Origin of the sequence: Streptomyces sp. NPDC096013, from assembly GCF_044763565.1 — a bacterium.
Lineage (GTDB): Bacteria > Actinomycetota > Actinomycetes > Streptomycetales > Streptomycetaceae > Streptomyces.
In genome coordinates, this window is the sequence record NZ_JBIWGK010000011.1 from 115,344 (window position 1) to 228,443 (window position 113,100).

Here is a 113,100-nt window from a genome sequence, read left to right on the forward strand (position 1 = left end):
ACGGTCCCCGTGGCGGATCTCACGGACCCGGCCAACAGAGTCACGGTCACGCACCCCAGCGGCTTCCTGGGTCCGGCATTTCTGGTCGAATCGGCCCTCGTGTGGGGCTTCACGGCCGGGGTCATCGACCGCCTGCTGCACTACTCCGGTTGGGAGCGGCCGTGGGACCGCGAGAAGCAGGTCCCGCTCGACTGGCGGTCATGACAAGGTGTCCGTCGTGCTGTGTCTTCCCGGGGGACGCCGTAGCCGGTTGTCGCTGCGCGGCGGGTCGGCCCCCCGACCGACCTGGAGTGATCGCGAAGTGCTGAGGCGAGGCCTGAACCGGTGAACGTGCTGGACATCCTGCTGCTGGTCGCCGCCGTGTGGTTCGCGATCGTGGGCTATCGCCAGGGGTTCGTCGTCGGCATCCTGTCGGTGATCGGCTTCCTCGGTGGCGGTCTCGTCGCCGTCTACACCCTGCCCGTGATCTGGGACGCGCTGACCCAGAAGGCCGAGGTCAGCACCACCGCGGCGGTCGTCGCGGTCATCGTCGTCATCGTCTGCGCCTCCGTCGGCCAGGCCCTGACCACCCACCTCGGCAACAAGCTGCGCCGGTACATCACCTGGTCCCCGGCCCGCGCCCTGGACGCGACCGGCGGCGCCCTCGTCAACGTCCTCGCGATGCTCCTGGTCGCCTGGCTGATCGGCTCGGCGCTGGCCGGCACCACCCTGCCGACGCTGGGCAAGGAGGTCCGCAGCTCCAAGGTGCTGCTGGGGGTCTCACGGGCCCTGCCCGCGCAGGCCGACACCTGGTTCGCGGACTTCTCCTCGGTCCTGGCGCAGAATGGTTTCCCGCAGGTCTTCAGCCCCTTCGCGAACGAGCCGATCAACGACGTCCAGCCGCCAGACCCGGCTCTCGCCTCCAGCGCGGTCGCCACCCGCGCCCAGCAGTCCATCGTCAAGGTCATGGGCACCGCGCAGAGCTGCGGCAAGGTTCTGGAGGGCAGCGGTTTCGTCTTCGGCGACCGCCGCGTCATGACCAACGCGCACGTCGTCGGCGGCGTCGACGAACCCACCGTCCAGATAGGCGGCGAGGGCCGCAAGTACGACGCCAAGGTCGTCCTCTACGACTGGCACCGCGACATCGCCGTACTCGACGTGCCCGACCTGAGGGCGCGCTCCCTCCAGTTCGCGACCAAGGACGCGCGGAGCGGCAACAGCGCGATCGTCGCCGGCTTCCCGGAGAACGGGTCGTACGACGTCCGTGCCGCGCGCGTGCGGGGACGCATCACGGCCAACGGCCCGGACATCTACCACCGCGGCACGGTGCGCCGCGATGTGTACTCCCTCTACGCGACCGTCCGCCAGGGCAACTCCGGCGGCCCGCTGCTCACACCCGAGGGCAAGGTCTACGGAGTGGTCTTCGCGAAGTCCCTCGACGACCCCGACACCGGGTACGCGCTCACCGCGGACGAGATCCGGCCGGACATCGTCCAGGGGCGCACTGCCAACGAGCAGGTGGACAGCGACAGTTGCGCGCTGTGAGAGGTGTGCGCACGGAAAGGCGTGTCCTGGAGGAGGTGGGTGCGTCAGCCTCGGGGATGACGCAGCCGTACCGAGACCCAGCGGGCCCGGCGGCGCAGAATGCGCGGGATCCCCACCCTGAGGTCTGTGCCCTGGAGTTGCGGGGCGCCCCCCTGGTGGGAGCTCAGACCGTGGTCCGAGCGGCGAGTGCGTGCTGCGTCACTGTAGTCGTGCGTCCAGCCCATACCCCGACGTCTGCCCCTGCCCCAAGGTCGATAACCGCCCCTTGGGGCCCCAATTGGCCTATGCGCGAGGCAAGTAGCCGTTCGTAGGACAGGTGTTCAGCTCCGGATACCGGGCGCAGTGGATCGGTCACGCACAGGTAATGCTTAGGTCATCCATCGGTCAACGATCGGGTTCGGGATCTTTGAGCCAGTTGACCAGTTCGGTCGAGAAGACCACCGGGTCCTCCTCGTGCGGGAAGTGCCCGAGCCCGTCGAACAGCCGCCAGCGGTACGGCGCTTCGACGTACTCCCCGGACCCCGCCGAGCTGCGGGTGCGCAGCACCGGGTCCAGCGAGCCGTGCAGATGCAGCGTCGGCACCCGCACCGGCCGCTTCATGCGCCGGTTGAACTGGATGCCGTCCGGGCGTGCCATCGACCGCACCATCCAGCGGTACGGCTCGATCGAGCAGTGCGCCGTCGACGGGATCAGCATGGCCCGCCGGTACGCCTCGACCGCCTCGTCGTCCGGCAGGTTCGGGCCGGACCAGTCGCGGATCAGGGTGCCGACCAACTCGGCGTCCTCGGCGAGGAGTTGCCGCTCGGGAATCCAGGGGCGCTGGAAGCCCCAGATGTAGGAGCCGGCCGCCGACTGCTTGACGTCGGAGAGCATCGCGTTGCGCCAGCGCCGGGGGTGCGGCATCGAGGAGACGGCGAGCCGGCGCACCAGCTTGGGGCGCATCGCCGCCGCCGTCCACGCGAGATAGCCCCCGAGGTCATGGCCGACCAGCGCGGCGTCCGGCTCGCCGAGGGAGCGGATCACGCCGGTGATGTCGAGGGCGAGGTTGGCGGGGTCGTAGCCGCGCGGGGTGCGGTCGCTGCCGCCGACGCCCCGCAGGTCCATGGCGACGGCCCGGAACCCGGCGTCGGCCAGCGCGCCCAGCTGGTGCCGCCAGGTCCACCAGAACTGGGGGAAGCCGTGCAGCAGCAGCACCAGCGGTCCGTCGCCCACCTCCGCGATGTGGAAGCGCGCGCCGTTGGCCGCGACATCCCGGTGGGTCACCTTGCGCCCGCCGGGGATGCCGAGCCGTACGACCGAAGCAGGTTGTGCCCAAGGATTGGCGGGGTCCGTCATGAGGACGAGCGTGCCACAGCCTCGATGGCTTCGGGGACACGGTCCTCGATCGCCGGGCGCGGATGCGGCTTGGCGTTGCCGAGGACGCCCGCGGTCTCCTTGACCGAAGCGGCCACCTTCTGCGGGCCCTTGCTCTTCGCGGCCTTCTTGAAGAAGAGCACGCCCACCAGCCCGAGGACGACCGCGACGAGCACGTTCGCCGCGAAGGAGAGCAGGAAGCAGAGGGCCATGTTCCAGCCGCTCCAGGTGCGAATGCCGTACGCCAGCGCGAAGTTGAGCATCGGCAGGGAGAACAGCAGGACCACCGCGGCGACCGTGAACGCGCCGCCGCCCGCGACACCGCGCTTGACGTCCTGCTTGAGCTGCGCCTTGGCCAGTGCGATCTCGTCGTGCACCAGCGCGGACATCTCGGTCGTCGCCGAGGCGAACAGCTGGCCGATGCTGCGTTCGGCGCCGACCGGGCTGCCGTCGGGTGCGCTCATCGCGTACTCCCTCATCTGCATGTGTTTGTACCGTCTGGTCAGATCATGCCGGACCGTCGTTGTCCTCGCCTGCCCCGCCCGCCACTTCGGCAAGCCCGTGCCGCTGCTCCGCGGCCTTCTCCCCGGCGATCCTGCGGTGCTCGGCGGCCTTGCGGTCGTGGAGTTCGGCCATGCGCAGGTGGTACGCCGGGTCGTCCTGCTCGTAGATGTCGGGGATGCCGTCGAGGTCCTCGTCGCGCTCCTCTTCCTCGTACATCCTGCGGTACCTGGCGTTGCGCAGCTTGAGCAACACGGTCGCGCACAGGGCCGCTGTGAGGGAGCCGACGAGGACGGCCGCCTTGACCTCGTCGGTGAGCATCTGGTCGCCGTCGAACGCGAGTTCCCCGATGAGCAGCGACACGGTGAAGCCGATGCCGGCCAGCGAGGCGACCGCGAAGACGTCGGGCCAGGCCAGGTCGTCGCTGAGCGAGGCCCGGGTGAAACGGGCCGTCAGCCAGGTCCCGCCGAAGATGCCGACCGCCTTGCCGACGACGAGTCCGAGGACCACACCCAGGGTCTCCGGTTTCGTGAACACGTCACCCAACGCGCTCCCCGAGAGGGCGACTCCGGCGCTGAACAGCGCGAACAGCGGCACCGCGAGCCCCGCCGACAGCGGCCGTACGAGATGTTCGACGTGCTCCCCGGGGGAGTGCTTCTCGTCCTCGCGGGTGGTGCAGCGCAGCATCAGGCCCATCGCCACGCCCGCGATGGTCGCGTGGACGCCGCTGTTGTACATCAGCGCCCAGATCACCAGCGCGAGCGGGACGTAGACGTACCAGCCGCGCACGCCCCTGCGCAGCAGCAGCCAGAAGACCGCGAGGCCGACCACCGCGCCGGCGAGCGCGGCGAAGTCGATCCGGGCGGTGAAGAAGATCGCGATGATCAGGATCGCGAACAGGTCGTCGACGACGGCGAGGGTGAGCAGGAAGGCGCGCAGCGCGCTCGGCAGGGAGGTGCCGATGACCGCGAGGACGGCCAGCGCGAAGGCGATGTCGGTGGCGGTCGGCACCGCCCAGCCCGCCAGTGAGCCGCCGCCGGTGAGGTTGGTGAGCGTGTACACGAGTGCCGGTACGGCCATCCCGCACAGGGCCGCCACGACGGGGAGGGCGGCGGCCTTGGGGTCACGGAGGTCGCCGGCGACGAGTTCGCGCTTGAGCTCGATGCCCGCGACGAAGAAGAAGACGGCGAGGAGGCCGTCGGCGGCCCAGTGGGCGACCGACAGATGCAGGCCGAGGGCGGCGGGGCCGAAGTGGTAGTGGCTGACGCTCTCGTAGCTGTCGTGCAGCGCCGGGATGTTGGCCCAGACCAGCGCGGTGACGGCGGCGATCAGGAGGAGGACCCCGCCGACGGTCTCGGTGCGCAGCGCGTCCGCGACGAAGTTCCGCTCGGGCAGGGACAGCCGTCCCAGCACTTTGCGGGCGGCGGTGGGGCGGGGCGCGGTCACGGGGAGACCTCCGGGGTGGCGGGCAGCACAGAGCACTTGCCGACCAGACTTCCCGGCACACCTTGGCGCGTCTTTGACGCTTTTCTTACTTTACCCACATGTGGCGGGACGGGTCCTGCGGATCTCACCGTATGCGCGAAAGGGGCGTCCGGCATGTTCGCCGCCGGGCGCCCCTTCTCGTCGTATCCGCAGGTCAGTCCTCGCTGGGCGCCGCCGGGAGCTTGTCCTGGATCAGGGTCATCACGGTGGAGTCGGTCAGGGTCGTCACATCGCCCAGCTGCCGGTTCTCCGCCACGTCCCGCAGCAGGCGGCGCATGATCTTGCCGGAACGGGTCTTCGGCAGCTCGGCCACCGGGAGGATCCGCTTGGGCTTGGCGATCGGGCCCAGCACACTGGCGACGTGGTTGCGGAGGTCGGCGACGAGGTTCTCGTCCTCGGCGTTCGCCGTGCCGCGCAGGATCACGAAAGCGACGATCGCCTGCCCGGTCGTCTCGTCGGCCGCGCCCACCACGGCCGCCTCGGCGACGGCGGGGTGGGAGACGAGCGCCGACTCGACCTCGGTGGTGGAGATGTTGTGCCCGGACACGAGCATCACGTCGTCCACCCGGCCGAGCAGCCAGATGTCGCCGTCGTCGTCCTTCTTCGCGCCGTCACCGGCGAAGTACTTGCCCGGGAACCGCGACCAGTACGTGTCGAGGAACCGCTGGTCGTCGCCCCAGATCGTGCGCAGCATCGAGGGCCACGGCTCGGTCAGGACCAGGTAACCGCCGCCGCCGTTCGGGACCTCGTTGGCCTCGTCGTCGACGACCGTCGCGGAGATGCCGGGCAGCGGGGTCTGCGCGGAACCGGGCTTGGCGGCGGTGACGCCCGGCAGCGGCGAGATCATCATCGCGCCGGTCTCGGTCTGCCACCAGGTGTCCACGATCGGGGTCCTGTCGGCCCCGATGTGCTTGCGGTACCAGATCCACGCCTCGGGGTTGATCGGCTCGCCCACCGAACCCAGCACCCGCAGGCTGCTGAGGTCGAACTTCGCGGGGATGTCGTCGCCCCACTTCATGAACGTACGGATCGCGGTCGGCGCCGTGTACAGGATCGTCACCCCGTACTTCTGGACGATCTCCCAGAAGCGGCCCTGGTGCGGGGTGTCGGGGGTGCCCTCGTACATGACCTGGGTCGCGCCGTTCGCCAGCGGGCCGTAGACGATGTAGGAGTGGCCGGTGACCCAGCCGACGTCGGCCGTGCACCAGTAGACGTCGGTCTCCGGCTTGAGGTCGAAGACGGCGTGGTGGGTGTACGCGGCCTGGGTGAGGTAGCCGCCGGAGGTGTGCAGGATGCCCTTGGGCTTACCCGTGGTCCCCGAGGTGTACAGGATGAACAGCGGCTGCTCCGCCTCGAACGCCTCGGGCGTGTGCTCCGCCGGCTGACGGTCGACGATCTCGTGCCACCACACGTCCCGCTCGTCGTTCCACGCGACGTCCTGGCCCGTACGGCGGACCACCAGCACATGCTCCACGCCACTGTCCGCGCGGTCGACGGCGTCATCCACGGCCGGCTTCAGCGCCGAGGGCTTGCCGCGCCGCCAGCCGCCGTCCGTGGTGATGACGACCTTGGCGTCCGCGTCCTGGATGCGGGTCGCGAGCGCGTCCGCCGAGAAACCGCCGAACACCACCGAGTGCGCGGCGCCGATCCGCGCGCAGGCCAGCATCGCGACCGCGGTCTCCGGGATCATCGGCATGTAGACGGCGACCCGGTCGCCCTTCCGGACTCCCAGTTCCAGCAGGGCGTTCGCGGCCTTGGAGACCTCGTCCTTCAGCTCGGCGTAGGTGACCGAGCGGCTGTCGCCGGGCTCGCCCTCGAAGTGGATGGCGACCCGGTCGCCGTTGCCCGCCTCGACGTGCCGGTCCACGCAGTTGTACGCCACGTTGAGCGTGCCGTCCTTGAACCACTTGGCGAACGGCGGGTTCGACCAGTCCAGCGTCTCGGTAGGTTCCTGCGCCCAGCTCAGGCGGCGGGCCTGCGTGGCCCAGAAGCCGAGCCGGTCAGCCTTGGCCTGCTCATACGCCTCCGCCGTGACATTGGCGTTCGCCGCCAGGTCCGCGGGGGGTGCGAATGTGCGCTCCTCGCGCAACAGGTTGGCCAGGCTTTCGTTGCTCACGGCATCTGCCTTTCCCAGGTTGTCCGTTGTGTCCCGGGCCAGCTCATCAGACCCGGGGGTCCGATGACAAGGGTCGTCGAAATATTGGTTTAGACCTGTCATCGGACCCGCGGCCGGAGACGCGTGGCGAGGGTCTTTCGTACCCACGGACGCCGGGTGAATCAGGTTCAGGCCGACATGTCCGCCACCCCCACCCCGTCGAACAACCCGCCCCCGTCCGCCTCGGTCAGCAAGTACGCCTGCGCCTCGCCGACATGGAAATACATCCCGTGCAGCTCCAGCGCCCCCTCCCGCAAGGCCCGGTCCACCGACTCGTGCCCCCGCAGATGCTCCAACTGCTGCACCACATTGGTCAGACACAGCTGCTCTACGGCGTCGGCGGGCGCCCTTCCCGCCAGCCGCGCCCAGGGCCGGTCGTCGTCGGCCATCCGCTCCAGGCTCGGCACCCCGTGGCGCAGCCACCGCTTCAGCGGCGTCCGGGCGCCTCCGGGCTCGGAGTTGAGCAGCGCCTGCATGGCCCCGCACCCGGAGTGCCCGCACACCGTGATCGATCTCACCCGCAGCACGTCCACCGCGTACTCGATCGCCGCGGCCACCGAGTCGTCCCCGCTCTCCTCGCCAGGCGGCGGCACGAGGTTGCCCACGTTCCGCACGACGAACAGGTCGCCGGGACCGCTGGAGGTGATCATCGACGTCACCAGCCGCGAGTCCGCACAGGTCAGGAAGAGCTGCGAGGGCCGCTGTCCTTCCTTGGCCAGCCGGGCCAGCTCGCCCCGCACGAGGGGTGCGGTGTCGCGCTGGAACGCGCTGATGCCACGGGCTAGTTGACTGCCGGCGGTGGGGGTGGCGGTGGCGGTAGGGGTGCCGGTGCCGGTGCCGGTGCCGGTGCCGGGGTCGGGGTCGGGGTGGGATCCGGTTCCGGGGTGGGGTGGAGTGCCGGGGGTGCTCGGCTCGGCGGTGCCGGGCGCGGGACGGTCCGTCGGCTTGTCCCTCGGCTGGTCCGTCGGCTGGTCCGTCGGCTCGGCCGGGTGCCCGTCGGCCGGGGTGGTACGCCGGGGATCGCACTGGTGGTTGCGCCAGGGCGTCCAGGGGTGGCAGCGGCAGGCGGTGGACGTCGTCGGTGCGCCGGTCGGGGTGTCGGCCGGAGCCTCGGCCGTCGTGCCGCTCATCGCGCCGGTCGCGCCGGTCGCGGGGTCGGCCGGTGTCGACTCGCTTCCGGTGCGGCCCGGCTCGGTGTCGCGAACTCCCGTGCGCCGTCCGGTCAGCTCAGCGGTGCCTCCGCGCGCGGTGTGCGAGTTCTGCCAGTCCTGAAGTGACTCGTACGCCGCGTGGTCCATGAACGAACCGTCCAACTCCACGACGACGTGGGTGCCTTGGGGTACGAGATGCAGGACGCGGCTGAGCCGCGGCACCGCGAGGAACGTCAACTGCCCTCGGACGTGTACGTGATGGACTCCTTCCTTCTCGTCGTGCGTGATGCGGGTGTGGGCAAGGCGGTTGAGCGCGACGCCCACGGCGACGGTGACCCCGAGGAGCACGCCCTCCAGAACGCCAAGGAGGACCACGCCGAGGGTGGTGACGGCGTAGACCAGGACTTCGCGGTGGCGGGTCACCGTGCGGATGTGGTGCAGGGACACCATCTGGATGCCGACGGCCATCACGAGTGCGGCGAGCGAAGCGAGGGGGATCAGCTCCAGCACCGGGACCATCAGCAGCGCGGCTACCAATACGAGAACGCCGTGCAGCATCGTGGAGTTCCGGCTCACGGCACCGGCTCGCACATTCGCCGAACTCCGTACGGCCACGCCCGCGACGGGCAGTCCGCCGAGCGCGCCGGAGACGATGTTCGCGGCGCCCTGGCCCAGCAGTTCGCGGTTCAGGTCGGAGCGGCCGACGCGGGCGGAGAGCCCCGGCTGCCCGGCGACCAGCTTGTCCACGGCGACCGCGCCGAGCAGCGACTGCACGCTGCACACCAGCGTGGTGGTGAGGACGGCGGCGGCGATGCCGAGCGCCGGGCCCTCGGGCAGTCCGGCCAGCGCGTGACTGCTCCAGGACGGCAGGTCGACCTTGGCCAGGCTCAGCCCGGTGAGGGACGCGGTGAGGGTGGCTCCGGCGACGGCGACGAGCGCGGCCGGGATCTTGCGCATCAGGTCCCCGAGCCGGCCGGGGACACGCGGCCACAGCAGCAGAAGGGCCAGCGTCAGCACGCTCATCGCCACGTCGGCGGGGTGCACGTCCGCCAACTGGGCGGGCAGGGCGCGGAGGTTGGCGAGGACCGAGCTCTGCGGGGTGCCGCCGAGCACGATGTGCAGCTGGGCGACGGCGATGGTGACACCGATGCCGGCCAGCATGCCGTGCACGATCGCGGGGCTGACGGCGAGCGCGGTGCGGGCCACGCGCAGGCAGCCCAGGGCGAGTTGGGCGAGTCCCGCGAGGACGGTGACCGCGCAGGTCGTACGCCAGCCGTAACGGTGGATCAGGTCGGCGGTGACCACGGTGAGTCCGGCGGCCGGGCCGCTGACCTGGAGGGGGCAGCCGCCGAGCCGGCCGGCGACGAGTCCGCCCACCGCGGCGGCGACCAGGCCGGCCTGGAGGGGCGCGCCGGTGGCGAGGGCGATGCCGAGGGACAGGGGCAGGGCGATCAGGAAGACCGCGATGGCGGCCGACACATCGGCGCCCGCGATCCGGAAACGGTGGGGCGGGGGCGGCGGCGGGCTGTGGGGCTGGGGGGCGCGCTTCGTCCGATTCTGATGCGAGTCGGTGACGCGGGTGGGTACGCAGGCTGACATGTCTTCCCGTCTCCTCCGGGGCGGCGCGGTCGCGGAACTGGTGGTCCCCGTCGATGGCGGGGGTCGGTCGCGGCCGTGGGGTCACGGCGTGCAGCGGCGGGATTTCTCAACTCTCGGTAAATGGATCGTAATGCAGAGTAAAGGTCAGGCATAGAGATTGCGGGCAAATGGGTTAATAAGTCACCTCATTGAGTGAAGTGGAAATTTCATCGGCTTGTCGTACTAATCCCACCTTCGGCCCCATGCGACCTTGGCGGCGCTGTCGGGACTTCCGGCACATCGCCAGAGAACGCCCTGAGCGGCGTCGGTCCGAACGAAGGAAGAAGGTGGGCGGACATGGCCGCCACCCAGAGGATCACCGCGGGCGCCGTGATCGCCGCGGCCTGTGCCGCGTCGCTCGCCGGTTGCGCGATTGGTGACAACGGTTCCCCGCACGGAGCGCACGGTCCGCACAAGGCGGCGCCCGCCCCTGCACCCAAGAGCGGAGTCCGCCTCATCGGGGACGGCTCCACGTCGTACACCGGGGCGCAGCCGCATCTGCCCAGGCCCGAGCGGCTCAAGCCCGGTCAGAAGCCCCCGCAGTTCGTGGTCTTCTCCTTCGACGGCGCCGGCGAGGACAGCCAGAAGCTGTTCTCCCACTTCCGCAAGGTCTCCAAGGCCAACCGCGCGAACATGACGTACTTCCTCAGCGGTGTGTACATGCTGCCGGAGGACAAGCGCGACCTCTACAAGCCCCCGGAGCACTCGCCGGGCGCCTCCGACATCGGTTTCAACGACGAGCAGGGCATCGCCGACACCGTGAAGCAGCTGCGCCTGGCGTGGCTGGAGGGCAACGAGATCGGCACCCACTTCAACGGTCACTTCTGCGGCAAGAACGGCGGGGTCGGCGAGTGGTCGGTCGCCGAGTGGAAGAGCGAGATCGCCCAGGCGAAGCAGTTCGTGAAGACCTGGAAGACCAACTCCGGGATGAAGAACGCCTCTCCGCTGCCCTTCGACTACGACAAGGAACTGGTCGGCGCCCGCACGCCCTGCCTGGAGGGCCAGGCCAACTTCATGAAGGCGGCGAGCCAGTTGGGCTTCCGCTACGACACCAGCGGGGTCAACGAGCAGCTCTGGCCCAAGAAGAAGGAGGGGCTGTGGGACCTGTCCATGCAGCTCGTCCCCTTCCCGGGCCACTCCTACGAGCAGCTGACCATGGACTACAACTTCATGGTCAACCAGTCCGGCACGCAGACCCAGGGCGACCCCGACAAGTACGACCGGTGGGGCGACGAGATGCGTGACGGCCTGCTCAAGGGCTTCGACCGCGCCTACGACGGCAACCGCGCGCCCCTGGTCATCGGCAACCACTTCGAGTCCTGGAACGGCGGCACCTACATGCGTGCCCTCGACGAGGTCATCGAGAAGGTGTGCAACAAGTCCGAGGTGCGCTGTGTGTCCTTCCGGGAACTGGCCGACTGGCTGGACGCCCAGGACCCGCAGACCCTGGCCAAGCTGCGCGGCCTGAACGTCGGCGAGGCACCGAAGGCGGGCTGGACGTCCTTCCTGACCGGCCGCCCCGCCCCGGCCCCGAAGGGCGTCCCCGGGGCACCGGCGGTCAAGCAGTAGGCAGTACCGGGAGGGCTCGCCGCGCGCGTGGGGTCACGCGGTGGCTGTGGCGGTGGCGGTGACGCTTTCGCCGAGCACGAAACCGGGGTCGACCTGCGCCGCCAGGTCGGCCCCGGTGCGCTCATTGCCCCAGCTCTGCGCGTTTTTCAGGTGGAAGTGCACCGTCTGGCGCGTGTAGCGCTCCCAGTCCCGCAGTTCGTACGTGGCGTCGGCGGCGATCTCCAGCAGGCGCAGGGCGCGGCGGTTGGCGTCCTCCAGGAGCTCGAACCGGGGCGGCAGGCCCTTCTCCATGGCACGCACCCAGTCCGAGTGCCCCACCGTCACGAGCAGGTCGTCCCCGACCTCGGCGCGCAGGAATTCGAGGTCGTCCTGGTCCCGCACCTTGTTGCCGACGACCTTCAGGGCGACTCCGAAGTCACGGGCGTACTCCTTGTACTGGCGATAGACGGAGACCCCCTTCCGGGTCGGCTCGGCCACCAGGAACGTGATGTCGAAGCGGGTGAACATGCCGGAGGCGAAGGAGTCCGAGCCTGCCGTCATGTCCACCACGACGAACTCGTCCCGCCCGTCCACCAGGTGGTTCAGGCAGAGCTCCACCGCTCCCGTCTTGGAGTGGTAGCAGGAGACCCCCAGGTCGGCGTCGGTGAAGGGGCCCGTGACCATCAAACGGACGGCCCCGCCGTCGAGTTCCACCGGTCGCGCGCAGGCGTCGTAGACCGGATTGTCCTCGCGCACCCGCAGCAGCCGGGAGCCCTCGCCGGGCGGGGTGGTCTTGATCATCGTGTCGGCGGAGGTGATGCGCGGGTTGGTGCCGCGCAGGTGCTCCTTGATCAGGGGGAGGTGTTCGCCGAGTGCGGGCAGTGCGGCGGCCTCCGCCTCGTCCAGGCCGAGGGCGGGGCCCAGGTGCTGGTTGATGTCGGCGTCGACGGCGACGACGGGCCGGCCGGTGGCCGCGAGGTGGCGGATGAACAGGGAGGACAGGGTGGTCTTCCCGCTGCCGCCCTTCCCGACGAAAGCAATTTTCATGTTCACGAAGCGTAGTCGTGCCATTGCGCTATGTGGCAGGTGTGCGTGAAGAAGACCACTCAATCGTGGGGCGGACCTCCGGGATGGCTACTGTCGTACTCATGAGTACGACAGACGCGACCGCCGATCCGCTCGCGGCCCTGGGCACGCTGCCCGGAGTTCCCGAGGCCGTGGAGTCCATGCGCAAGGCCGTGGACCGGGTCTATGGGCACCGGGTCATGCGGCGTCGCAGCAACGAGCTCACCGCCGAGGCGGCCCTGCGCGGCGCTCGCGGTTCGGCCGCGCTGTCCGGGGCCGACTGGGCCCTCGAAGAGGTGCGACGGCGTACCGACTTCAGCGGTGACGAGGAGGCCCGCACCATGGGCGCGGCCCTCCGGCTGTCCGTCGAGGCGGGCCAACTCCTGTCCATCTGGCGGCAGTCGCCGCTCCGGGTGCTCGCCCGGCTGCACTTGGTGGCGGCCGCGAGCAACGACGACACGGTCGGCCGGCCGCGACAGGAGGGGGAGGCGGTTCACGAGCCGCTCGTCGAACTGCCGTTGCCGGGCGCGGCCGAGGTGTCCGGGCGGCTGGACGGACTCGCGGACCTGATCATCGCGGGCGGCTCGGCACCGGCGCTGGTGACGGCCGCAGTCGTGCACGGCGAACTGCTCGCCCTGCGCCCCTTCACCTCCCACAACGGCCTGGTCGCGCGCACCGCCGAGCGGATCGTCCTCATCGGCAGCGGCCTCGACCCGAAGTCGGTCTGCCCGGCGGAGGTCGGCCACGCCGAGCTGGGGCGCGCGGCCTACCTCGCGGCACTGGACGGGTACGTGTCGGGCACCCCGGAGGGCATGGCCGCCTGGATCGCGCACTGCGGCCGGGCGGTCGAGCTGGGTGCGCGCGAGTCGACGGCGGTGTGCGAGGCGCTCCAGCGCGGCGCTGCCTAGGAGCGAGCTTTCATATGAAAAAGGCCCCCTACTGGGGGGCGATCGCAGGGTTGCGGCGGTACGAGGATTCGTACCGCCGCTGGCATGATCCACCGGGTTACCAAGCGTCCTCGAAATATTGCCCATCAGGTCGGGAACTTAGCCCGTCACCTGGTGCGGCTGGCCCGTAATCGACGGGTCGACGTCGCGTGGGTGCTCGGTGTTCATGCGCGGTCCGTGGGGCCAAATGCGGTAATAAGGTGATCCTTTCGGATGTCCTTGGTCTCGCGGGCCGTTGAATCCTTTGTACTCCTGGCCCGGAGGAAGCGAAACCCCTCGCCGCGGTTCTTTACTTTTACCTTCAAAGGGTCACCAACCGCCCTAAACGGTCGTCGCCCTGCGCCTGCTCGCGTACCAGACGAGCCCTGCCGTGGCCGCCGCCGCACCCACCGCCGCGGCCACGACCAGCGCGGGGCGGGGTGGTACGGAGAGGGTGGGCAGCCGCTGCTTGAGCCGCACCGGGCGGTTGAAGTCCAGAATCGGCCACCCGCGCGCGAGTGCCTCGCGGCGCAGCGTGCGGTCCGGGTTCACGGCGAAGGGGTGGCCCACGGACTCCAGCATCGGTACGTCCGTCGCCGAGTCGCTGTAGGCGAAGCAGCGGTCGAGGTCGTACCCCTCGGACCGCGCCAGCTCTTTGACCGCCTCGGCCTTCGTCGGGCCGTACGCGTAGTACTCCACCTCGCCGGTGAAGCAGCCGTCGTCGCCCACGACCATGCGGGTCGCCACCACCCGGTCCGCGCCCAGGAGTTCACCGATCGGCTCGACCACCTCGGCGCCCGACGTGGACACGATCACCACATCGCGGCCGGCCGAGTGGTGCTCCTCGATGAGGGAGGCCGCCTCGTCGTAGATGATCGGGTCGATCAGGTCGTGCAGCGTCTCGGCGACGATCTCCCTGACCTGCTGGACGTTCCAGCCGCGGCAGAGTGCGGACAGGTACTTGCGCATCCGCTCCATCTGGTCGTGGTCGGCGCCGCCGGTGAGGAAGACGAACTGCGCATAGGCGGTCCGCAGCGCGGCCCTGCGGTTGATCAGTCCGCCTTGGTAGAAGGACTTGCCGAAGGTGAGCGTGCTCGACTTCGCAATGACCGTCTTGTCCAGGTCAAAGAAGGCTGCTGTGCGGGGCAAGGAGTGGTTTTCCACAACCCAGAGCATAGGCGCAGCCCATTCGGCGTAAGGTGAGGCGCGTGGGTTTGCCTGAGAGGGCTCTCGGGTACACCATGGAAGTCACGGATCGTTCGCGACCGTGCTAACGCGGTCCGGCTCCTCCCCCCCCCGAGTCGGCCGTGAAGACGACCCCCACTCTCCCCCCCCGGTGGGGGTCGTCGCATGTCCGGACGCGTTTTCGCTCCCTGTGCCTGGTCGTGAGACCAACCCGAGGCGGCTGGTGCCGCCTTTTTTCATGCCCAGAACCCGTCACCGTGCGTAGTCGACGGACTGCGCTGCGGAACTCGCACAGAGGCCAGTACAGGGGTCACCGGTATGGGTGAAGGCGATATTCACAGGCCCTGAGTTGTCCACAGTTTTCGACCAAGATCCACACGATTTCCGCGATGCCCGCACCGTGATTCCAACGCGTCCTCGCTCGCGGCGAGTTCATGGGCCCGTTCCGTTTGTCGGACGCGTTTGGCCGGTTTCTGTCGGCCGTGCATAAGAGGGCCGATCGCCGGTTCTCCGCACGTTTGGGAATCGCGTGGCCGCAGGGGTGACGCGAGAGACATCGATGGGGGATTGAAAACATGGCCGGAACTGTCACGGGCGATCCGCGGCCCGCCGCCGGAGGGCGACAGGGCGGACCGCTGATCGTCACCGAGGACGCCGAGCTCCTCGACGACCTTCTGCGTCTGTGCGCGGCGGCCGGCGCGACACCCGAGGTCCATCACGGGGTGCCGGAGCGCCGGGGCGGCTGGGACACCGCGCCGCTCGTCCTGGTCGGTGACGACGCGGTCCGACGGGTGCGCGGGGCCGCCCGCCGACGCGGGGTGGTGCTGGTCGGCCGGGACCAGGACGACTCGGGGGTCTGGCGGCGGGCCGTCGAGATCGGCGCCGACCACGTCCTGATGCTGCCCGACGGCGAGCAGTGGCTGGTCGACCGCATTGCCGACGTCGCCGAGGGCGTCGGCCGCCCGGCGCTCACCGTGGGCGTCATCGGCGGCCGCGGCGGGGCCGGGGCGTCCACGCTGGCCTGCGCGCTCGCCGTCACCTCCGCGCGTGAGGGGCTGCGCACACTCCTGGTGGACGCGGATCCGCTGGGCGGCGGACTCGACGTACTCCTCGGCGGCGAGACGGCGGAGGGCCTGCGCTGGCCCGCGTTCGCCGCCTCGCGCGGCCGGGTCGGCGGCGGAGCCCTGGAGGAGTCCCTGCCCGAACTGCACTCGCTCCGGGTGCTCAGCTGGGACCGCGGCGACTGCGTCGCCATCCCGCCGCAGGCGGTGCGGGCGGTGCTCGCCGCCGCCAGGAGGCGCGGCGGCACGGTCGTGGTCGACCTGCCCCGCCGCATCGACGACGGCGTCGCCGAGGCCCTCGCGCAGCTCGACGTGGGCCTCCTGGTGGTCCCCGCCGAACTCCGCGCCGTCGCGGCGGCCGGCCGGGTCGCCTCCGCCGTCGGCATGGTCCTGCGCGACCTCCGCGTGGCCGTACGCGGCCCGTACGCCCCCGGCCTGGACGACCGGGAGGTGGCCCGCCTCCTCGCCCTGCCCCTGGCCGGAGAGGTGCCCGTGGAGTCCGGGCTGCTACGGCCGCACGAGGGCAAGTCCCCACCGGGGACGGCGGGGAAGGGGCCGCTGGCGCGGTTCTGCCGGGATTTCCTCGAGCGGGCGCTGGCCGAGGCGGGTGGCGTATGAGGGGGCTGGTGGGGAGCGGTGGCGGGCTGCCCGGGGGCGGTTCGGCGAGGGCGGTGAGGGGCGCGTCTTTTGGAGGCGGTGCCTCGGCGGATCCTCCGGTGACTGGAGCACTCGGGCTTGAGCGGGGGCGGGATTCAGGGCGTTGGGCTTCGGGTGGCGCCGGGGCGAGCGGTGGGCCCGAAATGCCCGCGGGGTTGCTCGACGGTGTGCGGCGGTGGCTGGCCGAGAGCGGGGGTGAGCCGACGCCCGCGCGGGTGGCGCAGGCGCTGCGGGAGCAGGGGCGGGTGCTGGGGGACGCCGAAGTGCTGGGCGCCACCGAGCAGTTGAGATCCGAGCTGGTGGGCAGCGGCCCGCTGGAGTCCCTGCTCGCCGACCCCTCGGTGACCGACGTCCTCGTGTCCGCCCCGGACCGGGTGTGGGTCGACCGGGGCGGCGGCCTGGAGCTGACCGGCGTCTCCTTCCCGGACGCGGCGGCCGTACGACGCCTCGCGCAGCGCCTGGCCGCGGTGGCCGGACGCCGGCTGGACGACGCCCGCCCCTGGGCCGACGCCCGGCTGCCCGACGGGACCCGACTGCACGCGGTACTGCCCCCGGTGGCCGTCGGCTGCACCTGCCTGTCGCTGCGTGTCGTACGACCCCGCGCGTTCACGCTCGGCGAGCTGGTCACGGCGGGCACGGTGCCGCCCGGCGGGGACCGCATCCTGCGGGCGCTGATCGAGGCACGGCTCTCGTTCCTGATCAGCGGCGGAACGGGCAGCGGCAAGACGACCCTGCTGAGCGCGCTGCTGGGGCTGGTCGGACCGGGGGAGCGGGTCGTCCTGGCCGAGGACTCCGCGGAGTTGAGACCGGACCATCCGCACGTCGTACGGCTGGAGAGCAGACCCGCCAACCAGGAGGGTGCCGGGCTCGTCACGCTCCAGGACCTCGTCCGCCAGGCACTCCGGATGCGGCCGGACCGGCTGGTCGTCGGCGAGGTGCGCGGCCCGGAGGTCGTCCAGCTCACTACCTGACACGCACCAACACAACGACCACGAACAAGCCACGGGCCATGACGCGTCGTTACGCGCTGCGCTCCTGTTGCCCCTGCGCCCGGGCCTGCCGGAGCATGTCGACGATCAACTTCCGCTGCTCCACATCGAGCGGCATTTCCCACGCCGTCCGCTCCAGCCGATCGGACATGTCCGCGTACGGCTGTTCCCGTACCTGATCGTCGCCCTCGGCGTGCTGGCGGAGGATCTCGCGGAGGACGACCGCCGCGGTCTCTCGTCCCACTTCGGCCAACCGATCGGGGCTGACGCCGACCACGTGTGCCATGTGGGCGAGCGTGGTGTCCGGCGCGCGGACTTTCTTGGGCGGCCGCTTCGGCTCGTACCCACGTTCGATATGTCGCCACCGGGCGCCGCCGAGTCTGATCGGGGTCTGGAGTGCAGCGGCCTCCGGGCTGAGTCCCCGCGCCATGCGGGCAACGCGGATCAGCCCCGCCTCTGGTGGAGGCGTAATGCCCAGGTCGCTCGAATCCACGGCCATCTCCCGTCAGGGCCCACACGAAACTTCAGGAAACTTTAGCGAATACCCGCAGGTGAGGGCGATTCACTGACAGAAACTTTGGCAATTGATGGGCTACTTCATCGAAGCTTCTTGAAGTTTTTCGAAGTTTCGCCGTAGTGTTCCTCTCATGGAACCCCGACGGACCCACAGTCCGGAGTCGGTTCGCCGGAAGCGAATCGAAGCTGGCTTGAAACAGAAGGAACTTGCGCTCCGCGCCGGCATCTCCCGCCCTCACATGTCCTCCATCGAGCACGGACGTGTAAGCCCCTCACCCCCCGTGCTGCGACGGCTGGCCAACGAACTCGGCTGCGAGGTCGCTGACCTCATGCCCGAGACCGTGGCGGCATGAGCGGCCGAGTCTGCCTGTCTGTCGACGAGGCATTCCAGGCGGGGTTCGAGGAGCCGTGCCAGCACCTGGTGCCGGACCCGAACGACTGCCCGAAATGCCGACTCACCGAGGCAGAGATCCGCCGCGTGGCCGTCCTGCTGCGCAATGACCCGCTTGCTGCGTCGAGCACTCCCGCAGCAGCTGCCTGACCCACATAGGTCGGGGCCGCCCCGGGCTGGACCCCGGCACGACCCCTCAGCCACCCACGCCACCGCTTCACGAGGAGTGGATCAACTGTGACCGCATCATCCCATCAGTCCCCGGGGCCCATGCCCCCCGAGCGCGTACCCGCCGCGACGCCCGAGCAGACCGCCGCCGTTTTCGCCGCGTACGGCCAGGTCCTCCCTGTACCGCTCGGTGCCTCCTACGTCGATCCAGTCCAGGCCGCTGCGGGGGTGATCGCTGCGGCAATGACCAACGGGGCAGCCACAGCAGGGGAGTTGGCGCAGGCCGAGGCCGACGCTGGCCTCCTTTTCGACCCTCAGCGGGCCCAGGACATCGCGGCCGCGGCCGCGGAGCAGGCGCACGCCGAGGACGGGGTGGAGATCGCTGAGCGCGGCCGCCAGCTCGCCGAAATGGCGGGCGCCCAGCGCCAGGTCGAAGCCGTGCGCCGTCTGATCGAGGGCCGCCCGGGCTGGCACCACCTGTCGGTCGCGGAGATCGCGGCGGCCGTCGAGTACGCCAAGACGGCGTACGACGGCAGCCCCCCGATGACGCTCACCTGGACGGGGAGCGTCCAGGTTTCCGAGGCGGGCAGCCTGGACACGCAGGCCGTCGTCGAGTGCACCTCGTCATACGGCGGCCGCGCCGAACTCGTCGTCGACGGCGCGCAGCGAGCGGCCCTCGCGAGCCTGGTCGACGCCGATGCCCGCGACATCCGCGCCAAGTGCCCGACGCCGGGGTGCGGCACCGATCACGACCTGGACGCCGCCGACCTGTTCGGCTGGTCCCGCCTGCAGATCGCCAGCCTCGGCGACGTCCCGCGCTGGTACTGCTGCGACGTGTGCGTGGTCGATGCGCTGGCCCGGGCCGGACACGAGACGGCGGCCGACGACCTCGACGCGCGGCACGGACCGGGCGCGTCCGACGAGTACGCGGCACAGGTGGCCGGGTCGGTCGAGGCGGGGTTCGCGGACGAGCGGGGCGACGTCGACGAGTTCCAGGGCGGTGTGGTGTGACGTCGGCACTCGACAGCTACCTCGGCTGGGAGAAGCCCGGGCACCGGCGCGGCTGCGCGAAGCCCGCGTGGGACGTGTCCTTCCGCACGGAAGAGAAGGCCTACCGGCACGTCGGCTACGGCGAGGCGCCCCTGAGGCACGAGTGCCCCGATGAGGACTGCGCGCACGGCAACTCCTTCGACAAGTCCGTGGTGCGGATCGTGTGCTACTCGTGCGGCGCCGCGCGGGTGATCACCGGTGAGACGACCCACGACACCGGCGAATCGATCACCAGCACCACCCACCTGGGCTACGGGCTGCCGCCCCGCAAGGCCGCGGGCCTGCTGCTGTGGCCGGGAACGCCGTGGCTCGACGTCGGCCGCCTGCGGGAGGCCGAGCCGCACGACTTCGTGGTGACCCGTTCCAAGGTGCGGGAAGTCACGGAGGCCACCGTGGTCGGGCAGATCGGGCAGAGCCGCGGTGACCGTGGGGGCGTGGTGTGGTCGGCCCTCGCGGTGCCCGGCGACGGAGGCCAGTTCGGGTACGGCGGGCAACGCATCCGGTTCGAGCACGCCAACGACGGCAGGGGCCGCGGCGGCAAGCCACTGCGCACGGTGAACGCGGCCGCGCGGTGGATCGGCGAGCGTCTGGCCGAGCAGCCGGAAGCGAGGGCAGCCGCGTGAGCGCCATCGAGGAGCCCCGTACGGCCGCCACGGTCGGGAAGGACACCGGCGACAGCCCCCAGCTGTCTGCTTCTGCCGGCGAGTCCACCCTGCCGCAGCTGCCGTACGCGGAGGCCGTGCACCGCGCGCTGTGCGCGGTCGAGGTCCTGCCAGACACGGTCGAGACCGGCGTGCGGGTGGAGACGCTCGACGGGCAGCGGGAGCTTTTCATCCGGCTGGAGTGGCTGCCCGGTCACGACGACCTCCTGCCCGAGGAGCTTCAGGCGGCCGGCGTCATCGCGCAGTGGTCGCACCTGGCGGGCTGGTCGGTGTCCAGCGGCACGGACATCGCCGAGCCCGACATCGACGCCCTCGCCGACCCGGACACGGTCGCGGAGCGGTGCATGCATGCGCTGCTGTGCGGTCTGCGCTGTGACTGCGAGAAGCCGCCCCCCGGCCGGTGGGAGCACGCGGCCGCGCTGCACCTCGCCCTGGCCGCGTACGACGAGCGCGGGGAGACGAACCGATGACCGGCCCGATCCTGATCATCGTCGCCCTGCTGACCATGCTGACCATGCTGGCCCTGTTCGCGGTGGCTGGTGTGGTCGACGCGATCGGCGACCGGCAGCCGACCGCCCGCGTCGTGCAGCCTCCGCGCCGGCGCGTGCCGCTGCTGCCCCCGACGCGTAACTGGCAGCCGGGAGAGGCCGAGTTCGCGCTGCACCGCGCCCGAGGCATCCGTGCGGCGCGCGCCCTGGCCCGTGATGTCCAGCTGGGCCGTCCGCGACCCGCGCCCAAGCACATCCCCGCCACCTCGCGCCGTCCCGGCGCCTGACCCCTCCGTTCTCCGGGCCTGGCACGGCGTGCCCTGACAACCGCCGTGCCAGGCCCGGGCACCAACCGAAGGACCGCATCATGCGCCGTACCGAGGCGTTGAAGATCATCACCCGAGTTCTCAAGCAGCCCGTCGACGACGTGCCCGCCGCCGACCTGATCTACGGCCGCGCACTCGCCCACATCGAGGCGCCCACCCCGGATGCCCCGAAGCCGTGGGCCATGCAGGTCGACGTCCTCGCCCTGCGGATCGCCGCGCAGCTGCCCCTGAGCGACGACGAGCAGGCGAGCCCGCTCGCCCGGGCCGAGGACGCCAAGCGGCGACGGGACCTGGTCGGCGAGGTCGGCATCCTGATGTCGGCTGGCGCCGACCTGGAGTCCGCGCCCTGGTACCCGGTGCGCCCGGGCGACCTGGTCCACGTCCACTACGAGGCTGCCGGGACGGCCGCCGCGTTCGGCGAGACGTACATCGTCGCCGCGGGCCAGCACGGGTTCCTGTCGATGCAGCTGCTCGCCGACACCCTGCCCGAGGACGCCGAGTTCCGTGAGGGCATGGTGGGCTGCTTCGCTGTCGAGGACGACCCCGACCCCCTGTCGGGGCTGTGGTTCGAGGCGGGCCCGCACCGGCTGACGATCGTGCGCGATGGCCGCCCCGTCCACATCGGCGGTGCGCGGTGACGCCGGCGGACGCGCGCGCCCTGCGCCGCCGCAAGGTGGCCGAACTGCGCGAGGCCGAGCCGGACTTGAGCCTGCGGCAGATGGCCGAGCGGCTGGGGCTCTCGCGCGACACGGTCACCCGGGACCTGGACGAGATCGGCCGCCGGGCGGCCGAGGATGCGCCACCGGCCGAGGCCGTGGCCGAGCCGGTGCCGCACTCCGCGCCCGTGGCCGACGGCTCTCCGGCCGAGGGCGAGGACGGCGGAGAGGCGGTGGACGATTCTGCGCCGCAGGCCAGCACGGGTGTGGCCGAGGTTGCGCCACCGGCCGAGCCGCCGGTTGCGCCCGTGGCCGAGGTGGTGGCCGAGGGTGGCCGGGAGCGTCGGCCGCTGGCCGTGCCGCGGCGGTTGGTGGACACCCAGCTGACGATCGACCTGGCCGGGTGGCCGGAGCTGCGCCGCGATCTGGCGGTGCTGGCCGCCACCGGCAAGAGCCCCGAGGCCCTCATCTCCCAGGCCGTCGTCGTCCTTGCCCATGGCTACCGGCAGGGCGTGCGTACCGGTGCCATTCGCCCTGACCGGCCGTTCGTCGCCGGGAATCTGGACGTTAGACCCCCGCGCGTCCGCCGCCCCCGCCGCCCGGTTCCGCCTGCCGAGGGAAGCCCGGGTGCCTGAGCCGGGTCCGGCCGCCTGGCCGCTCATCCATCCCCCTGGGGCGGCCGGACCCACCCCCCGTATCGAACGTTCATACGAAGGCGAGGTTGCTGTGTACCGCTGGTGGTTCCTGTTCTCCGTGGCGCTGCTGCTCGCGGTCCTCGGGTGCAATCCCGCCTCCGGCCCGGTGCCGGCGCCGAGTCCGGCCGCCGCACCCGGGGCCGTCCGATGACCGGGCCGTCCGCCCCGATGCCCCCTCGGGGCGGGCGGCCCGCCCGCCGCCGCCGTCGGCGCCGCCGTCCGGGTGCGTGCGGTGTGCTCCGGTGCCCGCACGACCTGACCTACGCCCGCCTATACCCGTGCGGCTGGCGCTGCGACCGGCACGGCCCGGCCGTGCCCGGCTACCGCCCCTACTGACCAGTGAGGAAACGATGACATCCACACCCGCGCCTGAGGGCCTCGCCCGCCGCCAGGCCCAGCCCGCCCCGCCGTACGACCGCGCCCAGTGGGAACGCGCCGTCATGTCCAGCCCGCTGCACCGCAACACGCGGATCGTCGCGTTCGTGCTCGCCCACCATGCCGACGAGCTGGGTGTCGTGTGCGCGGGCGGTGTGCAGGCGCCCACCCGTCTGGAGCACCTGGCCCGCATCACACCGAAGCAGGCCCGCCTTGCGCTCCAGCAGCTGGAGAACTGGCACTTCTTCGTGCGGCCGGACATCCGCGACTGGCCGCCGGGGTCCCCGGTGCGCCCGCTGGCGCTGACCCTGCCGCCCCTGGCCGCGCGTGCGGAGCCTCCACATACCGGCGAGGTGCCCAAGTGAGCGCGTCTGAGCGGCAGTTAGCGCTGCTGCCAGACGATCCGCCCTCCTACGGCGGCCCTGCGGCCGCCGCGGTCGAGCCGATCCGCACCCAGGGCCGCACCGAGTACGCCGTGCACTGCGACGGCCCGGGCGGCTGCGGCGCCGTTCACCGCCACATCTTCCCCGGCGTCCGCAACGCCCCGTGCGGCGCCACCTACACCGTCCCCTCCGGCGACGGACCGCCCGACGACTCCAGCTAGGACCCCGTGCACCAGCCCGCGCGCCCCGCCGAGCCCCGCCGCATCAGCGGTGGGGCCGGTGGTGCTGCGCGCGGACTGGACGAGCCGGCCTGGTACCGGCAGAAGGTGAAGATCCCCAAGCGCGTGTGGGGCACCGGCCGCTACAGCCCGGGCGCGGTCGCGTACCACGCCCAGATCACGGCGCTCGCCCAGCGTGCTGACGGCTGCCGCGCCGGCGTGCTCACCCTCGCCGGGTACATGGGCGACTCCAAAAGGACGGCCGAGCGGTACTTGGCCGAGCTGTCCGCGCCGGGGCCGGACGACATCCCCGAGCTGACCACGGTCCGCCGCACGGACGCGGCCGGCGACGGCGAGACCGCCGAGCGCCGCACCCGAGGCCTCGACCGTGGCGAGCACTTCGCGTTCGTGGCCGTCCTCGCAGTCAAGGCCCTGCGTCACCCGCTGCTCGTCCTGTACGCCGCTCTCGCGTACGCCGTGGCGACCAGGACGCCCGTCACCGCGGCCGAGCTGGGCGCGCTCCTGGGCGTCACCGAGCGCTCGGCCCGCCGCATGACCAACGAACTCGAGGGAGCTGGATGGATCACCGTCCACCGGCGCACCGGGGACCACGGCCGCCACGAGTACGAGATCCACGACAGCCCCCTCCGGCTCGTCGTCGACGAGCCCCTGCCACCGGACACACATGGCGGATCGGCAGCGGACACGACTGGCGGATCCCTCGCGTCTAAGGAAGACCCAGAACTGACTGACGTGAGAACCACGCCCGAGCGTGGGGCTTTCCGCCGTAGGCGAGATGAACGTAAGTGGGGCCCGGGCCCTGTGGATAACTCGGTCACTACGGTCGCTGCGGTCGCTGGCACGTTCCGGTCGGCACGCCCTGCGCGCCCCTCTGCGCGCCCCGCGTACGCCGGACCCGCTCTGACCCTCAGCCCACGCGTCTGGGCCGTCCTGGAGCCCGTACGCGACCTCCTGCCCACCGTCCCGGTCTTCGCCGTCCGCCGCATCGCCCGTGAGATCGGCGCCCAACTCGACGCCGGCACCTGGCCCGAGGACATCCGCGACCAGATCACCCGGCTGCGCGCCTGGACACCCGCCGAGGACATCCGCGACCCCGGCCGCTGGCTCCTCGGCGCCGTCCTCCCGCCGCGCTCCCGCTGCCAACTGCCCGGCTGCCACTGGGGATTCCTCGCCCACACCGGCGCCCCCTGCAAAGCCTGCGCCGAGATCACCACCGCCCACCCGCCCCATACGGGCCTCGCACGCCCCCACGCCTGCACCAGCTGCGGCTGGACCTCACCCACACCCCTGCCACTCCAGCGGTGCGCCGCCTGCCGACCCACCGCCTGACCCGACCGGAGACCCGACCTGCCATGTACGAGAGCCCCACCCGCCGGACCGAAACCGGCTACGGCACCTGCGACGACTGCGGGATACGCGTCCTGTACGCCCTCACCACCAAGCACCGCAAGATCATCCCGCTGGACCCGCGCGAGGACCCCACCGGCAACCAGGCAGTCTCGGTGCGCGAGTCGATCTACTGGACGCGCCAGCTCAGCAGCGACCGCCCCGCCGCAGAGGAACGCGAGGTCCTCCGGCGCCCGCACGTCTCGTCCTGCCCCGTCGCCCGTGCCCGTGTCCGCCGCCGCGCGGCCGCCGCCAGGCGCACCGCCGGCCGCGCCCTCACCGGCGTACGCCCCACCCCCTGGCGGCCGCGATGAACCGGCGCGAGCAGCTCGACAACCAGATCGCCGACATGCTCCGCGCCGGAGACACCCACCAGGACATCGTCGACACCCTGCACGTCGGGCCGTCCCGCGTCGTACGCGTCCGCAGAGAGCAGCGCATCCCCCTGCCGCCCAACCGGGTCAGACTCACCCCCGCCCAGCGCCAGGCCCGGGAGGAACAGGCCATCGCCCTGCTCCGCGACGGCGCCACCTACAAGCAGGTCAAGGCGGCCACGGGCCTCCAGTTCGACCGCATCAGCGCCCTGCGCAAACAGCACAACATCCCCGTCCCCGACCGTCGCCCGACCCCCGGAGCCACCCCGTGACCCACCACCCGATCCTCCCCGCCACACCCCAGGACGCCATCGCGGCCGCCCTCGACAACTACTGGATCAACAGCGACCCCACCAACACCTTCCACACCACCGAGGCCGCCGAGCACATCACCGCAGACCTCAAGGGCTACGGCTACACCGTCACCACCCTCACCGCGGCCGCCGCACCCCGCTGCACCTGCCCCACCCCCAGCCGCGCCGCCGTCGCAGTCACCGCCCTGCTCGCCCTCGCCTGCCTCCTCGCAGGCCTCGCCGCCTGGATACGCGGCGACCACGCCTGGGCCCTCGCCGCCACCATCGGCGCCACCGCCTTCACCACCGAGACCAGCGACAACCTCCACACCCGCCGGACCCACAGATGAGCAACGGCACCCTCGTCATCGAGGCGATCACCACCCTCGCCGTCCTCATCCACGCCTACTGGGCCTGGACCATCGCGATCATCGCCACCCTCACCGTGCTCCTCCTCGCCCTCGTCGGCGTCCTCAACGCCCTCTACGACCACTACCGCCCCCGGAAGGACTGAGCCTCGCGCGCGCACGCGCCTGCGACATCGCAGGCGCGCGAGACCACCCGTATTACTAACCAGTAGCCATGGCCGGACGCCCCGGCCGGAAAGAACGATCATGGACCCGCAGCACGATCACACAGAGGATCTTCAGCAGCTGCGCGACCAGCTGCGCGCCGAGATCCGCGAGGCCCGCGAGACCCTCAAGGACCTCCGCTACGAGGGCAAGGCCGCCCGTGACCTCGTCGGCGCCACCCGCCAGCTCGTCGCCGAACTCGCAGAGACCCAGGTCCGTGAGGTCCTGGCGGACGAGGTCACCCGCCAGCTCGCCGACCTCGGCAAGGAGACCGAGCGGCAGATGGGCCTGAACGCCGCCAAGGTTATGGCCGAGTTCGACAAGCTGCGCGATCTCCTCCTCGGCCGCGAACACGTAGCCACCGGCCGGGAGGGCGCCTCCATCCCCGAACTCCTCGAAGACCCCGTCATCCTCGCCCGCGCCCGGCGCGCAGCCAGCCGCAACGCCGCCGAGGCCGACCGTGAGTAGCTGCACGGTGTGCCCCCGCACCGCACCCGACGGCCAGCACCTGTGCCAGCTGCACGCCGGCGAACTCCGCGGCTGGCTCGCCGAGATCCCCGCGCAGGCACTGCTGCTCGCCGAGGAGTTCGTCGCCCGCTCCGCGCGGCCCGCCCAGGGACGTGTGGGCGGCACCGGCCAGGCCGTCGCGCCCGTGCCCGTCGACCTCCGCGTCCTGGCGCTCCTCGGCCCCGGCCGCTACGACCCCCAAGGCGCTGACGACGACGGCCAGCCCCCGATCGCCGCCACCCTCGGCGCCTGGGCCGGACACATCGCCTACCACCACCCCGCCGCCCACCGCGACCCCCACGGCATCGCCCGCCTCCAGCCCTGCGAACAGGCGTCGCCCCGGCACGGCGAATCGATCACCGGCTGGTGCGCATGGCTCACCGCCTACCTGCCGTTCGCCCTCACGCTGCCCCTCGCGGCAGGCCTCCACGACGCCCTGGACACCCTCGTCCGCCGCCTGCGCCACCTCACCCATAGCCAGCCCCAGCAGCATCCGCGCGCCGCGCCGTGTCCGGCCTGTGACCTGTGCACCCTCGTCCGCACGGACGGCCGCTGGTACGTCCACTGCCTCACCTGTGGCCACCAGCTCACCCCCGACCAGTACGACCAGCACGCGGCCCGCGTCCTGAAGACTCGGACCGCCATCCACGAGAGGACCCACCCCATGACCGAGCGCGTACCCGTCCGCGTCCTGCTGCTTTTCGGCGACGAGGCCGAGATCGTCGCCGACGTCCCCGCCGAGGAGCGGGCCGAGCCCGTCCGCTACCCCGCCGCAGACATCGCGGCCGCGACCGGCGTGCCCGTCGACCAGCTGGCCGGCCAGCGCCTCACCGCCGAGGTCGGAGCCGACGACCAGCTGTCCGACTGGCGCGTGGCGTAGCACGGCAACAGCCCCCGGAACACGGCGAGTTCCGGGGGCATAGCCATGCCCCGAGTGTTGCAATCATAGATGTGAGTGCTGTAATATTAGACGTGTCGGAACGGGGGGTGAGAGCCCTGGACCGGCAACCAGTTGAAAACTCCAGAGAGGACAGCCGATGGCTGACCGCGAAGACGAGATCATGGCGCAGCTCGCCCACTCGATCTCCCTCGTGTACACGCTGCTCGTCGACGTCTGCCGGGCACTCCCCGTGCCCGTCACACTTCCCGTCGACTCGCACATCCCCGCCGTCGAGGCGGTTCCCGCGATCCAGCGGGTGGCCGCACTCGGCGAGGACCAGCCGATGGGCGAGGACCAGCAAACGCGCCTCTTCAGCGGGTGCGTCCACATCCTGGCCGCCATCGACCTCTACGCGCTCTGCGCGACGAGGTACGAAGAGACCAGGGCCGAAGGGGTCGGCGTGAACGTGCTGCACGCGGACGCCGCACTCAAGCCCCTGCTGGTCTGGCTCCTGACCAACACCGGCTGACCCGCCCCGCCCCCCGGCATCCAGCCGGGGGGCGCTCTGGCTTCCCTTGCCCGGAGGTGTTGCAAAGTTAGGTGCGAGTGCTGTAATATTAGACGTGTCGGAACGGGGGGTGAGAGCCCCGGACCGGCAGCCAGTTGAAAATTCCAGAGAGGAGAAGCCATGGCAGATCATGGCGACAAGGAGCGGCTCCAGGACCTCATGGAGACCGTGATGGGGATGCTGATCCACCTGCAGCACATGCTGCAGGACCTCCCCATCCCGGTGGTCATCCCTGAGATCCTCACGGGACGCGGGCCCAACCCCGAGGCGATCTTCGCACTCGACAGGGCGCGCGAGCTCGTCGAGGACGAGCCCATGGCCGAACAGCTCAGGACGGCATACGTGATGCTCATCCTGGAGTGGTTCACCGCCTACGAGCTGCTCGTCATCCGGCAGATGGCCGGACCCGCACCGTGGAGGCTGGACGCAGCGGCCTACGCAATCGAGCGGTTCTCGACCCTGGTCGAGGCGATCGAGGACGGGGAACTCGACGAGTCCTAGCCGCACCGCCCGCCCCGAGCACCCAGCCCGGGGCGGGCACTCCTCCCGGAACCACCTGGCACACCCCACCCGCTCTCACAGCACAGCAAAAGGGGCCGACGCTGACCCCAGTCACCCGGGGGTGAGAGAGCGTCGACCCCATCCAGTTGAAGACTCCGCAAAGGAGAATCCGTCACCATGGTAGACCGGCCCGGCATGATCGCTCCCGAGATCGCAGAGACCTACGGCGTGAGCCCCCACACCGTCACCAAGTCCTGGACCCAGCACGAGGCCTGGCCCGCCCCGGCAGGGAAGCGCGGCCGGTACAAGGAGTACGCGGCCGCCGACGTCGCCGCCTTCGTCCGCGACCACGTCGAGCGCCAGGCCGTCACCCTCGAACCAGCACGGCTGTACACCGCCCAGGACCTCGAAAGCGCCGGCGTCGGCATCAGGGCGGGCACCATCCGCGCCGACCTCGCGCGGGGCCGCTGGCCCAAACCCGACGACACCGCCGACGGGGTCAACCGCTGGCTCGGCGCCACCGCCACCACGGCGCTCGCAGGGCGGCGCGGCTACCGGCGTGGCGGCACCGGCTGAGTCTCGACGGGATGTGTTGCGAGCGCTGGCCCTGGCCTCCAAATTCGAACACATGATTGAATCCGGCCATGGGCCCCCACACCTTTCCACTCGACCTGATCCAAGCCCAGCGCGACCTGAACCGCGTGTATGCCTCCCTGGAGCGCCGCCCCGTCCACACCGCCCCACTGCGCCGCCGACTCCAGGCACTCCTGGTGCGCCTCGCCGCTCACCCCTACTGGGAGACAACCGCCGGACGTGACCCATCCGCCAAGGTCGCCTTGAAGGAGCGGGTCCGGGACCTGGACAAGGCAGAGAGTGGACTCACCGACCGCCAGGAACGCATCCTCGACTGCATCCGCTCATGGGTGATCGAGCACGGAGCGCCGCCCACACAGCATGAGATCGCCACCAGCGTCGGCCTGGCCAGCACCGGATCGGTCAGCTACCAGATCGCCCAGCTGGAGAAAGCCGGTGTCATCCGGCTCGACGCCAGCCGGCGGATCGCCCTCCGCTGGTGACCGCCAGCCTGACCACGCTCTTCCTGCTGGACAAAGATCGCTCCGTAGCGTGAATATGTAGCCAGTAGCACACCTGTGCCCATCTGGAATTCACGGACGCGGGAAACCGCCCCAGCGCAGGAACAGCCGGGCTCGCGCCCCGGCAACCGCAGCCCCGGACCACACAGGCCCGGGGCTGCGGCACATCCCCGGGAGGTGCACGCGTGTCCCACGGCCTCTACACCGGCACCCAGGCCGCCGCCCTCGCCACCCAGTGGCGCCGCAACCTCAGCGCCAACGCCGCCGCTGTCACGCTCCCCGCTATCTGCAACTGGCGCAGGCGAGGCCACCTCCCGGTCGCAGGCCTCGACGAGCGCGACCGGCCCCTCTACACGCTCACCGACCTCGCCCAGGCCGAGAAGGTCACGCGCCCCCGCGCGTTGCGCCTGGTCGGCATTGGCGCCCAGTAGCCCCCGCTGCCCGGCGAGGCACTCCGAGCCCCGGCAGGCGCCCCAACGCCCGCCACACGGCCCGGAGTCGGGCAGCGGGACACACGTCACGGAACAGCCACACACGCGCCACACAGCACGTACGCCACGGCATGATGCCCCCGAGACCGAGCGTCCTTGGGGGGACACATGAGCGACTACCTCGCCATCCAGTCAGCCGCACGCACCGAGAAGCTCCGCACCTGGTGCGCATGGTTCGCAGGCAACGTGATCATGTACGTCATCGTTCGAGCGACCCGGCACGTCAACATCGTCAGCACCGTCACCCAGGCCCTGGCCGTCGTCGTGTTCCTGCTCCTCACCGTCACCGCTCTGCGGATGAACAGCGCCCTCAACCGCAAGATCACCGCCGCACGCCGACAGGTCCTCGGCGACGACCTGTAGCCCGGGAGGCGCCCGTGGCCGGCAACCCGCGCAATGGGCGTCCCTACCGCAGGCTCACCATTTGGCAGCGCGCCCTGCACCTGCCCTGCTGGATCTGCGGCCACGAGATCGACTACACCCTCACCGGCTACGCAGCACAGCGCGGCCGGTGGGCGTTCACCCTCGACCACGCCATCCCGCTCACACGAGGCGGCGACCTCCTCGACCGCGAGAACGCCCGCAGCGCGCACCGCGCGTGCAACAGCTCCCGGGGCAACCGCATCACCCAGGCGCAGCCCCGAGCATCGAGGAGATGGTGACCATGAGCGACGACGAGCAGGACTACGGAGCGTGGCGCGCCGAACAGCAACGCCGCGCCCAGGCCCACGCGTTCGTCTGGGCCGAGCGAGCCACCGCCGAGTACGGGACCGCCGTCCGGCATGAGGACGACGCCCGCGAGCGCCAGCAGTACGACAGTGGCTGGCAGCGCGACCGCATGGCCGAGTCCCGCGCCCTGGGCCAGTTCCACGGCGTACGGTCCACCGAGTTCCTCAAGCTCGCGGAGATGTGGGCCCGCGTCGCCCAGGCCCTCGCCACCGGCCAGCTCCCATGACCGAGCCGCACCTGACGCCTCAAGCCGATACCGAACCCGACGCAGCAGCAACCCCCTGCTGGCTACAGCCCCGGTGCCCCTGGCCCCTTGCCTGCGACGAGCCAGTCGTATGCGCCGCACGTGCAGGAATGGAAGCTGCCCCCGGCCCAGCTGAAGGGTGACGCCGTGCTGTACGTCATCACCGGGCCGCCCGCCTCGGGCAAGAGCAGCTGGATCCAGGCGCACGCCAAAGCCGCCGACGTCGTCATCGACCTGGACCGCATCACCATGGCACTCACAGGCCCGGGCGCACCGCAGTGGTCACAGGACCGCGTGCACGTACGCATCGCCCAGCGCGCCCGGTTCGCCGCCATCGACGAGGCGCTCACACACCTGGACGAGGTCGACGTCTACCTGATCCACACCATGCCTAGCCCCAAGGCCCGGGCCAAGTACCGGCGCCTGGGCGCCGAGATCGTCACCGTCGACCCGGGCGAAGACATCGTGCGCGAGCGCGTCGCAGCCATGCGCTCACCTGCCATGGACGGTGTCGTCACCCGCTGGTACCGGGACTACCGCAAGGGCGGGTCACGCCCCGTCACCACCCAGGCCTCACGCGAGTGGTGACGCGCCGCACTCGGCCCGTCGACCAGCCTCGAACGCGCTTTGTCGATCTTCGATTGCGGCTCGCGAGCGGTCCGGCCGGACGCGGAGGCGGAGAGTGGATCAAAAGTTGGGAAGGTAGCCGGGCGACCCAAAAGCCCTTGTCGCCCGTTTCTCTCCCCGCGGCGGTGCACTATTCCGCGCGAACTGAGTTCGAGTGAATTAGTGACGCTCTGTCACTTAATCTCCGTGACGCTCCGTAACTGACTATCCGTCACATTCCGTGACCCTCTGTCTGGTTACGGGGGGTGATGTCCGATGGATGACGCTCCGAAGCGCCGCACCCTGCGCGCCGGCGCAGTCACCAAGGCGACTCTGGCCCAGCTCGTCGACCTCGGCGTCAAGCCGGAAGACAACGCCCAGGCCGCAGCCGCTGTCCGGCTCGCGAAGGAACTCGACTGCGCCCCGGACCCCAAGGCCGCGGCCGCCGCCGCGCGCGAGCTGCGCATGGCCATGACCGTCGTCGTCGCTGCCGCTCCCTCCAAGGAGACTGGCGACCGCTACGACCGCCTCGCCGCGAAGCGGCAGGAGCGCATCGCCAAGGCCAGGGGTGCCGGGTGATCGGCTGCCAGACACCGCGGATCCTGTCTGTGCCCTGGCGGCGACGTGTCGACACCGGGCGATGGGACGGCGTCGAGGACCAGGAGGCGCTGGACTTCACGTCGCCCGCAGGCCTGGAGTGCGTCGAACTCGCCGAGGACGCCGGTGTCGACCTGGACCCGTGGCAGCGGCTCGCCCTGCACCACTCCCTCGTCGAGGACGACGAGGGCCGCTGGGCTGCGCTGGACGTCGTTCTGAACGTGGCCAGGCAGAACGGCAAGGGCGGTTTCCTGGAGGTCCGCCAGCTGGCCGAGGTGATTCTGTTCGGCGGGCGGCTGGTCATCCACACGGCCCACCAGTTCAACACCGCGGCGGAGAGTTTCCTGCGCCTCGACCAGATGATCGAGGGCTCGTACGCCCTGTCACGCCGCGTCAAGAACGTCCGCCGCTCGCACGGTGAAGAGGGGTTCACGTTCTTCAGCGGGGCGCGCATCCGGTTCCTGGCGCGTGGCGGCGACTCGGGGCGCGGGTTCTCCGGCGACCTGGTCCTCATGGACGAGGCCATGAAACTCCGCGCCGCGCCGATCGGCGCCCTCATGCCGGTTCTCTCCGCCCGCCCCAACCCTCAGCTGGTGTTCACCGGGAGCGCCGGCCTGGGCGACGAGAGCGAGCAGCTGGCGCTGCTGCGCGCCCGCGCCCTGGCCGAGGGCGAGCCCGATCAGTCGCTCTGCTACCTGGAGCACTCGATCGCGCCCCACGCGAAGGAATGCCCCACGGATGCCGAGGGCCGGATCGTGTGCGAGTCGCACGACAACCGTGGCGACGAGGCCTCGTTCGCGCGGGCCAACCCGGCGCTGGGGATCCGGATCAGGACCGCGTACGTGCTGCAGGAGATGCGCAGCATGCGGCCCGACCTGTTCGACCGCGAGCGCCTGGGTGTGGGCGACTACCCCGAGGTCACGGACGAGACCTGGCAGGTCATCCCCAAGGACAAGTGGGAAGCCGGGGAGAACGTCCGGTCGAGGCCGGGGGACCCGGTGGCGTTCGCCATCGACACCAACCCCGAGCGCACCTGGACCGCGATCAGTGTGGTCGGCGCGTCCGGGGACGGCGTGCACGCCGAGGTCGTCGCCCACCAGCCGGGGACGGACTGGGTCGTCGACTGGGTCACCGAGCGCGACAAGAAGTGGAACCCCTGCGCGTGGGTGATCGACGAGGGCGGCCCGGCCGGATCCCTGGTGCCGGCAGTGCGCAAGGCCCTGATGTTCGAGGACGACCCCGAGCGCCTGGACCGGTCCGAGTACCTGCACTGCCCGAAGGTTCGTGAAGTGACGCAGGCCTGCGGCATGTTCCACGACCGCGTGATGGACACCGGGACCCTGTACCACCTCGGCCAGGCGCCGCTGACGGCCGCGCTGGCAGGCGCGAAGAAGCGCGAGGTGGGCGACGCATGGGCGTGGGCGCGGAAGTCGGACGGCGTGGACATCAGTCCCCTCGTGTCCGCGACGAACGCGGTGTGGGGGTGGGAGATGTTCCACGACGCCGAGGAGGAGGGAGCGCCGAACGTATGGTGAAGATCGCGAAGTTGCCGAAGCCGCAGGTCCTGCTGTTGCTGGAGGTCGCGTTCGTCCTGTTGTTCCTGGCCGGTGTCGGCATGCTCTACGTGCCTGCCTCGCTGGTCCTGGGGGGCGTCCTGGGGGTTGTCGCCGTCGAGCGCGAGATGGCCCGGCAGGCGCCCGCGCAGCCACAGCGGAAGGGGCCTGAGGGATGAGCCTGTTCGGTCTGTTCGAACAGCGGAGCCTGGAAAACCCGGCGCTGCCGCTCACCTCCGAGGCGGTGGGCGCCTACCTCGGCGCCGTCGAGAACGAGTCGGGGATGGCGGTCACCGAGCGGTCCTCGCTGCACATGCCTGCGGTGTGGCGCTCGGTCGGCCTGATCTCCTCGGTGTCATCGAGCCTGCCCCTGCGCCCGTACGTGCGGGGCACGCGCGACACCGCGCCCTCGACGCTGCTGGACGACCCGCACCCGGACCTGACCCCCCTGGAGCTGTGGCGGCTGCTCTACATGCACCGCTCGCTGTGGGGCAACGGCTATGCGCAGAAGGTCCGCAACCGGGCGAACGTGATCACCGAACTGTGGCCGGTCATGCCGGATCGAGTCCGGGTGGGGAAGGTGCCCCCGGACGACCTGCTGCCCAGCGGCAAGGTGTTCGAGGTCACCGACGACTGGGGCGTCCAGCACGCGCTGACCTCGCGGGAGATCCTGCACATCCCCGGCCTGGGCTACGACGGCGTCACCGGCTGCTCGCCCGTGCGCCTGGCGGCCGAGGGCATCGGACTTGCCCAGGCCGCCGAGAAGAGCGCGGCGCGGCTGTACGGCAAGGGCAACATCCTCTCCGGCGTACTGCAGACCGAACAGCGGCTGAAGCCCGACCAGGCCGCCGCGCTCAAGGCCCAGTGGCGGGCGAAGATGGGCGGCTTCCGCAACAGCCAGGAGATTGCCGTTCTCGACTCCGGGGCGACGTTCAACACGGTCACGATGCCCTACAAGGACGCCCAGTTCCTGGAGTCCCGCGAGTTCCAGATCACCGAGGTCGCCCGCATGTTCGGCGTGCCGCTCTTCCTCCTGATGGAGACCGCGAAGTCCACGTCGTGGGGGACCGGCCTTGAGCAGCAGGCAGGCGCCTGGGTCGTCTTCGACCTCGGGCCGACATGGCTGCAGCCCACCGAGCAGCGCATCACCAAGGAGCTGCTGCCGGCGAACCAGTACGCCAAGTACTCGGTGCAGGGTCTGCTGCGCGGGGACAGCTCGGCAAGGGCGACGTTCTACCGGGCCATGCGCGACGTCGGCGCGTTCAGCGCGGACGACGTCCGCGGGTTCGAGGAGATGCCCCCGCTGCCCGCCGGTACGGGCGGCGACGTCCACCTCCAGCCCACCTACATGGCGCCGCTCGGCACCAACCCGCTCGCCCCCGACCCGGCACCCGCAGCCCGACAGCGGGAGTCCGTCACCCTCCTGGAGGGGCACGAGCAGCTGCCCGCGGCCGTGCGGGCAGCGGCGCACCTGGCCGAGGCTCACCGCCTCCTTGCCCTGCCCGTAGCGCCGCTGGAGATCGACCCAGCACCTGAGCCCCAGGAAGGGAGCGAGGACGATGAGGACCCTGACGAGGACGACGACTGAGGAGCGCCGCCGCCTGCCGCTGTCCACGGCAGGCCTCTCCATCCGCGCCGCCGGAGACAACGGCGCCGAGCGGTTCACCGGGTACGCGGCGAAGTTCAACTCCCGTACCAGCATCGGCAATCCATTGCGCTGGGGCTTCTACGAGGAGATCGCCGAGGGCTGCTTCACCAAGACCCTTGACGAGGGCGACAGCCGCTTCCTGATCGACCACGACACCTACTACGTCGTCTCCCGGGTCTCGGCCGGCACCCTCGACCTGGCGCAGGACGACGTTGGTCTGCCGGTCGACTCGGCTCTTGACCCGTCCCTGAGCTACGTCGGTGACCTCAAGGCCAACGTGAGGAACGGCAACATCACCGGCATGAGTTTCGGCTTCCAGGTCGTCAAGGACGACTGGCAGCTGATCGACGTCGAGACCAAGGACGGCGACACCGTCCAGGCCGAACTGCGCACCCTGCGCGAGGTCAAGCTGTTCGAGGTCTCCGCCGTCACCTTCCCCGCGTACGACGACACGGAGGCCGGCCTGAGGGCCGTGGCCACCGCGCTCGTACACCGCGGCGACAAGACCGCGATCGAGCAGCGGGCCCAGTACCGGCCCGAACTGCTCGACCTGCTGCAGGCGATCGACCGCGAGCCGGGTGAGTCCACTCGCGGCGCCGACACCGACACCGAGCCGGCCGCTGCCACTCGGCTGTCACGCGATTCGGTCGACCGCAGGATGCAGGCCCTGGCAGCGCGCTACCGCCTGGCCCGCTGACCCACTCACCCCGCCGACCCCGGACCCCAAGGGCCCCGGGGCGTTCGGCATGCCCACAAGGAGCACCACATGGCCACCGAGACCCTGGTCAGGCGCCAGCGCCTGGTCGACGAGCAGAACACCATCTGGACCCGCATGCAGGAGATCATGGGCGGGGCCGAGGCCGAGGGACGCGCGCAGCTGACCGAGGAGGAGCGGACCAACTGGGACGCGGCCGAGGCAGACCTCACCCGCGTCTCCGAGGACCTGGAGCGGCTGGAGCGCATGGCCCAGCTCGGCAGCGTCGACCGCGGCCAGATCCTCCAGACCTCCGACCGCGGCGACGACGCCGAGGCCGAGCAGGCCCGCTACGCCGAGGCGTTCGGCCTCTACCTGCGCTACGGCCTGGAGGGCCTGCAGGGTGAGCAGCGGCAGCTGCTGCAGAACGGGTTCAACCAGTTCGACCGCCGCGCCATGGCCACGGCCCCGGACACCGCCGGCGGTTACCTGGTGCCGGAGACGTTCCGCAACACGATGACGGAGACGATGAAGGCGTTCGGCGGACTGCTGAACATCTGCTCCGTCATCACCACGGCGGACGGCGGCGATCTGTCGTGGCCGACCAACGACGACACCGGCAACGAGGGCGCCCTGCTCTCGGAGAACACCCAGGTCCCCGACCAGGACATGAGCGTCGGGCGCCGTGAGCTGGGCGCCTACATCTTCACCTCGAAGATGGTGAAACTGTCCTGGAAGCTGATGCGCGACGAGGCATTCGGCCTGGAGGCCTGGCTGCCACGCAAGCTCGGCGAGCGCATCGGCCGTGCCGTGGCCGGCTACCTCATCACCGGTACCGGGGTGAAGCAGCCGGAGGGACTGACCACCCAGATCCGGGTGGGCAAGCAGGGCGCGTCCGGTCAGACGACGTCGGTCATCTTCGACGACCTGGTCGACCTGGAGCACAGCATCGACCCCGCCTACCGGGGCGCGAACTGCAAGTACCTGATGCACGACACGTCGCTGAAGGTCATCCGCAAGCTGAAGGACGGCGACCAGCGTCCGCTGTGGGTTCCGGTCCCGGCACCGGGGTTCTCGCCGACCATCAACGGCTGGTCCTACACGATCGACAACAAGATGCCCGAGCCCGCCGCCGGCGCGAAAAGCATCGCGTTCGGTGACTTCGAGGCCGGGTACGTCGTGCGCCAGGTCCAGAACGTCACCACGATCCGCCTCAACGAGCGGTACGCCGACTACCTCCAGTCCGGGTTCTTCGGCTACGCCGAGGTCGACGGCATGGTCGACGACCCGGCCGCGATCGCCGCGTACCAGAACGCCGCTTCCTGACCCACCCCGCGCCCGGGGCCGCATCCGGCCCCGGGCGCACCCCTGAACTCCCGCCCTCTGGAAGGGACTTGCCATGCACCCCAACCCGTACAACAACCTGTCGACCCGGCAGATCCTCCCGCCGGCCGCGCGGACCGCCACCACGACCAGCAGCAGCGTCGACCGTGTGGCGTCCGGCGCCGCGTTCCAGGACGCCGTGATCGTCATCTCTACCGGGGCCATCACCGACGGGACACACACCGTCGACGTCCAGGAGTCCGCGGACAACTCGACCTGGACGTCCGCCGCCGCCACCGACCTGCAGGGCCCAGAGCCGGTGATCGGCGCGGCCGACGACAACAAGATCTTCGAGATCGGCTACCTCGGCAGCCTGCGCTACGTGCGCGTCGTGGTGACCGCCGCCGGCACGACGACCGGCGGCATCTACGGCATCGACGTCGTGCTGGCCAACCCGCGGCGCGCTGCGGTGGTCCACAGCTGATGGCCACCATCCGCGTCCTGCAGGGCATCAGCGGTACCGATTTCTCCTGGCACCCGGGCCAGCTCGTCGACCTCGACGACGAGGAGGCCGCCAAGTGGGCAGACGGCCACCGCGCCGAACTCGTCGACGAGCTGCCCCCGCCGCCCCCGGTCACCCGGGCGGACAGCGGTCAGGCCGAGGAGGGCGACCCGGAAGGCGAAGGCGACGTGTTCGACCCGGCCGCCCACAACGTCAAGGACGTCCTGGCCTACCTGGAGGACGCAAGCGAACAGGAGGCAGAGCGCGTGCTGGAGATCGAGGGCAACGCCCCCACCCCCCGCAAGGGCATCACCGGCGAACGCGACGCGATCCTCGCCCGGGCCCGCGCCCGTGACGGGGACCAGGCTGACGCCGAGAAGGCGGCCGAGGCCTCGCGCGGCGGCGGCCGCGGTGACGTCATCGAGACCCGGTGAAGGAGCGGTGATCCGGTGCCGTACGACCTCGGCGCGACCGCGCGCCTGACCGCCCCATGCCGGGATGCCGGCGGCACCCTCACCGACGCCGGCACCGCGCAGTTGACCGTCACCCTCCCGGACGGCAGCACGGACACCCCGGTCGTGACCAACCCGCCCCAGCAGACCGGCCGTTACGTCGCCGACTACGTCACCACGCAGGCCGGACGGCACCTGGTGCGGTGGGTGTTCACCGGGCCCGCCTACGCCTTCACCGACGTCCTCAACGTGCGGCTGCCCCAACTGCCGGCGATCTCGTCCCTCGCCGACGCGAAGAACCAGATCAACATGACCAGCGAACCGGACGACGACGAGATCCGGTTCTGGCTCAACGCGTCCGCGTTCGCCGTCGAATACTTCGTCGGACCCGTCGGCATCCGTGAGGTGGCCGAGGTCCAGGACGTCACCGTGGCCGAGCGCCTGTCACTGCGGCAGGTCCCCGTCCTCTCCCTCACCGCCCTCACGCCGATCCTCGACGGCGGCACCTCCTACGACCCCGACACCCTCCACGTCGACGGCGCCACCGGCATCGTGCGCCGCCTGGACGGAGGCCTGTTCACCGGTCCGCTGCACGCCCTCTACGAGGCCGGGCGCCGCGTCGTGACGGAGAACATCAGCGCGGCCGACCTCCTGATCTTCCAGCACCTGTGGCGCACCCAGCGCCCCGGGCGCAGCGGCGGCCTACCCGGCTCCAGCGACGACTACAGCGTGACCGAGCCCATCCCCGGCCTCGGCTACGCGATCCCCAACCGGGCCGTGCAGATGCTCGACCCGGACCGACTCCCCCCAGGGATGGCATAGATGGGCTCACGAGTCCCCGAAGTGATCGAAGCCCTGGTGGCGCTGGGCAAGGCCGAGCCCGCCTACGAGCCGGCCGACGACCGCACGGCCGGTGTCGTCGTGTCGGACGGTCCGCAGGTCACCGACAACAAGGCACCGGACTGGCTCGTCGTCGGATTCGACGGCGACCCCAACGGCGACTTCGAGGCCGCGACGTCCGTGGGCGGCTGGGCCGACCTCGGCACCGGCCGCGAGGAAGAGTTCCAGATCACCGTCGCAGCGATCGCCAGCCGCGGTGACACCGACGTCGTCACCGCCCGCAGGCGCGCCTACGAGATCGCCGCACCCGTCGAGGCCTGGCTGCGGGCGGACCCGAGCATCGGCCTGCGCTCCGTCGAGGCGGCCATCGCCGGCACGCGGCTCGTGCAGGACCAGACGGACCAGGGCGCCCAGGTCGTACTGCTGCTGTCGGTGGCCGGCCGCGCCTTCACCCTCCCGTAGGAAGGAACGGACACACATGGCTGCACTTTCCACACAGGTCCCGCCGCTGGCGGGCCTGGCCATCACCTTCGCCTCCGCGGCCGCTGGCGGCGACACCTGCCTCACCGGGGCCGGGGTCGTGCTGCTGGTGAAGAACGGCGACTCCGCGAGCCACACGGTGACGCTGGTGACCCCCGGCACCGTCAACGGGCTGGCGATCGCCGACCGGCCGGTCCCGGTCGCGGCCGGAGCCATGGAGGCGATCCCCGTCACCGCGGACTACCGCGACCCGTCGACGGGCCGCGCCAGCATCACCTACGACGCGGTCACCTCCATGCAGGTGGCCGTGCTCCGGGTGAACGTCTCATGAGCACCGTCACCATGACGCACCCCGAACTCGACCAGACGATCGAGGTCCGCGAAGAGGCGGTGCCGCACTACCAGTCGGCGGGCTGGCAGCCCGTCGACAACCCTCCGGCCAAACCCACCAGAGCCCCGGCACGCCGCCGCCGGCAGACAGGAGAGAACTGATGGCAGCTACGCCGATCAACGCGTCCGTGCGCTACTACCGGCGCGGCACCACCAAGGTCCTCTGGGCGCCGGCGATCGCGAACAAGAACGCGATCTCCCGTGCGGAGATCAACGCCTCGACCGCGTTGGAGGGCGAGACCGGCGCCATGGGCGGCTGGCAGACCACGTCCGCCACCGTCGGCACCCCCGCGCTCGGTTCCCGCTTCACGCCGGTGGTGGGCGGTGAGATCACCGCGGCCGACTCGTCGCTGACGTTCTGGGCGTCCAAGGACGGCGACGACGTCCGTACCCTCCTGCAGCGCGAGGACAACGGGTTCGTCGTGTGGATGGATGAGGGCGACGTCGAGGGCCAGACGTGCGACATCTTCCCGGTCACGGTCACCTCCCAGGCCAAGGTCCGTGAACTCGACTCCGCCGCGCAGATCATGGCGCAGTTCGCGATCACCTCGGAGCCCGCCGAGAACGTCACGATCCCCGCGGCCTGACCATGCCGAGGTCCGTACAGATCCTCGGCACGGGCCAGCTGCTGGAGCTGTCCAGGAAGCTACGCGCGGCCGGCGGCCCGAGGCTTCGGGCGAACATGGCCCGCCGGGTCCGCAGGGCCGCTGAGCCCCTGCAGAAGGACCTGCAGCAGGCGATCCGCACGGTCGAGCTGCCGGGGTCCGGACGCAAGGGGCGCGGCGGCCCCTCGCCCACCCGCAGGCCGCTGCGGGCGGCGCTGGCGGGCGCCGTGCGGATCAGCGTCCGGTCCGGCTCCAGCCCGGGCGCACGGGTGTGGCTGGACACCTCCCGGCTGCCGGACGACATCACCGCTGGCGTCGCGGCCCGCATCGACGAGGGGCGGCTGAGGCACCCCACGTTCGGCAACAGGAAGCGCTGGGCCAACCAGTGGGCCAGGCCGACAGGCTGGTGGTCCAAGACCGTCCAGGACGGCACGCAGCGGATGCGGGACGAGGTCGCCCGGGTCCGCGACGACGTGCGCCGGGACCTTCAGTGAGGAGAGACAACGCATGATCATCACCTACACGCCGGGAGAGCCCCTCCCCGAGGAGCGGTACTACACCGACGATCTGTCGGCGAAGGAGGCCGCCGCCATCGAGGAGGCCACCGGCGGCACCGCATGGCGGCGCATCGAGGATCTCCTTCGTGCGCAGGATCCGACCGCGCTGCGCGCCGTCCTGTGGGCGTTTCGCCGGCGTGCTCAACCCGCTCTGGACTTCGACGAGTTCGACGTGCCGGGGTGGAAGCGCCGACTCTCGGCGGCGATCGAGCGCGCCGAGATCGACGACGTCCTCAACACCCTCGTCACGGAGGCGCTCGCCAACAGCGAGGACGCGTCGATCGACTCGATGCTGCCGCACCTGCGCAGGCTCGCCCACGACCAGGCCGACGTCGACGCCGCGCTCGACGCTCTGGGAAAAGGCCACCTGGTAGCGGGCCGGGAGGACTTCGCGGCCTGATCGAGCAGTACGAGCCGCTGTTCATGCACTACCTGCACATGCAGCCCAGCGAGTTCGACCGGCTGGGCGTCGAGAGGTTCCTGCGCCTGGTCGCCTGGATCGAACGGCACGCCGCCACGAGATAGCTCCATAAGGGGGTGAGTCGTGGTCGACCGCCTCACCTTCACTCTCGCCGGCCGCGATGAACTGAGCCGCGTCCTCAACAACACCGCCGACGCGTCCGACCGGCTGCGGCTGCGGATGGCCGGCATCACCGGTGACGCGGACGGCCGGCTGCGCGATCTGCAGGGCAACCTGATCAATACCGCCGACGCGCAACGGCGCCTGGACGACCGCACCGGGATGCTCCGCTCCCGGTTCGACGAGCTGTCGACGGCGAGCGGCAAGCTGGGCGAGCGGCTCAAGGCGAACCTGATCAGCCTGGTCCCGGCGGCGATCCCCGCCTCGGCCGCGCTGGCACAGTCCGCCGGCGTCCTCGCGGGTCAGTTCGGAGCGGTGGCCGTGTCGGCGGCCGCGTACGGGCTGGCGCTCAAGCCGCAGGTCGCCGCGCTCGGCGAGGCCGTCGACGCGCAGGGCAAGTACGAGGACGCCGTCCGTACCAGCGGCGCCACCTCCGACGAGGCGCTCAAGGCGCAGGCCGCCTATCAGCAGTCCCTCGACAAGCTGCCGCCCGCCACCCGCGAGGCGGCCGTCGCGGTAGGCCTGCTCAAGGACAACTACCAGAAGTGGTCCGACTCCCTCGCGGGCGACGTCATGGCCCCGTTCAACAAGGGCGTGGCGATCGCCAACGATCTGCTGCCCAAGACCACGGGCCTGGTCCAGGGGGCATCGACCCAGTTCGACCGGCTGATCACCGAACTCGGCGGCGCCGTCTCCACACCCGGGTTCGACAGGCTCACCGGGAAGTTCACCGACTTCGCCGACAAGACCCTCGATCACGCCGTCGACGAGCTGAACATCTTCCTGGCCAAGCTGGACGCCGGCGAGATCGGCGGCGACTTCGAGAAGTTCCTCGACTACGCCAAGGCCAATGGGCCCGCGGTATGGGAGACCCTGCGCAACGTCGCGGACGCGCTGATCAACGTCCTGCAGGCGGGGTCCGATGTCGGGGTCGGCATGCTCGACGTGATCAACCTGCTGTCCGGGATCGTGGCCGCCGTACCGCCCGAGGCGATCGCCGACATGCTGCAGCTGGCCATCGCCATCAAGGCCGTACGCCTGGCCGCGGCCGGCGCCGGCGCGGCCAGGGCCGCGCTCCTGGCGCTGGGCCTGCAGATCGCCGTCATGAACACCACGGCCACCGCGACCCCCGGTCTCCTCGCCGGCGTGCGGGCCGCGATCGTCGGCCTGTCCACCAGCGCCAAACTGGCGATCGCCGGGACGGGCCTGGGGCTGCTGCTCATCGGGCTGAGCGAGTTGTCCAGCCGCAGCCAGAAGGCACCCCCGGACGTCGACAAACTGACGACGTCGCTGAAGATCTTCGCCACCACCGGCAAGGTCTCCGGCGAGGCCGCTCGGTCCTTCGGCAAGGACCTGGCCGGGTTCGGCGACAGCCTGCAGAAGATCACCGACCCCAAGGGGCTCGACAAAGTCCAGCAGTCGATCATCAGCTTTTTCGGTACCGACTCGACGCCGATCAAGAACGCGAAGGAGGACGTCGACGCCTTCGACAAGTCGCTGGCCAGCCTCGTTTCCAGCGGCAACGCGTCGATGGCGGCGGCCGCGCTGCAGGACACCATCAGCAAGTTGGACGCGCAGGGCAAGGACACCAGCAAGCTGCGCGCCCAGCTCGACGACTACAACGACGCGCTGGCGGGGCAGGCCCTCGAACAGCGGCTCGCGGCCGAGTCCATGGGTCTTTTCGGCGAGCAGGCCCAAGCCGTACAGGCCAAACTCGCCGACCAGAAGGAGAGCGCCGACGGGCTGCGCCAGTCGATCCAGGCGCTCAACGACGTCAACCGCCAGGGGTTGTCGGGGATGATCGGGTTCGAGGCCGCGATCGACGCCTCGACGAAGGCCGCGCAGGAGAACGCCGGCGTCCTGGACATGCGCAACGGTCAGCTGACGCTGACCACCGACAAGCAGCGGGCCGCCGCCACGGCGCTCAACGACCTCGCGGCCAAGACCGACGAGGCCACCGCGTCCGCGCGCGAGTCGGGGGCGTCGTGGCAGGAGGTCAACTCGATCTACGAGCGCGGCCGCCAGGCGCTGATCAAGAGCGCCGAGCAGATGGGCCTGACCAGGGCCGAGGCCAAGAAGCTGGCGGATCAGATCCTGTCCACGCCCGACAAGACGGCCAAGCTCAAGGGCAACATCGAGGACCTGCAGGCGAAACTCGCCGACGCCAAGAAGCGGCTCGCCTCCGTTCCCGACTCCCGCAAGGCCAAGGTCCGCGCGGACATCGCCCAACTGCAGGCGCAGATCGCCGAGGCCAAGCGGCAGCTGGCGATCCTCAACGGCACGACCGTGACCGTCTACATCAACGGCAAGGCGACCGGCGTCAACGCCAGCCAGTACTACTCCCAGGGCCCGCACAAGGCGGCCGGCGGACTCATCGGCCGCGCGCACGGCGGAGTGATCCCCGGCCTCTCCAGCGGCAGCGGCCTGCTGAGCGGGCCGGGCACACCCACGTCCGACTCCATCCTGATGTGGGGCTCGACCGGCGAATACATGGTCAAGGCCGCATCGGTCGACAAGTACGGCCTGAAGTTCATGGACGCCCTCAACGCCGGCGTCCTGCCGGTGGGCAAGGCGGCACCCCGGGCCGGGCTGCCCGCCGCGGCGACGGCGGCCGCCGCGGCGGGCAGCGACCTCCCGCAGGTCACCTACAACGTGTATCCGCGCGCCTCGGTGATCGATGTGGAGGACCTGCGGCTGATCCAGCGGCAGGAGGAGGCGCGCCAGCGCGTGGGGAGGCCGAGATAGATGCCCCTGGTCACAGCACCGGTCACCACCACCCCGGTCGATCCCACCCCGCCGCCCGTCGAGCTGCCCGAGATCGGCTACGCGGTCATCACCTACATCGACCCGACCGGCACACGGTGGCCGATGACCGACCTGTCCGCCGACTGGTACACCCTCGCCGAGGGCGTGTCTGGGCTCGGCGCGGCCCCGTACGTCCTCACCTCGGACGACCACCCGCGCGGCGGTGCGCGCCTGCGGCACGTCCAGCCGCAGGCCCGCACCATCGTGTGGCCGCTCCTCGTCAAGGGCGCCGACCACACTGCTTTCACGACGAACTGGCGAGCCCTCGCGAGTGCGTTCACGCGCACCCTGCGCCAGCAGCCGGACGGCTCCTGGCCGCCGGGTGTCCTGGAAGTGGCGCGCCCGGACGGCAGCGTCCGCACGATCAACGTCTACTACTCCAGCGGGTGGGAGGGGCGCGGCCAGACGGCGACCGGCATCACCTGGGACTCCGCGGTCCTCACACTGTGGTGCGAGGACCCGTACTGGGCGGACGCCGAACCGGTCGTCGTACACCGGGAGACCGGGACGGTGGACGACTACCTCGACCCGTTCCCGTCGGTGTCCTCCAGCCAGGTCCTCGGAGCGACCACCGTCGACAACCCCGGCGACGTCGACGTCTGGCCGACCTGGACCATCACCGGGCCGGCCACGCACATCGAGTTCACCCGCGAGGACAACGGCCAGGCGTTCACCCTCGACATGACGGCCACCGCCCACGGCGTACTCCTGGACGGTGAGACGGTGACGATCTCCACCGACCCGCCGCGCGTCCGCTCCGGCACCGGCGAGAACCTCGTCGCCGGCCTCAACTGGCCCGCGGCCGTGCTGTGGTCCCTGCCACCCGGGTCGACGCCCGTCACCTTCCAGCTCGACGGCGCCGCGGCGGGCAGCGCCGTCGACCTCACCTTCCACCCGAGGTACGAGACGGCATGACGATCAAGCTCCTGGTCACCGACCGCAACCTCAACTTCCTCGGAGACCCGCTCGACGGGTGGACCAAGATCACGTGCGACCTCAACTTCAACCAGCCTGCCGCCGGGTCGCTCACGATCCCGGCGCGCCCCGAATACGTACAGCTGCTGCAGCCCGGGCGCCGGCTCGTCGTCATCCGTGACGACGAGATCTGGTGCGCGGGCCCGCTGGAGGAACCGCAGAACTTCACCTGGGACCTGACCACGAACGCCGGATACGGCATGCTCACCGCCAATTTCACCGACGACCTCGCGCGCGTGGCGGGCTACGTCACCTATCCGCAGCCCGACCACGCGTTCACCGCCCAGCTCACGGCCGTCGACTTCACCCGGGACCTCAACACGACCAACGCCGAGGTCATCATCCGGACCCTCGTCAACGAGAACTGCGGGCCCTCCGCGCTCACGGCCCGGCGCATTGAGCGCCTGGTCCTCGACGACCTCGCCGGCGTCGGCGGCACACGAACCATCAGTACCCGGTTCGAACCGCTCCTCGACGCCTGCCGCACCGCGGCCGCCACCGACGGGCTCGGCTTCCGCACCCGCCAGGTCGGCAACGAAATCCGGTTCGGGGTGTACGCGCCGGCCGACCGTAGAAAGACCGCCCGGTTCTCCGCCGGGCTGGGCAACCTGCGGTCGGTGGCGTTCACGCTCGCGGCCCCGCTGGCGACGAGCGAACTCGTCCTGGGCGGCAACGACCCTGACGAGGCGGCGACCCCGCCCAACACCCGCGTCTACGTCGAGGTCGACGCGATCGACGCCACCGCCGACTGGTACCGCATCGAGAAGCTGATCGACATGACGGGCACCGAGGACGACTCCAAGGGCCAGCTCACCCAGGCCGCCGTGTTCGCCCAGGGCGACGACGGCCCGCAGGCCAGCCTCGCCACCGTCACCGTCGACACCGCCGACCTCAGGGCCGGCCGTGACTACGGCCTGGGCGACAAGGTCACCGTCGTCCTGCCCACCGGCCTGGAAGTCGCGGACCTCGTCCAGACGATCCGCCTGGAGGCGACCCCCGACGGCGGAGAGGTCGTCACCTCCGTCATCGGCAATTCCGACAAGACCACCAGCTCGGCGATGGTGCGCCTGGTGCGCAACCTCGAACGCCGCCTGGGACGACTGGAAGCGAGGTAGCCGTGGCCCAAGATTCCTGGCCGAGCCCGGGCCACAACGACAGGGCCGTCACCGACAGCGAGTACGAGAAGATGGCCGGCCGCTTCTCGGACGACGGTGTCGACGGGACTCCCGCCGACACGCAGGTAGTGACTGCAGGATCGGGGCTGACGGTAACGGTCCGCTCCGGCGTCTACGCCACGGTGCGCGGGCACGCCTGGTACTCCGGTACCAGCGCCGTCACCCTGACCATCGCCGCGAACGCTTCGGGGTCGACACGGATCGACTGGGTGGTGCTGCGCCTGGACCGCTCCGACTGGACGGTCAAGGCCGCCATCCGCCAGGGCACCGCCGGCAGCGGCGCCCCGGCACTCGTGCAGAACACGGGCGACACCGGCCTGTACGAGATCCCCCTCGCTCAGGTACGGCTGGCGAGCGGAGCGTCCTCGGTCACCGTCACGCGCGCCGAGCTGTACGTCGGCACCCGCGTGCGGCCCTGCACCTCGACGACCCGCAACCCCACGCCGCGCCCTGGCGAGATGGGCTTCGAGACCAACACGGGCCGGACCGTGTTGTGGACGGGTAGCAGCTGGACCACGCTCTTCGACAACTCCGGCGTGATCAGCGTCAACTCCAGCCTCTCGACCTGGAGCAACGAGACGGAGAGCGTCCTCGAAGCGCGCAACGGCAGCGTCCACCTGCGGATGGGTTCCTTCACGCGGACGGGGGGCGCGTTCACCGGGGCGTCCACCTCCCGGCTGCCCGTACTGATCCCGGGCGACTACCGGCACCCGAGCAGGGACCAGTACGCGATCTGTTACATCAGCGGCCTGGAGATCGGCCGCATCACGATCTACTCGGCCGCGTCCACGACGCCCGGGCAAGCGTTCCTCACCCAGCACCCCGACATCCACACGGGCGACTCCGTCCTTGCCGGCGGCATCAGTTGGGCGGTGAGCTGATGAGGTACCAGTTCGGGGCAGGCATCGCGGACTTCGTCGTGACACCGTCCGACAGCCTCTGGGCCGTAGGGCAGAACGTGATCGTTACCTTCTGGTCCGCGGCGAACGACGGCACCCAGTACACCGATCTCGTGGACGCGTCGGGCAACCCGGCCACGTCCGTCACCTCCGACACCTACGGCGCGGTGCCCGCTTTCTACGGCCCCGACGAGGTCGCCGGTATGTGGGCCCAGGCCGGAGACGGCAGCACCCGCGCATGGATGACCGCCCGCGGCGCTTTCGCGCAGTCCTCCAGCACCGCGCTGGAGACCACCGGCCTGTACGTGCGGCCCGGGTGGGGGCAGTTCTGGCGTGCGGCCCGCAGCGCGGCCGCCAGCGCCCCCGCCACGGTGGCCGTCATTGGCGGCAGCAGCGCGGTGGGGTTCTACGCCTCCGACCTGGTCACTGGGAACTGGCCCGCACGTCTCGCCACGTCCCTGCAGTCCATGTACGGCGACGGCGGCTCCGGCTACCGCTCCAGCATGTTCTCCGCGAACGGGATCGCCGGCCAGGACAGTGCGGCGATCACGGCCTGGACCGCGACCGGGAGCCTGATCACCCAGTCCGGGACCTGGACGAACGGCGGCTTCCAGATCGGCCCCGGCTGGAACTACACCTACGCCTCCACAGCCAACGCGTACCTGCAGTTCAGCGTGCGCGGGACATCGGCCACCATCTACGTCCTTGGCGCGGACGGCGGCCGCGCCTCCTGGGCGTACAGCGTCGACGGCGGCAGCGAGACCACGGTGACCGACACGGCCACCACCGGCCTGGCAGTGATCACCCGCACGATCACCGGCCTGTCCGCCGGCACCCACACCGTCAAGGTCCGGCACGCCGGCACCACCGGCCAGTACCTGTCCGTTCTCGGCGTCTCCGCGAAGAACGCCGCCGGGGTCGTCCTGCACAACCTCGGCCGGAAGAACGGGACTGCGGACGTCTACACACAGCCCCTGCGCGTCGGCTGGAACGGCGGTTCGTCCCTCCCGGCGGACGTCGTGGTGTACGCGGTGAGTCCCGACGACATCCTCAACGGCACCAGCGCGGACGCCTGGGCCAGCACGGTGCGCCAGCACATCGCGGATATCCGGGACAGCGGCTCTCTCACCGGGGCGACCGATCTGGTGATCGTCCTTCCGCACATCGGCAAGGCCGACACCAACCTGAGCATGCAGGACTACGCCGACCGGGCCCACGGCCTGGCCATCGCCCACGAGGCCGCGCTGATCAACTTGTGGGCGATGGGCCGCACGTCCTGGAACTACTGGAACAGCCTCGGCTACTGGGCCGACCCGACCTCGCCCGGCACCGCGGGCACCGACCTGCTGCACATGTCGGACGCCGGCCACGCCTACACCGCGTCCGTCATCAGCGCCCTGCTGAAGAGCTGAGGAGGACACATGGCAACCACGCAGGTCGCGCAGGTCATCGCCGTAGCGCGGTCGCAGATCGGCTACCGCGAGGGCTACGCCGAGGGCGGCTGGAACAACATCGAGAAGTACGCCCTGGAGGTCCCGGGCCTGGGCGGCTACCAGGGCCAGGCCTGGTGCATGATCTTCACGTCGTGGGTCGCGATGCGCGCCGGCGTCGCGAGCATCTTCCCGCGTACCTCCGACTGTTCGGCAGGGGTCACCTACTTCTCCAACGCCGGCCGCTGGTCCGCGTATCCGGCGATCGGCGGCCAGGCGTTCTACGGCACATCCGGCCAGGACCACAGCGAGATCGTGGTCGCCTACGACGCCACCTACATCTGGGCGGTGGGGGGCAACACCTCCGACACCGGCTCGGCCGAGGGCGACGGCGTCTATGTGCGCCGCAGGCGCCGTACCGACGCTGTGATCTACGGGTACGGCTTGCCGAACTACGCGGAGGGCATCACCACCGCGGACCCTGCCCTCAAGGGGGTGTCCGGCTACAACTACGCGGCCGCCGATGCGGGCCCCGGCCCGGGCACTCTGCTGCGGGCCGCGCTGCTGGCACCGAACGTGGTGACCGATGCCCTGACTGTCGCCGGCCGTCTCAACGCAGGCCGGGTGAACATCCAGCAGAACGACCTGACCACCATCGGCCTGGACGTCATCGGTTTCTCCTCGTCGGCTGTGTCGATCGCCCGGTTCCGCGACGCCGACGGCAACTCGGTGTTCGAGATCGACGGCGCGGGGCGGATCATCTCGGCAGTCAACGCCAACGCGTGGCGGCCGGCGGATCAGGGGCTTGTCGCCTGGACGATGGACCCCGCCTCGTGCACCCCCGCCGGATCGTCGCTGAGCGCGGGCTACATCTACTTCATGGAGGTGATCCTCCGGAACGCCGCCACGATCACCAGTCTGTGCGCGGTCATCGGCACCGCCGGGTCCGGCCTCACCTCCGGCCAGTGCCTCGCCGGGCTGTACACCGCGGCGGGCGCACGGGTCGGGGTCACGGCAGATATGTCGACGACCTGGAATTCCGCTGGCGACAAGACCATGAACCTGACGTCCCCGTACGCGGCGGCCGCCGGCAAGTACTACATCGCGTTCCTGCACAACGGGACGACCAGCCCCGTGTTCGCCGCAGGCTCGTCGCTCGGGGCGACCTTCACCCCCGGCAACGCCCACCTGGCCAGCGGTAGTTACCGCTTCTGCCGCTCCGCCTCCGGACAGACCTCGCTGCCGACCAACTACACGATGACGAGCGCGACCGCGGACGCCAACAACATCTGGGCCGCCGCCGCCTGAGCCCCGCCGTACGTCACCCGCAGCCTCGCGCCGATGGCCGGGGCTTCTCTCATGTCTGGAGGTCCCATGGCTACCAGCCGTGGCATGGACGTGTCCGCCTACCAGGGCACGCAGGACTGGGCCGCACTCCGTAAGAGCGGCCTGGTCTTCGCCTTCGCCAAAGCGTCCGAAGGCCAGCACTCCCGCGACCCGAAGTTCGACACCCACATTGCGGGGATCATCAAGGCGGGCCTGGTGCCTGGCGCGTATCACTTCGCGTGGCCCAACCAGGACGTCAAGGCCGAGGCCGCGAACTACATCTCGGCGGTACGCCCGTACGCCAAAGCGGGGTACACGCACTGGCTCGACCTTGAGCGCTACTCCGACGGCCGCAACTACAGCGGGCGCTCCGCCACCCAGATCAAGGCGTGGGCGGCCGCGTGGATCGCCGCCGTCGAGAAGGCGTTCCCCGGGCAGCGCGTCGGCGTCTACACCAGCGCATCCGACCTAACGGCCGGACACGTGCCCGAGGGAGCCCCGCTCTGGTTCCCGCGCTACCCGTGGGGTGCCGCGGACTGGTCGCGCGCCGAGGACCAGGCGCAGCCCGTCATCGCCGGCAGACGCCCGCTGATCTGGCAGTTCACCAGCCAGCCGGTTGACCGATCCATCGCCTACCTGTCGGAGGCCGCGCTGCGCGCCTGGGCCGGAGGCGACACCACGAAGGAGGAAGACGACATGGACCTGCAGTCCACCGTCCTGCTGGGGGACTGGATTCCCCAGACGTGGCCCAAGGACAAGGGCCTCGCCGATAAGAAGATCACCGTCAATACGGCGATCGGCTCCGGCTACGCGCACGCCCGCCGTGCCGCCGACAACACGACCGCGATCCTCGCCCAGCTCGGCGCGCAACAGGCCACCATCGCCAAGCTCGTCGACGCCATCGGATCGGGCGGCGGCCTGACTGCCGCGGAGATCCAGGCCGCGGCCGAGGCCGGAGCCAAGGCCGCACTCGCCACCCTCGGCGACAAGCTGCAGGAGGACTGAAGCATGAGGATCACCAAGTACGCGAAGGCCATCACCGCCGCGGCGGTCGCCGCCGGCGGAACGGTCGCGACCGCGGCCGCCGACGGTGTGATCACCGGTGGCGAGGCCTGGCTCATCGTCGGTGCGTTCCTCGGTGGCCTCGGCCTCACCTGGGCCGTGCCCAACCGGACGACGTCGACCGCCTCTCCGGAGGCCTGACCCCTGCCCCAGCGGGTCTTGGAGGTGGCATGGACGCCGCCCTCGTCACAGCTATCGGCGTGATCGGCAGCGCCGCCGTGACGGGAGCGGCAGCCATGTACGGGTCCAGAGTCGCGGGGCGTGCCCAGCAGGAGGGCAGCGCGGTGAACGGCTTCAACAGCCTCACGGACCAGCTACAGGAGGAGCGCACCGAGCTGCGCACCGAGGTGGCCACGCTCAGGGCCGAACTCGCGGCAGAACGAGCAGAGTCGGCGCGTCTGCGGCTCCTCGTGCAGCAGCTCGGGGGGACACCGTGACACGCACCGAACGGGTACTGGCCCGCCGCTGGAAACCGATCGCTCTCCTGGCGTTCCTCCTCGCCCTCGCCGGAGCCGTCCTCCTGGTGTACGTCCGCGTCCAGGCCGAAGCGCACCGGGCCGACGAACTCGCAGCCGAGGCCAACCTCCGCGGCACTGCCGTCAGCACACTCGCCGGCGACGTGCGGGCCCTGCGCCAGCAAGTCACGGCCGCTGGGGCAACGCCTGTCGCGCCGGACCCCACCAAGGCCGTCAAGGACCTGCCGGACCGGGCAGCGGTCCCGGTACCGATACCAGGGCCGCCAGGTCCCAAGGGCGCCACGGGCGCCAAGGGCGATCCAGGGAAGGCCGCGCCGACGCTCACCCCGTCGCCCGGAGCATCCGGCGCGGCGGGCGCCACGGGACCGCAGGGACCGCCGGGCCCGCAGGGCGAGCCCGGCGCAGACTCCACGGTCCCCGGCCCGAGCGGGCCGCCAGGCAAGGACGGTAGCGACGGCGCCGACGGCAAGGACGGCCAGACCTGCCCGGACGGGTACAGCCTGCAGGCCCCGAGCTACGACCCCGACGCGCTGGTTTGCCGTAAGAACGGCGCCCCCGACCCGAGCCCGAGCCCGAGCAGTGGTGGCGACCTGCTCTCGATGGGGCTCGATCCCAACCGCCGCCAGTACCCATGACACGAAGATGCCCCCCGCACGGCCCTGAGCGGCCGTGCAGGGGGCCTTTTGCCGTGTCCCGGTGTCAGCCGCGTTGCGCTGCTACGGCGTCCGTATAGGTATCGCGGGTCAGGTCCTCGGGCCCGATGCCCAGGTCGGCGAGCACGGCACGGATGTCGTCTAGGGCCGCGGTCACCTCGTCCTCGTCGACGATGGTCTCAACCTCCAGGAACGTGCCGTCGATCTCCGGCACGCGCACGAGGGTAGCCAGCAGCTGGCGGCCGCGCGCCTGGAAGTCGTAGTTCCGGCACCGCTTCTCGAACGCGATCTGCACGACGTGCCCGAGGCCCCGCAGGATCGCATGGATCGCGTCCGCGTCCTCGACTGCCGTTTCCATCTCAGGCTTGGAGCCGGAGTCCTCGTCGACGGTCGCGCCCTTGAAGGTGAGCACGGTGCGGGTGCTGTCCACGCCGTGCACGGTGCGGACCCGTAGTTCCTCGTCAGCCTTGTCGAGGGATCCGTCTGGCCGGTCGTAGTAGGTGTCCTGGTACACCTCGACCCGGGCCGTCGCCCGGCTGTCCAGCTGCCGCATCACAGCCTCGGGTGCATGGACCCGGGCTTTCAGCTCGGCCTCGATCACGGACGTCTCCCCTTCCGTCAGACAGAGCGCTTCGCCCCGTCGATGATCGCCTCGAACATTCGCCGGAACCCACGGTAGAGGGGGCCGTGCGGGGTGGACATGATCTTGTACGTTGCGGACTCGTGCCCTTCCCAGCCCGCGTCGAACGCACCGACGAACATGGTGCTGTCTGTGCGGATAACCCGCCAGGTCGGCAGCATGCCGTAGCGCCAGACGCCGATGTCACAGGTATCGGCCAGTTCCCGCAACCGTGCTTCGGCAAGCAGGACCCCGGACGCGAGGGACTCGGTGGACTCGCCAATCTCGGCAGCACGCCGGGTCAGAGCCTCGCTGTCGGGGTCGAGTAGGGCGACCCTGACGCGGAGTCCCCTGCCTCCCTGTTCGCGTGGCAGGCAGGCGCGCAAGAGGCTGTCGTTCAGCCCGATCAGGCCGAGGCCACGCACGGCTAGGACGTCCAGCTCTCCCGCCGTACGGGCCTGCTGCTGGATCTCGGCGGCCGCCGAACTCTGCGCCGCGTACACACGGACGACCTCAGGGAAGGCAGCCAGGTCGAAGGCGGCTCCACCGCTGCGCTTCTCGCGACTTGCTGCGAGGCCCAAGAGGTGGCGAGCGTCGTCAGGCATGTGGAGGCCGTCGGCAATCCGCTCGTACACGTCCAGTTGGGTGACCTCGCGGCGCCCGTTGATGATCTCGTTGACGCGAGCCTGCGTCATGCCTGTAGCGGTGGCGATCCGGGACTGGCTGGCGCCGGTGTACTGCTGAGCGTGCCGGAAGACAGCGCCCATATCCCGGGCGCGCAGGGCCTGCCGGACCTCGGCGCGTTCCCATGCCCAGTCGGGCAGAGCGATCGGCTGGAGTGCGTTCGGCATGGCAACCCCCGGGTGTCCACGACGAGATGAGAATCCATCTCACGATGAGATTACCGCTGGGGGATCGCAACGGCACCCACATTCGCACCAGCCTGACCAGGTACGAAAACCCGGCGACCGCGCGAACGGCCCCGGGGATGGCCGACTGCGAGGAGTCGACGTGCCGCACGCTACAGCCTTGCCCCCCTGCACAGCAGAGACGGACCTCCCGCCGGATATCCGATCGATGCGTACGAGTGTCGCGGTCTTACTCGCCGCAGACATCCCCCGGGCCGACCCTGCCGACCCTGAGTCCCGCTCTGCGCCCGAACTGCGCTTCAGCGGTCCCGAACTGGTGGCGCTCGCGGACACCTACCGAGGCCACGTGCGAGTACTCATTCAGGCTGTGGAGGCCAGAGCGAAGCGGCTGCCGGAGCGCCATGCGGACCGTGTGACGGCGATGATGTGCACCGGTCGAGCCCGCATGCTGCTGCGCGGAGGCACGGCTGACAACAACGCTGTACAGGGAGCCGTCGCCGACCGGCTAGCCCGCTCGGTGCAGACACTGTGCGGGCACTACGACCGGCTGGTGTCCCGATGACCACACCCGCCACGTCCACGCCCGTGTACGACCCGGCAAACCCGGCCCGTACCGGCGCCGCTGTCGTAACCCAGCAGCTCGACACGCTCGGCCTAGGCGAGTACTGGACGCAGACCGGTGAACAGGGCGGCCGGCCATTTTTCGACCGACGTATCCCGCGCGGTCACGGCTGGTGCAGGGCCACCGGCCTGGCACCAGCGCTCTGGCCAGCAGGCGCTGATCTGTGCGTCCAGGCCGAGTGGTACCCGGACCAGGACATCGCCGCCGAGGACCAGGCCGAGCACTGGCGCACCCGGCTGGCCGTGGTGACCGCAGGGCTGGAGGGACTCGGCTACGCGGTTCGTGTGCCCGGTCCACGTAGGACTCCGGGCGTCCATACGTGTCAGCCACTGATCGTGTCCCGCCACCCGGACGGCATCGCTCCGGCGCCCGTCCCGGCTGATGGGTGGGACCACTTGGACGTGCACCCGTCCTACAAGTGGCCCTCACGGTCACCGGGCCAGCACCTGGAAACCATCCTGGAAGACTCGCGTCTGACCGGATATGTGACGCGCTCCCTGGGCACGCACCTGTGGCCGCCCTACGCCACCGCCGCCACGACGGTGCTGTGGCCATGCGCCGAGGACACCCCGGTCGACGAGTGGGACAGCGCCATGGCCCGCCTGCGCCGTCTGCTACGCGTCACCGGCTACGAGGTCCTGGGCCACGGGCGGCCCTGGAATCCCAGCGTCGACCGCACGCCCTACCTGGTCGCCTACCGCCGTGACGGCGGTGTGCGGTGACGGCGGTGACCGGTACGGGCATTCGCCCTGTCGAGTGGTGGGACGCGATGCCCGTACCGGCTATCACCGCCCGAGCAGGCGAAGAACCCCCGCCCCAGCCGCTGATGCGGCAGCGCACCCGCCTGGGCTTCACGGACGAGGTGCCGGGTGACCGGCAGTACGGCGTCCCGTGGATGCGCATGCCCATCCTGGGCCGCGGGGAGCCTGCCTACGAGATGATCCATGGCCTGCGGCAGCGGGCCGCCATGACGCGAATGCTGTGCCAGATCTGCTACGGGCCCACTCCCGCCACCATCGGTCGGCCTGGCCTGTTCCTGCTCGGCGCTGCTGGCGGGAAGCCCATCTGCGACGGCGAGGAGACCGCGTCGCCACCCGTGCACGCGGCCTGCGCGCGCAGCTCGGTGGAGTACTGCCGGCCGCTCAGCCGCGGCTGGTCCGCCGGGTGGGTCGAGCGCACTCCGGTGTGGGGTGTCGCGGGCATGCTGTACGACTCCCGCACGATGACGGTCGTTCCGCCGCCCGAGGGCCGCAGCCTGCATCGGGTGCCCTTCTCGGACGACCGGATCGCCTGGGTGCTGGCGTCCCGCCTCATGGTCACGCTGGAGGGCGTCACCCCCGTGACCGACTTGGAGGACCTGGAAGACGCCGAGCTGGGCGCGTCGGCGACGTCCTTATAGCTCCGGTCCCGGTGCGCCGACGTACCGGGACCGGACCCTCTTGCCGGAGCTGCGGCGGCTCAGTTCACCAGGTCGGCAAGAGGCACACCCAGAGCGTGAGGCAGCCGTAGGAGTGGGACCAACGTTGGGTTGGCAGTCCCTGTCTCAATGGCTTGGAGCGTACGACGGTCACGGCCTGCGGCGAGAAACACCCTCTCCTGAGTGAGGTTCCGCCTTAGGCGTTCAGCCCGGATCCGCTGCCCGATCTCCTGCTGTCGGGCGCGGATCCAGTCGTCGTCTTCGGGCAGGTCGCGAGGCACTCGGCAACGGTCTTTTCTGATCTTGATCATGCGGCCGGACTTAGGTGTCCAGTGCTGCCGCTCCGTCATGTCGTCGGACTCAACTGTCAGGCTGCACAGGGCTTTTCGAGCCATTTCGATAGACGCGTGCATATTGCAATGGCACAATCGGTGACCATTCAACAGCTACCGGTAAGCGCTTGTTGGGGGACGGTACTTATGGATCAGCTTCAGCGCCTCGGGGATCGCCTGGACGTCATCGAGGCCGCCCTCTCTGCGGCCCTCGAAGAGCCAGAGCCCGAGCACCGAGGCCGGATGCTCGACGCGCTCAGCGCAGCGACGGAAGTCGCTAGATCTCAGCACCAGGAGGCCGAGACGATCGAGGAAAATCGTTCCTCTCTCCGCCTGGTGCGTGGCTCAATGTCGCAACCCCGCCGCACCGATGTCACGCCTCCAGCGAACGCCGTTCGAGGCGGATGCTCGACGTGTCCAGTCCCGGGCCACGCCGCGAGGTCGGCAGGATGACGATCCGGAACAGATCCCGTACGACCGTGGCTCGAACGTCGATCGGCTGAGCCTCCCACTCCTCGCGGCCTATGCCGGCCAGACTCGTCAGTCGCCTCAGCTTCGCCGGCACCGCCAGTCGCGAACGCAGCTCGTTGATCTTCCGGTCGAACGAGGCCACCGAGAGAAGCGCCAGTTTCGGATCCATGTCCGGGTGATCGGCAAGGTTCTCCAGCTCGGCGCGAACCTCGGTACGCCGCCGCTCCAGCGCTGTGATCTCCGTCAACAGGGCCGTGCCGCCGACTGCCTCCGTTGCCTTGTGCAGCTCGCTGGTGAAGACCTCGCTCGACAGTAGCTTCACTACTCGGCCGCTCACATAGCCGTCCATCAGGGCCATGTTCCGGCCCACTCCCCGGCAGGACGGGCAGTAGTAGATCCTGCTGTCCTTCCGGTTGCGGCCGCCTGTCGGTTTGGATCGGACGGTTATGTGAGGCCCGGGACAGTCCACGCCCTTGCACGCGGCGCTCTGCGGCCCTCTGTGGCACTGGTAGCACTCCGCGCCCCCCGTCAGCATGTGCGCACGCTCGCGGCCCTGGTAGGGGTATTCCAGGGCCCTCACCGCGTACAGCGCCTTGACGGCCTCCCATACCTCGATGGACACCGCCCCGTCCCACGCGGCCTTGTACAGCTGGCCCTCGTGCTCGATCAGGCCCGCCACGCGCGGCGACAGGATCACATGCCGCCAGGACTTCGGTGTCCACTCGTTGCCCTCGGTCGTGCGGGATCCGGACCGGTTCAGCCACCGGACGACGGCCGCGTGGCCCGCTCCGGCCAGCTGGCGTTCGATGCCTCGCTTGATGAACGAGATCTCCGTAGGGACAGGCAGCGTGGTGTCGATGACCGGCACCAGGCGCTCATCACCGGTCTCGCGATCGATCACCACCCGCGTACCGGTCTGTACGCCCCACCCGTACGGCCGCTTCCCGCCCCTTGTCGCCGACAGGCCCCGCGCGATGCGTGCCTTGATCCCGCGCTTCACGCGCCGCGACGTGTTCCCCGACTCGCGGCAGGCCTGCGCGGCCTCAATCCGCAGGATGAACCGATCCTCCTCGCTGTCGAGATCCCGCGTACCAGACGGGGACGAGATCCGCAGGCGCCTGCTCTCGGCAAGAAAGATCAGCTTCTCCAGATCGAACGGCTGACGGATCATCCGGTCGCCGTGATACACCACGATTCCGTCGATCTCGCCTGCTTCAACCGCCGCCAACAGGCGATCCCAGGCCGGCCGTTTCCGGTTGCGCTGCCACGCGGACCGACTGTTGTCGATGAACACATGCGACTCGGACACTGCCCAGCCGATCCGCGCGGCCAACTCCCTGCAGTCCGCCTCTTGACGCTCGACCTTCTCCACCGACCCGTCCGGCGCGTACGAGAGTCGGCAGTACACAGCAGCCTTCTTCGGCTTCTCCGTCATGGCGAGAGTGTAGGTGCGTACTAGACATTGATCCACCTCCTCGCCGCGCTCAACACCGGCCACGAGGGCGGCTGCGGTGTGTTGACCGAACTAACTTAGGTGTTTTCGCAGGTCAGCTAGGGTTTCTGCTAGCTTCCCGCCATGCCTGCCGAACAACGTCCCGGAAGGGACTTGAAGAACTTTGTGCTGCCCGAGATCGGTCAGTTACTGGAGACCGAAGACCCATGGGAGCCTGTGCAACTCCTCGACGCGTTCGGGAGACCGATCGAGCCAGCCGCGGTGTACTTCAAGGACCTAATGGCCGCGGACAGTTCGGTGCTAACGCCACGCTCTTATGGCATGGACCTGCTCCGCTGGTGGCGCTACCTGTGGGCCTTCGGGATCGAGTGGGACCGTGCCACACGCGAGGACGCCCGGGACTTCATGCTCTGGATGAAGCTGGGGGACAAGCCGGTACGGGTCCACTGGCGCCACCGCGGCAAAGACCCTGGTGAGATCTCCCGGCTCTCCCGCCCTCGCAGGCCGGCGCCGGGAACACCGAACCCGGTGACCGGAAAGCCCACCGTCGGCAGGAAGTACGCGCCGAAAACCCGGGCGCACTGCGAGACGGTGTTGCGGTCGTTCTACGACTTCCACCTGGACCGCAACAGCGGATCGTTGCTGGTCAACCCTTTCCCTCTCGTCCGTGGCCGACGTTCGGCACGCGCCAACGCGCACCACAATCCTGAGGACGAGCACGAGGAGCAGCGCACCGGCCTCTACCGGCCCAAGATCCCGAAGCAGGTCCCGCGACGCATCCCCGAGGACAAGTTCACCGAGGTCTTCGCTAGACTCCGTTCGCACCGGGACCGTGCTCTGCTCGCCTTCTGGGTCGCTACCGGAGCCCGCGCCGAGGAACTCCTCACCGCTACTCAGGGCGGCGCGATCGTCGGCCAGCAGACCATCGGCGTGACCCGCAAAGGCACACGCGAGTACCAGGAACTGCCCGCGACTCCCGACGCGTTCGTCTGGCTTCGTCTCTACCAGGAAGAAGCCTGGAAGAAGGGCGTCCCCCGGGGCCGTCGGCAGCCGCTGTGGTGGACGCTGCGCCGCCCCTGGCGGCCTCTTGAGTACGACGCGGCCCGCATGATGTTCAACCGTGCCAACGACCTCCTGGGCGCCAACTGGACCCTTCACGATCTGCGGCACACCGCCTCGTTCATGATGCTCGACGACCCCGACATGCCGCCCGTCTACGTCCAGCACATCCTCGGCCACAAGCACCTGACGACCTTGGATATCTACAACCGCCCCGGCCGGGACGACGTCATCGCGGCCGGCCTCGCCCACCACGCCCGGGTGGAACAGCGGCGCAAGACCCAGCCGGTCCGTCGGGACCCCCAGTACAACCCCGAGTCGCTGAACGTTCTGTTCGGGGGCGGGGCCTGATGACGACCGACCTGCTGTTCTCCTCGCCGGTCGCCGCGGGCCCGACGAGTGCGAGACCGCTTCGCGGACGGGACGCCGCGAACGTCATCCGGTCCTTCCCGCCCCGGCCGCGGATTACCGACTGGCCGGCCACCAGCGCCTCCCTCAGGGAGGTTATGGCGCGCATTGAGCATCCCCCGCTGAGCGCTGCCCGGGAACTCACCCAGTACGCGCGCAGGACCGGCTGCCAGCACATGCTGGACTGGCTTGAGACCTTCCCAGGAGACACCTGGCAGGAGCGGTGGAACGCGAGCCCGGCCACCACCTATGCCGACTGGGCTTCGGCTCCGCAGGAATGGCTCAACGCCACCGGGCAAGTCAGCGCCAAGAAGACCAGCCTGGGTTACCTCGCTGCCGGAGTGCTCACGCTGACCTGCGCAGACGTCATCCGGCCCAGCCCTCACTGGCTCGCGGGCAACTCCTCTCGATACTTGCCGGCCGAGATCATCCGCACGCGTGACCCCGAAGGGTTCGAGGAGCTGAGGGCGTCCATGCCCGAGAGCGAGTGGACCTCGAAGGTGGGCGATCGAGCCGTCCACACGCTGGCACGGGTCGTCGCCGCCTACGGCGGGCGCCTCGAGGACATCGCCGTCGGGGACTTGCTGTCCTTCTACCCCGTGACGGGACGTTCGGCCCACAGCGGCATCCGCCTGGCATACGTCTGGCTCAGGGACCGGGGCCACTTCCCCGCTCACGCTCCCGGGACCTTCCACCACTTGGGCGCCCGAACGGGGCAGGTCAGCCCTGAGGACCTCGTTGACCGATACGACCTGCAGTGCAAGCCGGTTCGCGACCTGATCGTCGACTACCTCAAGGAACGACAGCCGAGTCTCGACTACAACTCCCTGAAGAACATGTCGTCCGCTCTCGCGAGACTGTTCTGGGCGGACCTCGAACGGCACCACCCGGGCATCGACAGCCTCCGGTTGGCGCCCGAGGTCGCAGAGGGCTGGAAAGCCCGCATCGCGGTAAAGACCGTTCACCGGCGCCAGCTCGACGGATCGCTCGCCAAGGAGCTGGCACCCCGCATGAGCGCGGCGTCCACGAAGATGCTGGTGCGGGCGTTCTACCTGGACATCGCCTCGTGGGCGCTGGAGGAGCCGGAACGCTGGGGGCCGTGGGCGGCTCCCAACCCGATCAGCGAGGCCGACTGCACGGTCAAGAAGGTCGAGCGCGAGCAGAAGGCCAGAACCGACCAGCGCACGAGAGAGCGGCTGCCGGTCCTGCCAGCTCTGATCCGCGCGGCGAACCGGCGCCTGAAGGAGGCCAGGGTCCGCCTCGAAGCAGTCGAGAGTGCCCCGCTCGGCTCCCAAGTCACCGTCCTGGGCGAGACGTTCACGCTGCCCAAGACAACGACGAGAGTCGACGGCAAGCCGGGGAAGGTCTTCAACGCTGACGGCAAGGTGCGCAGCCTCCGCACCGAGGAGAAGCACGCGTTCTTCGCCTGGGCCACCATCGAGATCCTTAGGCACACCGGCATCCGCATCGAGGAACTCCTCGAGCTCGGGCACCACAGCATTATCAGCTACAAGTTGCCCACGACAGGCGACGTCGTTCCGCTGCTGCAGATCGCCCCGTCCAAAACGGACCAGGAGCGACTCCTGCTGATCAACCCAGAACTGGCAGACGTCCTCAGCGCGGTGATCCAACGTGTCCGAGGGGCTGACGGCACGGTGCCGTCCGTTGGGACCTACGACTCCAACGAGCGGATCTGGAACCCTCCCATGCCGGTTCTCTACCAGTGGCAGGTATCCGGCGAGAACCGGCACATCTCGATCAGCAGCATCCGACGGGCGCTGAACGACACGCTCGCCGCGTCAGGCCTCGTCGACAGCAGCGGGCGGCCGCTGCAGTTCCAGCCCCACGACTTCCGCCGCATCTTCATCACCGACGCCATCATGAACGGCCTCCCGCCTCACATCGCGCAAGTCATCGCAGGTCACCGCAACATCAACACCACGATGGGATACGCAGCCATCTACCCGGCGGAGGCAATCGAGGCGCATCGAGCCTTTATTGCCCGACGTCGCAGCATGAGGCCACCCGAAGAGTATCGGTCCGTGACTCCAGAAGAATGGGAAGAATTCCTTGGCCACTTCGAGCATAGGAAGCTCGCCCTTGGCCAGTGCGGCCGCGCTTACGGGACGGATTGCGCACACGAGCACGCATGTGTTCGATGCCCCGTCCTTATCGTCGGGTCGGAAGACCGCGGTCGGCTGGTGGAGATCCGGCAGAACCTCAAGGACAGAATCGCCGAAGCGCAATCCGAAGGATGGCTCGGTGAAGTGGAAGGACTTTCAGTAAGTCTCGCTGCCGCCGAGGAGAAGATCGGCCAACTGGACGCCCGATTGTCTCGACAAAAATCGTCTGTGTTCCTTGGCGTCCCGACCCTCGGCCAACTGACCGTCCGAACCTCCGACGACGGCTGACCAGCAGGGCAAGGGATTGGCGGCCCGTCAACGGTTGAGGGGCTCAGAGATTGCACTACGCCGTGAGGATTCTGATCAGGCGTTCGAATCGCCCGTCCCTTTCCCTTAGGTCATCGAAATTGAGATTGCTTGCGCGTGATAGAAGCTCATTCGGAGGAAGTTTCTTTGCGTCAACCTCTGAGGGCAGCCCCAGCCAGTCAGTACTCCATGGTCCAACAAGTACCGCCTCTGTCCGTCCCTGAATATACGTTAGGTCGTCAGGGAGGTTCGCTGGGTCGCCGGCGAAGTCAGCAAAGATGATCACGTGGCGCGCTTGCTCTTCTATTGCAGCCATTGCCACGTTAGCTAGCCCGATAACGCCCAGTGATGGAATGAACTCCAAATTTCGCACGGGAAGACCGTCCCGGGAAAGGCGTTCGGCGATACCGCGAACCATCATTGCATCACGGCGACTTTTGATTACGACAGTCAACGGCTTAGAGGTGGCGGGGAGAGTCGTGGTGGCATATGGGACGAATACCTCTCCTCTTTCTGCCGCCATCCGCAGCTTGTATCGAAGGACACTAGAAAACCCGACTTCCGCTGCCGCGGAGACATCCTCCCGATCGAACAAAAGTACGTTCAAATCCTTGCCGACGCGAAGGGCATCGACGGCATCGGCGGCATAACCGGACATCGATATGAAGACGCCAATGGTTCCAATGAGTTTTCCATCCACCTTCCCCTTGAACTGATAGATGGCGGATGCTGGAACCCTTTCTTTCCACCATTTCGCCTCAAGTAGATAGAACCGCCCCTCATAGAAGAAGGACCCATCGATCTCCTCGCCAGCGGGGCGGAAAGAGGAGGCCCGAGGCTGCATGTCCTCTCGACTGAGGAGTCCGTTTAGCCACCTCTCGAACTCGCGGCCGCGAGTCTGCGGTGTCATCCCCTGGGGGAGGTCGGCGAGGCCATCCAGTGCCTGACGTGACGTCACAACGTCAGATGCTACGAGGCCTCCGGCCGGGTCTGCAGCGGTAGTTCGGAGAAGGCACCGTCCACGCGAACGCGGCGGCCGATGTACCGGCCCGCCTGGAGGCCCTGGGTACGGCCGCGGGCCTCGACCGGGCCGCACTGCACAGCCAGTTGGCGGCAGCGCTGTCGGTGGTCCTGCATCTCGTACGGGACCGGGCCGGGCAGCGACGGATCGCCGAGGTGCACGTCCTGGAGCGGGATGCGTCGGGGCTGGTGCGGACGGTGCCGGCGTTGCGGTGGGGGGCGGAGGCGTTCGCGTACGAGCGGGGGTGGGAGCGGTTGCGGGAGTCGCTTCGGGGTGGCGATGGGGGCGGTTAGGCGTGATCGGCGGGCTGGGTGCGGTGCGGGAGTTGGCCGGTGGGAGTGGGGCGGTGTGGTGATGGGCGTGGGTGCGGGACGGGGCGCGGTGACGGCGAGTGGGAGTGGTGATGGGTGAGGTGTCGGACGGGATGGTCGTGGTGTGTGTCGGGGTTCTGGTGTGGCTGACGGTCGGGCGGCAACCCGGGGCGCGGCGGGCCGAGTTGCTGTTCGCGGGCGGTGGGGGCGTGGGTGTCGGGCCGCCTTCCTGGGAGCGGGCCTTCGGCGAACTGCGGCGGATTCGGGGGCGGTTGCGGGTCGAGTGGTGGGCGCTCGGGGTCGGGCTGGTGGTCGCGGTGTTGGGGGCCTCGGTGGTTCCGGTCGTCGCGGGCGCGGTCGGGGTGCCGTTGCTGCGGCGGGTGCGGGTCGCCGGGGAGGCGCGTCGGGCAGGGGAGTCGCGCGGGGACGCGGTGATCGCGCTGTGCTCGACGCTTGCGGGTGAGGTGCGGGCCGGGCGGCAGCCGGGGGAGGCGTTGCTGCGGGCGGCGCAGGACTCCGGCGGGCTCGGTGAGGCGCAGGCCGGGGTGCTGGCGGCGGCGCGGTTCGGCGGGGATGTGCCGGGTGCGCTCACCTCGGCGGCGCGACAGCCGGGAGCGGAGGGGCTGTTGGGGTTGGCCGCGTGCTGGCGGGTCGCAGTGGATCAGGGGGCTGGGCTCGCGGCGGGACTCGACCGGCTCGAAGGGGCGCTGCGCGCCGACCGGGATCAACGGGCCGATCTGCGCGCCCAGTTGGCGGGAGCGAGGGCGACCGCCGTGATGCTCGCCGGATTGCCGGTGCTCGGGCTGTTGCTGGGCGCGGCGATGGGGGCGGACCCGTTGCGGGTGCTGCTGCACAGCGGGGCGGGGTTGGGGTGCCTGGTGGTCGGGGGGCTGCTGGAGGGGTTGGGGTTGTGGTGGGCGATGCGGATCGTGCGGGGGGTGGAGGTGGCGTGAGCGGTGGTGGGCGTCCTGGACGTCTTGGGCGTCCTGGGGGCGCTGGTCGGAGTCGGAGTCGGAGGCGGGAGGTCGTATGAGCGCGGAAGTTGTCCACAGGCTGGGGGTGGTCCTGGGGGCGGTGCTGGTCGTGGGGTGGTCGGTGTGGTGGCTGGACGGGGCACGGCGTGAGCGGAGGGCGCGGCGGAGGCTGGCTGGGTTGCTGCTTCGGGAAGCGTGGGAAGCGCGGGAATCCCGGCAGGTTCGGGGATTTCGCGAAGGCCGTGGAGCGCGGGAAGTCCGACAAGTCCGGGGATTTCGCGAAGTCCGGGGAGCGCTCGGAGTCCGGGGAGCGCTCAGAGGCCGTGGGGCACTGGGAGGCCGTGGGGCACTGGGAATTGGAGGAGTTCGGGAAGCTGACGAAGTTCCGGATGGGGTGCCTGGCAGGCCGCGGTTCGAGGTGCGGGACGTCGCTCGGCGGTGGTTGCCCGTGGTCGGCGTGGTGGGGGCCGGGTGGGTGGTGGTCGGCGGGGTTGCCGGGGTCGTGGTCGGTGGGGTCGTCGCCGGCGGGCTGTGGCAGTGGCGGCGACGGCAGGTGGCCGGTGACACCGGTGCCGAGCGCGATGCCGCCACCGCCGCCCGCCAACTCCCCCTCGCCGCCGATCTGCTGGCCGCCTGCATCGCCGCCGGGGCCTCGCCGGTGGTCGCCTCCCAGGCGGTGGGGGAGGCGCTCTCGGGGCCCGTGGGAGAACGGCTGGCGCGTGCCGCGGCTGAGGTGCGGCTCGGTGGCGAACCGGCCGATGCCTGGCGGAGGTTGGCCGCGCTTCCGGGCGCGGGACCGCTGGCCCGGCTGCTCGAACGGGCCGACGAGTCGGGGCTCCCCGCCGCCGGACCGGTCGCGCGGCTCGCGGCGGAGGCCCGCGCCGACTGGACGCGTGCCGCGACGGCACGGGCACGGAGGGCGGCCGTGCTGATCACCGCGCCGGTGGGGCTGTGTTTTCTGCCCGCGTTCATCGCGGTCGGCGTACTGCCCGTGGTGATCGGGCTCGCGGGCGGTGCGGCGGGAGGGGGCGGCGGCTGACGGGCGGAGCGCGGCGGTGACGGACGTACGACGACTTGGCGAGCAAGTGAAGTGACAGGAACCTCACGGGGGTTGAGATGTACAAGGCAGTGCAGGCGATGCAGGCAGTGGCGGTACGGGGTGTGCGAGCGGTGTGGGTGCGGGCACGGGCGGGTGCGGCGGCGCGTGGGGACGCGGGGATGGCCACCGCCGAGTACGCGATGGGGCTGGTCGCGGCGGTGGCGTTCGCGGTGGTGCTCTACAAGGTGGTGACCAGCGGGGCGGTCAGCGCGGAGTTGCAGAGCATCGTGAAGCGGGCTCTCGATGCGCAGGTGTGACCGCCGGGGCGGGGACCGGGGGTTCGTGACGGCGGAGGCGGCCGTGGTGCTGCCGGTGCTGGTGATGTTCGCGATGGCGCTGGTGTGGGGGCTGTTGGTGGTGGCCGCGCAGATCCAGTGCGTGGACGCGGCCCGGTCGGGCGCCCGGGCCGCGGCGCGGCAGGACCCGGCCGACGCGGTCGTCCAGGTGGTCCGGGACACGGCACCGCGTGGCGCGAAGGTCACCGTCGGCCGGGAGGGCGACCAGGTCCATGTGGTCGTCGTCGCGAAACCGCCGATGTTGAGCGGGCTGCCCTTCGACGTGCGGGAGGAGGCCGTGGCGTTGGCGGAGGAGACGGTGGGCGAGGGGAGGGCGGGGCCGTGAGGCGGCGGATCGGGGCGGTGCGGTACGTGCTTCGGGCGCTGGGGCCACCTAGGAGATCCCGGGACTCGGATCGCGGGGCCGCCACCGTGTGGAGCCTTGGCGCGATGGCCGTGATGTGTGTCGTGTTCGGGGTCGTGCTGGGCCTGGGGCAGGCCGTCGTGGCCCGGCACCGTGCGGCCGGCGGCGCGGATCTCGCGGCGTTGGCGGCGGCCGACCACTGGGCCGAGGGCGGTGCGGGGGCCTGCGCCCGGGCGGAGCGGGTGGCGCGGGCGCAGGGGGTCCGCCTGGTGCGGTGCGTGATCGTGGGCGAGACGTCGGACGTGACGGCGTCGGCGGGCGGGGGACCGTTCGCGACGGAGGTGAGGTCACGGGCGGGACCCGCGGGGCCGGTAGCGCCCTCGGTGCACTCACCGCACCCTGCGGTACCGGTGCCCTCACCGCTCCCTGTGGCACCGCCCGCACCGCCGGCACCCGCACTCGCCCCACCGGCGCCCTGAGCCGCCGCCTACCGGTGCCGTGCGGAGCCGCAGCCCGCCGGTGCCGCTCCGCCCGTCAAACTCCGCCCACCCTCTCCCCAGGCGCCCCTGACACGTCCCCCGGCACCTCCCCAGCCCCCTCCGGCGCCGCCCGCAGCAACTCCGTGAGCAACCGCACAGCCCCACGCTTGTGCAACGGCTCGTTCCCGTTGCCGCACTTGGGGGACTGGATGCACGACGGGCAGCCGGCGTCGCACTCGCAGGAGGCGATGGCCTCGCGGGTGGCGGCGAGCCAGGCGGAGGCCGTGTGGAAGGCGCGTTCCGCGAAGCCCGCGCCGCCCGGGTGGCCGTCGTAGACGAAGACCGTGGGGAGCAGGGTGTCGGGGTGCAGGGGGACGGAGACGCCGCCGATGTCCCAGCGGTCGCAGGTGGCGAAGAGGGGGAGCATGCCGATCGAGGCGTGTTCGGCGGCGTGGAGGGCGCCGCCGAGGATCTCGGGGTTGATGCGGGCGGCGTCGAGCTGGTCCTCCGTGACCGTCCACCAGACGGCGCGGGTGCGGAGGGTGCGCGGGGGGAGGTCGAGTTTGGACTCGCCCAGGACCTCGCCGGTGATGACACGTCGGCGGAGGAAGGAGACGACCTGGTTGGTGACTTCGACGGAGCCGTAGCACAACCGGCCCTGGCCCCACGGGACTTCGACGTCCGTCTCCAGGACCGAGATCGCCGTGGTGTCGCGGGCGACCGTCGAGTAGGGCGGGTTGGCCTCCTCGACCAGGGCCACCGAGTCCTCCAGGTCCAGGGTGCGCACCAGGTAGGTTCGGCCCTGGTGGAGGTGGACCGCGCCCTCGTGGACGGACGCGTGGGAGGCGGCCTCGTCGACCGTGCCCAGGAGGCGGCCGGTGCCGTTCTCGACGACCTGGACCGGGCGTCCGCCCCCGCCGCGGATGTCGGTGAGGTCGGCGGCCCGTTCGCGGCGCGTCCAGTGCCACGCCTTCGCCCTGCGGCGGAGCAGCTTCGCGGCCTCCAGTTGCGGCAGCAGGTCCTCCGTCGCCGGGCCGAAGAGGTCCAAGTCCTCGTCGGTGAGCGGGAGTTCGGCCGCCGCCGCGCACAGGTGGGGGGCCAGGACGTACGGGTTGTCCGGGTCCAGGACCGTGGACTCGACCGGCTGGTCGAAGAGGGCCTCCGGGTGGTGGACGAGGAAGGTGTCCAGGGGGTCGTCGCGGGCGATCAGGATCGCGAGCGCGCCCCGGCCGGAGCGTCCGGCGCGGCCCGCCTGCTGCCACAGGGAGGCGCGGGTGCCGGGGTAGCCGGCGATCAGGACGGCGTCCAACCCGGAGACGTCGATGCCGAGTTCGAGGGCGGTGGTGGCGGCGAGGCCGAGCAACTCGCCGGAGTGGAGGGCGCGTTCGAGGGCACGGCGTTCCTCGGGGAGGTAGCCGCCGCGGTAGGCGGCGACCCGCCGGGACAGCGAGCGGTCGACCTCGGCGAGGCGTTCCTGGGCGATCAGCGCGATCAGTTCGGCGCCCCTCCGCGACCGTACGAAGGCCACCGAGCGGACGCCCTGGACGGCGAGGTCGGTGAGCAGGTCGGCGGTCTCGGCGGTGGCCGTGCGGCGGACCGGGGCGCCCTTCTCGCCGTGGAGTTCGGTCAGCGGGGGCTCCCAGAGGGCGAACACCAGTTCACCGCGTGGTGAGGCGTCGTCGGCGACCTCGACGACCGGGAGGCCGGTGAGGCGGCGGGCGGCGACCGAGGGCTTGGCGGCGGTGGCGGAGGCGAGGAGGAAGACGGGGGAGGAGCCGTAGCGGGCGCAGAGGCGGCGCAGGCGGCGCAGGACCTGGGCGACGTGGGAGCCGAAGACGCCGCGGTAGGTGTGGCACTCGTCGATTACGACGTACTTCAGGGACTTCAGGAAGGAGGACCAGCGCGGGTGCGAGGGCAATATGCCGCGGTGGAGCATGTCGGGGTTGGTCAGGACGTAGTTGGCGTACTGCCGGACCCACTCGCGCTCCTCGAACGGAGTGTCGCCGTCGTACACGGCCGGGCGAACGGCATTGCCCAGCGGTTGTGAAAGTTCCTTCACGGAACGGAGCTGGTCGGCGGCCAGGGCTTTCGTGGGCGCCAGGTAGAGCGCGGTGGCGCCGCGGCCGTTCGGCGCCTCGGAGCCGTCCAGGAGCGTCGAGAGGACCGGTACCAGATAAGCCAGCGACTTGCCCGAGGCGGTGCCTGTGGCAACGATCACTGACTCGCCGTCCAGGGCGTGCTCGGCGGCCTGTGCCTGGTGGGCCCAGGGGTGTTCGACACCGGCTTCCTGGACGGTGGCGATCACCTCCGCGCGAATCCGGTCAGGCCAGACGGCATGGCGGCCCGCACGTGGGGGCAAGTGCTCCGTATGAGTGATGCGCGAAGCCCGGCTCGGTCCCGACGCCAGCCGGTCCAGAACCGTGCTCGGCGAGAGGCTGGACACGGGGTCCGCCGAGGGTCGATCGGTTCGCTGATTCTTGGCCATCGGCACCGAGTGTGTCACTGGCGTGACGGACAATGGAGCCAAGGCGTCGTGCACGCCCTGCGGTAAGTGATTGAATGCCATCGCGGCTGGCGAACCGTCCTGGGGGCTCTGCCGAGGTGTCCCATGGGATGACCGCTCGATAGCAAGGTGCTGGAGGATCCGTGGACCTGTCCCTGTCGACCCGTACCGTCGGCGATCGTACGGTCGTCGAGGTCGGTGGCGAAATCGACGTATATACCGCGCCCAAGTTGCGCGAACAGCTGGTCGAGCTGGTGAACGACGGGAGTTTCCACCTCGTCGTGGACATGGAGGGAGTCGACTTCCTCGACTCCACCGGGCTCGGTGTGCTGGTCGGCGGCCTGAAGCGGGTGCGTGCCCACGAGGGCTCGCTGCGCCTGGTCTGCAACCAGGAGCGCATTCTGAAGATCTTCCGTATCACCGGCCTCACCAAGGTGTTCCCGATTCACACCTCGGTCGAGGAAGCGGTGGCGGCCACCGACTGACCGACCGTTCAGGGAGCGGCGTGTGACCGCTCCCCGATCGGCCGTATAGACGACCGGTGGACCGGGCTTTCGGCGGCCCGGCCCTCCGACAGCACGCCCGTAGTCCCGAGGGGGATGCATGGCCACCGTTGAACTCCGCTTCAGCGCGCTGCCCGAGCACGTCAGGACCGCCCGTCTGGTGGCGGCAGCGGTGGCGCGCAGGTCCGGAGTGGACGAGGCCGTACTCGACGAGGTCAGACTCGCCGTCGGCGAGGCCTGCACCCGTGCCGTCGGGCTGCACCAGAGCAGCGGGATCACCGCCCCGGTGAAGGTGCTGCTGATCGAGGAGGAGAAGCAGTTCTCCATCGAGGTCGGCGACGAGGCACCGCGCTCGGCCCCCGGCGACAAGGCGCCCGGGGCGCTGGGCTCCGATCCGGACGTGGAGACCGAGGAGGACGAGATGGGCCTAGCTGTCATCAGCGGGCTCGTCGACGACGTCGAGGTCACCGCCGGAGAGCATGGCGGCTCGATCCGTATGACCTGGCCGACGACACCGCCGACCACGACGCTTTCCTGAGACCCGCCGCACGTTCACAGCCGAAGGGCCCTGCTGAGCAGGGCCCTTCGGCATTTCCGGAAGAGGGTGGCCGGGGTTTCTTCCCGGGCGTATCCCCGGCGCGCCTGAATTCGTGAATGAATTCACGATCAATCCAGGTGGGCGCCCCGATAATTTGATCAAGCGCCAATGCTTTAAAGGCATTACTATGCGAAGGCCAATTCCGTTTGCCGCGCTCTGTTTTGATCAGGTTCCGGTACCTACAATCCGTCCACATCTTGAGCTCAGCACAGGCGTCAAGGAGGACGAATGGCGGGGCTTTCTACCCCTCAGCAGTTTGACCACCCCACAACCTTCGCAGCCGCAGTTCTGACCGACGACAACCGCATCCTCGTGATGGTGATCGGCCTCGTGGCGCTGGCCGCGCTCGTGGTCGCGGGCATCCTGGTCCGCGAGGTGCTCGCGGCCGGTGAGGGCACCGACAGCATGAAGAAGATCGCGGCAGCGGTCCAGGAGGGCGCCAACGCCTATCTGGGACGGCAGTTGCGCACGGTCGGCGTATTCGCCGTGATCGTTTTCTTCCTGCTTCTGCTGCTCCCCGCGGACGACTGGAATCAACGCGCCGGACGGTCGATCTTCTTCCTGATCGGTGCGGTGTTCTCGGCGGCCACCGGCTATATCGGCATGTGGCTCGCCGTACGCAGTAATGTCCGTGTCGCCGCGGCGGCCCGGGAAGCGACCCCGGCGGAGGGTGAGCCGGAAAAGGATCTCACCGCCGTCTCGCACAAAGCAATGAAGATCGCTTTCCGCACGGGCGGCGTCGTCGGCATGTTCACGGTGGGGCTCGGTCTGCTGGGCGCCTCGTGCGTGGTGCTGGTGTACGCGGCCGACGCGCCCAAGGTGCTGGAGGGATTCGGCCTCGGTGCCGCCCTCATCGCCATGTTCATGCGCGTCGGCGGCGGCATCTTCACCAAGGCCGCCGACGTCGGCGCCGACCTGGTCGGCAAGGTCGAGAAGGGCATCCCGGAGGACGACCCGCGCAACGCCGCGACCATCGCCGACAACGTGGGCGACAACGTCGGCGACTGCGCGGGCATGGCGGCCGACCTCTTCGAGTCGTACGCCGTGACACTGGTCGCCGCGCTGATCCTCGGCAAGGCGGCCTTCGGCGACTCCGGGCTGGCCTTCCCGCTGCTCGTGCCGGCGATCGGTGTGATCACCGCCATGATCGGCATCTTCGCGGTGGCGCCACGCCGGACCGACCGCAGCGGCATGTCCGCGATCAACCGGGGATTCTTCATCTCCGCGGTGATCTCGCTCGTGCTGGTGGCGGTCGCGGTCTTCGTCTACCTGCCGTCGTCGTACGGCGGCCTCGACGGCGTCACCGACGCGGCGATCAAGGCCAAGGACGGCGATCCGCGGATCCTCGCGCTCGTCGCCGTGGCCATCGGCATCGTCCTCGCCGCGCTGATCCAGCAGCTGACCGGCTACTTCACGGAGACCAACCGCCGTCCCGTCATGGACATCGGCAAGACCTCGCTCACCGGCCCGGCCACCGTCATCCTCGCCGGGATCTCGCTCGGCCTCGAATCGGCCGTCTACACCGCCCTGTTGATCGGACTCGCGGTCTACGGGGCGTTCCTGCTCGGCGGTGCCTCGATCATGCTGGCGCTGTTCGCGGTGGCGCTGGCCGGTACGGGGCTGCTCACCACGGTCGGTGTGATCGTCGCCATGGACACTTTCGGGCCGGTCTCCGACAACGCGCAGGGCATCGCCGAGATGTCCGGTGACGTCGAGGGCGCGGGCGCGCAGGTGCTCACCAACCTGGACGCGGTGGGCAACACCACCAAGGCCATCACGAAGGGCATCGCCATCGCGACCGCCGTCCTGGCGGCGTCGGCGCTCTTCGGGTCGTACCGGGACGCGATCGTCACCGCCGCCAACGACGTCGGCGAGAAGGTCTCGGGCCCGGGCGCGCCGCTCAACCTGATGATGGACATCTCCCAGCCCAACAACCTGGTCGGGCTCATCGTCGGCGCCGCGGTCGTCTTCCTCTTCTCGGGGCTCGCGATCAACGCCGTCTCGCGGTCCGCGGGGTCCGTGGTCTACGAGGTGCGGCGGCAGTTCCGCGAGCACCCCGGGATCATGGACTACACCGAGACACCGGAGTACGGCCGCGTCGTCGACATCTGCACCAAGGACGCGCTGCGTGAGCTGGCCACCCCCGGCCTGCTCGCCGTGCTCACGCCGATCGCGGTCGGGTTCACGCTCGGCGTCGGCGCGCTCGGCTCGTTCCTCGCGGGCGCGATCGGCACCGGCACGCTGATGGCGGTCTTCCTCGCGAACTCGGGCGGTGCCTGGGACAACGCGAAGAAACTCGTCGAGGACGGCAACCACGGCGGCAAGGGCAGCGAGGCCCATGCCGCCACGGTGATCGGCGACACGGTCGGCGACCCGTTCAAGGACACCGCGGGCCCGGCCATCAACCCACTGCTGAAGGTGATGAACCTCGTCGCGCTGCTCATCGCGCCCGCGGTCATCAAGTTCAGCTACGGCGGCGACAAGAACATCGGGGTGCGCATCACGATCTCGGTGCTCGCGTTCCTCGTGATCGCCGTCTCCGTGTACATCTCCAAGCGGCGCGGGATCGCCGTGGGGGACGGGGACGACAACGACCGGTCGGCCAAGTCGGCGGACCCGGCCGTCGTGTCGTAGGAGGTCCAGCGGGACTCGGCTCAACGGGCGGGCGGGCGGCGCGAGTTGTGGGCGTCGCCCGCCCGCTTGGGCTGTGTTCAGGACCTCGCCGTGAGCCTTCTCTCGCTTGGTGCAAATGGCCCCAAAAGGTCTCCTATCGGACCTTGGGCCCGGAGGGGTGGCCCGTCCGCCGTGTATGTTCCGGGGCCGAGAGCCATGGAAGGGACCGATCCGGTGAACAAGAAGCTTGCGCTCGCACTGTCCGGCGGTGCGGTACTGGTACTGGGGCTGTCGGGATGCGGCGGCAGCGGCGACAACAGCGACGCCAAGCTGGACGCCTGGGCCAAGCAGGTCTGCGTCGCGGTACAGCCGCAGGCGAAGAAGATCGAGGCCGCCAACACGGCGATCCAGAAGGAGACCTCGGACAACAGCACCCCGGAAGAGGTCCAGAAGACCGACTCGCAGGCCTTCCAGGACATGTCCGACGCGTACAAGGCGATCGGGGCCGCCGTGAACACCGCCGGCGCGCCGGACGTCGACAACGGCGCGAAGAAGCAGCAGGACGCGGTCAAGGAGCTCAACGACATCTCCACGTCGTACGCCACCCTGAAGACGCAGGTGGACGCGCTGAACACCAAGGACCAGGCGAAGTTCGCGGACGGCCTCAAGGGCATCGCGACCTCCCTGGACAAGCTCAGCACGAGCGGGAACGACGCGCTGAAGACCCTCGAAGAGGGCGACGTCGGCAAGGCGATGACCAAGCAGGAGGCGTGCAAGACGGCGACGCCGGCGGCTTCCTCGTCGGCGGCCTGACCCGTCCGGAAATGGCGTCCCTATAGGACGTCGCCTCGGGGCCGCCTCCCGTAGGCAGCGATCTTTCAGCACCTGAAAGATGCCCCGGTACGCGTGCGTGCCGGGGCCTTCGGCCGCGCGGGCGCGGTGTCGGCGGGAGCGGCCACAATGGGGGTGTGAGTAACTCCAGCCTCCCCGCCCTGCCCGAATCCGACCGCCCGGAGGTCGCCGCCCGGCTCCGGGACGCCCTGCTCGGCGCCGCCTTCACCGCCGACGGACTGCTCGACCTGCTCGGCGCCCCCGCGTACACGGCGCTCGCCCGCAGCGAGACCGTGCCGGCGCTCCGGGCGACCAGAGGCGACACCCCGCTGGAGACGCTGGTCCGGCTGTTCCTCCTCCAGCAGCCCGTGCCGCACGCACGCGTGGCCGACGTCCTGCCCGTCACCGCGTGCCTGGAGAGCGGCTGGCTGGTCTCCGTGGGCACCGACGAGGTCGCCGCGACCGTGGACGTGCGGCCGTACGGCGGGCCCGACGGCGAGGACTGGTTCATCGTGTCCGACCTGGGGTGCGCGGTCGGCGGGGCCGGCGGGATCGGCAGCCGGGAGGAAGGCGTCGTCCTCGGGGTGGGCGGCGCGTCCACCACGCTCGCGGGGATCACCGTACGGACACCGGTCTCCGCCGCGCTCGACCTCGGCACCGGTTCCGGCATCCAGGCGCTGCACGCGTCCCGGCACGCCACGCGCGTGACGGCCACCGACCTCAACCCCCGTGCCCTGCACATCACCGCGCTCACCCTCGCGCTGTCCGGCGCGCAGGCCGCCGACCTCCGCGAGGGCTCGCTCTTCGAGCCGGTCCGGGACGACGAGACGTACGAACTCATCGTGTCCAATCCGCCGTTCGTGATCTCGCCGGGCGCGCGGCTGACGTACCGCGACGGCGGGATGGGCGGGGACGATCTGTGCCGGTCGCTCGTTCAGCAGGCGGGGGAGCGGCTGCGGGAGGGCGGATTCGCACAGTTCCTCGCCAACTGGCAGCACGTGGAGGGGGAGGACTGGCAGGACCGGCTGCGCTCGTGGGTGCCGCGCGGGTGCGACGCCTGGATCGTCCAGCGCGAGGTCCAGGACGTCACGCAGTACGCCGAGTTGTGGCTCAGGGACGCGGGCGACCACCGGGGCGACACGACCGCGTACGAGGCGCTCTACGACGCGTGGCTCGACGAGTTCGAGGCGCGCAAGGTCAAGGCCGTGGGCTTCGGCTGGATCACCCTGCGCAGGACGGACTCCGACGCACCCTCGATCACCGTCGAGGAGTGGCCGCACCCGGTCGAGCAGCCGCTCGGGGACACCGTGCGGGAGCACTTCGACCGGGTCGACTATCTGCGCGCCCATGACGACGCGGCCCTGCTCGCCGCCCACTTCAGGCTCGCCCCCGAAATCATCCAGGAACAGGTCGGGCTGCCCGGCGCGGAGGACCCCGAGCACGTCGTGCTGCGCCAGCACCGGGGGATGCGCCGGGCGACCAAGGTCGACACCGTCGGCGCGGGCTTCGCGGGCGTCTGCGACGGCACGCTGAGCGCGGGGCGCATCCTGGACGCGATCGCCCAACTCGTGGGCGAGGACCCGGTCCTGCTCCGCGATCGGACGCCGGCGCAGATTCGGTTGCTGGTGGAGCAGGGGTTCTTGGAGCCGGTGGGCTGAGCGGGTCGGGTCGGGGCGGGCGGCTGTCGCGCGTTGGCGGTGGGGCGGGTTCGGGTCGGCGGGCGCCGTGTGTGGGAGCGCCGGGCGGCGTCGTCGTGCGTGGGCTGGCTCGGCGGGCGCCCTCTGCTGCGCGGCTCGGCCGGGCCCGGCCCGGTACGGCGTCACGCGTGGGGCCTGTTCGTGCCCGTGAGTCGCGTGTGTCCGTATCCGGTGTGATTATTCGGGTCCGCTGTGGAAAAGACCTCTTGTCAGTGGCGGGTGCGAGGCTACCTTCGGAGACAGGTTCCACGCGTCCTCGGGGGAGGCGCGCCGTCTCGGTGGAGGCGTGATGGCCGGGGGTACGCCGGAACAAGGTGAGGGCAGGGTCGGCAACGGCCGCTACCGGGTGCTGCGCACGCTTGGCATGGGTGGCATGGGTGGCGCGGGCGGCGCGGGTCGCGTATGGCTCGCGTACGACGAGGAGTTGGCCTGCGAGGTCGTCGTGAAGGAGATCTCGCTGCCGGACGCGCGGGGTGTGCCGGACGTGCCGGGAGGCCTTGGCGAGCAGCTGGCTCGGCGCGTCGCGCGGGCGCGGCGTGAGGCGCGGCACGCGGCCACCAGGCTGCGCGGCCATCCGCATGTGGTGACCGTGCACGACGTGGTGGTCCACGAGGGCATGCCATGGATCGTGATGGAGTACGTCCCGGACGGCATCGACCTCCAGGCGGTCCTACGGCGTTCGGGCCCGCTGCCGCCCGCCCGGGTGGCCCGCATCGGGCTCGCCGTCCTCGAGGCGCTCACCGCCGGACACCGCAACGGCGTCCTGCACCGGGATGTGAAACCGGCCAACATCCTTCTGGCGCCGGACACTTCGGGTGACCCGTACGCACGCGTGCTGCTCACCGGCTACGGCATCGCCCTCCGATCCGAGTCCGCCGAACTCCGGCCCACCGCCGTGCCGGGAATCCCCGACTCGCCCGGCAACCTCGCCCCGGAGCGGGCTCGCGGCGAGCCGCCCACCCCGGCGGCGGATCTGTTCTCCCTCGGCGCGACGCTGTACGCCGCCGTCGAGGGGCGGGGGCCGTTCGATCGCCGGGTCGATTTCGCTCCGTTCACTGCGCTGCTCGGTGAGGAGCCGACGCCGGCCGTCCGCGCGGGCGAACTGGCGCCGGTGCTCCAGGGGTTGCTGGTCAAGGACCCGGTGTTGAGGTCGGCGCCGGAGCGGGTGGCGTTGGGGTTGGAGCGGGTGGCGCGGGGGGTTCGGGGTGCGCAGGGGGATGGGACGGCGGCGGGGACGGTGGGGTGGTTCGGGGCGGGGGTGGGTGGGTTCCGAGAGGGGGCGGATGGGCTCGGGCCGGGGGCGGATGGGGGTGCGTCTGGTTGGGCGGATGGCGGGGAAGTGGCGGGTCGGGGTGCGGATAGGGGTGTGTTCGGGAGGGGAGCCGACGGGGACGCTTTTGGCGGCGGAGCGGATGTGGGTGCGTTTGGGCGGGGGGCGGCCACGGATGCGTTAGGCGTGGGGGCGGACACGGACACGTCAGACGCGGGGGCGAACAGGGACACGTCAGGCGTGGGGGTGGACACGGACCCGGACGCGTCAGGTGTGGGGGCGGGCAGGGACGCGTTCGTCAGTGGTGGCGCCGGGGGCGCGTTCGTTCAGGGGGCGGATGGCTTCGGGCGGTTGCCGGACGGGTTCGGGCCGCCGCCGGAGGGGTTTGCGCCGGCGGCGGAGGGGCCTGGTCCGGCACCGGATGGATTCGGCCTAGGACCGGATGGGTTCGGTTCGGCGCCGGAGGGAGTCGGCGTGGCATCGGATGACTCCGCTTCGGAGCAAGGGGGTTCCGGTTCGACATCGGAGGGGGCCGGCTCGGGCCAGGGGGGTTCCGGTTCGGCGGCGGACGGGTTCGGCTCGGCGCCGGGTGGCCGGGGCTCGGCTGATCAGCCGCTGGGGTCTGTCGCTGACGGTGTGTCCAGGCCGGGTGGGAGTGGCTCAGCGGGCTACGGGGGAAGTGGCCGGTATGGCGATACCCCCGGCGGCTCACCCGGGTACGTCGAGAGTGATCAGCCCGCTCATGCGGAGAGTGGGACTCAGGGGGCAGCCCCGGGCGGGGCACAAGGCCGATTCCCGGGTGGGGCACAAGGCCAACTCCCGGGAGGGTCCCGGCGTCAACTCCCGGGCGGGCCGTCCCGATACGCCTTGGGCGGTCCCTACGTAGGCGGCCCCTACGCTCCCCGGACCCCGGAGGGAACCGGGGCCACCCACCCGGACACGGCGCCGTACGGTGACCGGCCCGCGGCAGCCCTCGGGGGCTTCACACCCGTAGGCCGCCCCACTGCGGGCAGCCCGCGGACGCCAGGTACACCGGAGGCCTCGGGAACACCGGAGACTCCGAGCGCTCCGGAGGCTCCGGGCATCCCGCAGGCCCCCGGCATCTCGCACACGGCAGGCATCCCGCAGACCCCGGGAGCCCCGCAGGCCCCGAACACCTCCGGCATGTCGCACACTCCGGGAACCTCGAAGATTCCGTACGACATCCCGCACTCGTCGGCCACCCTGCCGACCCCCAACACTCCAGAGGCCCCCGGCATCTCGTCTGCGCCAGGCAATCCGCAGGCCCTGCACACTCCGGGCACTATGCCGACCCTCGGCACCCCCCACACCCCCGGCACCTCGCCCTCGCCAGGCAACCCGCAAGCCCTGCACACCCCGGGCACCCCCCCGACCTCCGGCACCCCGCACACCCCGGGCGCCCCGCCGACCCCCGGCGCTCCCCACACTCCCGGCACCCCACAACCCCTTAGCACCCCGCCATCCCGGGACACCCCGCCGCCCCCAGAGACCCCACAACCCCCAATCACGCCACCAACACCCAACTCCCCACCCCCCGCCACCTCCCCGTACTCCCCGCAAAGCCACCCCGGCCCGCCCGAGCGCACCCCGCACGGCGAATGGAACCCCTACGCGAACACCCCCACGACGCCCTACGAGCAGCCGTATCCGGGACCTCACCAGGACGCGCACCAGGATGCGCACCAGGACCCTCGGCCGAGCCCTTACCAGGGCACCGCGCCGACACCCCCGTACGCGGGCCGGCACGGTCGGCCGGGGTCTGGCGTCGGCGGGCCGGCGCATGGAGGCGGGCGGCGGCGGATGCCGTTCGTCGCGATCCTCGCCCTCGTCGTAGCCGTCGTCCTCGTGGTCGCCGGTGGCGTCTGGGCCGCGACCTCGTTGAGCAGCGGCGGCAAGCACACGGCGGCGACGAAGAAGGCATCCCCGGACGGGTCGCCGTCATCCGGGACCGGTGCCAGTGCCAGTGCCAGTGCCGGTGCCGACTACCCGTACGGGCCCGATGTCGGGCTCAAGAAGGCGCTCCGGACCGGAGATTGCGTGCGTGCCGTGTGGACGGGAACGGCGTTCTCGTCGCGGCCCGAGCTGCGGGTCGTGGACTGTGCGCACGGCGTGCCGGACGGGCAGGTGATGGCCGTCGACGCGACGAGGGACTTCGCCGACGCGCGGGATCACGGGGGTGAGCGGTGCTCGGGTGACGTCAAGGGGGTGGTCGGGGCGCTGGCCGACGCGGGTGTCTACGCGCTCACGCCGACCGAGGCCGGTTTCCGGGCCGCCGGGCGCGGTACGGCGTGTCTCGTGCTCGGCCGGCACGTGCCGATCGGTGGCGCGATAGGGCGCTTCCGGAGCACCGGGTCAAACGTGTGGACCACCGAGATGAGCGTCGGCGACTGCTGGCTGTACGTCGATCACACGACGTACTTCACCGCGACCCTGACCGACTGTGCCGATCAGCACACCGACCAGGTGATCGGTTCTGTGACCGCCCCGAAGGCGATGGCGTTCGAGGACGCGCTGCGGCGGGCGAACACGCTGTGCGCCAACAGGTTCGAGTCGACTTGGGCACCCGGATCCGACCGTTCCGTCTTCGGGTATCTGTCCGACGAGAACAATTGGAAGGCCGGTTTCGACTCCGTCGTGTGCACCGTCGGGGAGGCCGACCGCTCCCGGACGACCGGCGCGATATCGTCCTCCGGCGCGACCGCCTGAGCGCTGTCCGCCGCGAGTTCACCCGGGGTTGGCCCGCCCGTCGCCCGCGGGTGCCAGCCTCCGGGACCGTGGCATCCGGCCGGGAGGGGACACGCATGGAGAGCGGGCCTGCGATCTTCGCGGGGTTGGTGTTCGCCCTGTTCGGAGGCGCGCTGCTGCTGTGGACCGTGGTCAGGGTCCGGCACCGCGAACCCGTCGCCCAAGGTGTGAACCCGGTCGCATCGGCGACCCTCGCGAGCCTCGCCGCGGTCGTCGCCCTCCTGCTCGGCACCTGGTGCTTCCTGCACGTCTGAGCAGCGCACCGTAGCCGCGGCACGGACCGTCGGCGGACGGTCGGCGGACAACTGGGCGATCACTCTCCGGACGGCTCGGAAGAGGCCGGTGGGGACTCCGGGCGGCAGGAATGGCGGTAGTCGGGTTACCGTTCGAGTGGCCGTTGCGGGCTTTTACCGTTTGACACGGGGGCGGGATGTACCGTCACACTCCGCAGCGTCACCATGACCCGACCCCGGGGGAAGCGACTCCGGGGGAGGCCCCAGCGTCGACCGGAGAGAAGAGCGAAGTTGTCCCCGACCAGCGAGACCGCACACGGCGGCCGCCGACTCGTCATCGTCGAGTCCCCTGCCAAGGCGAAGACGATCAAGGGCTACCTCGGCCCCGGATATGTCGTCGAGGCGAGCGTCGGGCACATCCGCGACCTTCCCAACGGCGCCGCGGAGGTGCCTGAGAAGTACACCGGCGAGGTCCGCCGCCTCGGTGTGGATGTCGACCACGACTTCGAACCGATCTATGTGGTCAACGCCGACAAGCGGGCCCAGGTCAAGAAGCTCAAGGACCTCCTCAAGGACTCCGACGAACTCTTCCTGGCCACCGATGAGGACCGCGAGGGCGAGGCCATCGCGTGGCACCTCCTGGAGGTCCTGAAGCCCAAGGTCCCGGTCAAGCGCATGGTGTTCCACGAGATCACCAAGGACGCGATCCGCGCCGCCGTGGCCAACCCGCGCGACCTGAACCAGCTGATGGTCGACGCCCAGGAGACCCGCCGCATCCTCGACCGCCTCTACGGCTACGAGGTCTCGCCGGTCCTCTGGAAGAAGGTCATGCCGCGCCTGTCGGCCGGCCGTGTCCAGTCCGTCGCCACCCGGCTCGTCGTCGAGCGGGAGCGCGAGCGCATCGCCTTCCGTTCCGCCGAGTACTGGGACCTGACCGGCACCTTCGGGACCGGTCGGGCCGGTGACGCGAGCGACCCGTCGACCCTGGTCGCCCGTCTTCAGGCGGTCGACGGCAAGCGCGTCGCCCAGGGACGCGATTTCGACTCCCTCGGCCAGATCAAGGGCGCGAACACCCTCCACCTGGACGAGGCCAACGCCCGCGCGCTGGCCGCCGCCCTGGAGGACACGCGGTTCGCCGTCCGGTCCGTCGAGTCGAAGCCGTATCGACGCTCTCCGTATGCGCCGTTCCGTACGACGACGCTCCAGCAGGAGGCCAGCCGCAAGCTCGGCTTCGGCGCGAAGGCCACGATGCAGGTCGCGCAGAAGCTGTACGAGAACGGCTACATCACCTACATGCGTACGGACTCCACGACCCTGAGCGAGACGGCCGTCACCGCCGCCCGCGCCCAGGTGACGCAGCTGTACGGCGCCGACTACCTGCCGGCCCAGCCGCGCGTGTACGCCGGGAAGGTCAAGAACGCCCAGGAGGCGCACGAGGCGATCCGTCCTTCGGGTGATCGTTTCCGCACGCCCGCCGAAACCGGCCTGACCGGCGAACAGTTTAAGCTCTACGAGCTGATCTGGAAGCGGACCGTCGCCTCCCAGATGAAGGACGCGGTCGGAAACTCCGTCACCGTGAAGATCGCGGGCACCTCGTCCGACGGCCGGGACGTCGAATTCAGCGCCTCCGGGAAGACGATCACCTTCCACGGCTTCCTGAAGGCCTACGTGGAGGGCGCCGACGACCCGAACGCCGAGCTGGACGACCGCGAGCGCCGGCTGCCGCAGGTCGCCGAGGGTGACGCGCTCACCGCCGAGGAACTCACGGTCGACGGGCACGCCACCAAGCCCCCGGCCCGCTACACCGAGGCCAGCCTGGTCAAGGAGCTCGAAGAGCGCGAGATCGGCCGCCCGTCGACGTACGCGTCGATCATCGGCACGATCCTCGACCGCGGCTACGTCTTCAAGAAGGGCACGGCCCTGGTGCCGTCCTTCCTGTCCTTCGCCGTGGTCAACCTCCTGGAGAAGCACTTCGGGCGGCTCGTCGACTACGACTTCACCGCCAAGATGGAGGACGACCTCGACCGCATCGCCAGCGGCGAGGCACAGGCCGTGCCGTGGCTGCGGCGCTTCTACTTCGGCGAGGGCGAGGCCCGCGGCGCCGCCGAGGCCGGCAACGGCGACGGCGACCACCTCGGCGGCCTCAAGGAACTCGTCACCGACCTGGGCGCGATCGACGCCCGCGAGGTGTCGTCCTTCCCGGTCGGCAACGACATCATGCTGCGCGTCGGCCGCTACGGCCCCTACGTGGAGCGCGGCGAGAAGGACTCCGAGAACCACCAGCGCGCCGACGTCCCCGAGGACCTCGCGCCGGACGAGCTCAGCGTCGAGCACGCCGAGGAACTGCTCGCCAAGCCGAGCGGCGACTTCGAGCTGGGCGTCGACCCCGAGTCGGGCCACCAGATCATCGCCCGCGACGGCCGCTACGGCCCGTACGTCACCGAGGTGCTCCCCGAGGGCACCCCGAAGACCGGGAAGAACGCCGTCAAGCCGCGTACGGCCTCGCTGTTCAAGTCGATGTCCCTGGACACGGTGACACTCGCCGATGCCCTCAAGCTGATGTCGCTGCCCCGCGTCGTCGGCAAGGACGCCGAGGGCGTCGAGATCACCGCGCAGAACGGCCGCTACGGGCCGTACCTGAAGAAGGGCACGGACTCCCGCTCGCTGACGGCCGAGGACCAGCTCTTCACGATCACCCTCGAAGAGGCGCTGGAGATCTACTCCCAGCCCAAGCAGCGCGGCCGGGCCGCCGCCAAGCCGCCGCTGAAGGAACTGGGCACCGACCCGGTCAGCGAGAAGCCCGTCGTCGTCAAGGACGGCCGTTTCGGGCCGTACGTCACCGACGGCGAGACCAACGCGACCCTGCGCTCCGGCGACAGCGTCGAGGACATCAGCCCGGAGCGCGGCTACGAGCTGCTCGCCGAGAAGCGGGCCAAGGCGCCCGCCAAGAAGACGGCGAAGAAGGCCCCGGCGAAGAAGGCGGCGGCCAAGAAGGCGCCCGCCAAGAAGACGACGACGGCCAAGAAGACCGTGGCGAAGAAGACGACGACGGCCGCCAAGAAGACGACGGCCGCCGCCACCGCCAAGAAGACGGCCTCCTCCAAGGTCACGTCCGAGGACTGACGGACGAGAGCTGACGGATGAGTCCTGACGGACGAGAGCTCACGGTCCGTCGGGCTCCCGCCTGAGAACCGATCAGCACACGCTTCCTGCACCACAAGGTCGCGAAACACACGCCCCGGCATCACTTTGGTGTCGGGGTGTGTGCGGCTCCGGGCGGGCGCGGCTTGATGTCGGTGGCTGCGGATAGGCTGAAAGCATGACGCCAGCCGAGCAGCCAACGGGCCACCAGCCGGCCCCCGACGACGCCCTTGTCGCGGACTCCCGCGAGCGTGCCGTCCGCGCCCTGCTGCGCCAACCGCAGCTCAAGCGGCTGTGGAGTGCGCAGTTCGTGACGGGTGTCGGTGACACCCTCGCCCTGCTGGTCCTGGTCGTGCTCGCCTTCCAGGCGGCGATCGCCCAGGGCTCGTTCGGCGGTGGTTATCGGGGTGTGGCGTTCGCGGTGGCGACCGTCTTCGGGGCGCGCGTCCTGGCGACGCTGCTCTTCGGGGCGGTGCTGCTCGGCCCGCTCACCTCGCTCACTTCCCAGGAAGGGCCGCTCGACCGGCGTTGGACCATGGTCGGCGCGGACGGCCTGCGGGCCGCACTGTTGATCGTCGCCCCCCTGTGGATCGACTGGACTCCGGACAACGCACTGGCGGTGCTCCTGGTGACCGCCTTCGTCACCGGAGTCGCCGAGCGCTTCTGGACGGTGTGCCGCGAGAGCGCGGCGCCCGCCCTGCTGCCGGCCCCGCCGCCCGAGGGCGCCACGGTCCGGCCGCTGCCCGACCACATGGACGCCCTGCGCAGGCTCTCGCTCCGCACGAGCTTCGTGGCCATCCCGCTCGCCGCCGCCGCACTCGTCGTGGCGGCCCTGCTCAACAACCTGCTGGGCACCGGCGTCGCGTGGTTCGACCAGCACCAGGCCGCACTCGGTTCGTACCTCGCGGCCGGGCTGTTCGCCGCGTCCCTCTCCGTCCTGACCGCCCTGGAACTGCCCGGAATCCGCACCCCGCGCGCGCGGTCGCCGCTCGAAGGGCTGCGCCGCCCCCGGACGGGCACCGGCATCGACAAGGGCCGTACGGGCGCGATCGCGCTGCTCGTGATCGCCTGCGCGGCCGTCGCCGGGGCGATCTCCGCCGCCGTCGCCGTGTCCGTGCTCCAGGCCAAGGATCTGCACGGCGGCCCGGTGACCTTCGGGCTGCTGGTGCTCGGCCTGACCGGCGGAGTCGTGATCGGCATCCGTACGGCGCCCTCGCTGCTGCCGACCCTGTCCCGCCGCCGGCTGCTGACCCTCGCCATCGCCTTCACCGGCGTCGCGCTGCTCGCCGCCGGCCTGGTCCCGGACGTCACCACCGTGCTGCTGATCGTCGCGCTCGCCGGCATCGGCGCGGGCGTGGCCGCCAACACCGGGCACACCCTGCTCGACCAGGAGGCCGAGGACTACCGCAAGGCCCGCACGACCGAGCACCTGCACGCGGTCGTCCGGGTCGCGGTGGCGCTCGGCGCGCTGATCGCCCCCCTGGTGGCGGCGCTGATCGGCCCGCACCGCCTGGAGAACGGCAAGTTCGTGTTCGCGCACGGCGGTGCCGCGTTCACCCTGATGCTGGTCGGTGCCCTGCTGCTGCCGGTCGCCGCGCTGGTCCTGGCCAAGGTCGACGACCGCGCGGGAGTGCCGCTCCGCCACGACCTGCGGGACGCGCTGCTCGGCGGCGACGACCCCGAGACGGTCCCCGCGACCAGCGGCTTCTTCATCGCCCTGGAGGGCGGCGACGGCGCCGGCAAGTCCACCCAGGCCGAGGCACTCGCCGAGTGGATCCGGGGCAAGGGACACGAGGTCGTGCTGACCCGCGAGCCCGGTGCGACCCCGGTCGGCAAGCGGCTGCGGTCGATCCTGCTCGACGTGTCGTCGGCGGGACTGTCCCACCGCGCGGAGGCCCTGCTCTACGCCGCCGACCGCGCGGAGCACGTCGACACCGTCGTACGGCCCGCCCTGGAGCGCGGAGCGGTCGTCGTCTCCGACCGCTACATCGACTCCTCCGTCGCCTACCAGGGCGCGGGCCGGGACCTGTCCCCGACCGAGATCGCCCGCATCAACCGCTGGGCGACCGCCGGACTCGTCCCGCACATGACCGTCCTGCTGGACGTGGACCCGGAGACCGCCCGCGAGCGGTTCACGGAGGCGCCGGACCGACTGGAGTCGGAGCCCGCCGAGTTCCACGCGCGCGTACGGTCCGGTTTCCTCACGCTGGCCGCCGCCGACCCCAGCCGCTACCTCGTGGTGGACGCGGGCCAGGAGCCCGAGGCCGTCACCACGGTGATCAGGCACCGCCTCGACACTGTCCTGCCGCTCTCCGAGGCCGAGATCAAGGCCCAGGAGGAGGCGCGCAAGGCCGCCGAGGAGGAGGCCCGCCGCAAGGCCGAGGAAGAGGCCGCGCGCAAGGCCGAGGAGGAGCGCCTGGAGCGCGAGCGCCAGGAGCGGCTCGCCCAGCTGCGCGCCGAGGAGGAGGAGCGCAAGCGGCGCGAGCTGGAGGAGGCCCAGCGTCGCGAGGCCGAGCGCCAGGCCGAGGAGGCCCGGCAGCGCGCCGAGGACGCACGCAGGCGTGCCGAGGAGGAGAAGGCACGCCTCCTGGCCGAGGAGGAGGCCCGCGCCGCCGAGGAGTCCCGCCGCAGGGCGGAGGCCGACCGGCTGCGTAAGCAGGCCGAGGACGAGGCCCGGCTGCGCGCCGAGGCGGAGGCACGTCGGCTGGAGAAGCAGCGCAAGGCCGAGGCGGCCCTGCTCGCGGCCGAGGAGGCACGCCGGTTGGCGGCCGAGGCGGCGGCCGCTGCGGAGCGGGCTGCCCGTCAGCCGACGGCTCCTCCGGTCCCGGGGGTCAGGCCCGAGGCGTCGACCGTGCAGACGCCGGTGGTGAAGCCGTCCGGTGCTGGTGCGGGTGGCCGGTCGGCGGAGGACACGGCCGTGCTGCGGTCGGTGTCTCCGGACGCCGAGAAGCGCGACTCCGACGTACGTGACTCCGACGTACGTGACTCCGAGACGACGGCCGAGCTGCCGCAGCCGCCGGCTCCCGCGGGGGCGGCGGACGAGACGGCCGTACTGCCGCCGGTGTCCGCCACGGAGGAGACGGCGGTACTGCCGCCCGTCCCGTCCGGTGCGGCCGACGAGACGGCCGTGCTGCCGCCGGTCGGCGCGGCGGACGAGACCGCGGTGCTGCCGCCGGTGCGCGACCACGGTCCTTCGGACCGGGTGCCTGCCGGGTACTTCCGGGACGAACGGCCCGGCGACCGCGCCGATGGCGGCGAGGACCGCACCCGCGAGCTGCCCCAGGTCGACGAGCATGGCACCCCCCGGCGCCGGCCGCGTCCCGACTGGGCCGAGGAGACCCCGCTGGACGACCTGCCCTCCCTGGCCGACGAACTGCTCGGCCCGCGCGAGGACGGCGACCACGACGACGACACCGGGCGGCGGGGTCGTGGGCGGGGGCGTCGGGGCTGAGGTCTGTGGGGTGCGGGGCTTAGGGTCGCGGGCGCGCGGGGCTCATGGTGACGGCGGGCGCGCAGGTCTGACGGTGATGGGGTGTCGGGCTGATGGTGACGGGCGCCCGGGGTTGACGGTGACGGGGTGTGGGCTGACGGCCATGGGCGCGCAGGGTGGATGGTGACGTGGGCCGAGGGGGTGGCGGCGTCGGTCGGGGTGGTGACCCGCGCCTCGTGTGTGCGCCCCGGCATCAGTGCCCCGCACGCAGCGGTCGGCCCTTCCGGATCGGGCCCCGCACGCGGCGCCCGGCCCTTCCGGATCGGCGTCCCGCACCCGGCTTCCTCCCGATCGGAGCCCACGCCCAGCTCTGGCCCCCTCTCGGTCGGACCCCCACACGCAGCTCCCGTCCCCTTCCGATTGGCGCCCCGCACCCGGCTCCCGCCCACTCCCAGTCGGGGTCCCGCACCGGCTCCCACCCACCCCGAGTCGGGGTCCCGCACTCGGCTCCCGACCCCACCCAATCAGCGCCCCCACCCAACTCCGCCCCCTCCCGATCGGCGCCCCGCACAACACCCTGGCCCCGTTGTCAGTGGTGGCCCGCACAATGGATTCCGTGACTCGAAGCGTGACGAAAGGGCCGGTGACCCATGACGGTGTGGGATGACCTGGTGGGGCAGGAGAAGGTGAGTGAGCAGCTCGATGCCGCCGCTCGGGACGCCGACGCCTTCGTCACCGCCGCGAGCACCGGCACGGCCCCGCCGGAGGCGTCGAAGATGACGCACGCCTGGCTGTTCACGGGCCCGCCCGGCGCCGGGCGGAATCAGGCGGCGCGGGCCTTCGCCGCCGCGTTGCAGTGCGTGAGCCCCGACCGCGCGCTCGGCGGCAGCCCCGGCTGCGGCTTCTGCGACGGCTGTCATACGGCGCTGATCGGCACCCACGCCGACGTCACCACGGTCGCCGCGGTCGGCACGCAGATCCTCGCCGACGACATGCGGGACACGGTCCGCAAGTCCTTCACGTCACCGGCGACGGGCCGTTGGCAGATCATCCTGGTCGAGGACGCCGAGCGGCTTAACGAGAAGTCGGCCAACGCGGTCCTCAAGGCCGTGGAGGAACCCGCTCCCCGCACGGTGTGGCTCCTCTGCGCCCCCTCGATCGAGGACGTCCTCCCCACGATCCGCTCCCGTTGCCGCCACCTGAACCTGACGACGCCCTCGGTCGACGCCGTCGCCGACCTGCTCATCCGGCGGGAAGGCGTCGAGCCCGCCGTGGCGATGGCCGCCGCGCGTGCCACGCAGGGCCATGTCGACCGGGCCCGCCGCCTGGCCACCGACCCGGCCGCCCGCCAGCGCCGGGCCGCCGTCCTGAAGCTGCCGTTGCGCGTCGAGGACGTCGGCGGGTGTCTCAAGGCCGCCCAGGAGCTGGTGGACGCGGCCGCCGAGGACGCCAAGCAGCTGGCCGAGGAGGTGGACGACAAGGAGACCGAGGAGATGAAGGCGGCCATGGGCGGCGGCCAGGGCAGCCGGATGCCGCGCGGCACGGCCGGGGTGATGAAGGACCTGGAGGACAAGCAGAAGCGCCGGAGAACGCGGACGCAGCGCGACAGCCTCGACCTCGCGCTGACCGACCTCACCGCGTTCTACCGGGATGTGCTCGCCCTCCAGCTCGGTTCCCGGGTGGCGATCGCCAACGCGGACGCCGAGGACGCGTTGGAGCGGCTCGCGCGGGCCGGTTCGCCGGAGTCCACGTTGCGCCGTATCGAGGCGATCGGCGCGTGCAGGGACGCGCTCGACCGCAATGTGGCTCCGCTGCTCGCGGTGGAGGCGATGACGTTGGCGCTCAGAGCGGGTTGAGGGGGCTGGGCGGGCCGGGTGGGGTGATCCGCTGGCGTGGCCGGATGGGCGGCGGGTTGATTCGTCGGAGGGTGACGGACGCGAGGTTGACGGCGTAACTCGTCCGGGGCCGATCATGCACGTACGGCATTCAAGAGATCGCGCAGCGTTACGCTCGGGCGATGCACATCAGGCGCCCCCTTCGCCGGCCCAGCCGGAGCAGTCAGCCGAGTCAGCCCAGCGAGGTCGAGGTCCGTCGAAGTAGCCGGAGTCGGCACGGGAGTCGGCGCAGCCGCACCCACAGGACCGGTGGCGCGCTGCTCGCCGTAGCCGCGCTGCTCGTGTCCGCGTGTTCCTCGGGGGGTTCGACGACGGCCGCGAGTCCGGCAGCGGACGTGGCGCTGGCCGCGCTGCCGCGGGCGACGCCGTCCACGCTGACGTCGTACTACGGGCAGAAGCTCAGCTGGCACACCTGCGGTGTCCCCGGTTTCGAGTGCGCCACGATGAAGGCGCCGCTGGACTACGCCAAGCCCGGCGCCGGCGACATCCGGCTCGCGGTCGCCCGCAAGAAGGCCACTGGGAAGGGCAAGCCGCTCGGTTCGTTGATGGTGAATCCGGGCGGGCCGGGCGGTTCGGCGGTCGGCTATCTCCAGCAGTACGCCGGGATCGGCTACCCGGCGGAGATCCGCGCCCGCTACGACATGGTCGCGATGGACCCCCGCGGTGTCGCCCGCAGCGAGCCGGTGGAGTGCCTCGGCGGGCGGGCCATGGACACGTTCACGCAGACCGACACCACCCCCGACGACCAGCGCGAGACCACCGCACTCGTCGACGAGTACAAGAAGTTCGCGGAAGGCTGCGGCGCTCACTCAGCCGGCCTCCTGCGCCATGTCTCGACGGTCGAGGCGGCGCGTGACATGGACATTCTGCGGGCGGTGCTAGGGGACCGGAAACTGACGTACGTCGGGGCGTCGTACGGCACGTTCCTCGGCGCGACGTACGCGGGACTCTTCCCCGGCCGGGTCGGCCGCGTCGTCCTGGACGGCGCGATGGACCCGTCGCTACCCGCGCGCCGCATGAACCTCGACCAGACGGCGGGCTTCGAGACGGCGTTCCAGTCCTTCGCGAAGGACTGCGTACGGCAGACCGACTGCCCGCTCGGCGGCAGGCGTACGACGCCGAAGCAGGTCGGCGACAACCTGAAGGCCTTCTTCAAGAAGCTCGACGCACACCCGATCCCCACCGGTGACGCGGACGGCCGCAAGCTCGGCGAGGCGCTCGCCACCACCGGCGTCATCGCGGCGATGTACGACGAGGCGGCCTGGCCGCAGCTGCGCGAGGCGCTCACGTCGGCGATGAAGGAGCACGACGGCGCGGGCCTGCTGGTCCTCTCCGACAGCTACTACGAGCGTGACGCCGACGGCCGCTACTCGAACCTGATGTTCGCCAACGCCGCCGTGAACTGCCTCGACCTGCCGCCCGCGTTCACCTCCCCCGACCAGGTCGAACAGACCCTCCCCGACTTCGAGAAGGCGTCCCCCGTCTTCGGCCGCGGCCTCGCCTGGGCGTCCCTGAGCTGCGCGTACTGGCCGGTCAAGGCCACGGGCGAGCCGCACCGCATCGAGGCGAAGGGCGCCGCCCCCATCGTGGTCGTCGGCACGACCCGCGACCCGGCGACACCGTATCCATGGGCCCAGTCGCTGGCCCACCAGCTGTCTTCGGCCCGGCTGCTCACGTACGTCGGCGACGGTCACACGGCTTACGGCCGGGGCAGCTCGTGCATCGACTCGACGATCGACGCGTATCTGCTGCGCGGGACCCCGCCCGGGGAGGGAAAGCGCTGCTCGTAGGCTGGGTGCCGCCGGGTTCGGGGGTGCGTCCGGGGGGTGTACGGAGCACCCCCAGAAACTGTGTAGACTTTCCGACGTTGCTGATCGCACCATGGTGTGGACAGCGCGCCGCCTTAGCTCAGATGGCCAGAGCAACGCACTCGTAATGCGTAGGTCTCGGGTTCGAATCCCGAAGGCGGCTCGGATTAACCCCAGGACTCACTCGCCGTGACCTGGGGTTTTTTCATGCCTGGGGCGTGGCGGGGCGCACGATGGGGATGCCGTGGGAGTGCTTGCGTGAGCGATGCGTGAGCGGAGCGGCTCGGGGATCTACTTCTTGGGCTTCCGGCGCTTGGCCTTCTTGCCCGCCTTGGCCTGGGCTTTCGGTTTGAGCTTCGGCTTGCCGCCCTTTGCCTTGCCGGCGTTCTTGGCCTTCTCCTTCTTCGCGGCCTTGCGTGCCGCTTCCTCGGCCTCGGCCTTGCGCTGGAGAGGGACGAGCTTCGCTGTGGCCTCGGCGGCGCTCTTGCCCACGTGGGGGAGCACGCTCTGGTAGATGTCCCGCGTGATCCGGGTGTCGCTGTGCCCGAGGGTGTCCGACACGATCTTGATGTCGATGTCGGCGGCGAGCATGAGGGTGGCAGCGCCGTGGCGCAGGTCGTGCAGCCGGATCGGCGGGAGGCCGGAGGCGGCGACGAGCCGCTCGAAGAGGTCGGTCACCTTGCCGGGGTGGAGCCAGGAGCCGTCTTCCTGTGTGAAGACGTGGCCGGTGTCGACCCAAGCCGATCCCCATTCTTCGCGGGCAGCGTCCTGGCGTTCACGGTGGCGCTTCAGGACATCGACGGTGTCGTCGTCGAGCGCGACCACGCGATAGCCGCTGTCCGTCTTGGGATCGGACGCCTCGACCTCCCAGCCGTCCTGCACGAGTTGGGAGGAGACGGTGAGCGAGTGGGTGTCGAGGTTCGTCTCCGACCACGGCTGCCCGCACGCCTCGCCACGGCGCAGGCCGCGGAAGGCGATCAGGTGCCACATCGCGTACAGCCGGTCATCGGCGACGAAGTCCAGGAAGGCGCCGGTCTGTTGGGGCGTCCAGACCATCACGGGCGACGGCTTCTCTCCCGTCTGCTCCCACTTGGCGACCCGCTCGTCCGTCCAGACCAGGGCCTTCGGCTTGCGTACGGGGTCGATCTCGACGTAGGCGGCCGGGTTGAACGTGATGATCTGCTGGCCGATCGCGTCATTTAGGGCCGCACGAAGGGTCGCCTTGATGTGCTGGCGTGTGGCGGGGCCGGTGATGCGCCGGAAGGGCGGCATCTCGTCGATCGCGGCCTTCATCGCCTTACGGCGGGCACGGTGCTCCGCGCCCTTCCATGGGATGGTCGCCAACTCGTCGAGTGCGGCTCGGCGTTGGGCGTTGTCCTCCAGGATCTGGGCGTTGGCGTCGCGGATGTCGGTGAACATCTCGCTGAGGTGGCTGACGCGCAGCCGGTCCAAGCGCCGGTTGCCGATGCGCGGCTTCAGGTGGACGCGGATGTCGGTCTCGTAGCGGTTGAGGCCGGACTTGCGTATGCGCTTGCCGGCCAGCCACCGGTCGAGCCATTCGGTGACGGTCAGGCTGCCGATGAGGTCCCGGCCGGCGTTGAGGCGCCGCCGCGTCTCCTCGACCTCGGGCAGGGGCGAGCGCTCGCGGCTGACCTCGGCCAGCATCTCAGCGATGAGTTCGGTGCCCTCGGGGTCGTCCGATTCGGCGAGTCCGAGGAGGGCGCGTACGTGGTCGAGGTCGGCCTGGGCGGCCTTGAGACTGCCGTATCCGCCACGGGCGAAGGAGCGACGGCTGCCGTCCTCGCGAGGTGAGAGCTCCTGGCGTACGGAGTAGGTGCAGTGGTTCCTGCTGTTGCGCTTGGGGCAGGAGGTGCCGAGTTCCTTGCCGGTCTTCGGGTCGCGGCAGGAGCAGCGGCGGTAGGTGGAGCCCTTCAAAGATCATTCTCCTCGGTGGTGTCGGGGTCGGTGCCGGTCGATTCGATGGCGCTGATGACGTCGGGCCACAGGTGTGGGGGTGTGACGCCCTCTTCCTCGATAAAGGCGCGGACCCGGTGCAGGCGTCTCTTGGCCTTCTCGGCGGCTACGGCGGCCTGCGCCTGGGCTCGAAGGGCCTCGGCCTTTCGATCCGCGTTGGGGGCGGTCTTGGCCTGGTAGCGGGCGTGTTCCTCGTCTTGCTGTGCGCGGCGCATCTGCTCCTGCGCGGCGTGGTGGGCGCGGAAGTAGCGGAGCATGTCGTCGTCCGTGCCGAGCGCGGTCTCCTCCCCGGTGAACCAGCGCAGCGCGTTCAGCGACGTGGTCGGGTGCTGGAGAGGAAGGCGTTGTACGTCCTCGACGTAGCCGACGGGATAGAGCAGGCAGATGGGCGGGGTGTTGAGCGCCTCGGCCAGCACCATGACGTCTACCAAGGGCAGGTTGGAGCGACGCCCGGACTCCATGTTGGCGATGACGTTGCGAGGGATCGGATGGCCGATCTCCTCGCACTTGTCGGCCAAGTCCTGCGCGCTCCAACCCAGTTCCTTCCGTCGTCTGCGGACCTCGCCGGCCACGGTGGACATGACCTGGTCCACCCACTCCGGGACGTCGTCCCCGTCGTCGGCTTTCTTCTCTCCAGGATGGCTACGGCGTTGTGTCATGGAGACACGTTAGCTCGCTTAGCGTTGATTCCAAGACCTGGAGACGGACGCGGAGGTCACGTTCGCCGTGGGCTCAGTCATGGATGGAGTGCGCATGCGCGAGAACGAAGACGCCGGATGGGTGAAGGGGATGGGTCGCGAGGAGCTTCTGAGGCTCCCGGCGGCCGTTGACCTGGAGACGGGCAACCGGGCGTTGGGGCTCGGCCGGAGCAAGGGCTACGAACTGGCCAAGCGCGGCCAGTACCCGTGCAAGGTGCTCAGGCTCGGGAACGCCTACCGGGTGGTGACCGCGGACCTGTTGGCCTTGCTGGGGCTGGCCGCGTGAGGCACCTGACGCGCCATAGGTCATTCTGCGCTGAGCTGACACAGAAACGCTGGACTGTGGCATGGCGTGGACGTACTGTCCGTGGTCGCTCGCGGTACCGAAACCCCCGCGAGCAAAGGGAGAGCCTCCGGCGGTGCAACGCCGGAGGCCCCGAGACTCCCCAGCAATCCCGTGAGATCCGACCCGGCGGCAGGGGCGTGCAAGCCCGACACCGCCAGACGAGGAGCCGCCCAGTGCAACCCGAGAACCCCGACTCCTATTCCGCCTCCGCCCGAGCGGCCTGGCCCGCCACAGCCATCCCCGGCCGGCCCGGCTCCCGCCTGCGCCCCGACCAGGCCGGCGGTGCCACAGTGGACGCGTACGACGGTCCGGCCGACGGCAGCAGCGAGGCGGACCCGGCGAGGGGCCTGGAGTGCATTCCCGACGCGGAGCCGACACCGGGCTCGAAGCTGCTGGACGAACTACGCTCCCAGATAGCCCAGTTCGTGATCCCGCCCTCATCCGAGGCGCTCGACGCGATCACCCTGTGGGTGGCGGCGACGCAGCTCCAGCCCGCGTGGCAGCACGCCCCACGGCTGGCGGTGGTCGGGCCTGCGAAGAGGTGCGGGAAGTCACGGCTCTTGGACGTGCTGACCGAGACGGTCCACGAGCCGATGCTCACCATCAACACCACACCAGCGGCCATCTTCCGCTCGATCAACGAGGATGAGCCGCCGACGCTGCTGGTGGACGAGGCCGACACCATCTTCGGCCCCAAGGTCGCGGAGAAGAACGAGGAAACACGCGGCCTGCTCAACGCCGGTCATCAGCGCGGCCGTTACGTCACCCGGGTCGTCGGCAACGATCACACCCCGCACAAGTTCGCCACCTTCGCCATGGCGGCCATCGCGGGTATCGGAGACCTGCCGGACACGGTCATGGACCGGTCGGTCGTCATCCGCATGCGCCGCAGGGCCGAGGGCGAGAAGGTCAAACCCTTCCGCTCGCGGCGCGACATCCCGGCCCTGCACGAGCTGCGCGACCGTATCCGGGCCTGGGCCCTCCCGCTGCTGGAGGACGCTGCGGTCTTGGAGCCGGAGATGCCGGTCGAGGATCGAGCCGCCGACACCTGGGAGCCTCTTGTGATCGTCGCGGACCTGGCCGGTGGTCGCTGGCCACGGCTCGCACGGATCGCGTGCGCACGGATGGTCGCCGCCGAGGTGGCGGCCGAGGAGGACCACCCAAGCGGGGCGCGCATCCTCGCTGACATCCGACGGGTCTTCTTCGCGCAGCGGGAGGCGGACAGCCTCTCCACCGAAGACCTCCTGCACCACCTGAACGCGGATGCCGAAGCCCCGTGGGGAGAGCGTGGACGCTACGGCCTGACCTCCCGGGAGCTCAGCGGGATGCTGCGCGACTATGACATCCGGCCTGGCAACGTGCGCATGGCCGACCGGACTCAGCGCAAGGGCTACACGCGCAACAAGTTCCTCGACGCATGGCGGCGGTACTGTCCCACCGTCCACCCGGTCGAATCCCCTCGCGGCGAGGTCTGAGCCCCGCCCCTTGGCTGCCGTCCTTGCCGTCCCTGCCGTGATCTCGCAGGTCAGAGCGCGCATCGGCAAGACGGCAACAGAGGGCAAGACGGCAAACCAGATGTCTCCTCCGCGCGGGTAGTTCACCTGTCGGGAGACACCACCCACATCCGTCTTGCCGCGTCCCAGGCGTCCTTGCCGTATCGCCGCTGGTCAGAGCCTCGCTTGCCGGGACGGCTGCCGCGACGCAGCCGTCCCGGCATGGGCAAGCCACCTCCGGGCCAGAGCCGAATCGAAGCCGCCGCTTCCCTGCCCCGGACCGGGACAAGACGCTGGCGCTGCTCGCTGAGACGGCATGTGCAGAGCGCTGGCGTCCCGCGCTGACCTGCACCTGCAACGGCTGAGACGGCAAATACGCCCCACACCACCACCCCCAGGAGTTTCCCGCTTGACCGCCCCGGACCTCACCACGCAAGCACCACAGCCACGAGACGACGCCCGCGACGAAGGGCAGCCGAAGAGGCGGGCTGACGCCGAGCAGCTCGCGCTCGGCGCGGCCGGCATCGTCATCGTCGCCCTGACAGCCGGAGCGTTCTGGCTCTCCTACGCACATCTCGCCGACGTCGCCGGCCAGCACGGGCTCGGAGTAGCCCCGATCCGCCGCTGGGCCTGGCCCGCCACGCTGGACGCGTTCATCGTCGCGGGCGAACTACTCATGCTGCGCGCGGCGCTGCGCCGTACAACCGACCCCTGGGCGATCGCCGTGACCGCCGCCGGATCAGTCGGCTCCATCGCGTTGAACGTCGCCGGGGTCAGCGGAGTCAACGGCACGGGCGACGCGCGCAGCGTCCCGCTCCTCGACTACGTGGTCGCAGCCGTTCCTCCGGCCGCCGCGATGGTCGCCTTCGGCGTCCTGATGCGGCAGATCCACCAACTCGTCGCACCGTCCGACGACTCCTCGGGCATCGGTTCCGTACAGCTGCGGGGCCGGTCGGTCGGCGGCCTCAGCCACAGCCACGGGCCGGATGCCGCTCCCGATGGTGCGCAAGCTCCCGGTGACGAGTGGACAGAACCTGCGCCCCAGGTACCGGGGACCAAATCGAGCGGCGGTCGGCCACCGAAGGCGACCATCGCGGAGCTGGCGGACATCGGCCGGACCACCGGCCACCAGCACGGCAAACTCACGCGCGGCCTGCTCCGAGCAGCCGTCAAGGACCGAGACCTGGCGATCGGCAGTGAGCGGCAGACCGAGGTGATGGAGCTGCTTCGGCCGGAACTCGAAGCAGCCGGTATCGAGGTCTCCAAACGCTGACACCGGGCTTGCCCGGGTGACCGGAACTCTTGCGGCCACCCGGGCACCGGCCGACCGGCCCGCAGATTTCCACACCTGTGGACGACGCGAGGGCCTCGCCGCGCAGACGCCTCCGCCTCACTCGCAGAGCCCCACCTGGAGCATCCGCCTTGTCACACAACCAGCACCTGCCTGACGGCACCCACGCCGAGCCGCCTGCACCGCCGCGGTCCCCTCCGCTGCTCGCACGGCTGAGGCGGGCGTTCGGAAGGACGGCCTCTGGCGGAGAAGGGACGGCTCTTGGCGGAGCCAGTAGTACCCCGAGTCCGACTCAAAGCCGGTCTTCGGGGATCTCCGCCCCAGGGGTGGCGGAGACGCTCCAGCGCCAGGGGGCGCCGGACCGGGAGGTCGGAGCCGAGGGCGGCTCCGACCAGGACGAGCTCCATACCGTCCAGCAGCAAATCCTCCGCCCCGTACCCACCACCGAGCCGTCGGCCGGTGAGCGAGCGGTGCAGAGCGTCCAGCCGGCGATCCGTCGTTTCACCGGCACCAAGCGGACCGTCCGCGTCGGCCCGCTGCGCTTCACCGGCGACGAGCACGCCGCCCTCCAGGAGGCTGCGGCCGAGCATGGCTACAAGGGGGAATCCGGCTTCGCTGCCGACATCGTCCTCGCGTTCGTCGCCGGCCGATTCACCGCCAACCTTCCGCTGTCCGAGGACCGCCGTCGCACGCACATGTTCCGCGCCCAAGTGCTGCGCGAGCTCAACCGCATCGGGGTCAACGTCAACCAGATCGCCCGCGCCCTCAACAGCGACCTGACCCCACTCGACGTACGCGACCGTCTCGACGAGCTGCACCACCTGTTGGAACTGATCGCCGAGGCGCTGCGCGAACCCGCAGCCCCCAGGAAGGACGAGACCGCGTGATAGCCGCCATCAAACCGGCCGGGGCCAACACCCGCGGTCTGCTCGCCTACCTCTACGGTCCCGGCCGTCATGACGAGCATCTCGACCCGCACATCGTCGCGGGCTTCGCCATGCTTGGAATGCCAGATCCCGGCCGGGACCCCGATGCCACCCTCACCCAGCTCGCCCGCCACCTCGACGAGCCCGTCCGGCTTCGCAACAGCGAGTTCGGAAGGACGGTCACCGACCACGTCTGGCACTGCCCCGTCCGCGCGGCCCCCGAGGACCGGCACCTCTCCGATGCCGAGTGGGCCGACATCGCCCAGCGGGTCGTCGAGGCAGCGGGTATCGCTCCACTTGGAGACGATCTGGGGTGCCGGTGGATCGCCGTACGTCACGCGGACGACCACATCCACATCCTCGCCACCACCGTCCGCGAAGACGGCCGCCGCCCCAAACTCCACGACAGCGGTATCCGCGTCGGCAACGCCTGCCGCCAGATCGAGTCCGACTATGGCCTGCGCCAACTCAAGAAGGGGGACCGCACCGCCGGGCGCCGCCCCACCCAGGCCGAGATGCACAAGGCCGAACGCCTCGGCTGGGAGCAGACCAGCCGCGACTGGCTCCAGGAGCACATCCGCACCGCCATCCCCCACGCCGGCAGCGCCGAGGAACTCCTCGCCTACCTCGAAGCCGACGGCATCGCGGTCAAGCCCCGCCGCGGACCATCCGGAGACCTCCTCGGCTACGCCGTCGGCCGCCCCGGCGACATCAACAGGGACGGCGAACAGATCTTCCACCCCGGCGGAAAGATCGCCCCCGACCTCACCCTTCCCAAGCTCAAGGCCCGCCTGGAAACCGCCGCGCCAGAGGAACACCCCACCGCCCGCCGCGACCGTCCCAGTACCCCTTGGCACCGAGCCACCGACGTCCTCGACACGCTCCACTCCGAGTTGACCAACGGGACCGGCGACGGCGACGACTCCGGCAAGGACGCGCGAATCCAAGCCCACATAGCCGCACTCGGCGAACTGATCGAGGCCACCGCTCAGCACGCCCCTGAGGATCTACGCGCCGAATTGCGTTCAGCATCAAGGGCGTTCGTTCGCGCTCAACGCTCCCTGATTCGTGCCGAGGACCGCGCTGGCGATGCGGTACGCATAGCGGCCCGCGACATCATCCACTCCGGCACCGGCCCGGACGGCAGCGCACTCTCCGCCCTCCTCGCCGCCATGATCTGGGCAACGATCCTCGCTCAGCGTTGGCACGAGGCGAGGAACCACGCTCACCAGGCCGACGCAGCAGGCCAGACCCTCCGCCACCTCCAAGCCGCCGCCGACAACGCTCTTGTCCCAGTGCTCGCCGACCTGGAGCGCCGCCAGCCGAGCGAACAGGTCCGCTGCACGTTTACCCACGACGTCCGCGCTGCCGTCCCCGACCACGCCGAACGCATCCTCGCCGACGAGAACTGGCCTGCTCTCGCAGCAGTCCTCGCCGATGCGGAGGCCGGTGGCCACAAGCCGCACCAGCTCCTCAAGGCGGCCGCCGAGCAACGCGAACTCGACACCGCCCGCCGCCCGGCGCGGGTCTTGATCACGCGTATCCAGCACACCGCCCGCAACCCCGTACGTATCAGCCGAGCCGAAGCCGCACGCATCCGCTCGACGCGGTCGATACCAGCGGCCAGCACTACAGCCTCGGCCCTGCAGCATCCGCCAGCGCCGGTTTCCGCGCCGGAGCGTGGGAGCCGCCCGCGACGGTAGCGGTCGCAGGAGGCAGCCCTTCGTGGCTCCGGACCGCTGTCACCTCAGACAGACGTTGCCGGTGACCGCAGTTCAGGCGCGGTGGCCCGGAGTGCGGCATGGCCGTCGGCAACGGCACGGAGACGGGAAGCCAGGGTGTCCGAGCCGAGCGACGCCAGTGCCCACAGGGCACTCAGTCGGCGTGCGGTCGACCATATGCCGGTAGTCGCGGGCCGGAAGGCAGCCACGGAGATGTTCCTGGCAGCGAACGGGGCGGGGTCGAGATACGTCATGCCACCGGTCCCGCACAGGTACGCGCGAGCACCCGTCGCGGCGGCCAGGTCGGCGAGCCGGAGGGAGCGGCCTGGCCTGGCGGGCAGGAGGCTGCTCCTGAGGATCCGGCCCCGCCAGCCGAGCAGGTCGAGCAGCACGCGGGTGGAGGTCTCAGCTATCACCGAGGTCCGGCCGGTGGCGAAGGCGTCCAACACCGGGTCCAGCGCTGGGGCGAGAGAGGGCCAGTGCGGGCTGGCTCCGAAGTTCTGCCGCAGCATTCCGGCGGTCCTGCGGCGCGCGAGTTCCGCGTTGTCGACCAGCGCGTCTCGGATGAGGGTGGATCGCCCGCGCGGGAGATGGGTGGGGATGGAGAGCCACTGCTGGCGGCCTGGTGCGTGGATGGCGGCGAGGCGCGCTCGGTGCTGGTAGTCGCGGCGGGTGAACTGCACATCGTCCAGGACGATCCAGTAGTCCGCCGCGAACAGCTTGGCCAGTGTCGTCAGCCGCGGGAACAGGTTGGGCTGGTGGATCGCGCACAGCCCGCCGGGAGCGGGCTGTTCACGAGGCGATGAGGCGGCTGGTGAAGCCGGAGCGAATGAGAGATTCGTACGCTGCATGTACGTCCTCGGGGACTTCCTGCTCGATGGCGAATCCGAGCTTCGGATACTCGATGACCCGCTGGAGGTCGCCGGCGAGCATGTCCAGAACGAGCTTCTCGTCCCCGATGCTCTTCAGGTAGTCGTCGAACTCCAGCGGCTCCGACGCGCAGAGGAACTCGATGTCGGGCCACAGCTTGCGGGCGGTCGCGAACGATCGCCGTTCCATGTACGGCTTGGAGACCAACAGCACCGTGGCCGGATGGAAGCCGGAGGCGGCGAGGACCTCGCGGGAGAGAGTGATGTTCTCTCCAGTGTTGGCTGCGTGGGGCTCCAGCAGGATGGCGTCGGCAGGGACACCGAGCCCGATGGCGTGCTCACGGAAGTGGATCGCCTCCCCGCGAGGGAAGACCTTGGCGGTGGTGGGGCTGTTGCCGCCGGTGAACACCAGCGTCTGGAACAGTCCGGCGCGGTACAGCTCGGCGGAGCGGGTTGCGACGCCTAGATCGTGGCTTCCCAGTCCGATCGCCACGTCGACGGGCCGCAGCTCGTGCTGCATCTGGTGGTAGTCCCAGATCAGCTTGGCCTGGTGCCACTGGTCCTCGGTGATGCCCTGATGGTCGTTGCGCACGCGTTCTCCCTGGTCACCGTTGCCGGGGCCCGGTCGGCCCCTCACTCATGGCCTTGACGCCCTCGATGCTGCGCAGTTGGTGCACGAGTCCGTACTGCGCGGCCACATTGGCGGCCTGGTCGAGGACGAGGATTCCATCATCCTGGGTCGCCGTATCGGAGAGCAGGATGTGGCCGTGAGCGGTGTCCAGTCGTACGCGTTGCATGGGTGAGTCGGTTGTCCCGCTGCTTCGGGCGATGTCGATGAAGTGCAGGGCTTGGGAAAGGTCGCCGGCACCACGGCGGGCCAGGGCGAGCTTTTGGTGGGCCACGGACCAGTCGTCCGGTTCGGTGAGGTCTTCGAACTCGCGGGTCGCCGCCTGCATGACGCGGGTCGCGTAGTCGTGCTCGCCGTCTTTGCTCAGCGCCGTCCCCACCCACAGCCGTGCACGAGCCCGGTCGCGGCGGGAGAGCCGGTCGTCGACGGCGAGGGTCTCGTAGTTACGGGCGGCCACTTCCAGCTTGCCGGACATCTCGGTGACGACGGCGAGCGACAGATCGAGCTGGGCGACGCGGCGGGGGATGTCGAGCTGGCTGAAGACCGTACGGGCACCGGCGTAGGAGTGCTGGGCCGAGAGCGGGCCCAGGACGATGCCTTGGTCGCGTTTGAGGTCGCCGAGCAGAGCGGTGGAGCGGGCAAAGAGGTACAGGCCCTTCTCGTCCAGCTCATGGGCCTTGAACCGGCTCAGCCACCGGGTGAGAAGGCTGTCGGCGAAGGCGAAGTTCTGCCGGGCCAGGGCGACCACGACACGGTCGAGGTCATCGGCCCAGGACTCGTACTCCCACGCCCTGGGGCCGGACGAGGCGACACGTCTGCCGACAGCCGCGACGGTGCCGGCCATCTCCGACAGGAGCGTCTCGAAGCGCAGGTGGACCGCGGCGTCCGCTCGTCCGAGGGCGGTGTCGAGGATGGCCTGGGTATCGGGTCTCGGCTCGGTAGCGGCGAGCTTGCTCTCCCACTTCGACACGGTCGCGACCGCCAGTCCCAGGCGCTCGGCGAAGGCCCGCACGCTCAGCCGCAGGGCGAGCCGCAATGCCTTGGCCTCAAGCCCGGTCCAGTGGTGCACGGTCGCCACGCGTCGCTCCCTTCCACCAGCCATCGAAGCAGACCTGAGGAGACAGCGGGACGGAAGTGGAACGGAAGTAGAACAGGCGGTGATTTCCGGCGAGTTGGTCCGACGCCATGCTCGGAACGTCACCACGTCTCGAGCCTTTGGAGGGTCCCAAGCATGGAACCTCTTACGGAACATCGCCTGGTCAGCGGCCCGGTCGTCTACGGCTTTCTGCGGCTGGCACACGTAACCCGAGCACGGCAGGAAGCGCTGGCCGCCTCGCTGGCCGAGTACTGCCGTAGCCACGAGCTGCAGTTGTCCGGCCTTTTCACCGACCGCGACGCTGCCGGACCGGCGTCAGCGGCGTTCACCGGTCTCCTCGACGTGCTGGCGCTGCCGGACGTCTACGGCGTCGTCGCCCCCGCCATGTCGCACCTGGGCCCGAAAGCCGTAGCGGCCGAACGCGGGCGACAGATCGCTTCGGCCGGTGCTCGGCTGCTGCTGGTCCGGCGCCCGCGTCCCGCCTACTCGACCGCCTCTCGATGCGGTCTCGTCCACCGTCCGCGCTCCGGCACCACTCGCGTCGTGGATGCCGAGTCATGAGGACCATCGCGATGACCAAGACGATCCAGAGGTTCTTCGAGTCCCGGCCCGAATCGGTCGGCGAGGCACGGACTTTCACCACCGAGGCCCTGACCGGCTGGGGTCTGCTGGACCGAGGCGAAGACGTCCGACTCTGCGTCTCCGAACTCGCCACCAACGCCATGCTCCACGGGACCGCCCCCGGCCACGGCTTTCTCGTCAGACTCGACGCCGACGACGAGGTCGTACGCCTGGAAGTACACGACAGCCGCCGCCTCCACCCCCACCCCCGTCGGCCTCGCGACACGGACACCGCCGGCCGCGGTCTGCTCCTGGTGACCGCACTTGCCGACGGCTGGGGCGTGGAGGAGCGCACCCCGTTCGGGAAGATCGTCTGGTCGTGCTTCAAAGCCCCGGGCGGGACGACATCATGAGCGTCACGCTCACCCCATCCGGCCCTGAACTGCACCTCTTGGTGTCGCTCGCTGCTTGGACCTGGCCGGGTGCCGGACCGGACGGCCGCGAGATCGCGCACATTCTGATCACGCACACCACGGCCCTGACTGACACCGGCACCGCCGTCACGGCCGAGGACCGAATGCGGGGACTGTCCGCGTGCCTCGGCGGCCTGACCGGAGCCCGTGAGGTCATCCCAGAACTGAAGCCCTGCCTTCAACTCGTCGGCGACCATGTGCTGCTGCACATCCCCGGGGCCTCTCGCCGACTGCGGCTACCCACCCGCCGTACCTGGACCGAACTGGTCACCCGCACCAGCGAGGCGATCCTCATGCTCGGTCTCGATCCGCTGCCACAGTCCGCCGGCGCCGCTCGCCTCGACGCCTACCTGGACGCGGCCCTCGCAGCCGACCGACTGCTGTTCGGGCGCGTCCAGTTCCCGCCGCCAGCCCCGCGCGCTGACGTCTGCTCGACCTGCGACGGCAGCGGCACCGACCCGACCTCGGGCCGCGCATGCCCGGACTGCTCCCTGCACTGCCGACTCGAACCGTGAAAGGCACGCCATGCACCAGCTCATCGCCGCCCCTTTCCTCGACGGCCACCTCCTGCTGCGCCCCGGAGCGCGATCCGGCGCCCGCATCCCGGCCACCCACTACGAGCAACTCCACGCCGCCGACGGCGCGCAGCCCTTGCCCGAGTGGACGGTCGACCTGGCGGCCGAAGTCTGGGGCCTCGACGTGGCCGGCGCCCCGACGAGGGACACGCTCCTGATCCGCGAGCCGTCCGCGTACGGATACTGCCGGGCCTCCTGGGAGATCAACCTCGGATGCAACTTCGGCTGCAAGCACTGCTACCTCGGCGAACGCCCCTTCTCCGGCCTCACTTGGGAGAACAAGGTCAAGCTCCTGGACATCATGCGCGAGGCAGGCGTCATCTGGCTCCAGATCACCGGCGGCGAACCGACCATGGACCCGCACTTCCAGAACGCCTACCGGTACGCCTGGCTGGCCGGAATGATGCTCACCATCTCCACCAACGGCTCCCTGCTCTTCCACCCCGAGCTGCTCCAACTCTTCCGGGAATGCCCGCCGTATCGCCTCGTCGTCAGCATGTACGGCGCAAGCGAGGAGTCCTTCGACGCACTCACCCAGCGGCGCGGCGCCTGGAAGGCTTTCCGGCGCGGGATGGACGCCGGCCGCGCCGCCGGGCTGCCGCTGCGCATCAACATCGTGGTCACCGAGGACAACGCGCGCGAAGCCGACGAGATGGCCGCGCTCGCACGGGAGTGGGGCGTGGAGCATCACGCGTACACCAATATGACCCCGACGATCTACGGCGGCGGTGAACCCCTCCTCGCCCAGTCCGCAGACCACCTGCGGCAGCGCAAACCGTTCGCCGGATGCAACGCCGGCCACACCTTCTTCCACGCCGACCCGCACGCCAGGGTCTCGATCTGCAAGGTCGGCCGCGACGACCAGATCGACCTCATGGCCGAAGGCATCGAAGGACTGCGACGGCTCGGCACGATCGCCGACCGCCTGATGCTTCGCACCGGAGGGTGCGAGGGCTGCGCCCTGTCCGGCACTTGCCGGGTCTGCCGCCCCCTGGCCAAGCACTACCAGGAGGCGAAGGCGCCGCTGCACAGCTACTGCCAGCACGGAGACAAGGAGAAGGAGAAGGTGACCCCATGACGCCCGGACCCGTACCGGTGCAGATCCTGACCGGCCCGCCCAGCAGCGCCCGCCGCGCGGCGCCCCCGGTGGCCTCGGCCGCCGTGACGCTCGTCGCGGACCTGGACGACGTCGTCGAGAGCGCTGAATGCTCCTGCGACGCCGGCGATGACAACCCCCACTAATCCCGGCCCGACCGATGTGCTCCGGCCCGTCCCACCGACGGGCCGGAGCCCCCTCACGTACAGCGCTAAGGTGCCCGCATGCTCTTCCGCTGGGACTGGCTCCGCCCCGTGCTCACCGCACCGGTCGTGCCCACCCTCGGCCCCGTCCACCCGCACGCCCTGACCGTGGACCTCTTCGAAGCCACTCTCGTCGCGGCCGCAACTGAGCGCCACTTCCTGCCGTACGACAAGGATCGCCGCTGGAGCACCGAGAAGCAGGAGGCCGTCCTCGCCGAGGACGTGGTGCACCACCCCGACCACACACTCATCCCCACTCTGCTTACCCGCGGCCAGGGAGCGGTGAAGGTCTTCGCCTACGGTCACCGGGGCGACATCCTGGACCAGGCCGCCGAACTCGCCGTCAAACTCGCTGCCGTCCATAGAGCAGGCACCGCCCGCGTCGTCCGGCCCCTGGGCCCGGAGACACCACGCCCCCGCGGTGTCCGCATCCAGCTCCAGGACTTTTCGGTGCGGCACTGTCCGGCATCTGACGGCCCGGTCCGCAGTTTGGACGACTGGCCCGCTCTGGTGCGCGGCACCTTCAGCGCCTTCGCCCAGATCATGGAAGCCGACGGCTTCGCTTTTCTCGACCGCCAGGTTCAGGCCGGATGCTGTGGGCCGATCCTCGCCGCCGTCATGGAGGAGTGCGTCATCGGCGCCATCGGCCCCATGGAGATCCGTTCCGACCCCACAGGAATCGCCCAACTCATGCCGCAGTACTTCGCCGTGCACCCCGAAGCACGCGGGCACGGACTCGGCCGGCACCTGTGGCGCGCCGCCATGCGCTGGGGAAAGGTGCACGGTGCGGCGTACCAGCTACTCCAGACCGAAGTCGGCGGCGCCTCGGACCGTCTGTGCCGCACTGAAGGGCTCACGACGCTGGGGTTCGTCCATACCCAGACGGTGTGACCTTCACATTGCCGTCCCAGGGGGCCGCAAGTCGCTGATCGGTATGGGCTCCGTACCGCGCGCGGCCGGCACGGACGGTTGCACGACCTGCCGCTTGTTGCCCTTGAGGCCGAGTTCCTCCTTCTGCCTCTCGAAGTCGATGTCCGGAGTTCCGATACGGCCCACAGCCCGACTGTGCCCCGTCAACATCGCCTCCGCGAAGGGGCTGTCGAGCGTGGCGACGCGGCGCAGGTCACGGACCTCGTGCAACGGAAGGGACGTGACGTCCTCGAAGTCCACCAGAAGGTCCGGCACGTCGAGGTACTTCGGAAGCACCCGGTAGCGGTTGTGATCGGTCCGGAAGAGATCGGAGACGCGCTGCTTGTTGCCGCCGTTGGCCTGCCAGTCGGCGACGGGCGGGGACGTGTGCAGCACATGGGCGCGTGCCAGTCGGACGAACTCGGCCTTGGCATGGCGCTTCTTGGCCATTTCAGCTGTGGGTGGGTCCTCATAGAGGTCGCATGCGGGCGTGAGGACGAGCCACCAGTCCCCGTCGGGCGACGACAGGATGTCGGCCGCGGTGACGTGATGGGTCACCGGTGGCTTGAGATAGACCCTCGCGGCGGAGGAGTGGCCCACGACGTTTCCGCCGTTGGCGGAGATCACGGAGTCGAGCTCGCGAACCGCGTTTTCCTTCAGCCATGCGGCCAGCTGGTTGATCAGCACAAGAGGGATCTCGTGCTGGTCCGACTCGGCCATCTCCTCCCAGTTCGGAGCGATGGTGTCTCGGAGGAAGGAACGCATGTAGCGGTCGGTGATCGCTCCGAGCTGGCGCGTGAGTGAAGGGACGCCGGACTGGAGAGCTGCTCGCACGGCCTCGACCAAGTCGGGCAGGCGGTTCTTGGTCACGACGTTCACGAGCGGTGGGCGCTTGAGGCTCTCCACCCGCTGCGGGAAGCCGGTGCAGAAGATCACCGGGATCCAGCACTTCTGGGAGACACGTTCGTACATGTCCCGTCCGCGTTCGTCCGCCTCGTCGTCGCCAAGCGCACCTCCGCCGTCCTTGACGTCCAGGATGGCGAGGTCGAACTGTTCACTCCCGAGTCGTCGTTCGGCTTCGGCGAAGTCGTCCTCGGTCTCGATGGTGACAGTGCCCAGATCTGTGAGCCTCCGCGTGAGCAGGCTCTGGAGACTCTCGGCGATGTCCGGTTCGTCATCGACGATGAGTACCCGGAACCCCGATTCTGACAAGGTCACCCAACTCTCCTTCGCAGCACTGCCTGGAAACACGCCCCCGGGAGGGGGCCCGACGGGAGCAGGGCGAGGCCACCGTCGTAGAAGTCCTTGACGACGCTTCCGGCGATGGTCAGCCCGAGGCCGATCCCGTCGGGTTTGGCGCTGAAATACGTGTCGAAGATGACGTCTCGTATATTTGCGCGAACCCCGGGGCCGCTGTCGCTGAAGGTGATCTCGACCTCTCCCTTCGGCGTCCGTCCGGTCTCGATGAGGATGGCCCGGTCATGGGATTCGGGAGTGGTGGAAAGCCAATAGATCGCGTTCCCAACGAGGTTGAGGACCAGCGTGTTCACGTCCCCGGGGGCGACGGTGACGGTGACGTCCTCACCACCGATCTCCAGGTTGATGCCCAGCTTGGCGAGGTCAGCCTCGTGCACCTCGACGGCTGCCCTGATCTCGTCGTGAAGGGAGATCGAGCGAGGTCGTCCGCGTCGGCGCCCACTGAGCGGCTGGATCCGAGTGAAGAGATGGTCCAGGGCTGCCTGCTGGGTGCTGAAACCCGTGTGGGCCTTGACCAGCTCCTCGGCCAGCTCAGCGTGTTCCCCACGCAGGTTCTCGATCAGCTCCTGCAGGTCCTCGAGAACGAAGGCGATTCGGGTGAGAGCGGCCCTTCCGTCATGGAGCACCACGTCCACGAGGGTGCCGAGGGTGGCCAGGCGCTGAAACTGCGAGAGGACCTCTTGGACCTTCCGGACGCCCTCGGTGATCGTTTCGGATGCGTCCTCGACAGCACGGCCAAGCACCACGTCGTCGGGGTGCCGCTGCTCGACGACCTGGCGCAGCGGGTCCAGGCTGAAGCCGGAGAAGAGTCCGTGTCCGGGTGTTCCGGGGGAGAGAAGCTTCTCGTCCGGCTGCTCGGGGCGGCGCAGCTTGTAACGCCAGCTCTCGAGGAGACTGACGGCCTGGAGTATCCGGGCCTTGAGCTCCTCGTACTCCGGGGAGTCGATGAGACCCTCACGGTGGGAACGGTCCTTGAGCCCTGGGTTACCGTCAGCCGAGATGTACACGAACCCGGCGACCTGGTTGTTGGAGAGGCGCAGGGTCGGGTTGTTCACACGACGGAGGTCGAAGCCGAGCCAGTCGAACCCGGACTCGCCGAAGGGCTGTACCCGGAAACCGTCCCGGTAGAGGGCCACGCCGCTGCTCCTGCGGATCAGCTGTCTGATCTCGGGAATGCTGCGTGCGCCCACGTCGATGTTGAGCAGCTGCCGGAGGGAGGTGCCTTCGAGGTCCCATGTGCGGATGTCGAGCGTCAGCGCACCGCAACTCGGTCTGGAGGAGACCCCGACGAGGCTCTCGTCGATGGTGGTCTTGGCGTCGCTGTGACTCGTGCGCAGCTGCAGGTGGGCCTGCCCGTCGGCGTCCACCGTGCCCATGAGGCGGTAGTGGGGATGCGCAAGGGCCTCGCTGGCGCCGACAAAGCCCGTGTGATGCTCCAGCTCGCCGGCAGGCATCTCGATGTACACCGAGAAGTCCGGCCGGTCCGGCACGTCCAGCTCGGAAGGCGGTGCCGGCGGCAGGAGCCTGCCCAGGGACTGCTTGAGCAGGGTGACGGACTCCTCGTCCCACTGTTGCCGGAGCCCTTCCAGCCGCACCAGGGTGCCGTGATGTCCGAGGTCGTCAGGCCGTCCTTCGTCGCGAAAGCCCTGCGTGACCGTGTCGAACAGCTGCTGCGCCGGGCTGTCCGTACCGAAGGCGCGTGGAGTTCCAGAGATCCAGTCGACCGGCACTTGGTCGAGGTAGGCGTCGTCGTCCTTCGTGAACCTTCCCCAGTCGACTCGTACGGTGACCTCCTGCTCGTCCCGTCGGCGAGTCGTCAGGGACGTCACCTGAGCGAGGCGGGCCGCGGAGAAGCGGCCGATGCCCTTGGCGCCGAGGACCCGTCGGCCAAGTCCTTCGCTCTGCGGGGACCGGTGGCGATGGGGCGTGGCGATCTCCAGCCAGGTGCCACGCACGGTCTCCGGCGACATGCCATGGCCGTCGTCCCACACCTCGATGGAACCGCTACCCGCCACGAGGGGCGTGTTGAACCGGATGACGACGAGGCTTGCGTCGGCGTCGTACGCGTTCTTCACCAGCTCGGTGAGCGCGACGCGCTCGTTACTGATCAGCTCCTCGCCCAGGGTGCTCATGAGACGAGCCCGAGGCCGGAGATAAGCCTTGGCGTTCTCGGAGTCCACCCGCGCCCCCGCTCCTGGTGACCTTCAGCTTGTTGCACCACGGATCGCGGTGAACTGGCGGAATTCTACAACTGGTTCACGTGTGGACCATGTGATGAAGGACGCTGGTGGCCGATAATGTTCGACGGTCTCCCGACGGTTCGAACGTGTCTTCTGCGCCCTGGTGTCGTTAGCCAAGCGGAGTGGTGCGTCACTCCTGACGAGTGAGCGGAATTCGGCGCTGGACTCCACTATGATCGATCATCTTGAGGCGTGGAACACTGGTTCGAGCCCGCTGCTGGCGGGGGTCGGTAAGCCGAGCTGGGAACTGGTCGGCGGCCCAGCCGTTCCCGATGCCCAAGGCGTCGGAATCCTTGCTTCCACCAGGAGGTCTGTGATCTCCTGGTGCTCATTCATGTCATGCGTACGGAGGGTTGTGCTGTGAAGGGGAGCGGCTACGGCGTACCTCTTGAACGCAGTGACTACCTTGAGCTTGCCCCACACAGCGACAGCTGCGAACCAGAGGGTTTCCAGGAGTGGCTGGAAGGCTTCGGTAAGGGCAAGCGGCTGGCCGTCGATCTCTTCTCCGGTGCCGGGGGTCTCAGTTTTGGGGTCGAGCGGGCGGGGTGGACCACTGCGGCGGCGGTGGACTTCGACGAACGCGCGCTGGAGACCCACCGGGCGAACTTTCCCGGGCTCAGCCTGCACATGGACCTCGGCGATCCCGATGAGCGGGACAGGCTCGTGGAGATCCTCAAGCCTGCCGACATCGATCTCGTGGCAGGAGGGCCGCCGTGCCAGCCCTTCAGCCGAGCGGGACGAAACAAGATCCGTGACCTGGTCAAGAACCACGGACGTGATCCGGAGGACCGTCGGAAGGAGCTCTGGAGCGCCTACCTTGACATCGTCAAGCGGATCCGGCCGCGTGTGGTCCTCATGGAGAACGTGCCCGACATGGGGCTGCACGACGACTTCTTCGTGATCCGGACGATCGAGGAGGAGCTGGAGGAGCTCGGGTACGCGACGCAGGTACGGCTTGTCGACGCGTGGAACTACGGCGTTCCGCAGCACCGGAAGCGGCTCATTCTTCTGGCGAGGAGGGATGTCGCCGACTTCAGCTGGCGCGAACGCGACCAGAAGCACACCACCCTGCGCGATGCGATCGGCGATCTCCCAGTGCTGGATGTAGTGCCCACGGAGCGGGTCGGCGAGCGTGAGATGTCCTACCGCAAGTCGCGTAACCTGCCGCCCTTCGCCGAGATGATGCGCGAGGACGCGCCTCGCGGACGCGTCTGGGATCACATGACGCGCAGGGTCCGGAAGGACGACCATCGGATCTTCGAGCTTATGGAGTCCGACACCAAGTACTCGGATCTGCACAAGCTGCTGAAGACCGATGAAGAGAAGACGTATCAGCGCTACAGCGCGGACAAGTACACGGACAAGTACAAGAAACTGGACTGGGGAGAGCTGAGCCGCACGATCACGGCTCACATCGCCAAGGACGGCTACTGGTACATCCACCCGGAGCAGCTGCGCACCCTCACCGTGCGGGAGGCCGCACGCGTCCAGACCTTCCCTGACAAGTTCCGGTTCGCAGGCACTCGGAGTGACGCGTTCCGGCAGATTGGCAACGCCGTTCCTCCTCTGCTGGGGGAAGCTGCTGCTGAGGTGCTCAGGCCAGCCGACGGTACCCCCGGTGGGGCTGAGGGACTTCAGCCTCACTGGCGGGAGGTCCGGAGTGCCCTCACGGAGTGGGCGGAGCGACGCCGCGACGGAGCGGACTGGTACCAGCTTCCGCGTGAGCGTGACGGAGAGCGGTTCTCTCTCCATGCAGCGGTCGTCGCCATACTTTCCGGGGCGAAGATCAAACCGGCCGCGATGGCTGAGCTCATGGACACCGTCCGGCGTTCCAAGACGCTGACGGCGACGTTGTTCCTGAAGCTGCTTGAGGCGGCGCCCACGGTGTCGGCCCGGTCCCGTCTCGACCGCCTGACCCCGCTGGTGGACAAGCCCTACGCCTGGCGTTGGGACAAGCGGCTCGACGTTCCCGAGAAGCTGGGTATGAAGCCGGCCGAGAGGTCCCTCTACCTTCTGCTGATCGGCGAGGATCTGATGCTCGTCGGACAGGCAACTCTGAGGGTCGCGGCGCGGATGAACGGCCAGGAGGCGGATCACCCGAACCGGCTCAGCGAGGGGCGCGTCAACCTTGTGAAGCTCGTCGGCGCAGGGAAGGACGCCCCTCTGCGGATGGGAGCGATCCGGCTCATAGGAGCCGACCTGTGCCGGGATGAGGGGCCGGTCTGCTCTGACTGTCCGCTGATCGCGTACTGCCCCCGCCGGAAGGCGCGTCCGGACGATCTGCTGACCCTGGCTGCCGTGCAGGAGTAGCCGACGGGCGACGCGGTGTCGTGGTGCCCCTGTTTGCGGACTTCGCCACTTTCTGCGCGGCTTCCATCGCGTCTCGACGGACCTCGCACTCCCAGATCCGGACCACGGTCCACCCGGCAGCTGTGGCCTGCTCGGTGTTCCGTCGATCCCGGGCCTTGTTGGCATTGATCTTGTCCCGCCAGAGGGAGGCGTTGGGGCCTCGGAACCTCTTGGGACCGTGATCAGGGCAGTCGTGCCAGAAGCAGCCGTCCACGAACACGGCGACGTGATGGCGGGGCAGTACGAAGTCGGCGGTGCAGCGAGGGGCCACCTGCTGCTGGAGACGGAACCTGAGTCCCAGGCGGTGTACCGCTTTCCTGAGAAGGATCTCCGGCCTGGTGTTCCGCGCACGGCGGCCGCGCAGGTGTTCTCCTTCGGCAGTGGGGACCCACTGCTGTCCCGGTCTGCTGTCACCTTCGGTCATGATCAGAACCCGAGCCTGTCGACGTGGTGGGTAAGGGAGGGTGCCACACTCTCCCCATGCTCCGGGAACCAGTCGAACTCAGCGTCGATGACCATGGCCGAGTCGAGTTGCCGCTCGGGCTGCTGGCGGAGGCCGGCCTCTCACCGGGCGCCAGGCTCGTCGCCTTCAGTGACGCGGACGGTCGCATCGTGCTGAGGCGGGCAGAGGACGCGATGAGGGATCTGATCGAGAAGGGGCACCTCTGACGCGCCGGACGGGTTCGCGGCTGATGTGCGAACCCGCTGGGGCTTCCTCTCGATCGCCTACGGGGCCGGGGTGAACCCCAGGCGTAGTGCCTCGGTCCGTGTGTGAAGTGCCTGCACGGCCTGCGCTTCGGGAACTTCCTCGCCGAGCTCGAGGCGTTTGCCCACGAAGTGAGCCAGCTGCCGCTGCCACGGCTCGAGGACGCGTGTCTCCTTGGCCCAGTCCTCGATCGCGTACCACTCGTCGGCAGGGAACTGAGCAGCCTCCTCGCCCGCTCCCGTCTCGTCGCCGGTACCGCCCGCGAGCGCGGTCTCGTCCAGCGGTTGGTCGAGCAGCTCCGACGAGAGAGCGCGCGGGACGGTCCAGGGCACCCCCGACACGGCGTCCCAGCAGGCGACCTTCTTGGCCCACTCACCGACGTGATTTCCCGCCAGAGGTGCGGTCACCGCCCGCATGACCCTGGGACAGAGGTCATGGACCGCTGACTCCAGAACCGGAGACAGCGACTGCTCCCGCCAGATCCGGTCGAGGTCGATCCGACGGTCGGTCGCCAGGGAGAGACGTGCCACGGTGTATGTGGTGATCATGCTCTTGTGGCTGCCGGCACCGTGGATCGCAGCGATGCGGTCCACGGCCTTGAACAGGATGGCCATGCCGATCACTCGTTGGCAGTACTGGAGGTCCACGCGCGGTGGTGCCTCCTCGACGCGCAACATGAACTCTACGAAGTTCTTCTGAGCACCCCGGCTGACCAAGTGGGGCAGCCGATGCCACGAGTGGACGTACTTGGCCAGGTCTGCTTTCGTGAACTTTCTCTTTGCCGGGTTCAGCTTCTTGAACTGCCGCTGCCGGGCGGGAGTCCGAGCCTTCGCTAAGGCGTCCGTGTACTGGCCGCGGGCCCGCTCGTAGAACCAGTGAGTCTCCTGGCTACTGCCGTCCGTCGCGGGCGCCCACAGGGAGCGGGTGATCCGCTGGATCTCCACGTGGTACTCGTGGTTCGAGCTGAAGTCGACCTGGGTCACCCTGTTCTGGGTGTTGGAGTACTCCGAGATCTTCGGAACGATCTCCGCGAGCCGGTCGGGAGCGACCTCCGTCAGCTTCATCTGGACCCGCACCTCGGACAGGTCGGCCTTGTCGCGCGTGAGTGTGTGGTGGAGCGAGGCTGTGGTCTGTCCTCCGTTCACGATCTGGAGACCGTGCACCCCGGAGATGTGGGTGGGCACTCCGTCCGGCCCTCTCACGAAGTCGACCTGCGACGCCGTAGCTGTGATCCCGTTGTTGTAGGCCAGGAACCGGCCGGGCGCGTGGAGCAGAGTCTCCCGGATGCCCCGGTTGACCGCGCCCCGAGTCTGGAGGAAGGAACGCACGTTCAGTTCCAGGAGCCGGGTGTCGTACTCCGCGTACAGCTCAGCGAGCATCTGCCCGGGTATGACGGCCAGGACCACCGAGTGGTCCTCCTCCGAGCTGGGAGCCGAGACACAGGGGAGGGGCGGGGAGAAGGGAACCACGATGGGCTCGCCAAGAGCACCCGACGTGGCGTGGCGGTGCAGTCGCGCGAGGTCCCACACCTCGTGGGTCACCGGCAGGCCGTCGAGGTCCGAGGCCGGCACCTCGGTGAAGGTGGCGACCCGGTTGCTCAGCAGGAAGAGCCTGATCCGCTGGACCTCGGTGAGTGCCTTCTCGACCGCCGCGCACATGTCGTACACGTCGAAGGACTCGTCGATGTGCTGCTGCAGTCCATCCCGGCACCGCACGGCGAACGTCAGGAGGCGCCTGAAGCACGT

The 113,100-nt window shown here is 70.1% G+C and carries 113 protein-coding genes, 1 tRNA gene and 4 pseudogenes (2 of these 118 running past the window's edge); 94 read left to right on the top strand and 24 right to left on the bottom strand.

Features of this window, described 5'->3' with window-relative positions:
- On the top strand, window positions 1-204 hold the 3' portion of the coding sequence (locus ACIRB1_RS31935; RefSeq protein WP_352183983.1) for a CoA pyrophosphatase. 492 nt of this gene lie to the left of the window's left edge; only the last 204 of its 696 coding nucleotides appear in the window; its start codon lies beyond the left edge, outside the window; the stop codon is at window positions 202-204.
- A gap of 120 nt (window positions 205-324) precedes the next feature.
- Complete coding sequence (locus tag ACIRB1_RS31940) at window positions 325-1,524, top strand: MarP family serine protease (protein ID WP_352183984.1); 1,200 nt, start codon at window positions 325-327, stop codon at window positions 1,522-1,524.
- A 44-nt stretch (window positions 1,525-1,568) separates the two neighbouring features.
- Here the strand turns inward: ACIRB1_RS31940 and ACIRB1_RS31945 are convergent, their stop codons facing one another.
- The 6 genes from ACIRB1_RS31945 to ACIRB1_RS31970 all read right to left on the bottom strand — a co-directional run bounded on the left by ACIRB1_RS31945 (window position 1,569) and on the right by ACIRB1_RS31970 (window position 9,768).
- On the bottom strand, window positions 1,569-1,748 hold the full coding sequence (locus ACIRB1_RS31945) for a hypothetical protein (RefSeq protein ID WP_352183985.1): 180 nt from the start codon (window positions 1,746-1,748) through the stop codon (window positions 1,569-1,571).
- A gap of 160 nt (window positions 1,749-1,908) precedes the next feature.
- Window positions 1,909-2,859 (bottom strand): alpha/beta fold hydrolase, encoded by a 951-nt coding sequence (locus tag ACIRB1_RS31950; RefSeq protein WP_403467805.1) that lies wholly within the window; start codon window positions 2,857-2,859, stop codon window positions 1,909-1,911.
- Window positions 2,856-3,341, bottom strand: a complete 486-nt coding sequence (locus ACIRB1_RS31955; RefSeq protein WP_352183987.1) for a phage holin family protein — start codon at window positions 3,339-3,341, stop codon at window positions 2,856-2,858. The genes ACIRB1_RS31950 and ACIRB1_RS31955 overlap by 4 nt, the downstream gene beginning before the upstream one ends.
- Window positions 3,342-3,384: 43 nt before the next feature.
- Window positions 3,385-4,824 (bottom strand): Na+/H+ antiporter NhaA, encoded by a 1,440-nt coding sequence (gene nhaA / locus ACIRB1_RS31960; protein WP_403467806.1) that lies wholly within the window; start codon window positions 4,822-4,824, stop codon window positions 3,385-3,387.
- Window positions 4,825-5,017: 193 nt separating this feature from the next.
- Window positions 5,018-6,979, bottom strand: a complete 1,962-nt coding sequence (gene acs, locus ACIRB1_RS31965) for an acetate--CoA ligase (protein ID WP_403467807.1) — start codon at window positions 6,977-6,979, stop codon at window positions 5,018-5,020.
- Window positions 6,980-7,146: 167 nt separating this feature from the next.
- Window positions 7,147-9,768, bottom strand: coding sequence for a SulP family inorganic anion transporter (locus tag ACIRB1_RS31970; protein WP_403467808.1), 2,622 nt, complete (start codon window positions 9,766-9,768; stop codon window positions 7,147-7,149).
- Between the two features lie 336 nt (window positions 9,769-10,104).
- On the opposite strand from ACIRB1_RS31970, the gene ACIRB1_RS31975 reads away from it, so the two are divergent.
- Window positions 10,105-11,376 carry a hypothetical protein gene (locus ACIRB1_RS31975; protein ID WP_403467809.1) on the top strand — a complete coding sequence of 424 codons (1,272 nt, stop codon included), beginning with the start codon at window positions 10,105-10,107 and terminating at the stop codon, window positions 11,374-11,376.
- Between the two features lie 33 nt (window positions 11,377-11,409).
- On the opposite strand, the gene ACIRB1_RS31980 is transcribed toward ACIRB1_RS31975, so the two are convergent.
- Entirely contained in the window at window positions 11,410-12,402 is a 993-nt protein-coding gene (locus ACIRB1_RS31980) for an ATP-binding protein (protein WP_403467810.1), read from the bottom strand.
- 101 nt (window positions 12,403-12,503) lie between these two features.
- Here ACIRB1_RS31980 and ACIRB1_RS31985 point away from each other — a divergent pair, with 101 nt between their 5' ends.
- On the top strand, window positions 12,504-13,328 hold the full coding sequence (locus ACIRB1_RS31985) for an oxidoreductase (protein WP_403467811.1): 825 nt from the start codon (window positions 12,504-12,506) through the stop codon (window positions 13,326-13,328).
- Window positions 13,329-13,688: 360 nt separating this feature from the next.
- On the opposite strand, the gene ACIRB1_RS31990 is transcribed toward ACIRB1_RS31985, so the two are convergent.
- The gene (locus ACIRB1_RS31990) at window positions 13,689-14,522 is read right to left on the bottom strand and encodes an HAD-IB family hydrolase (RefSeq protein ID WP_352183994.1); all 834 of its coding nucleotides are present in this window, start codon (window positions 14,520-14,522) and stop codon (window positions 13,689-13,691) included.
- 584 nt (window positions 14,523-15,106) lie between these two features.
- On the opposite strand from ACIRB1_RS31990, the gene ssd reads away from it, so the two are divergent.
- Entirely contained in the window at window positions 15,107-16,210 is a 1,104-nt protein-coding gene (gene ssd / locus ACIRB1_RS31995; RefSeq protein ID WP_352183995.1) for a septum site-determining protein Ssd, read from the top strand.
- Window positions 16,211-16,392: 182 nt separating this feature from the next.
- A pseudogene (locus ACIRB1_RS32000) lies at window positions 16,393-17,211 on the top strand (TadA family conjugal transfer-associated ATPase); the annotation flags it as partial.
- 58 nt (window positions 17,212-17,269) lie between these two features.
- On the opposite strand, the gene ACIRB1_RS32005 reads toward ACIRB1_RS32000, so the two are convergent.
- The gene (locus ACIRB1_RS32005; RefSeq protein WP_403467812.1) at window positions 17,270-17,731 is read right to left on the bottom strand and encodes a hypothetical protein; all 462 of its coding nucleotides are present in this window, start codon (window positions 17,729-17,731) and stop codon (window positions 17,270-17,272) included.
- Between the two features lie 154 nt (window positions 17,732-17,885).
- On the opposite strand from ACIRB1_RS32005, the gene ACIRB1_RS32010 reads away from it, so the two are divergent.
- The 51 genes from ACIRB1_RS32010 to ACIRB1_RS32260 all read left to right on the top strand — a co-directional run bounded on the left by ACIRB1_RS32010 (window position 17,886) and on the right by ACIRB1_RS32260 (window position 52,436).
- Complete coding sequence (locus tag ACIRB1_RS32010; RefSeq protein ID WP_403467813.1) at window positions 17,886-18,107, top strand: helix-turn-helix domain-containing protein; 222 nt, start codon at window positions 17,886-17,888, stop codon at window positions 18,105-18,107.
- The gene (locus ACIRB1_RS32015) at window positions 18,104-18,295 is read left to right on the top strand and encodes a hypothetical protein (protein ID WP_403467814.1); all 192 of its coding nucleotides are present in this window, start codon (window positions 18,104-18,106) and stop codon (window positions 18,293-18,295) included. The genes ACIRB1_RS32010 and ACIRB1_RS32015 overlap by 4 nt, the downstream gene beginning before the upstream one ends.
- Before the next feature lie 87 nt (window positions 18,296-18,382).
- Window positions 18,383-19,324, top strand: a complete 942-nt coding sequence (locus tag ACIRB1_RS32020; protein WP_403467815.1) for a hypothetical protein — start codon at window positions 18,383-18,385, stop codon at window positions 19,322-19,324.
- A complete protein-coding gene (locus ACIRB1_RS32025) occupies window positions 19,321-19,986 on the top strand; it encodes a hypothetical protein (protein ID WP_403467816.1) in 666 nt (221 codons plus the stop codon). Before ACIRB1_RS32020 ends, ACIRB1_RS32025 begins: the two co-directional genes overlap by 4 nt.
- Complete coding sequence (locus ACIRB1_RS32030; RefSeq protein ID WP_403467817.1) at window positions 19,983-20,495, top strand: hypothetical protein; 513 nt, start codon at window positions 19,983-19,985, stop codon at window positions 20,493-20,495. Before ACIRB1_RS32025 ends, ACIRB1_RS32030 begins: the two co-directional genes overlap by 4 nt.
- Window positions 20,492-20,800 carry a hypothetical protein gene (locus ACIRB1_RS32035; RefSeq protein ID WP_403467818.1) on the top strand — a complete coding sequence of 103 codons (309 nt, stop codon included), beginning with the start codon at window positions 20,492-20,494 and terminating at the stop codon, window positions 20,798-20,800. The genes ACIRB1_RS32030 and ACIRB1_RS32035 overlap by 4 nt, the downstream gene beginning before the upstream one ends.
- Window positions 20,801-20,880: 80 nt before the next feature.
- Window positions 20,881-21,477 carry a hypothetical protein gene (locus tag ACIRB1_RS32040; protein ID WP_403467819.1) on the top strand — a complete coding sequence of 199 codons (597 nt, stop codon included), beginning with the start codon at window positions 20,881-20,883 and terminating at the stop codon, window positions 21,475-21,477.
- Entirely contained in the window at window positions 21,474-22,130 is a 657-nt protein-coding gene (locus tag ACIRB1_RS32045; protein WP_403467820.1) for an HTH domain-containing protein, read from the top strand. The genes ACIRB1_RS32040 and ACIRB1_RS32045 overlap by 4 nt, the downstream gene beginning before the upstream one ends.
- 410 nt (window positions 22,131-22,540) lie before the next feature.
- Window positions 22,541-22,930: a hypothetical protein gene (locus ACIRB1_RS32050; RefSeq protein WP_403467821.1), complete on the top strand. Its 390-nt coding sequence runs from the start codon at window positions 22,541-22,543 to the stop codon at window positions 22,928-22,930.
- A complete protein-coding gene (locus tag ACIRB1_RS32055; protein WP_403467822.1) occupies window positions 22,927-23,169 on the top strand; it encodes a hypothetical protein in 243 nt (80 codons plus the stop codon). Before ACIRB1_RS32050 ends, ACIRB1_RS32055 begins: the two co-directional genes overlap by 4 nt.
- 6 nt (window positions 23,170-23,175) lie before the next feature.
- Complete coding sequence (locus ACIRB1_RS32060; protein WP_403467823.1) at window positions 23,176-24,516, top strand: hypothetical protein; 1,341 nt, start codon at window positions 23,176-23,178, stop codon at window positions 24,514-24,516.
- Window positions 24,517-24,539: 23 nt separating this feature from the next.
- Complete coding sequence (locus tag ACIRB1_RS32065) at window positions 24,540-24,887, top strand: hypothetical protein (protein WP_403467824.1); 348 nt, start codon at window positions 24,540-24,542, stop codon at window positions 24,885-24,887.
- The gene (locus tag ACIRB1_RS32070) at window positions 24,884-25,219 is read left to right on the top strand and encodes a hypothetical protein (protein ID WP_403467825.1); all 336 of its coding nucleotides are present in this window, start codon (window positions 24,884-24,886) and stop codon (window positions 25,217-25,219) included. Before ACIRB1_RS32065 ends, ACIRB1_RS32070 begins: the two co-directional genes overlap by 4 nt.
- The gene (locus tag ACIRB1_RS32075; protein WP_403467826.1) at window positions 25,216-25,590 is read left to right on the top strand and encodes a hypothetical protein; all 375 of its coding nucleotides are present in this window, start codon (window positions 25,216-25,218) and stop codon (window positions 25,588-25,590) included. The genes ACIRB1_RS32070 and ACIRB1_RS32075 overlap by 4 nt, the downstream gene beginning before the upstream one ends.
- Complete coding sequence (locus tag ACIRB1_RS32080) at window positions 25,587-25,754, top strand: hypothetical protein (RefSeq protein ID WP_403467827.1); 168 nt, start codon at window positions 25,587-25,589, stop codon at window positions 25,752-25,754. Before ACIRB1_RS32075 ends, ACIRB1_RS32080 begins: the two co-directional genes overlap by 4 nt.
- A 100-nt stretch (window positions 25,755-25,854) precedes the next feature.
- Entirely contained in the window at window positions 25,855-26,280 is a 426-nt protein-coding gene (locus ACIRB1_RS32085) for a hypothetical protein (protein WP_403467828.1), read from the top strand.
- Entirely contained in the window at window positions 26,273-27,199 is a 927-nt protein-coding gene (locus tag ACIRB1_RS32090; protein ID WP_403467829.1) for a hypothetical protein, read from the top strand. The genes ACIRB1_RS32085 and ACIRB1_RS32090 overlap by 8 nt, the downstream gene beginning before the upstream one ends.
- Window positions 27,200-27,356: 157 nt before the next feature.
- A complete protein-coding gene (locus tag ACIRB1_RS32095; RefSeq protein WP_403467830.1) occupies window positions 27,357-27,728 on the top strand; it encodes a hypothetical protein in 372 nt (123 codons plus the stop codon).
- A gap of 159 nt (window positions 27,729-27,887) precedes the next feature.
- The gene (locus tag ACIRB1_RS32100) at window positions 27,888-28,268 is read left to right on the top strand and encodes a hypothetical protein (protein ID WP_403467831.1); all 381 of its coding nucleotides are present in this window, start codon (window positions 27,888-27,890) and stop codon (window positions 28,266-28,268) included.
- A 177-nt stretch (window positions 28,269-28,445) separates the two neighbouring features.
- Window positions 28,446-28,844, top strand: coding sequence for a hypothetical protein (locus tag ACIRB1_RS32105; RefSeq protein WP_403467832.1), 399 nt, complete (start codon window positions 28,446-28,448; stop codon window positions 28,842-28,844).
- A 68-nt stretch (window positions 28,845-28,912) separates the two neighbouring features.
- Window positions 28,913-29,344, top strand: a complete 432-nt coding sequence (locus ACIRB1_RS32110; RefSeq protein WP_403467833.1) for a LexA family protein — start codon at window positions 28,913-28,915, stop codon at window positions 29,342-29,344.
- A 203-nt stretch (window positions 29,345-29,547) separates the two neighbouring features.
- Complete coding sequence (locus tag ACIRB1_RS32115) at window positions 29,548-29,793, top strand: MerR family transcriptional regulator (RefSeq protein WP_403467834.1); 246 nt, start codon at window positions 29,548-29,550, stop codon at window positions 29,791-29,793.
- 168 nt (window positions 29,794-29,961) lie between these two features.
- The gene (locus ACIRB1_RS32120) at window positions 29,962-30,216 is read left to right on the top strand and encodes a hypothetical protein (RefSeq protein WP_403467835.1); all 255 of its coding nucleotides are present in this window, start codon (window positions 29,962-29,964) and stop codon (window positions 30,214-30,216) included.
- A gap of 14 nt (window positions 30,217-30,230) precedes the next feature.
- Window positions 30,231-30,515 (top strand): HNH endonuclease, encoded by a 285-nt coding sequence (locus ACIRB1_RS32125; RefSeq protein ID WP_403467836.1) that lies wholly within the window; start codon window positions 30,231-30,233, stop codon window positions 30,513-30,515.
- Window positions 30,516-30,517: 2 nt separating this feature from the next.
- The gene (locus ACIRB1_RS32130) at window positions 30,518-30,808 is read left to right on the top strand and encodes a hypothetical protein (protein ID WP_403467837.1); all 291 of its coding nucleotides are present in this window, start codon (window positions 30,518-30,520) and stop codon (window positions 30,806-30,808) included.
- Between the two features lie 120 nt (window positions 30,809-30,928).
- Complete coding sequence (locus ACIRB1_RS32135) at window positions 30,929-31,414, top strand: AAA family ATPase (RefSeq protein WP_403467838.1); 486 nt, start codon at window positions 30,929-30,931, stop codon at window positions 31,412-31,414.
- Window positions 31,415-31,708: 294 nt separating this feature from the next.
- Complete coding sequence (locus ACIRB1_RS32140) at window positions 31,709-32,011, top strand: hypothetical protein (protein WP_403467839.1); 303 nt, start codon at window positions 31,709-31,711, stop codon at window positions 32,009-32,011.
- Window positions 32,012-32,040: 29 nt separating this feature from the next.
- Window positions 32,041-33,564, top strand: a complete 1,524-nt coding sequence (locus tag ACIRB1_RS32145) for a terminase (RefSeq protein WP_403467840.1) — start codon at window positions 32,041-32,043, stop codon at window positions 33,562-33,564.
- The gene (locus ACIRB1_RS32150) at window positions 33,558-33,761 is read left to right on the top strand and encodes a hypothetical protein (protein ID WP_403467841.1); all 204 of its coding nucleotides are present in this window, start codon (window positions 33,558-33,560) and stop codon (window positions 33,759-33,761) included. The genes ACIRB1_RS32145 and ACIRB1_RS32150 overlap by 7 nt, the downstream gene beginning before the upstream one ends.
- The gene (locus ACIRB1_RS32155) at window positions 33,758-35,170 is read left to right on the top strand and encodes a phage portal protein (RefSeq protein ID WP_403467842.1); all 1,413 of its coding nucleotides are present in this window, start codon (window positions 33,758-33,760) and stop codon (window positions 35,168-35,170) included. Before ACIRB1_RS32150 ends, ACIRB1_RS32155 begins: the two co-directional genes overlap by 4 nt.
- Window positions 35,142-35,927, top strand: a complete 786-nt coding sequence (locus ACIRB1_RS32160; protein WP_403467843.1) for an HK97 family phage prohead protease — start codon at window positions 35,142-35,144, stop codon at window positions 35,925-35,927. Before ACIRB1_RS32155 ends, ACIRB1_RS32160 begins: the two co-directional genes overlap by 29 nt.
- Window positions 35,928-35,996: 69 nt before the next feature.
- Window positions 35,997-37,250, top strand: coding sequence for a phage major capsid protein (locus tag ACIRB1_RS32165; protein WP_403467844.1), 1,254 nt, complete (start codon window positions 35,997-35,999; stop codon window positions 37,248-37,250).
- Between the two features lie 73 nt (window positions 37,251-37,323).
- On the top strand, window positions 37,324-37,731 hold the full coding sequence (locus ACIRB1_RS32170; RefSeq protein WP_403467845.1) for a hypothetical protein: 408 nt from the start codon (window positions 37,324-37,326) through the stop codon (window positions 37,729-37,731).
- Window positions 37,731-38,183, top strand: a complete 453-nt coding sequence (locus ACIRB1_RS32175; RefSeq protein ID WP_403467846.1) for a hypothetical protein — start codon at window positions 37,731-37,733, stop codon at window positions 38,181-38,183. The genes ACIRB1_RS32170 and ACIRB1_RS32175 overlap by 1 nt, the downstream gene beginning before the upstream one ends.
- Window positions 38,184-38,198: 15 nt before the next feature.
- On the top strand, window positions 38,199-39,023 hold the full coding sequence (locus ACIRB1_RS32180) for a hypothetical protein (protein ID WP_403467847.1): 825 nt from the start codon (window positions 38,199-38,201) through the stop codon (window positions 39,021-39,023).
- Complete coding sequence (locus ACIRB1_RS32185; protein WP_403467848.1) at window positions 39,024-39,503, top strand: hypothetical protein; 480 nt, start codon at window positions 39,024-39,026, stop codon at window positions 39,501-39,503.
- 16 nt (window positions 39,504-39,519) lie between these two features.
- A complete protein-coding gene (locus tag ACIRB1_RS32190; protein WP_403467849.1) occupies window positions 39,520-39,852 on the top strand; it encodes a hypothetical protein in 333 nt (110 codons plus the stop codon).
- Window positions 39,849-40,013 (top strand): hypothetical protein, encoded by a 165-nt coding sequence (locus ACIRB1_RS32195; protein ID WP_403467850.1) that lies wholly within the window; start codon window positions 39,849-39,851, stop codon window positions 40,011-40,013. The genes ACIRB1_RS32190 and ACIRB1_RS32195 overlap by 4 nt, the downstream gene beginning before the upstream one ends.
- Complete coding sequence (locus ACIRB1_RS32200; RefSeq protein WP_403467851.1) at window positions 40,013-40,498, top strand: hypothetical protein; 486 nt, start codon at window positions 40,013-40,015, stop codon at window positions 40,496-40,498. Before ACIRB1_RS32195 ends, ACIRB1_RS32200 begins: the two co-directional genes overlap by 1 nt.
- A 2-nt stretch (window positions 40,499-40,500) precedes the next feature.
- Window positions 40,501-41,010 carry a hypothetical protein gene (locus ACIRB1_RS32205; protein WP_403467852.1) on the top strand — a complete coding sequence of 170 codons (510 nt, stop codon included), beginning with the start codon at window positions 40,501-40,503 and terminating at the stop codon, window positions 41,008-41,010.
- A 13-nt stretch (window positions 41,011-41,023) separates the two neighbouring features.
- Window positions 41,024-41,473, top strand: a complete 450-nt coding sequence (locus ACIRB1_RS32210) for a hypothetical protein (protein WP_403467853.1) — start codon at window positions 41,024-41,026, stop codon at window positions 41,471-41,473.
- Between the two features lie 144 nt (window positions 41,474-41,617).
- Window positions 41,618-44,398 (top strand): hypothetical protein, encoded by a 2,781-nt coding sequence (locus ACIRB1_RS32215; protein ID WP_403467854.1) that lies wholly within the window; start codon window positions 41,618-41,620, stop codon window positions 44,396-44,398.
- Complete coding sequence (locus tag ACIRB1_RS32220) at window positions 44,399-45,373, top strand: phage tail protein (RefSeq protein WP_403467855.1); 975 nt, start codon at window positions 44,399-44,401, stop codon at window positions 45,371-45,373.
- Window positions 45,370-46,548: a siphovirus ReqiPepy6 Gp37-like family protein gene (locus tag ACIRB1_RS32225; protein WP_403467856.1), complete on the top strand. Its 1,179-nt coding sequence runs from the start codon at window positions 45,370-45,372 to the stop codon at window positions 46,546-46,548. The genes ACIRB1_RS32220 and ACIRB1_RS32225 overlap by 4 nt, the downstream gene beginning before the upstream one ends.
- A gap of 2 nt (window positions 46,549-46,550) precedes the next feature.
- The gene (locus tag ACIRB1_RS32230) at window positions 46,551-47,489 is read left to right on the top strand and encodes a hypothetical protein (RefSeq protein WP_403467857.1); all 939 of its coding nucleotides are present in this window, start codon (window positions 46,551-46,553) and stop codon (window positions 47,487-47,489) included.
- On the top strand, window positions 47,489-48,919 hold the full coding sequence (locus tag ACIRB1_RS32235; protein ID WP_403467858.1) for a hypothetical protein: 1,431 nt from the start codon (window positions 47,489-47,491) through the stop codon (window positions 48,917-48,919). The genes ACIRB1_RS32230 and ACIRB1_RS32235 overlap by 1 nt, the downstream gene beginning before the upstream one ends.
- 9 nt (window positions 48,920-48,928) lie before the next feature.
- Entirely contained in the window at window positions 48,929-50,245 is a 1,317-nt protein-coding gene (locus tag ACIRB1_RS32240; protein ID WP_403467859.1) for a hypothetical protein, read from the top strand.
- A gap of 66 nt (window positions 50,246-50,311) precedes the next feature.
- Window positions 50,312-51,268, top strand: a complete 957-nt coding sequence (locus ACIRB1_RS32245; RefSeq protein WP_403467860.1) for a glycoside hydrolase family 25 protein — start codon at window positions 50,312-50,314, stop codon at window positions 51,266-51,268.
- 3 nt (window positions 51,269-51,271) lie between these two features.
- Window positions 51,272-51,466 (top strand): hypothetical protein, encoded by a 195-nt coding sequence (locus tag ACIRB1_RS32250; RefSeq protein WP_403467861.1) that lies wholly within the window; start codon window positions 51,272-51,274, stop codon window positions 51,464-51,466.
- 29 nt (window positions 51,467-51,495) lie between these two features.
- Entirely contained in the window at window positions 51,496-51,762 is a 267-nt protein-coding gene (locus tag ACIRB1_RS32255; protein WP_403467862.1) for a hypothetical protein, read from the top strand.
- Window positions 51,759-52,436: a collagen-like protein gene (locus tag ACIRB1_RS32260; protein ID WP_403467863.1), complete on the top strand. Its 678-nt coding sequence runs from the start codon at window positions 51,759-51,761 to the stop codon at window positions 52,434-52,436. The genes ACIRB1_RS32255 and ACIRB1_RS32260 overlap by 4 nt, the downstream gene beginning before the upstream one ends.
- A gap of 64 nt (window positions 52,437-52,500) precedes the next feature.
- Here ACIRB1_RS32260 and cyaB read toward each other — a convergent pair whose 3' ends face one another.
- Both cyaB and ACIRB1_RS32270 read right to left on the bottom strand, forming a co-directional pair.
- Entirely contained in the window at window positions 52,501-53,055 is a 555-nt protein-coding gene (gene cyaB / locus ACIRB1_RS32265; RefSeq protein WP_403467864.1) for a class IV adenylate cyclase, read from the bottom strand.
- 17 nt (window positions 53,056-53,072) lie between these two features.
- Window positions 53,073-53,924, bottom strand: coding sequence for a helix-turn-helix domain-containing protein (locus ACIRB1_RS32270; protein ID WP_403467865.1), 852 nt, complete (start codon window positions 53,922-53,924; stop codon window positions 53,073-53,075).
- A gap of 226 nt (window positions 53,925-54,150) precedes the next feature.
- Between ACIRB1_RS32270 and ACIRB1_RS32275 the strand changes: the two genes are divergently transcribed.
- Genes ACIRB1_RS32275 through ACIRB1_RS32285 form a run of 3 tightly spaced genes read left to right on the top strand, consistent with a single transcriptional unit; the run spans window position 54,151 to window position 55,963 of the window.
- Window positions 54,151-54,504, top strand: coding sequence for a DUF6415 family natural product biosynthesis protein (locus tag ACIRB1_RS32275; protein WP_403467866.1), 354 nt, complete (start codon window positions 54,151-54,153; stop codon window positions 54,502-54,504).
- On the top strand, window positions 54,501-55,286 hold the full coding sequence (locus ACIRB1_RS32280) for a hypothetical protein (protein ID WP_403467867.1): 786 nt from the start codon (window positions 54,501-54,503) through the stop codon (window positions 55,284-55,286). Before ACIRB1_RS32275 ends, ACIRB1_RS32280 begins: the two co-directional genes overlap by 4 nt.
- Window positions 55,287-55,333: 47 nt before the next feature.
- Complete coding sequence (locus ACIRB1_RS32285; protein ID WP_403467868.1) at window positions 55,334-55,963, top strand: hypothetical protein; 630 nt, start codon at window positions 55,334-55,336, stop codon at window positions 55,961-55,963.
- A 59-nt stretch (window positions 55,964-56,022) separates the two neighbouring features.
- On the opposite strand, the gene ACIRB1_RS32290 is transcribed toward ACIRB1_RS32285, so the two are convergent.
- Window positions 56,023-56,394, bottom strand: a complete 372-nt coding sequence (locus ACIRB1_RS32290) for a helix-turn-helix domain-containing protein (RefSeq protein WP_403467869.1) — start codon at window positions 56,392-56,394, stop codon at window positions 56,023-56,025.
- Between the two features lie 292 nt (window positions 56,395-56,686).
- Window positions 56,687-58,219: a recombinase family protein gene (locus ACIRB1_RS32295; protein ID WP_403467870.1), complete on the bottom strand. Its 1,533-nt coding sequence runs from the start codon at window positions 58,217-58,219 to the stop codon at window positions 56,687-56,689.
- Window positions 58,220-58,558: 339 nt separating this feature from the next.
- Here ACIRB1_RS32295 and ACIRB1_RS32300 point away from each other — a divergent pair, with 339 nt between their 5' ends.
- Together ACIRB1_RS32300 and ACIRB1_RS32305 are read left to right on the top strand one after the other, a co-directional pair.
- Complete coding sequence (locus tag ACIRB1_RS32300; protein WP_403467871.1) at window positions 58,559-59,647, top strand: tyrosine-type recombinase/integrase; 1,089 nt, start codon at window positions 58,559-58,561, stop codon at window positions 59,645-59,647.
- The gene (locus ACIRB1_RS32305) at window positions 59,647-62,115 is read left to right on the top strand and encodes a tyrosine-type recombinase/integrase (RefSeq protein WP_403467872.1); all 2,469 of its coding nucleotides are present in this window, start codon (window positions 59,647-59,649) and stop codon (window positions 62,113-62,115) included. The genes ACIRB1_RS32300 and ACIRB1_RS32305 overlap by 1 nt, the downstream gene beginning before the upstream one ends.
- A gap of 55 nt (window positions 62,116-62,170) precedes the next feature.
- Here ACIRB1_RS32305 and ACIRB1_RS32310 read toward each other — a convergent pair whose 3' ends face one another.
- On the bottom strand, window positions 62,171-63,091 hold the full coding sequence (locus ACIRB1_RS32310) for a restriction endonuclease (protein WP_403467873.1): 921 nt from the start codon (window positions 63,089-63,091) through the stop codon (window positions 62,171-62,173).
- Between the two features lie 47 nt (window positions 63,092-63,138).
- Between ACIRB1_RS32310 and ACIRB1_RS32315 the strand changes: the two are divergent.
- The 6 genes and pseudogenes from ACIRB1_RS32315 to ACIRB1_RS32340 form a co-directional block, all read left to right on the top strand.
- Window positions 63,139-63,447 (top strand): annotated as a pseudogene (locus tag ACIRB1_RS32315) (secretion protein); the annotation flags it as partial.
- Between the two features lie 110 nt (window positions 63,448-63,557).
- On the top strand, window positions 63,558-64,418 hold the full coding sequence (locus tag ACIRB1_RS32320) for a type II secretion system F family protein (protein ID WP_403467874.1): 861 nt from the start codon (window positions 63,558-63,560) through the stop codon (window positions 64,416-64,418).
- Between the two features lie 76 nt (window positions 64,419-64,494).
- Window positions 64,495-65,478, top strand: a complete 984-nt coding sequence (locus tag ACIRB1_RS32325; protein ID WP_403467875.1) for a type II secretion system F family protein — start codon at window positions 64,495-64,497, stop codon at window positions 65,476-65,478.
- A gap of 77 nt (window positions 65,479-65,555) precedes the next feature.
- On the top strand, window positions 65,556-65,795 hold the full coding sequence (locus ACIRB1_RS32330; protein ID WP_352183999.1) for a DUF4244 domain-containing protein: 240 nt from the start codon (window positions 65,556-65,558) through the stop codon (window positions 65,793-65,795).
- Window positions 65,782-66,159 (top strand): TadE family type IV pilus minor pilin, encoded by a 378-nt coding sequence (locus ACIRB1_RS32335; RefSeq protein WP_352184000.1) that lies wholly within the window; start codon window positions 65,782-65,784, stop codon window positions 66,157-66,159. The genes ACIRB1_RS32330 and ACIRB1_RS32335 overlap by 14 nt, the downstream gene beginning before the upstream one ends.
- Window positions 66,160-66,263: 104 nt before the next feature.
- On the top strand, window positions 66,264-66,656 hold the full coding sequence (locus ACIRB1_RS32340) for an Rv3654c family TadE-like protein (RefSeq protein ID WP_403467876.1): 393 nt from the start codon (window positions 66,264-66,266) through the stop codon (window positions 66,654-66,656).
- Window positions 66,657-66,711: 55 nt separating this feature from the next.
- Here ACIRB1_RS32340 and ACIRB1_RS32345 read toward each other — a convergent pair whose 3' ends face one another.
- Window positions 66,712-69,222, bottom strand: coding sequence for a DEAD/DEAH box helicase (locus tag ACIRB1_RS32345; RefSeq protein WP_403467877.1), 2,511 nt, complete (start codon window positions 69,220-69,222; stop codon window positions 66,712-66,714).
- An 80-nt stretch (window positions 69,223-69,302) separates the two neighbouring features.
- Here ACIRB1_RS32345 and bldG point away from each other — a divergent pair, with 80 nt between their 5' ends.
- The 13 genes and pseudogenes from bldG to ACIRB1_RS32410 all read left to right on the top strand — a co-directional run bounded on the left by bldG (window position 69,303) and on the right by ACIRB1_RS32410 (window position 90,107).
- On the top strand, window positions 69,303-69,644 hold the full coding sequence (gene bldG, locus ACIRB1_RS32350; RefSeq protein ID WP_003975386.1) for an anti-sigma factor antagonist BldG: 342 nt from the start codon (window positions 69,303-69,305) through the stop codon (window positions 69,642-69,644).
- Window positions 69,645-69,762: 118 nt separating this feature from the next.
- On the top strand, window positions 69,763-70,200 hold the full coding sequence (locus tag ACIRB1_RS32355; protein WP_352184002.1) for an ATP-binding protein: 438 nt from the start codon (window positions 69,763-69,765) through the stop codon (window positions 70,198-70,200).
- Between the two features lie 288 nt (window positions 70,201-70,488).
- A complete protein-coding gene (locus ACIRB1_RS32360; protein ID WP_403467878.1) occupies window positions 70,489-72,894 on the top strand; it encodes a sodium-translocating pyrophosphatase in 2,406 nt (801 codons plus the stop codon).
- Window positions 72,895-73,089: 195 nt separating this feature from the next.
- Window positions 73,090-73,686 (top strand): small secreted protein, encoded by a 597-nt coding sequence (locus ACIRB1_RS32365; protein WP_352184004.1) that lies wholly within the window; start codon window positions 73,090-73,092, stop codon window positions 73,684-73,686.
- A 155-nt stretch (window positions 73,687-73,841) separates the two neighbouring features.
- Window positions 73,842-75,362, top strand: a complete 1,521-nt coding sequence (locus ACIRB1_RS32370) for a methyltransferase (RefSeq protein WP_403467879.1) — start codon at window positions 73,842-73,844, stop codon at window positions 75,360-75,362.
- 328 nt (window positions 75,363-75,690) lie between these two features.
- Window positions 75,691-76,725 (top strand): annotated as a pseudogene (locus ACIRB1_RS32375) (serine/threonine-protein kinase); the annotation flags it as partial.
- 1,767 nt (window positions 76,726-78,492) lie between these two features.
- Window positions 78,493-79,398, top strand: a complete 906-nt coding sequence (locus tag ACIRB1_RS32380; RefSeq protein WP_403467949.1) for a septum formation family protein — start codon at window positions 78,493-78,495, stop codon at window positions 79,396-79,398.
- Window positions 79,399-79,493: 95 nt separating this feature from the next.
- Complete coding sequence (locus ACIRB1_RS32385; RefSeq protein WP_403467880.1) at window positions 79,494-79,691, top strand: hypothetical protein; 198 nt, start codon at window positions 79,494-79,496, stop codon at window positions 79,689-79,691.
- Window positions 79,692-79,961: 270 nt separating this feature from the next.
- Entirely contained in the window at window positions 79,962-82,793 is a 2,832-nt protein-coding gene (topA, locus tag ACIRB1_RS32390; protein ID WP_403467881.1) for a type I DNA topoisomerase, read from the top strand.
- Between the two features lie 196 nt (window positions 82,794-82,989).
- Entirely contained in the window at window positions 82,990-86,262 is a 3,273-nt protein-coding gene (gene tmk, locus ACIRB1_RS32395; RefSeq protein WP_352184008.1) for a dTMP kinase, read from the top strand.
- 629 nt (window positions 86,263-86,891) lie between these two features.
- On the top strand, window positions 86,892-88,097 hold the full coding sequence (locus ACIRB1_RS32400) for a DNA polymerase III subunit delta' (RefSeq protein ID WP_403467882.1): 1,206 nt from the start codon (window positions 86,892-86,894) through the stop codon (window positions 88,095-88,097).
- Window positions 88,098-88,258: 161 nt separating this feature from the next.
- Window positions 88,259-89,926 (top strand): alpha/beta hydrolase, encoded by a 1,668-nt coding sequence (locus ACIRB1_RS32405; protein ID WP_403467883.1) that lies wholly within the window; start codon window positions 88,259-88,261, stop codon window positions 89,924-89,926.
- 107 nt (window positions 89,927-90,033) lie between these two features.
- Window positions 90,034-90,107: transfer RNA gene (locus tag ACIRB1_RS32410), tRNA-Thr, on the top strand.
- A gap of 128 nt (window positions 90,108-90,235) precedes the next feature.
- On the opposite strand, the gene ACIRB1_RS32415 is transcribed toward ACIRB1_RS32410, so the two are convergent.
- Entirely contained in the window at window positions 90,236-91,879 is a 1,644-nt protein-coding gene (locus ACIRB1_RS32415) for a tyrosine-type recombinase/integrase (protein ID WP_403467884.1), read from the bottom strand.
- Entirely contained in the window at window positions 91,876-92,577 is a 702-nt protein-coding gene (locus tag ACIRB1_RS32420; protein ID WP_403467885.1) for a helix-turn-helix domain-containing protein, read from the bottom strand. Before ACIRB1_RS32420 ends, ACIRB1_RS32415 begins: the two co-directional genes overlap by 4 nt.
- Window positions 92,578-92,671: 94 nt before the next feature.
- On the opposite strand from ACIRB1_RS32420, the gene ACIRB1_RS32425 reads away from it, so the two are divergent.
- The 5 genes from ACIRB1_RS32425 to ACIRB1_RS32445 all read left to right on the top strand — a co-directional run bounded on the left by ACIRB1_RS32425 (window position 92,672) and on the right by ACIRB1_RS32445 (window position 98,375).
- On the top strand, window positions 92,672-92,902 hold the full coding sequence (locus tag ACIRB1_RS32425; protein WP_328880190.1) for a hypothetical protein: 231 nt from the start codon (window positions 92,672-92,674) through the stop codon (window positions 92,900-92,902).
- 233 nt (window positions 92,903-93,135) lie between these two features.
- A complete protein-coding gene (locus ACIRB1_RS32430; RefSeq protein ID WP_403467886.1) occupies window positions 93,136-94,437 on the top strand; it encodes a DUF3631 domain-containing protein in 1,302 nt (433 codons plus the stop codon).
- Between the two features lie 427 nt (window positions 94,438-94,864).
- Window positions 94,865-95,728, top strand: a complete 864-nt coding sequence (locus tag ACIRB1_RS32435) for a DUF2637 domain-containing protein (RefSeq protein ID WP_403467887.1) — start codon at window positions 94,865-94,867, stop codon at window positions 95,726-95,728.
- A 344-nt stretch (window positions 95,729-96,072) separates the two neighbouring features.
- Window positions 96,073-96,633 carry a MobC family plasmid mobilization relaxosome protein gene (locus ACIRB1_RS32440; RefSeq protein WP_403467888.1) on the top strand — a complete coding sequence of 187 codons (561 nt, stop codon included), beginning with the start codon at window positions 96,073-96,075 and terminating at the stop codon, window positions 96,631-96,633.
- The gene (locus ACIRB1_RS32445; protein WP_403467889.1) at window positions 96,630-98,375 is read left to right on the top strand and encodes a relaxase/mobilization nuclease domain-containing protein; all 1,746 of its coding nucleotides are present in this window, start codon (window positions 96,630-96,632) and stop codon (window positions 98,373-98,375) included. The genes ACIRB1_RS32440 and ACIRB1_RS32445 overlap by 4 nt, the downstream gene beginning before the upstream one ends.
- 44 nt (window positions 98,376-98,419) lie before the next feature.
- Here the strand turns inward: ACIRB1_RS32445 and ACIRB1_RS32450 are convergent, their stop codons facing one another.
- From ACIRB1_RS32450 to ACIRB1_RS32460, 3 genes are read right to left on the bottom strand one after another with little or no spacing between them, the layout of a single operon-like run.
- A complete protein-coding gene (locus tag ACIRB1_RS32450; protein WP_403467890.1) occupies window positions 98,420-99,244 on the bottom strand; it encodes a WbqC family protein in 825 nt (274 codons plus the stop codon).
- Window positions 99,186-99,854, bottom strand: a complete 669-nt coding sequence (locus tag ACIRB1_RS32455) for a YdcF family protein (RefSeq protein ID WP_403467891.1) — start codon at window positions 99,852-99,854, stop codon at window positions 99,186-99,188. The genes ACIRB1_RS32450 and ACIRB1_RS32455 overlap by 59 nt, the downstream gene beginning before the upstream one ends.
- Window positions 99,855-99,867: 13 nt before the next feature.
- Complete coding sequence (locus ACIRB1_RS32460) at window positions 99,868-100,968, bottom strand: helix-turn-helix domain-containing protein (protein WP_403467892.1); 1,101 nt, start codon at window positions 100,966-100,968, stop codon at window positions 99,868-99,870.
- A 153-nt stretch (window positions 100,969-101,121) separates the two neighbouring features.
- Here ACIRB1_RS32460 and ACIRB1_RS32465 point away from each other — a divergent pair, with 153 nt between their 5' ends.
- The 6 genes from ACIRB1_RS32465 to ACIRB1_RS32490 all read left to right on the top strand — a co-directional run bounded on the left by ACIRB1_RS32465 (window position 101,122) and on the right by ACIRB1_RS32490 (window position 104,785).
- Entirely contained in the window at window positions 101,122-101,547 is a 426-nt protein-coding gene (locus ACIRB1_RS32465) for a hypothetical protein (RefSeq protein ID WP_403467893.1), read from the top strand.
- 11 nt (window positions 101,548-101,558) lie between these two features.
- Entirely contained in the window at window positions 101,559-101,960 is a 402-nt protein-coding gene (locus ACIRB1_RS32470; RefSeq protein ID WP_403467894.1) for an ATP-binding protein, read from the top strand.
- Window positions 101,957-102,535 carry a hypothetical protein gene (locus ACIRB1_RS32475; RefSeq protein WP_403467895.1) on the top strand — a complete coding sequence of 193 codons (579 nt, stop codon included), beginning with the start codon at window positions 101,957-101,959 and terminating at the stop codon, window positions 102,533-102,535. The genes ACIRB1_RS32470 and ACIRB1_RS32475 overlap by 4 nt, the downstream gene beginning before the upstream one ends.
- 10 nt (window positions 102,536-102,545) lie before the next feature.
- A complete protein-coding gene (locus tag ACIRB1_RS32480; protein ID WP_403467896.1) occupies window positions 102,546-103,673 on the top strand; it encodes a radical SAM protein in 1,128 nt (375 codons plus the stop codon).
- The gene (locus ACIRB1_RS32485; protein WP_403467897.1) at window positions 103,670-103,837 is read left to right on the top strand and encodes a hypothetical protein; all 168 of its coding nucleotides are present in this window, start codon (window positions 103,670-103,672) and stop codon (window positions 103,835-103,837) included. Before ACIRB1_RS32480 ends, ACIRB1_RS32485 begins: the two co-directional genes overlap by 4 nt.
- A gap of 78 nt (window positions 103,838-103,915) precedes the next feature.
- Window positions 103,916-104,785, top strand: a complete 870-nt coding sequence (locus tag ACIRB1_RS32490; protein WP_403467898.1) for a GNAT family N-acetyltransferase — start codon at window positions 103,916-103,918, stop codon at window positions 104,783-104,785.
- 3 nt (window positions 104,786-104,788) lie between these two features.
- On the opposite strand, the gene ACIRB1_RS32495 is transcribed toward ACIRB1_RS32490, so the two are convergent.
- Window positions 104,789-106,021 (bottom strand): hypothetical protein, encoded by a 1,233-nt coding sequence (locus tag ACIRB1_RS32495; RefSeq protein ID WP_403467899.1) that lies wholly within the window; start codon window positions 106,019-106,021, stop codon window positions 104,789-104,791.
- Window positions 106,018-108,192: an ATP-binding protein gene (locus tag ACIRB1_RS32500; protein ID WP_403467900.1), complete on the bottom strand. Its 2,175-nt coding sequence runs from the start codon at window positions 108,190-108,192 to the stop codon at window positions 106,018-106,020. The genes ACIRB1_RS32495 and ACIRB1_RS32500 overlap by 4 nt, the downstream gene beginning before the upstream one ends.
- Window positions 108,193-108,624: 432 nt before the next feature.
- Here ACIRB1_RS32500 and ACIRB1_RS32505 point away from each other — a divergent pair, with 432 nt between their 5' ends.
- On the top strand, window positions 108,625-110,610 hold the full coding sequence (locus tag ACIRB1_RS32505) for a DNA cytosine methyltransferase (protein WP_403467901.1): 1,986 nt from the start codon (window positions 108,625-108,627) through the stop codon (window positions 110,608-110,610).
- Between the two features lie 94 nt (window positions 110,611-110,704).
- On the opposite strand, the pseudogene ACIRB1_RS32510 reads toward ACIRB1_RS32505, so the two are convergent.
- Window positions 110,705-111,073, bottom strand: a pseudogene (locus tag ACIRB1_RS32510) (very short patch repair endonuclease); the annotation flags it as partial.
- Window positions 111,074-111,129: 56 nt separating this feature from the next.
- On the opposite strand from ACIRB1_RS32510, the gene ACIRB1_RS32515 reads away from it, so the two are divergent.
- Window positions 111,130-111,318 (top strand): AbrB/MazE/SpoVT family DNA-binding domain-containing protein, encoded by a 189-nt coding sequence (locus ACIRB1_RS32515; RefSeq protein ID WP_098893778.1) that lies wholly within the window; start codon window positions 111,130-111,132, stop codon window positions 111,316-111,318.
- Window positions 111,319-111,375: 57 nt separating this feature from the next.
- Here the strand turns inward: ACIRB1_RS32515 and ACIRB1_RS32520 are convergent, their stop codons facing one another.
- Window positions 111,376-113,100, bottom strand: partial view of an AIPR family protein gene (locus ACIRB1_RS32520; protein WP_403467902.1) — the 3' portion only. Its footprint extends 285 nt past the window's final position; 1,725 of the gene's 2,010 nt are visible here — the last part of the coding sequence; its start codon lies beyond the right edge, outside the window; the stop codon is at window positions 111,376-111,378.

Bases quoted from the DNA above. Each gene is read 5' to 3' on its own strand.
- ACIRB1_RS32050 (WP_403467821.1), top strand. From the start codon at position 22,541: ATGACATCCACACCCGCGCCTGAGGGCCTCGCCCGCCGCCAGGCCCAG.
- ACIRB1_RS32500 (WP_403467900.1), bottom strand. From the start codon at position 108,192: ATGAGCACCCTGGGCGAGGAGCTGATCAGTAACGAGCGCGTCGCGCTC.
- ACIRB1_RS31970 (WP_403467808.1), bottom strand. From the start codon at position 9,768: ATGTCAGCCTGCGTACCCACCCGCGTCACCGACTCGCATCAGAATCGG.
- ACIRB1_RS31980 (WP_403467810.1), bottom strand. From the start codon at position 12,402: ATGAAAATTGCTTTCGTCGGGAAGGGCGGCAGCGGGAAGACCACCCTG.
- ACIRB1_RS32155 (WP_403467842.1), top strand. From the start codon at position 33,758: ATGAGCCTGTTCGGTCTGTTCGAACAGCGGAGCCTGGAAAACCCGGCG.
- ACIRB1_RS32285 (WP_403467868.1), top strand. From the start codon at position 55,334: ATGCCCGTACCGGCTATCACCGCCCGAGCAGGCGAAGAACCCCCGCCC.
- ACIRB1_RS32515 (WP_098893778.1), top strand. From the start codon at position 111,130: ATGCTCCGGGAACCAGTCGAACTCAGCGTCGATGACCATGGCCGAGTC.
- ACIRB1_RS32465 (WP_403467893.1), top strand. From the start codon at position 101,122: ATGGAACCTCTTACGGAACATCGCCTGGTCAGCGGCCCGGTCGTCTAC.
- ACIRB1_RS32120 (WP_403467835.1), top strand. From the start codon at position 29,962: ATGAGCGACTACCTCGCCATCCAGTCAGCCGCACGCACCGAGAAGCTC.
- ACIRB1_RS32065 (WP_403467824.1), top strand. From the start codon at position 24,540: ATGTACGAGAGCCCCACCCGCCGGACCGAAACCGGCTACGGCACCTGC.
- ACIRB1_RS32105 (WP_403467832.1), top strand. From the start codon at position 28,446: ATGGTAGACCGGCCCGGCATGATCGCTCCCGAGATCGCAGAGACCTAC.
- ACIRB1_RS32170 (WP_403467845.1), top strand. From the start codon at position 37,324: ATGCACCCCAACCCGTACAACAACCTGTCGACCCGGCAGATCCTCCCG.
- ACIRB1_RS31955 (WP_352183987.1), bottom strand. From the start codon at position 3,341: ATGAGCGCACCCGACGGCAGCCCGGTCGGCGCCGAACGCAGCATCGGC.
- ACIRB1_RS32205 (WP_403467852.1), top strand. From the start codon at position 40,501: ATGCCGAGGTCCGTACAGATCCTCGGCACGGGCCAGCTGCTGGAGCTG.
- ACIRB1_RS32490 (WP_403467898.1), top strand. From the start codon at position 103,916: ATGCTCTTCCGCTGGGACTGGCTCCGCCCCGTGCTCACCGCACCGGTC.
- ACIRB1_RS32015 (WP_403467814.1), top strand. From the start codon at position 18,104: ATGAGCGGCCGAGTCTGCCTGTCTGTCGACGAGGCATTCCAGGCGGGG.
- ACIRB1_RS32175 (WP_403467846.1), top strand. From the start codon at position 37,731: ATGGCCACCATCCGCGTCCTGCAGGGCATCAGCGGTACCGATTTCTCC.
- ACIRB1_RS32070 (WP_403467825.1), top strand. From the start codon at position 24,884: ATGAACCGGCGCGAGCAGCTCGACAACCAGATCGCCGACATGCTCCGC.
- ACIRB1_RS32480 (WP_403467896.1), top strand. From the start codon at position 102,546: ATGCACCAGCTCATCGCCGCCCCTTTCCTCGACGGCCACCTCCTGCTG.
- ACIRB1_RS32325 (WP_403467875.1), top strand. From the start codon at position 64,495: ATGAGCGCGGAAGTTGTCCACAGGCTGGGGGTGGTCCTGGGGGCGGTG.
- ACIRB1_RS32485 (WP_403467897.1), top strand. From the start codon at position 103,670: ATGACGCCCGGACCCGTACCGGTGCAGATCCTGACCGGCCCGCCCAGC.
- ACIRB1_RS32085 (WP_403467828.1), top strand. From the start codon at position 25,855: ATGGACCCGCAGCACGATCACACAGAGGATCTTCAGCAGCTGCGCGAC.
- ACIRB1_RS32190 (WP_403467849.1), top strand. From the start codon at position 39,520: ATGGCTGCACTTTCCACACAGGTCCCGCCGCTGGCGGGCCTGGCCATC.
- ACIRB1_RS32160 (WP_403467843.1), top strand. From the start codon at position 35,142: ATGAGGACCCTGACGAGGACGACGACTGAGGAGCGCCGCCGCCTGCCG.
- ACIRB1_RS32450 (WP_403467890.1), bottom strand. From the start codon at position 99,244: ATGCAGCGTACGAATCTCTCATTCGCTCCGGCTTCACCAGCCGCCTCA.
- ACIRB1_RS32110 (WP_403467833.1), top strand. From the start codon at position 28,913: ATGGGCCCCCACACCTTTCCACTCGACCTGATCCAAGCCCAGCGCGAC.
- ACIRB1_RS32035 (WP_403467818.1), top strand. From the start codon at position 20,492: ATGACCGGCCCGATCCTGATCATCGTCGCCCTGCTGACCATGCTGACC.
- ACIRB1_RS32380 (WP_403467949.1), top strand. From the start codon at position 78,493: ATGCCGTTCGTCGCGATCCTCGCCCTCGTCGTAGCCGTCGTCCTCGTG.
- ACIRB1_RS32185 (WP_403467848.1), top strand. From the start codon at position 39,024: ATGGGCTCACGAGTCCCCGAAGTGATCGAAGCCCTGGTGGCGCTGGGC.
- ACIRB1_RS32150 (WP_403467841.1), top strand. From the start codon at position 33,558: ATGGTGAAGATCGCGAAGTTGCCGAAGCCGCAGGTCCTGCTGTTGCTG.
- ACIRB1_RS31975 (WP_403467809.1), top strand. From the start codon at position 10,105: ATGGCCGCCACCCAGAGGATCACCGCGGGCGCCGTGATCGCCGCGGCC.
- ACIRB1_RS32320 (WP_403467874.1), top strand. From the start codon at position 63,558: ATGGGTGAGGTGTCGGACGGGATGGTCGTGGTGTGTGTCGGGGTTCTG.
- ACIRB1_RS32250 (WP_403467861.1), top strand. From the start codon at position 51,272: ATGAGGATCACCAAGTACGCGAAGGCCATCACCGCCGCGGCGGTCGCC.
- ACIRB1_RS32270 (WP_403467865.1), bottom strand. From the start codon at position 53,924: ATGCCGAACGCACTCCAGCCGATCGCTCTGCCCGACTGGGCATGGGAA.
- ACIRB1_RS32385 (WP_403467880.1), top strand. From the start codon at position 79,494: ATGGAGAGCGGGCCTGCGATCTTCGCGGGGTTGGTGTTCGCCCTGTTC.
- tmk (WP_352184008.1), top strand. From the start codon at position 82,990: ATGACGCCAGCCGAGCAGCCAACGGGCCACCAGCCGGCCCCCGACGAC.
- ACIRB1_RS32245 (WP_403467860.1), top strand. From the start codon at position 50,312: ATGGCTACCAGCCGTGGCATGGACGTGTCCGCCTACCAGGGCACGCAG.
- ACIRB1_RS32100 (WP_403467831.1), top strand. From the start codon at position 27,888: ATGGCAGATCATGGCGACAAGGAGCGGCTCCAGGACCTCATGGAGACC.
- ACIRB1_RS32400 (WP_403467882.1), top strand. From the start codon at position 86,892: ATGACGGTGTGGGATGACCTGGTGGGGCAGGAGAAGGTGAGTGAGCAG.
- ACIRB1_RS32295 (WP_403467870.1), bottom strand. From the start codon at position 58,219: ATGACGGAGAAGCCGAAGAAGGCTGCTGTGTACTGCCGACTCTCGTAC.
- ACIRB1_RS32360 (WP_403467878.1), top strand. From the start codon at position 70,489: ATGGCGGGGCTTTCTACCCCTCAGCAGTTTGACCACCCCACAACCTTC.
- ACIRB1_RS32200 (WP_403467851.1), top strand. From the start codon at position 40,013: ATGGCAGCTACGCCGATCAACGCGTCCGTGCGCTACTACCGGCGCGGC.
- ACIRB1_RS32225 (WP_403467856.1), top strand. From the start codon at position 45,370: ATGACGATCAAGCTCCTGGTCACCGACCGCAACCTCAACTTCCTCGGA.
- ACIRB1_RS32405 (WP_403467883.1), top strand. From the start codon at position 88,259: ATGCACATCAGGCGCCCCCTTCGCCGGCCCAGCCGGAGCAGTCAGCCG.
- ACIRB1_RS31985 (WP_403467811.1), top strand. From the start codon at position 12,504: ATGAGTACGACAGACGCGACCGCCGATCCGCTCGCGGCCCTGGGCACG.
- ACIRB1_RS32080 (WP_403467827.1), top strand. From the start codon at position 25,587: ATGAGCAACGGCACCCTCGTCATCGAGGCGATCACCACCCTCGCCGTC.
- ACIRB1_RS32330 (WP_352183999.1), top strand. From the start codon at position 65,556: ATGTACAAGGCAGTGCAGGCGATGCAGGCAGTGGCGGTACGGGGTGTG.
- ACIRB1_RS32275 (WP_403467866.1), top strand. From the start codon at position 54,151: ATGCGTACGAGTGTCGCGGTCTTACTCGCCGCAGACATCCCCCGGGCC.
- ACIRB1_RS31990 (WP_352183994.1), bottom strand. From the start codon at position 14,522: ATGCTCTGGGTTGTGGAAAACCACTCCTTGCCCCGCACAGCAGCCTTC.
- ACIRB1_RS32290 (WP_403467869.1), bottom strand. From the start codon at position 56,394: ATGCACGCGTCTATCGAAATGGCTCGAAAAGCCCTGTGCAGCCTGACA.
- ACIRB1_RS31945 (WP_352183985.1), bottom strand. From the start codon at position 1,748: ATGGGCTGGACGCACGACTACAGTGACGCAGCACGCACTCGCCGCTCG.
- ACIRB1_RS31950 (WP_403467805.1), bottom strand. From the start codon at position 2,859: ATGACGGACCCCGCCAATCCTTGGGCACAACCTGCTTCGGTCGTACGG.
- ACIRB1_RS32335 (WP_352184000.1), top strand. From the start codon at position 65,782: ATGCGCAGGTGTGACCGCCGGGGCGGGGACCGGGGGTTCGTGACGGCG.
- ACIRB1_RS32340 (WP_403467876.1), top strand. From the start codon at position 66,264: ATGGCCGTGATGTGTGTCGTGTTCGGGGTCGTGCTGGGCCTGGGGCAG.
- ACIRB1_RS32095 (WP_403467830.1), top strand. From the start codon at position 27,357: ATGGCTGACCGCGAAGACGAGATCATGGCGCAGCTCGCCCACTCGATC.
- ACIRB1_RS32420 (WP_403467885.1), bottom strand. From the start codon at position 92,577: ATGACACAACGCCGTAGCCATCCTGGAGAGAAGAAAGCCGACGACGGG.
- ACIRB1_RS32355 (WP_352184002.1), top strand. From the start codon at position 69,763: ATGGCCACCGTTGAACTCCGCTTCAGCGCGCTGCCCGAGCACGTCAGG.
- ACIRB1_RS32165 (WP_403467844.1), top strand. From the start codon at position 35,997: ATGGCCACCGAGACCCTGGTCAGGCGCCAGCGCCTGGTCGACGAGCAG.
- ACIRB1_RS32300 (WP_403467871.1), top strand. From the start codon at position 58,559: ATGGACCTGCTCCGCTGGTGGCGCTACCTGTGGGCCTTCGGGATCGAG.
- ACIRB1_RS32220 (WP_403467855.1), top strand. From the start codon at position 44,399: ATGCCCCTGGTCACAGCACCGGTCACCACCACCCCGGTCGATCCCACC.
- ACIRB1_RS32210 (WP_403467853.1), top strand. From the start codon at position 41,024: ATGATCATCACCTACACGCCGGGAGAGCCCCTCCCCGAGGAGCGGTAC.
- ACIRB1_RS32425 (WP_328880190.1), top strand. From the start codon at position 92,672: ATGCGCGAGAACGAAGACGCCGGATGGGTGAAGGGGATGGGTCGCGAG.
- ssd (WP_352183995.1), top strand. From the start codon at position 15,107: ATGGCCGGAACTGTCACGGGCGATCCGCGGCCCGCCGCCGGAGGGCGA.
- ACIRB1_RS32040 (WP_403467819.1), top strand. From the start codon at position 20,881: ATGCGCCGTACCGAGGCGTTGAAGATCATCACCCGAGTTCTCAAGCAG.
- ACIRB1_RS32195 (WP_403467850.1), top strand. From the start codon at position 39,849: ATGAGCACCGTCACCATGACGCACCCCGAACTCGACCAGACGATCGAG.
- ACIRB1_RS32140 (WP_403467839.1), top strand. From the start codon at position 31,709: ATGGATGACGCTCCGAAGCGCCGCACCCTGCGCGCCGGCGCAGTCACC.
- ACIRB1_RS32255 (WP_403467862.1), top strand. From the start codon at position 51,496: ATGGACGCCGCCCTCGTCACAGCTATCGGCGTGATCGGCAGCGCCGCC.
- ACIRB1_RS32475 (WP_403467895.1), top strand. From the start codon at position 101,957: ATGAGCGTCACGCTCACCCCATCCGGCCCTGAACTGCACCTCTTGGTG.
- ACIRB1_RS32280 (WP_403467867.1), top strand. From the start codon at position 54,501: ATGACCACACCCGCCACGTCCACGCCCGTGTACGACCCGGCAAACCCG.
- ACIRB1_RS32130 (WP_403467837.1), top strand. From the start codon at position 30,518: ATGAGCGACGACGAGCAGGACTACGGAGCGTGGCGCGCCGAACAGCAA.
- ACIRB1_RS32240 (WP_403467859.1), top strand. From the start codon at position 48,929: ATGGCAACCACGCAGGTCGCGCAGGTCATCGCCGTAGCGCGGTCGCAG.
- ACIRB1_RS32235 (WP_403467858.1), top strand. From the start codon at position 47,489: ATGAGGTACCAGTTCGGGGCAGGCATCGCGGACTTCGTCGTGACACCG.
- ACIRB1_RS32470 (WP_403467894.1), top strand. From the start codon at position 101,559: ATGACCAAGACGATCCAGAGGTTCTTCGAGTCCCGGCCCGAATCGGTC.
- ACIRB1_RS32365 (WP_352184004.1), top strand. From the start codon at position 73,090: ATGGAAGGGACCGATCCGGTGAACAAGAAGCTTGCGCTCGCACTGTCC.
- ACIRB1_RS32010 (WP_403467813.1), top strand. From the start codon at position 17,886: ATGGAACCCCGACGGACCCACAGTCCGGAGTCGGTTCGCCGGAAGCGA.
- ACIRB1_RS32305 (WP_403467872.1), top strand. From the start codon at position 59,647: ATGACGACCGACCTGCTGTTCTCCTCGCCGGTCGCCGCGGGCCCGACG.
- ACIRB1_RS32345 (WP_403467877.1), bottom strand. From the start codon at position 69,222: ATGGCATTCAATCACTTACCGCAGGGCGTGCACGACGCCTTGGCTCCA.